94 protein-coding genes (1 of these 94 running past the window's edge) are annotated in these 115343 nt (G+C 66.7%); 69 read left to right on the top strand and 25 right to left on the bottom strand.

Annotation, left to right across the window (positions count from 1 at the left end; translation table 11 throughout):
• From HB681_RS26600 to HB681_RS26575, 6 genes are all read left to right on the top strand, one after another.
• On the top strand, positions 1-614 hold the 3' portion of the coding sequence (locus HB681_RS26600; RefSeq protein ID WP_213957883.1) for a LysR family transcriptional regulator. 346 nt of this gene lie to the left of the window's left edge; only the last 614 of its 960 coding nucleotides appear in the window; its start codon lies off the left edge, out of view; its stop codon occupies positions 612-614.
• A gap of 108 nt (positions 615-722) precedes the next feature.
• Entirely contained in the window at positions 723-2258 is a 1536-nt protein-coding gene (locus HB681_RS26595; protein ID WP_213957882.1) for an ABC transporter ATP-binding protein, read from the top strand.
• Entirely contained in the window at positions 2245-3399 is a 1155-nt protein-coding gene (locus tag HB681_RS26590; protein WP_213957881.1) for an ABC transporter permease, read from the top strand. The genes HB681_RS26595 and HB681_RS26590 overlap by 14 nt, the downstream gene beginning before the upstream one ends.
• Before the next feature lies 1 nt (position 3400).
• Positions 3401-4321, top strand: coding sequence for an ABC transporter permease (locus tag HB681_RS26585; protein ID WP_213957880.1), 921 nt, complete (start codon positions 3401-3403; stop codon positions 4319-4321).
• A gap of 59 nt (positions 4322-4380) precedes the next feature.
• Complete coding sequence (locus tag HB681_RS26580) at positions 4381-5559, top strand: BMP family ABC transporter substrate-binding protein (RefSeq protein ID WP_213957879.1); 1179 nt, start codon at positions 4381-4383, stop codon at positions 5557-5559.
• Between the two features lie 215 nt (positions 5560-5774).
• A complete protein-coding gene (locus tag HB681_RS26575) occupies positions 5775-6821 on the top strand; it encodes an adenosine deaminase (protein ID WP_213957878.1) in 1047 nt (348 codons plus the stop codon).
• Between the two features lie 69 nt (positions 6822-6890).
• On the opposite strand, the gene HB681_RS26570 is transcribed toward HB681_RS26575, so the two are convergent.
• Together HB681_RS26570 and HB681_RS26565 are read right to left on the bottom strand one after the other, a co-directional pair.
• Positions 6891-8081 (bottom strand): MFS transporter, encoded by a 1191-nt coding sequence (locus HB681_RS26570; RefSeq protein WP_256353921.1) that lies wholly within the window; start codon positions 8079-8081, stop codon positions 6891-6893.
• Between the two features lie 190 nt (positions 8082-8271).
• The gene (locus HB681_RS26565) at positions 8272-10002 is read right to left on the bottom strand and encodes a penicillin-binding protein 2 (protein ID WP_213957877.1); all 1731 of its coding nucleotides are present in this window, start codon (positions 10000-10002) and stop codon (positions 8272-8274) included.
• A 193-nt stretch (positions 10003-10195) separates the two neighbouring features.
• Here HB681_RS26565 and HB681_RS26560 point away from each other — a divergent pair, with 193 nt between their 5' ends.
• A complete protein-coding gene (locus HB681_RS26560) occupies positions 10196-11296 on the top strand; it encodes a BMP family ABC transporter substrate-binding protein (RefSeq protein ID WP_213957876.1) in 1101 nt (366 codons plus the stop codon).
• An 80-nt stretch (positions 11297-11376) separates the two neighbouring features.
• On the opposite strand, the gene HB681_RS26555 is transcribed toward HB681_RS26560, so the two are convergent.
• Together HB681_RS26555 and HB681_RS26550 are read right to left on the bottom strand one after the other, a co-directional pair.
• A complete protein-coding gene (locus HB681_RS26555; protein WP_213957875.1) occupies positions 11377-12039 on the bottom strand; it encodes an acyltransferase in 663 nt (220 codons plus the stop codon).
• The gene (locus HB681_RS26550) at positions 12036-13178 is read right to left on the bottom strand and encodes a glycosyltransferase family 1 protein (protein WP_213957874.1); all 1143 of its coding nucleotides are present in this window, start codon (positions 13176-13178) and stop codon (positions 12036-12038) included. The genes HB681_RS26555 and HB681_RS26550 overlap by 4 nt, the downstream gene beginning before the upstream one ends.
• 147 nt (positions 13179-13325) lie before the next feature.
• Between HB681_RS26550 and guaD the strand changes: the two genes are divergently transcribed.
• From guaD to HB681_RS26530, 4 genes are all read left to right on the top strand, one after another.
• Positions 13326-14666, top strand: coding sequence for a guanine deaminase (gene guaD / locus HB681_RS26545; protein WP_213957873.1), 1341 nt, complete (start codon positions 13326-13328; stop codon positions 14664-14666).
• Positions 14663-15229, top strand: coding sequence for a dCTP deaminase (dcd, locus tag HB681_RS26540; protein ID WP_213957872.1), 567 nt, complete (start codon positions 14663-14665; stop codon positions 15227-15229). The genes guaD and dcd overlap by 4 nt, the downstream gene beginning before the upstream one ends.
• Positions 15230-15334: 105 nt before the next feature.
• On the top strand, positions 15335-15580 hold the full coding sequence (locus HB681_RS26535) for a putative porin (protein WP_213957871.1): 246 nt from the start codon (positions 15335-15337) through the stop codon (positions 15578-15580).
• Between the two features lie 48 nt (positions 15581-15628).
• Positions 15629-16507, top strand: coding sequence for a neutral zinc metallopeptidase (locus tag HB681_RS26530; RefSeq protein ID WP_213957870.1), 879 nt, complete (start codon positions 15629-15631; stop codon positions 16505-16507).
• 33 nt (positions 16508-16540) lie between these two features.
• On the opposite strand, the gene HB681_RS26525 is transcribed toward HB681_RS26530, so the two are convergent.
• Positions 16541-17152, bottom strand: coding sequence for a TetR/AcrR family transcriptional regulator (locus HB681_RS26525; protein WP_213957869.1), 612 nt, complete (start codon positions 17150-17152; stop codon positions 16541-16543).
• 94 nt (positions 17153-17246) lie between these two features.
• Here HB681_RS26525 and HB681_RS26520 point away from each other — a divergent pair, with 94 nt between their 5' ends.
• Positions 17247-18461, top strand: coding sequence for an MFS transporter (locus tag HB681_RS26520; RefSeq protein ID WP_213957868.1), 1215 nt, complete (start codon positions 17247-17249; stop codon positions 18459-18461).
• A gap of 74 nt (positions 18462-18535) precedes the next feature.
• Positions 18536-20005, top strand: a complete 1470-nt coding sequence (locus HB681_RS26515; protein ID WP_213957867.1) for a DEAD/DEAH box helicase — start codon at positions 18536-18538, stop codon at positions 20003-20005.
• A 35-nt stretch (positions 20006-20040) separates the two neighbouring features.
• On the opposite strand, the gene HB681_RS26510 is transcribed toward HB681_RS26515, so the two are convergent.
• Positions 20041-20883 carry a symmetrical bis(5'-nucleosyl)-tetraphosphatase gene (locus tag HB681_RS26510; RefSeq protein ID WP_213957866.1) on the bottom strand — a complete coding sequence of 281 codons (843 nt, stop codon included), beginning with the start codon at positions 20881-20883 and terminating at the stop codon, positions 20041-20043.
• Between the two features lie 23 nt (positions 20884-20906).
• Here HB681_RS26510 and HB681_RS26505 point away from each other — a divergent pair, with 23 nt between their 5' ends.
• Together HB681_RS26505 and HB681_RS26500 are read left to right on the top strand one after the other, a co-directional pair.
• Positions 20907-22220, top strand: coding sequence for a hemolysin family protein (locus tag HB681_RS26505; protein ID WP_213957865.1), 1314 nt, complete (start codon positions 20907-20909; stop codon positions 22218-22220).
• A gap of 26 nt (positions 22221-22246) precedes the next feature.
• Positions 22247-22567: a hypothetical protein gene (locus HB681_RS26500; protein ID WP_213957864.1), complete on the top strand. Its 321-nt coding sequence runs from the start codon at positions 22247-22249 to the stop codon at positions 22565-22567.
• A gap of 178 nt (positions 22568-22745) precedes the next feature.
• Here HB681_RS26500 and HB681_RS26495 read toward each other — a convergent pair whose 3' ends face one another.
• Together HB681_RS26495 and HB681_RS26490 are read right to left on the bottom strand one after the other, a co-directional pair.
• A complete protein-coding gene (locus tag HB681_RS26495) occupies positions 22746-22898 on the bottom strand; it encodes a hypothetical protein (protein ID WP_213957863.1) in 153 nt (50 codons plus the stop codon).
• A gap of 167 nt (positions 22899-23065) precedes the next feature.
• The gene (locus HB681_RS26490; RefSeq protein WP_213957862.1) at positions 23066-24694 is read right to left on the bottom strand and encodes an AMP-binding protein; all 1629 of its coding nucleotides are present in this window, start codon (positions 24692-24694) and stop codon (positions 23066-23068) included.
• A 173-nt stretch (positions 24695-24867) separates the two neighbouring features.
• Here HB681_RS26490 and HB681_RS26485 point away from each other — a divergent pair, with 173 nt between their 5' ends.
• From HB681_RS26485 to HB681_RS26430, 12 genes are all read left to right on the top strand, one after another.
• The gene (locus HB681_RS26485; protein WP_213957861.1) at positions 24868-25500 is read left to right on the top strand and encodes an SCO family protein; all 633 of its coding nucleotides are present in this window, start codon (positions 24868-24870) and stop codon (positions 25498-25500) included.
• Positions 25501-25703: 203 nt separating this feature from the next.
• Positions 25704-27323 carry an acyl-CoA carboxylase subunit beta gene (locus HB681_RS26480; RefSeq protein ID WP_213957860.1) on the top strand — a complete coding sequence of 540 codons (1620 nt, stop codon included), beginning with the start codon at positions 25704-25706 and terminating at the stop codon, positions 27321-27323.
• Between the two features lie 7 nt (positions 27324-27330).
• Positions 27331-28491: an acyl-CoA dehydrogenase family protein gene (locus tag HB681_RS26475; RefSeq protein WP_213957859.1), complete on the top strand. Its 1161-nt coding sequence runs from the start codon at positions 27331-27333 to the stop codon at positions 28489-28491.
• A 34-nt stretch (positions 28492-28525) separates the two neighbouring features.
• Positions 28526-30541, top strand: a complete 2016-nt coding sequence (locus HB681_RS26470) for an acetyl-CoA carboxylase biotin carboxylase subunit (protein WP_213957858.1) — start codon at positions 28526-28528, stop codon at positions 30539-30541.
• A 37-nt stretch (positions 30542-30578) separates the two neighbouring features.
• Positions 30579-31373 carry an enoyl-CoA hydratase/isomerase family protein gene (locus HB681_RS26465; protein WP_213957857.1) on the top strand — a complete coding sequence of 265 codons (795 nt, stop codon included), beginning with the start codon at positions 30579-30581 and terminating at the stop codon, positions 31371-31373.
• The gene (locus HB681_RS26460; protein WP_345944751.1) at positions 31370-32947 is read left to right on the top strand and encodes a long-chain fatty acid--CoA ligase; all 1578 of its coding nucleotides are present in this window, start codon (positions 31370-31372) and stop codon (positions 32945-32947) included. The genes HB681_RS26465 and HB681_RS26460 overlap by 4 nt, the downstream gene beginning before the upstream one ends.
• Positions 32948-32958: 11 nt before the next feature.
• On the top strand, positions 32959-33585 hold the full coding sequence (locus HB681_RS26455; RefSeq protein ID WP_213957855.1) for a methyltransferase domain-containing protein: 627 nt from the start codon (positions 32959-32961) through the stop codon (positions 33583-33585).
• A 105-nt stretch (positions 33586-33690) separates the two neighbouring features.
• The gene (locus HB681_RS26450) at positions 33691-34899 is read left to right on the top strand and encodes an acyl-CoA dehydrogenase family protein (protein WP_213957854.1); all 1209 of its coding nucleotides are present in this window, start codon (positions 33691-33693) and stop codon (positions 34897-34899) included.
• A gap of 144 nt (positions 34900-35043) precedes the next feature.
• Complete coding sequence (locus HB681_RS26445) at positions 35044-36114, top strand: phosphotransferase family protein (protein ID WP_213957853.1); 1071 nt, start codon at positions 35044-35046, stop codon at positions 36112-36114.
• Positions 36111-36875 carry a glucose 1-dehydrogenase gene (locus tag HB681_RS26440; RefSeq protein ID WP_213957852.1) on the top strand — a complete coding sequence of 255 codons (765 nt, stop codon included), beginning with the start codon at positions 36111-36113 and terminating at the stop codon, positions 36873-36875. Before HB681_RS26445 ends, HB681_RS26440 begins: the two co-directional genes overlap by 4 nt.
• Before the next feature lie 10 nt (positions 36876-36885).
• The gene (locus HB681_RS26435) at positions 36886-37878 is read left to right on the top strand and encodes an NADPH:quinone oxidoreductase family protein (RefSeq protein WP_213957851.1); all 993 of its coding nucleotides are present in this window, start codon (positions 36886-36888) and stop codon (positions 37876-37878) included.
• A 142-nt stretch (positions 37879-38020) separates the two neighbouring features.
• Entirely contained in the window at positions 38021-39214 is a 1194-nt protein-coding gene (locus HB681_RS26430) for an ABC transporter substrate-binding protein (protein ID WP_213957850.1), read from the top strand.
• Positions 39215-39239: 25 nt separating this feature from the next.
• Here HB681_RS26430 and HB681_RS26425 read toward each other — a convergent pair whose 3' ends face one another.
• Entirely contained in the window at positions 39240-39962 is a 723-nt protein-coding gene (locus HB681_RS26425) for a Crp/Fnr family transcriptional regulator (protein ID WP_213957849.1), read from the bottom strand.
• Positions 39963-40080: 118 nt separating this feature from the next.
• On the opposite strand from HB681_RS26425, the gene HB681_RS26420 reads away from it, so the two are divergent.
• From HB681_RS26420 to HB681_RS26385, 8 genes are read left to right on the top strand one after another with little or no spacing between them, the layout of a single operon-like run.
• A complete protein-coding gene (locus HB681_RS26420) occupies positions 40081-41322 on the top strand; it encodes an ABC transporter substrate-binding protein (protein WP_213957848.1) in 1242 nt (413 codons plus the stop codon).
• A 1-nt stretch (position 41323) separates the two neighbouring features.
• A complete protein-coding gene (locus HB681_RS26415; RefSeq protein ID WP_213957847.1) occupies positions 41324-42217 on the top strand; it encodes a branched-chain amino acid ABC transporter permease in 894 nt (297 codons plus the stop codon).
• Position 42218: 1 nt separating this feature from the next.
• On the top strand, positions 42219-44036 hold the full coding sequence (locus HB681_RS26410) for a branched-chain amino acid ABC transporter ATP-binding protein/permease (protein ID WP_213957846.1): 1818 nt from the start codon (positions 42219-42221) through the stop codon (positions 44034-44036).
• Positions 44033-44785, top strand: a complete 753-nt coding sequence (locus HB681_RS26405) for an ABC transporter ATP-binding protein (RefSeq protein WP_213957845.1) — start codon at positions 44033-44035, stop codon at positions 44783-44785. Before HB681_RS26410 ends, HB681_RS26405 begins: the two co-directional genes overlap by 4 nt.
• Positions 44782-45807, top strand: coding sequence for a hydroxyacid dehydrogenase (locus HB681_RS26400; RefSeq protein ID WP_213957844.1), 1026 nt, complete (start codon positions 44782-44784; stop codon positions 45805-45807). Before HB681_RS26405 ends, HB681_RS26400 begins: the two co-directional genes overlap by 4 nt.
• A complete protein-coding gene (locus tag HB681_RS26395; RefSeq protein ID WP_213957843.1) occupies positions 45804-46889 on the top strand; it encodes a mandelate racemase/muconate lactonizing enzyme family protein in 1086 nt (361 codons plus the stop codon). The genes HB681_RS26400 and HB681_RS26395 overlap by 4 nt, the downstream gene beginning before the upstream one ends.
• Positions 46890-46891: 2 nt before the next feature.
• A complete protein-coding gene (locus HB681_RS26390) occupies positions 46892-48004 on the top strand; it encodes an enolase C-terminal domain-like protein (RefSeq protein WP_213957842.1) in 1113 nt (370 codons plus the stop codon).
• 6 nt (positions 48005-48010) lie between these two features.
• Positions 48011-51610, top strand: a complete 3600-nt coding sequence (locus HB681_RS26385; RefSeq protein ID WP_213957841.1) for an indolepyruvate ferredoxin oxidoreductase family protein — start codon at positions 48011-48013, stop codon at positions 51608-51610.
• Between the two features lie 19 nt (positions 51611-51629).
• On the opposite strand, the gene HB681_RS26380 is transcribed toward HB681_RS26385, so the two are convergent.
• The 3 genes from HB681_RS26380 to HB681_RS26370 are packed head-to-tail and all read right to left on the bottom strand — an operon-like array spanning position 51630 to position 54392.
• Positions 51630-52433 carry an enoyl-CoA hydratase gene (locus HB681_RS26380; RefSeq protein WP_213957840.1) on the bottom strand — a complete coding sequence of 268 codons (804 nt, stop codon included), beginning with the start codon at positions 52431-52433 and terminating at the stop codon, positions 51630-51632.
• Positions 52430-53230 carry an enoyl-CoA hydratase/isomerase family protein gene (locus HB681_RS26375; RefSeq protein WP_213957839.1) on the bottom strand — a complete coding sequence of 267 codons (801 nt, stop codon included), beginning with the start codon at positions 53228-53230 and terminating at the stop codon, positions 52430-52432. Before HB681_RS26375 ends, HB681_RS26380 begins: the two co-directional genes overlap by 4 nt.
• Before the next feature lie 13 nt (positions 53231-53243).
• A complete protein-coding gene (locus HB681_RS26370; protein ID WP_213957838.1) occupies positions 53244-54392 on the bottom strand; it encodes an acyl-CoA dehydrogenase family protein in 1149 nt (382 codons plus the stop codon).
• Positions 54393-54529: 137 nt separating this feature from the next.
• Here HB681_RS26370 and HB681_RS26365 point away from each other — a divergent pair, with 137 nt between their 5' ends.
• The 8 genes from HB681_RS26365 (at position 54530) to HB681_RS26330 (ending at position 64771) form a co-directional block, all read left to right on the top strand.
• Positions 54530-54907, top strand: a complete 378-nt coding sequence (locus HB681_RS26365; protein ID WP_213957837.1) for a hypothetical protein — start codon at positions 54530-54532, stop codon at positions 54905-54907.
• A gap of 2 nt (positions 54908-54909) precedes the next feature.
• Positions 54910-55908, top strand: a complete 999-nt coding sequence (gene add, locus HB681_RS26360) for an adenosine deaminase (protein WP_213957836.1) — start codon at positions 54910-54912, stop codon at positions 55906-55908.
• A 69-nt stretch (positions 55909-55977) separates the two neighbouring features.
• The gene (locus tag HB681_RS26355) at positions 55978-56172 is read left to right on the top strand and encodes a hypothetical protein (RefSeq protein ID WP_213957835.1); all 195 of its coding nucleotides are present in this window, start codon (positions 55978-55980) and stop codon (positions 56170-56172) included.
• A 45-nt stretch (positions 56173-56217) separates the two neighbouring features.
• On the top strand, positions 56218-56550 hold the full coding sequence (locus tag HB681_RS26350; protein WP_213957834.1) for a hypothetical protein: 333 nt from the start codon (positions 56218-56220) through the stop codon (positions 56548-56550).
• Complete coding sequence (zorA, locus tag HB681_RS26345; RefSeq protein WP_213957833.1) at positions 56547-58604, top strand: anti-phage ZorAB system protein ZorA; 2058 nt, start codon at positions 56547-56549, stop codon at positions 58602-58604. The genes HB681_RS26350 and zorA overlap by 4 nt, the downstream gene beginning before the upstream one ends.
• 84 nt (positions 58605-58688) lie before the next feature.
• Positions 58689-59318: an OmpA family protein gene (locus HB681_RS26340; protein ID WP_256735115.1), complete on the top strand. Its 630-nt coding sequence runs from the start codon at positions 58689-58691 to the stop codon at positions 59316-59318.
• Positions 59315-61012, top strand: a complete 1698-nt coding sequence (locus HB681_RS26335) for an EH signature domain-containing protein (protein WP_213957831.1) — start codon at positions 59315-59317, stop codon at positions 61010-61012. The genes HB681_RS26340 and HB681_RS26335 overlap by 4 nt, the downstream gene beginning before the upstream one ends.
• Before the next feature lie 9 nt (positions 61013-61021).
• A complete protein-coding gene (locus tag HB681_RS26330) occupies positions 61022-64771 on the top strand; it encodes an SNF2-related protein (RefSeq protein WP_213957830.1) in 3750 nt (1249 codons plus the stop codon).
• A gap of 43 nt (positions 64772-64814) precedes the next feature.
• On the opposite strand, the gene HB681_RS26325 is transcribed toward HB681_RS26330, so the two are convergent.
• Positions 64815-65609 (bottom strand): SDR family oxidoreductase, encoded by a 795-nt coding sequence (locus HB681_RS26325; RefSeq protein ID WP_213957829.1) that lies wholly within the window; start codon positions 65607-65609, stop codon positions 64815-64817.
• 126 nt (positions 65610-65735) lie between these two features.
• On the opposite strand from HB681_RS26325, the gene HB681_RS26320 reads away from it, so the two are divergent.
• From HB681_RS26320 to HB681_RS26280, 9 genes are all read left to right on the top strand, one after another.
• Positions 65736-66815, top strand: a complete 1080-nt coding sequence (locus HB681_RS26320) for a zinc-binding dehydrogenase (RefSeq protein ID WP_213957828.1) — start codon at positions 65736-65738, stop codon at positions 66813-66815.
• A gap of 24 nt (positions 66816-66839) precedes the next feature.
• Entirely contained in the window at positions 66840-68951 is a 2112-nt protein-coding gene (locus HB681_RS26315; protein WP_213957827.1) for a 3-hydroxyacyl-CoA dehydrogenase NAD-binding domain-containing protein, read from the top strand.
• A 360-nt stretch (positions 68952-69311) separates the two neighbouring features.
• Positions 69312-70880, top strand: coding sequence for a long-chain-fatty-acid--CoA ligase (locus tag HB681_RS26310; protein WP_213957826.1), 1569 nt, complete (start codon positions 69312-69314; stop codon positions 70878-70880).
• 29 nt (positions 70881-70909) lie between these two features.
• Positions 70910-72112, top strand: a complete 1203-nt coding sequence (locus HB681_RS26305; protein ID WP_345944750.1) for a substrate-binding domain-containing protein — start codon at positions 70910-70912, stop codon at positions 72110-72112.
• 82 nt (positions 72113-72194) lie between these two features.
• Positions 72195-73001, top strand: a complete 807-nt coding sequence (locus HB681_RS26300) for an ATP-binding cassette domain-containing protein (protein WP_213957825.1) — start codon at positions 72195-72197, stop codon at positions 72999-73001.
• Positions 72994-73746: an ABC transporter ATP-binding protein gene (locus HB681_RS26295; RefSeq protein ID WP_213957824.1), complete on the top strand. Its 753-nt coding sequence runs from the start codon at positions 72994-72996 to the stop codon at positions 73744-73746. The genes HB681_RS26300 and HB681_RS26295 overlap by 8 nt, the downstream gene beginning before the upstream one ends.
• A 7-nt stretch (positions 73747-73753) precedes the next feature.
• Complete coding sequence (locus HB681_RS26290) at positions 73754-74818, top strand: branched-chain amino acid ABC transporter permease (protein WP_213957823.1); 1065 nt, start codon at positions 73754-73756, stop codon at positions 74816-74818.
• A 16-nt stretch (positions 74819-74834) separates the two neighbouring features.
• The gene (locus HB681_RS26285) at positions 74835-75905 is read left to right on the top strand and encodes a branched-chain amino acid ABC transporter permease (RefSeq protein ID WP_213957822.1); all 1071 of its coding nucleotides are present in this window, start codon (positions 74835-74837) and stop codon (positions 75903-75905) included.
• A 5-nt stretch (positions 75906-75910) separates the two neighbouring features.
• Complete coding sequence (locus HB681_RS26280) at positions 75911-76678, top strand: crotonase/enoyl-CoA hydratase family protein (protein WP_213957912.1); 768 nt, start codon at positions 75911-75913, stop codon at positions 76676-76678.
• A 110-nt stretch (positions 76679-76788) separates the two neighbouring features.
• Here HB681_RS26280 and HB681_RS26275 read toward each other — a convergent pair whose 3' ends face one another.
• From HB681_RS26275 to HB681_RS26260, 4 genes are all read right to left on the bottom strand, one after another.
• Positions 76789-78465: a phospholipase D family protein gene (locus HB681_RS26275; protein ID WP_213957821.1), complete on the bottom strand. Its 1677-nt coding sequence runs from the start codon at positions 78463-78465 to the stop codon at positions 76789-76791.
• A 189-nt stretch (positions 78466-78654) separates the two neighbouring features.
• The gene (locus HB681_RS26270; protein WP_213957820.1) at positions 78655-80043 is read right to left on the bottom strand and encodes a carotenoid oxygenase family protein; all 1389 of its coding nucleotides are present in this window, start codon (positions 80041-80043) and stop codon (positions 78655-78657) included.
• Entirely contained in the window at positions 80040-81065 is a 1026-nt protein-coding gene (locus HB681_RS26265; RefSeq protein WP_213957819.1) for an alpha/beta hydrolase, read from the bottom strand. The genes HB681_RS26270 and HB681_RS26265 overlap by 4 nt, the downstream gene beginning before the upstream one ends.
• Before the next feature lie 115 nt (positions 81066-81180).
• Entirely contained in the window at positions 81181-83712 is a 2532-nt protein-coding gene (locus tag HB681_RS26260; RefSeq protein WP_213957818.1) for a tetratricopeptide repeat protein, read from the bottom strand.
• Between the two features lie 157 nt (positions 83713-83869).
• On the opposite strand from HB681_RS26260, the gene HB681_RS26255 reads away from it, so the two are divergent.
• From HB681_RS26255 to HB681_RS26235, 5 genes are all read left to right on the top strand, one after another.
• Complete coding sequence (locus HB681_RS26255; protein ID WP_213957817.1) at positions 83870-84628, top strand: response regulator transcription factor; 759 nt, start codon at positions 83870-83872, stop codon at positions 84626-84628.
• Between the two features lie 145 nt (positions 84629-84773).
• Complete coding sequence (locus HB681_RS26250) at positions 84774-84995, top strand: hypothetical protein (protein ID WP_213957816.1); 222 nt, start codon at positions 84774-84776, stop codon at positions 84993-84995.
• 56 nt (positions 84996-85051) lie between these two features.
• Positions 85052-85813 carry a response regulator transcription factor gene (locus HB681_RS26245; RefSeq protein WP_213957815.1) on the top strand — a complete coding sequence of 254 codons (762 nt, stop codon included), beginning with the start codon at positions 85052-85054 and terminating at the stop codon, positions 85811-85813.
• Between the two features lie 36 nt (positions 85814-85849).
• A complete protein-coding gene (locus tag HB681_RS26240) occupies positions 85850-86254 on the top strand; it encodes a cupin domain-containing protein (protein ID WP_345944749.1) in 405 nt (134 codons plus the stop codon).
• A 12-nt stretch (positions 86255-86266) separates the two neighbouring features.
• Positions 86267-86725, top strand: coding sequence for a carboxymuconolactone decarboxylase family protein (locus HB681_RS26235; RefSeq protein ID WP_213957814.1), 459 nt, complete (start codon positions 86267-86269; stop codon positions 86723-86725).
• Between the two features lie 50 nt (positions 86726-86775).
• Here the strand turns inward: HB681_RS26235 and HB681_RS26230 are convergent, their stop codons facing one another.
• The 4 genes from HB681_RS26230 to HB681_RS26215 form a co-directional block, all read right to left on the bottom strand.
• Positions 86776-87579 (bottom strand): alpha/beta fold hydrolase, encoded by an 804-nt coding sequence (locus HB681_RS26230; RefSeq protein ID WP_213957813.1) that lies wholly within the window; start codon positions 87577-87579, stop codon positions 86776-86778.
• A gap of 104 nt (positions 87580-87683) precedes the next feature.
• The gene (locus tag HB681_RS26225; protein ID WP_213957812.1) at positions 87684-89099 is read right to left on the bottom strand and encodes a TolC family protein; all 1416 of its coding nucleotides are present in this window, start codon (positions 89097-89099) and stop codon (positions 87684-87686) included.
• Positions 89096-90682, bottom strand: coding sequence for an MFS transporter (locus tag HB681_RS26220; RefSeq protein ID WP_213957811.1), 1587 nt, complete (start codon positions 90680-90682; stop codon positions 89096-89098). The genes HB681_RS26225 and HB681_RS26220 overlap by 4 nt, the downstream gene beginning before the upstream one ends.
• A complete protein-coding gene (locus tag HB681_RS26215) occupies positions 90679-91791 on the bottom strand; it encodes an HlyD family secretion protein (RefSeq protein WP_213957810.1) in 1113 nt (370 codons plus the stop codon). Before HB681_RS26215 ends, HB681_RS26220 begins: the two co-directional genes overlap by 4 nt.
• A 216-nt stretch (positions 91792-92007) precedes the next feature.
• Between HB681_RS26215 and HB681_RS26210 the strand changes: the two genes are divergently transcribed.
• The 3 genes from HB681_RS26210 (at position 92008) to HB681_RS26200 (ending at position 100748) form a co-directional block, all read left to right on the top strand.
• Positions 92008-93051, top strand: coding sequence for a catalase family peroxidase (locus HB681_RS26210; RefSeq protein WP_213957809.1), 1044 nt, complete (start codon positions 92008-92010; stop codon positions 93049-93051).
• 123 nt (positions 93052-93174) lie between these two features.
• Complete coding sequence (locus HB681_RS26205; RefSeq protein WP_213957808.1) at positions 93175-99990, top strand: PAS domain-containing protein; 6816 nt, start codon at positions 93175-93177, stop codon at positions 99988-99990.
• Between the two features lie 14 nt (positions 99991-100004).
• Positions 100005-100748, top strand: a complete 744-nt coding sequence (locus HB681_RS26200; protein WP_213957807.1) for a response regulator — start codon at positions 100005-100007, stop codon at positions 100746-100748.
• Between the two features lie 13 nt (positions 100749-100761).
• Here the strand turns inward: HB681_RS26200 and HB681_RS26195 are convergent, their stop codons facing one another.
• A complete protein-coding gene (locus HB681_RS26195) occupies positions 100762-101118 on the bottom strand; it encodes a hypothetical protein (protein ID WP_213957806.1) in 357 nt (118 codons plus the stop codon).
• 233 nt (positions 101119-101351) lie between these two features.
• Between HB681_RS26195 and HB681_RS26190 the strand changes: the two genes are divergently transcribed.
• Positions 101352-102137 carry an AraC family transcriptional regulator gene (locus HB681_RS26190; protein ID WP_213957805.1) on the top strand — a complete coding sequence of 262 codons (786 nt, stop codon included), beginning with the start codon at positions 101352-101354 and terminating at the stop codon, positions 102135-102137.
• 119 nt (positions 102138-102256) lie between these two features.
• Here the strand turns inward: HB681_RS26190 and HB681_RS26185 are convergent, their stop codons facing one another.
• The gene (locus HB681_RS26185; protein ID WP_213957804.1) at positions 102257-102985 is read right to left on the bottom strand and encodes a GntR family transcriptional regulator; all 729 of its coding nucleotides are present in this window, start codon (positions 102983-102985) and stop codon (positions 102257-102259) included.
• Positions 102986-103180: 195 nt separating this feature from the next.
• Here HB681_RS26185 and HB681_RS26180 point away from each other — a divergent pair, with 195 nt between their 5' ends.
• The 6 genes from HB681_RS26180 (at position 103181) to HB681_RS26155 (ending at position 110406) form a co-directional block, all read left to right on the top strand.
• Positions 103181-104797, top strand: a complete 1617-nt coding sequence (locus HB681_RS26180) for an AMP-binding protein (RefSeq protein WP_213957803.1) — start codon at positions 103181-103183, stop codon at positions 104795-104797.
• The gene (locus tag HB681_RS26175) at positions 104794-106377 is read left to right on the top strand and encodes an acyl-CoA carboxylase subunit beta (RefSeq protein WP_213957802.1); all 1584 of its coding nucleotides are present in this window, start codon (positions 104794-104796) and stop codon (positions 106375-106377) included. Before HB681_RS26180 ends, HB681_RS26175 begins: the two co-directional genes overlap by 4 nt.
• A gap of 23 nt (positions 106378-106400) precedes the next feature.
• Positions 106401-107192 (top strand): enoyl-CoA hydratase-related protein, encoded by a 792-nt coding sequence (locus HB681_RS26170; protein ID WP_213957801.1) that lies wholly within the window; start codon positions 106401-106403, stop codon positions 107190-107192.
• Between the two features lie 64 nt (positions 107193-107256).
• The gene (locus tag HB681_RS26165; RefSeq protein WP_213957800.1) at positions 107257-108291 is read left to right on the top strand and encodes a phosphotransferase; all 1035 of its coding nucleotides are present in this window, start codon (positions 107257-107259) and stop codon (positions 108289-108291) included.
• Between the two features lie 28 nt (positions 108292-108319).
• Positions 108320-109522: an acyl-CoA dehydrogenase family protein gene (locus HB681_RS26160; RefSeq protein ID WP_345944748.1), complete on the top strand. Its 1203-nt coding sequence runs from the start codon at positions 108320-108322 to the stop codon at positions 109520-109522.
• Between the two features lie 35 nt (positions 109523-109557).
• Positions 109558-110406 (top strand): AraC family transcriptional regulator, encoded by an 849-nt coding sequence (locus tag HB681_RS26155; protein ID WP_256735114.1) that lies wholly within the window; start codon positions 109558-109560, stop codon positions 110404-110406.
• Positions 110407-110410: 4 nt separating this feature from the next.
• Here the strand turns inward: HB681_RS26155 and HB681_RS26150 are convergent, their stop codons facing one another.
• A complete protein-coding gene (locus HB681_RS26150) occupies positions 110411-111739 on the bottom strand; it encodes an LLM class flavin-dependent oxidoreductase (RefSeq protein ID WP_213957799.1) in 1329 nt (442 codons plus the stop codon).
• A gap of 125 nt (positions 111740-111864) precedes the next feature.
• Positions 111865-112659 carry an IclR family transcriptional regulator gene (locus HB681_RS26145; RefSeq protein WP_213957798.1) on the bottom strand — a complete coding sequence of 265 codons (795 nt, stop codon included), beginning with the start codon at positions 112657-112659 and terminating at the stop codon, positions 111865-111867.
• A 181-nt stretch (positions 112660-112840) separates the two neighbouring features.
• Between HB681_RS26145 and HB681_RS26140 the strand changes: the two genes are divergently transcribed.
• Both HB681_RS26140 and HB681_RS26135 read left to right on the top strand, forming a co-directional pair.
• Positions 112841-114139, top strand: coding sequence for an MFS transporter (locus tag HB681_RS26140; protein WP_213957908.1), 1299 nt, complete (start codon positions 112841-112843; stop codon positions 114137-114139).
• A gap of 60 nt (positions 114140-114199) precedes the next feature.
• On the top strand, positions 114200-114646 hold the full coding sequence (locus HB681_RS26135; RefSeq protein ID WP_213957797.1) for a type II 3-dehydroquinate dehydratase: 447 nt from the start codon (positions 114200-114202) through the stop codon (positions 114644-114646).
• The last annotated feature ends 697 nt before the right edge of the window (positions 114647-115343 follow it).

The following is a 115343-nucleotide window of genomic DNA, read 5'->3' as shown; positions in this document are numbered from 1 at the left end:
TGCCGATGCTCGTAGCGCAGATCAAGAGCCAGGCGCCGCTGTGCAAGATCGAGATCCATCCGCTGTCGCCCGACTCCGACTACCACGCGCACCTGTCGCTCGGCCATGTCGACCTGGTCATCGGCAACTGGCTCAAGCCGCCGGAAGACCTGCACATGGCGAAGCTGTTCGCCGATGAGGTGGTCTCGCTGGTCAGTACCGACCATCCGGCCGCACGTCGCGGCTGGGACGCACGCACCTGGCTCGCCGCCGAGCACATCGCGCCGACGCCCACGCATCCCGGTGCACGCGGCGTCATCGACCAGATGCTCGACGAGCTCAACCTGCAGCGCAACATCACCGCGCGCTGTGCGCATTTCAGCCTCATGCCCGACATGGTGGCATCGAGCCTGCTGGTGCTGACCACCGGGCGCCAGTACTGCGAGCGCCTGGTCAAGCGGCTGCCGGTCTGCATCCTCGAGTGTCCGATCGCGCTGCCGCAGTTGATGTACTACCAGCTCTGGCACGAGCGAACGCATTCGTCCATCTCCGCGCAATGGTTGCGCGAGCGCAGCAAGAACGTGGCCGCGTCGTTGCGGTCCAGCACGGGGAGCGCCATCAAACAAAAGGCTTAAGGCCGGGCTCGCAGTAGGGGGTGATACAAAGGAGAGCGACTGGCGTCGTCCGCCCGGACGGACGTTCAGCGACTTTTCCGGCATGAAAAATGACAACGCTCCAAGGTCATGACACCCTACAGACTCCAGCTTGCGAACATCACCAAGCGCTATCCGGCCGTGGTCGCGAACAGCGACGTTTCCCTCACGGTCCAACCCGGTGAAACGCATGCCGTTCTCGGCGAGAACGGCGCCGGCAAATCGACGCTGATGAAGATCATCTACGGCTCGGTGAAGCCGGATGAAGGCACCGTCAGTTTCAACGGCCAGCCGGTCAACATCCGCAACCCGCAAGAGGCGAGGGCGCTGGGCATCAGCATGGTGTTCCAGCACTTCAGCCTGTTCGACACGCTCACCGTGGCCGAGAACGTCTGGCTCGGGCTCGACAAGAGCCTGGCGCTGGCCGAGGTCGCGCGCCGCGTCGAGGCCAAGGCCAGCGAATACGGGCTGGACATGGACCCGACGCGCCCGGTCCACACCCTGTCGGTCGGCGAGATGCAGCGCGTCGAGATCATCCGTGCGCTGCTCACCAATCCCAAGCTGCTGATCCTCGATGAGCCCACATCCGTGCTGACGCCGCAGGCGGTGCAGAAGCTGTTCGTGGTGCTCAAGCAGTTGTCCGCCGAGGGCTGCAGCATTCTCTACATCAGCCACAAGCTGCACGAGATCCGCGAATTGTGCAGCGCCTGCACGGTGCTGCGTGGCGGCAAGGTCACGGGGGTGTGCAACCCGCAGCAGGAAAGCAACGAATCGCTGTCGCGCCTCATGATCGGGGCGGAGCCGCCGCCGCTGCAGCATCGCCAGGTCAAGGTGGGGCCGGTCGCGCTGCGCGTGAAGGGGCTCACGCTGGCACGCGAAGACCAGTTCGGCGTCGATCTCGACGGCGTGAACATGGATGTGCGTGCCGGCGAGGTCGTCGGCATTGCCGGCGTCTCGGGCAACGGCCAGAAGGAGTTGCTCTACGCGCTTTCCGGCGAGGACACCCGTGCCGAGGCCGGCATGATCGAGATGTTCGGCCAGGCCGCGGCGCGCCTGCGACCTCGCGGACGCCGCAAGCTCGGCATGCATTTCGTGCCCGAGGAGCGCCTGGGCCGCGGCGCGGTGCCGACGCTGAGCCTCGCCCATAACATGCTGCTGACCCGCGACAACGCGATCAGCAAGAGCGGCTGGATTCGCACCGGCGCATTGCAGGGCCATGCGGCCGAGATCATCAAGCGCTTCAACGTGAAAGCCGGCGGGCCGGGCTCGGCGGCACGGTCGCTGTCGGGCGGCAACCTGCAGAAGTTCATCGTCGGGCGCGAGATCGATGCCAACCCGAAGATCTTCATCGTCGCGCAGCCGACCTGGGGCGTCGACGTGGGCGCGGCTGCGCTGATCCGCGCCGAGATCCTGGCGCTGCGCGATGCGGGCTGCGCGGTGCTGGTGGTAAGCGAAGAACTCGACGAGCTGTTCGAGATCAGCGACCGCCTGTATGTGATCGCCAAGGGGCAGTTGTCGCCCTCGGTGGATCGGGCCGCGGCCACGGTGCCGCAGATCGGTGAATGGATGAGCGGACTCTGGCATGGCGCCGCCGCAGCAAGGGAGCCCGCACATGTTCAAGCTTGAAGCCCGTCCGCAGCTCTCCAAATTCTGGAGCTATGGCTCGCCGATCCTGGCGTTGCTGATCACGGTGCTGATCGGCATGGCGCTGTTCGCGGCGCTCGGCAAGGACCCGGTCAAGGGCCTGCTGGTGTTCTTCTACGAGCCGATCAAGAGCGGCTACGCGCTCGGCGAGTTGATGGTCAAGGCGACGCCGCTGCTGATCATCGCGCTGGGCCTGGCCGTGTGCTTCCGCTCGAACGTGTGGAACATCGGCGCCGAAGGGCAGTTCGTGATCGGCGCGATCTGCTCGTCCTTCGTGGCGGTGACGGCGGACAAGAACACCGGCCCGTGGATCGTGCCGGCCATCATCGTGGCGGGCATCCTGGGCGGCATGGCCTGGGCGGCGATCGCGGCGCTGCTGCGCGACAAGTTCAACGCCAACGAGATCCTCGTGACGCTGATGATGGTCTACGTCGCGATCCTGGTGCTGGGCTACGTCGTCTCCGGGCCGCTGAAGGACCCGGCGGGCTTCAACTTCCCGCAGAGCAAGCCTTTCGACGTGATCACGCAGATACCGCGCCTCATGAAGGGCTCGCGCGTGAGCATCGGGCTGGCGATCGCGCTGCTGGGTGTGGGGGCGCTGTGGGTCTTCCTGTTCCGCACGCGAGCCGGCTTTGCCCAGCAGGTCGGCGGCCTTGCGCCGGCGGCTTCGCGCTACGCGGGCTTCTCGGCCCGGCGCGCGGTGTGGATCGCCTTGCTGACCTCGGGCGGCGCGGCGGGCCTTGCCGGTGCGCTCGAAGTCGCCGGCCCGATCGGCCAGCTCACGCCCTACCTGCCGGTGGGCTATGGCTTTGCGGCCATCATCGTGGCCTTCGTCGGGCGGCTGCATCCGGTCGGCATGGTGTTCTCGGCCATCCTGATGAGCATGTTCTACATCGGTGGTGAGTTGGCGCAGTCGCGCCTGGGCCTGCCGAAGTCGCTGACCGGCGTGTTCCAGGGCCTGCTGCTGTTCACCCTGCTGGCTTGCGACACGCTCATCGCGTACCGCATCCGGCGCAAGGCGGCGCCAAAGCCGGCGCCTTTCTCCGCCGGAACGGCTTCGCTGCAAGCCAGCACCCCCCTCACCGCACAACCCGTTGCACGCGCCACCGAAGGAGCGCTCTGACATGGACTCCTACGCACTCCTGCTGGGCTCGATGCTCAGCGCCGGCACCGTGCTGGCCATTGCCTCGCTCGGCCTGCTCATCAACGAGAAGGCCGGCATCGTCAACCTCGGCGCCGAGGGCCTGATGCTCTGCGCTGCCATCGCCGGTTTCGCGACCACGGTGCAGACCGGCAGCACCTGGATCGGCTTCCTGGCGGGCATGGCTGTGGGCGCCTTCCTGTCGATGCTGTTCGGCCTGCTGGTGATCTGGCTCAACACCAACCAGTACGCCACCGGGCTGGCGCTGAGCCTGTTCGGCGTGGGCTTCTCGGCCTTTGCCGGCAAGGACTACGTGCAGGCCAAGCTGCCAGAGAGCGTGCAATACCCGCTGCCCTTCCTGGGGGACATTCCACTGGTCGGGCCGGCGCTGTTCAGGCACCACCCGATCGTCTACTTCGCGGTGTTCCTGGCCTTCGCGCTGATCTGGTTCCTCTACCGGACGCGCTCCGGGCTGGTGCTGCGCTCGGTCGGCGAATCACCCGAGTCGGCGCATGCGCTGGGCTACCCGGTGCGCCGCATACGCCTGCTGGCGGTGGTCGCGGGCGGCGCGCTGTGCGGGCTGGCGGGCGCCTACCTGTCGGTGGTCTACACGGGCCTGTGGGTGGAGAACATGGTGGCCGGCAAGGGCTGGATCGCACTGGCGCTGACCACCTTTGCGACATGGCGACCGGCGCGGGTCTTGCTTGGTGCCTACCTGTTCGGCGGGGTCACCATGCTGGGCTTTCACCTGCAAAGCGTGGGTGTCGACGTTCCCAGCCAGTTCCTGAACATGATGCCGTACGTTGCCACCATCGTCGTGCTGGCACTGATCTCCCGCAACCCGGCGTTCATCCGCGTGAACATGCCGGCGTCGATCGGAACACCGTTCTACCCCGGTTCATAATCCGCCCGGATGTGTCTTTTTGTGTTTGCCAACCTGTCCCCTTTTGAGGATTTTCGACAATGACTGATCTGATGAACAAGCGCGCCCTGCTGAAGTTGGCCGCCCTGACCGCCGTGGCTTCAGCCGCACTCGTCGGTTGCGGCAAGAAGGAAGAAGCTGCGGCGCCTGCTGCCCCGCCGGCCGCTCCGGCACCTACCGCCGCCGCGCCCGCGCCGGCGCCGGCCGCGGGTCCGCTGAACATCGCCTTTGCCTATGTCGGCCCCGTGGGCGACGGCGGCTGGACCTTCGCGCACGACAACGCGCGCAAGGCGCTGGAAAAGGAATTCGGCGACAAGATCAAGACCACCTTCGTCGAAAGCGTGCCCGAGTCGGCCGACGCCGAGCGCGTGTTCCGCGACATGGCCAGCCAGGGCAACAAGCTGATCTTCGGCACGACCTTCGGCTACATGGAGCCCATGCTCAAGATCGCGCCCGACTTCCCGGACGTGAAGTTCGAGCACGCCACCGGCTACAAGACCGCGCCGAACATGCGCACCTACGACAGCCGCACCTACGAAGGCGCCTACATGGCCGGCGTGATCGCAGGCGGCATGACCAAGAGCAACCAGCTCGGCGTGGTCGGCTCGGTGCCAATTCCTGAAGTGCTGCGCAACATCAACAGCTTCACCATGGGCGCGCAATCGGTCAACCCGAAGATCACGACCAAGGTGGTGTGGGTCAACGAATGGTTCAGCCCGCCGAAGGAAACCGAAGCGGCCACCGCCCTCATCAATGGCGGCGCCGACGTGCTGTTCCAGAACACCGACTCGCCGGCCGTGCTGAAGACGGCGCAAGAGAAGGGCAAGCGCGCCTTCGGCTGGGATTCCGACATGACTGCCTACGGCCCCAAGGCCCACCTGGCATCGGCCGTCATCAACTGGACGCCGTACTACATCAAGGCCACGCAGGACGTGCTGGACAACAAGTGGACGACCGGCCAGAGCTGGTGGGGCGTGAAGGAAGGCGCGATCGACATCGTGTCGATCGCCGAAGACGTGCCGGCCGACGTCAAGGCCAAGGTCGAGGAAGTCAAGAAGGGCTTGAAGGACGGCAGCTTCCAGATCTGGAAGGGCCCGATCATCGGCAACGACGGCAAGGAGCTGGTCGCTGCCGGCGCCGTGGCCGACGACAAGTTCCTGTCGGGCGTGAACTTCTACGTCAAGGGCGTGGACGGCAAGGTGCCGGGCGACAAGAAGTAACTCGCTCGCTTTGCTGATGGAGGGCCGCTTTCGAGCGGCCCTTTTGCTTTGACAAAAGCACGCAGAAGTCGCAGAAGGATTCAAGCAAAATTTCAGGCATTCCTTTTGTGACTTCTGCGAAACCTTTGCGACTTCTGCGTTCGGCTGTCCGCTCCCGTATTCGCTCCCGTATTCGCTGCCGTTGAACTGCACTTCCCACGAACAAGACACCCACCATGACCACTGTCCGCCCCATTGCCCAAGACCGCCTGCCCGCGCTGCTGCGCGCGATGCCCAAGGCCGAGCTTCACATGCACATCGAGGGTTCGCTGGAGCCTGAGCTGATCTTCGCGCTGGCGCAGCGCAATGCGGTGAGCATCCCTTATGCGAGCGTCGAGGAACTGCGGTGCGCCTATGCCTTCACCAACCTGCAGAGCTTTCTCGACATCTACTACGCCGGCGCCAGCGTGCTGCTGAAGGAGCAGGACTTCTACGACATGGCCTGGGCCTACCTCGAGCGCGCTGCCGCCGACAACGTCATCCACTGCGAGATGTTCTTCGACCCGCAGACCCATACGGCGCGCGGCGTCGACGTCAAGACGGTGATCGACGGCCTGCACCGCGCCTGCGTCGATGCGCAGGCGAAGCTCGGGGTGAGCGCCGCGCTGATCCTGTGCTTCCTGCGCCATCTCAGCGAGGAAGAGGCGTTCGAGACGCTGGAGCAGGCGCTGCCATACCGCGACAAGTTCATCGGCATCGGCCTCGATTCCAGCGAGGTGGGCCATCCGCCGGAGAAATTCGCCAAGGTGTTCGCGCGCTGCCGGGAGTTGGGCTTCCACCTCGTCGCGCATGCCGGTGAGGAAGGCCCGCCCGCCTATGTGTGGAGCGCGCTCGACGTGCTCAAGGTCGAACGCATCGACCACGGCGTGCAGAGCAGCAAGGATCCCGCGCTCATGAGGCGGCTGGCGCAGGACAGGATCCCGCTGACGGTGTGCCCGCTGTCGAACCTCAAGCTCTGCGTGTTCCCGGACCTGTCGAAGCACAACCTTGGCACCTTGCTCGACGCAGGCCTGGTCGCGACGGTCAATTCGGACGACCCTGCGTACTTCGGCGGCTACATGAACGAGAACTTCCTCCAGACTTTCGCCGCGACCGGCCTCTCGGCGCAGCAGGCCTGGCAACTGGCGGCCAACAGCTTCAACGGCAGTTTCATCGAGGCTTCCGCCAAGAAGGCCTACGTCGACCGACTCAACGCGGCATTCGAGACTTTCGACGCCAGCTGATAGCGCTTCCTGGGCGCCAGCAGCGGCATGGCGACCAGGGCGCAGAGCCGGCCCTGGGGGCTGAGACCTTCAGCGCTTCACGCGCCAATTCCACAGCGCACCGCCCGCCATCAGCACGCAAGTGCCCAGGAACACTGCGCGCATGCCGTAGTGCCCGCCGACGAAACCGCCGAGCAGCGGCCCCACCACCTGCCCGGTGTACTGCGCCGACACCGACCAGCCCAGCATCTGCCCCGCCGCCCGCTCCGGCGCGTTGTGGCGGATCACGCTGGCGATGCAGGGCAGCAGGCCGCCCAGCGACAGCCCCATCAGGAAGCGCAGCAGCACCAGTTGCCAGGACGATGTCACGAAGGCCTGCGGCACCAGCAGCACGGCAGAGACCGCGAGGCAGCCGATGATCACGGTCCAGTGCCCGACGCGGTCCGCCAGCTTGCCGAGACGCGCCGCCGACAGGATGCTGCCCAGCGCCGCGGCCGACATCACCAGCCCGGCCATCAGGGTCACGTGCACCGGGTCGGCCACGAGTTGCGCGACGTAGACCGTGATGATCGGCTCGATCGACATGTTCGCCAGCATCAGCAGCGTGCCGGTGATGAACATCGCGACGATCGGCCCCTTGTCATCAATGGACGCCCAGCCGACCTTCACTTGCGCTCCCTTGGCCACAGGAGGCCGCTTCTCTTCGCGGATCAGCGTCACGGTGGCGAGGAAGGCCACGAAGATCACCGCACCCGCCGCGAAGAAGGTGTTGCGGATGCCGATCAGTGGCGGCAATGCGCCGCCGATCAATGGTCCGACGAGGTTGCCCGCCATGATCGCCGACGACAGCGTGCCGAGCGCCCAGCCGGTGCGCTCCTTGGGCGTCTGCGTGGCCACCAGAACCATCGAGCCGGAGGCATAGCCGCCGAGCAGGCCGGCCAGCAGGCGCAGTCCCACCAGTTGCCACACGTTGTCCGCCACGCCGATCAGGGCCATCGCCACCGACATGCCCAGGCTGGCGCGGATCAGCATCAGCTTGCGCCCATAGAGATCCGCCAGCTTCCCCCACAGCGGCGCGCACAGCGCCGCGCTGAAGAAGGTCGCGCCAAACGCGACGCCCGACCATTGCACGATGGCCGCATGGTCCGTCACACCCAGTTGCTCGACATACAGCGGCAGGAAGGGCAGCAGCAGCGTCATCGCGACGATGGTCGTGAACGAGCCGAACATGCAGACGATGAGATTGCGCCGCCAATGCGGTTGCGGGGATGCTTCAGGCATCCTCCGATTCTGCGGCGCGCCCGCGCTGCGGGCCCATGCCGATTCACGGCGCGGGCCATCGCGCCCCAAGGCGTCGCGATGAGCCGCACAGGGCTTGCAATCAAGCACAGAACAAGGCGGAGCGCTGCAGACAGCGCCGTAGCACGGCAAGGCGCTTCAACGCGGTGATGTGTTTGATTGCGAAGTCGGATCAATGCGCCTGCGAAGGCACCGCCAGGTCCGGCATCACGTTCATGATGCGCAGCGTCTGCTGCACCACCTGGCTGAACACCGGCGCCGCGACCAGCCCGCCGAAGTACTTGCCCGCCCCAGGCTCGTCGACCATCACCGCGACGATGATGCGTGGCTTGTCGATCGGCGACATGCCGGTGTACCAGGCGCGGTACTTGTTGCCGGCGTAGCCCTTGCCCTCCTGCTTGTGGGCGGTGCCGGTCTTTCCGCCGACCGAATAGCCGACCGTCTGCGCCAGCGGCGCCGTGCCGCCGGGCGCCGCGGCCAGGTGCATCATCTGCCGCACCTCGCTCGCGATCTGCGGCGTGAACACCGGGATGCCGACCGGCGGCGCATCGCTCTTGAGCAGCTTCACCGGGATCACCTCGCCACCGTGCGCGAACGCGGTGTAGGCATGCGCGATCTGGAACAGCGAGGCCGACAAGCCATAGCCATAGGACATGGTGGCCTGCTCGATCGGCCTCCATGCCTTCCACGGCCGCAGCCGCCCGGTGATGGCGCCCGGAAACTCCGTCTGCGGCTTCTGCCCGAAGCCGAGCGAAGTGAACGAATCCCACATCTCGTGCGGCGTCATGCGCTGCGAGATCCTGGTCGCGCCGACGTTGCTCGACTTCTGGATCACGCCGATGACGTTGAGCACGCCGAAGTTCTCGTCATCGTGGATGGTGGCGCCGGCCACCGTGATGCGGCCCGGGTTGGTGTCGATGATCGTCTGCGGCGTGATGCGGCCCAGCTGCAGCGCGGTGGCGACGGTGATGGGCTTCATCGTCGAGCCGGGCTCGAACACGTCGGTCATCGCGCGGTTGCGCAGGTGGTCGCCGCTGAGGTCGCTTCGGTCGTTGGGGTTGAAGCTGGGGTAGTTGGCCATCGCGAGCAACTCGCCGGTCACTGCATCGACCACCACGCAACTGCCGGCCTTCGCCTTGTTCTCGATCACCGCGTCGCGGATCTTCTCGTAGGCGACGTACTGGATCCGTTCGTCGATGCTGAGCTGCACGTCGTCGCCGTTGTCCGGCGGCACCGCCTCGCCCACGTCTTCCACCACGCGCCCGAGCCGGTCCTTGATGACGCGGCGCGAGCCGGCCTTGCCGGCCAGACTGTGGTCGAAGGCCAGCTCCACGCCTTCCTGGCCCTGCTCCTCGATGTTGGTGAAGCCGGCCACATGCGCAGCGGCCTCGCCTTCAGGGTAGAGGCGCTTGAAGTCGCTGCGCTGGTAGAGGCCCTTGATGTTGAGCTCTGCCAGCTTGCGCGCCACGGCCACGTCGACCTGGCGCTTGATCCAGACGAAGCTCTTGTCCTCGTCGGCCAGCTTCTTGTCGAAGTCCTTCTGCGGCATCCCGAGCAGTTGCGCGGCATCGCGCAACCTGGCCTGCACGGCCGGGTCGTCGCGCTCGATGTCCTCCGGGATGGCCCAGATGCTGGGCGCCGGCACGTCAGCCGCGAGGATCTGGCCGTTGCGGTCCAGGATGCGGCCGCGGCTGGCCGGCATGTCGAGCGTGCGCACGAAGCGAACCTCGCCCTGGTGAATGAAATACTGGTTGTTGAAGACCTCGACATAGGCCGCACGCGCAGCCAGCAGCGCGAAGCCGAATGCCATGCTGCCGACGATGAACTTGCTGCGCCACAGCGGCGTCTTGCTTGCGAGCAGGGGACTGGTGGCGTATCGGACGCCGGGGCCATTGCGGCTCATGAAAGGCTGCTCACGGTTGTTGATGCTGGTTGGAGAGGGTTGCGAGGCAGGGGATAGACGGGCAGCCGTTGGCGAAGTTCCGCCGCGCCAGGGCATTTCGAAGGCCCGGGGCCGCGCCGCTAAAATACCGCCCGCACCGCTGCTCCGAGGCGCCGCATTTTTTCAACCACCCGGGGCCATGTAGAGGACTACCATGTACAAAAACCTCGTGGCCGCGATCGCGGCTGCCTGCGCTTTTTCATCTCCCGCTTTTTCCCAGACCCCCGCGCCCGCCAGTGCGCCGCTCAAGGTCGGCTTCGTCTACGTTGCGCCGCTGACCGATGCCGGCTGGGTGCACCAGCACGAGCTGGGCCGCAAGGCCGTCGAGGCTGCGCTACCCGGCAAGGTCAAGACCACCTATGTCGAGAACGTCTCCGAAGGCGCCGACGCCGAGCGCGTCATCCGTGACCTGGCCCAGCAAGGCAACAAGCTCATCTTCACCCCGAGCTTCGGCTACATGGAGCCGACGCTGAAGGTGGCGCGCGACTTCCCCGACGTGAAGTTCGAATCGGTGACCGGCCTCAAGACGGCTGGCAACGTCGCGATCTCCAACGCGCGCTACTACGAGGGCCGCTACCTGGCCGGCGTCGCCGCGGGCCGCATGACGAAGACGCACCTGGCCGGCTACGTCGCGGGCTTCCCGATCCCCGAGGTGCTGCAGGGCATCAACGCCTTCACGCTTGGCATGCGCTCGGTCGACCCGAAGGCGCAGGTCAAGGTCGTGTGGCTCGACGAATGGTTCAACCCGCCGAGGGAGCGCGATGCCGCGATGTCACTGTTCAACCAGGACGTCGACGTGATCGCCTTCCACACCGGCTCCACCGCCGTCATGAGCGCCGCCCAGGAGCGCGGCAAGATGGCCGTGGCCTACCACTCCGACATGCGCAAGGTGGCGCCCGACGCCCAGATCGTCGCCGTCACGCACGAGTGGGGCGGCTACTACACGCAGCGCGCCCGCGCCGTGCTGGACGGCACCTGGAAAAGCGGCTCGATCTGGGGCGGCGTGAAGGAAGGAATGATCCGCGTCGGCGATTTCGGCAGCAAGGTGCCGAAGTCCGTACAGGACGAGGTGCTGGCCCGCCAGCGCGACATCGGCAGCGGCAAGCTCCTGCCCTTTGCCGCGACGGCCGACGTGCGCGACAACCAGGGCCGCGTGGTGATCCCGAAGGGAAGCTCGCTCACGGATGCCCAGATCCTGCAGATGAACTGGCTGGTCGAAGGCGTGCAGGGCAAGGTGAGTCGCCAGGGCGCTTGATGACTCAGCAAGCTTGGGGACCCTGAAGGTGCGGAGATCCCGTAGCGAGGGCGGTGTCCGCTGCAGGAATATTCACACCTTCAGTCGATGAAGCCGCGCGTGCGCTTGAAGTACGCCGCATCTTCCGGAATCGACTTGATGCGAACCGCGGGCTGCCCGGCATAGAGCACGCACTCCTCGGCATGCGCCTTGTTCAGCACCGATCCCGCACCCAGGATGCAGCGATCGGGCAGCACCGCCCCGCCGATCGCGGTGATGCGCGTGCCCACCAGGCAATAGGCGCCGATCGAGATCGGCTTGCAGTCCTGGCGCGCCGTCACGGCGTCGATGCCGTGCGTGATGAGCTGCGAGTGATATCCGGCCACGGTCGTGAAGGCGCCGATCGAGACGCGGTCGGTGCAATCGATGATGTGCGACTTGGTGATGGCGGCATGGGCGCCGAGCAGCAGGGCGGGGTCGCGCCCCGTTCGATGCGAGAAATGGGCGCCCGCGGGCGGGTGGCCGGTGATCCAGTTGCCCCGCTCGATGCGTGAATATTCGCCGCACGCCACGCGTCCCAGGTGAATGGCGACATTGAAATGCCCGATGTACGCATGCTCGCCCATCTCCAGTTCACCCGGGAAGATGTACGACAGCCCGATGCGCGCGCTGTCCGCGATGCGATAGCCCCACACCTTGCGCAGCAGCCAGCGCTTCAGCGGCCAGGGCAGGGCCACGACGAGGAGCGACAGCAGCTTCTTCATGCGGCTTGGCGGGCGTCGATCGCCTTGCGGTAGGTGTCGATGTAGCCCCGGGCCATGCGCTCGGACGTATAGAAGGAGGCGTTCTCGAGACCCAGCCTGCGCATCTCATCCAGGCGCGGCGCGGCCTGCTCGATCGCGCTTGCGAGTCCATCGGCGTCTTCCGGCTGCACATAGACCGCGGCCGTGCCGCCGATCTCGTTCATCGGCGCCACGTCGGAGGTGAACACCGGGCAGCCGCAGGCCTGCGCCTCGATGATGGGCCAGCCGAAGCCCTCCTGCAGCGAGGGAAACAGCAGGGCCGTGGCCTGCGAATAGAGCGCGCACAAATCTTCATGCGACACGTTCTTGGCCAGGATGATCTTGTCGGAGACTCCGCTGGAGCGGGCGAGTTCATCCAGCGGAGGGGACAGTGGCGGCCCCACGATCAGCAACTTGTCGGCCATCGGCGGCTGCCCGCTCGCGACGGCGCGCCGCTGCAACTCGATGAACGCCCTGATGATGGTGATGCGGTTCTTGCGCGGCATGTCGGCGCCAATGTGCATCACATAGCGGTCCTGCGGTCCCAGGCCGACTTTGCAGACCACGGGTGCGGCGGCCTCGGGCGCCACCGGCGCGAAGGCAGCGTTGAGGCCATTCAGGACCACGCCCACCTTGCCTTCCTGGGCCAGGCGCAGTTCCAGCAGGTGGCGGCGCGTCAGGTGGGATACGCAGGCGACTTCATCGGTGCGGTCCAGCCCTTTGGAGATCAGTCGCTGGAAGACGCGCCCGGTCCAGCCCACATTCCAGCCGGGAATCATGCCGAGACCGGCCTGGATCGCGATGACGTCGTGGCAGGTCACGATATTCGGCCTGGCGGTCACGCGGGGCACGTACATCGCGTTGGAGTGGTCCGTGACATGCACCACGTCGGCCCAGCGCACATGCCGCTTCAGTGTGAACGGGAACAGCACGAACTTGTCGACATAGCCCACCCATTTCCGCAGGCGCTCGGGCCACGGCAGCCGCTGCACCCAGGGCATGGGCGTGACCAGGCGCACGTCATGGCCCAGCCGCGTCATTTCGCGCTGGATGACGGCCTGGAACAACAGCATGCTCGTCTGCCCGTCCGCGGGCAGGTTACCTATCAGCAGCACTTTCATTGATTGCAGAGATCCAGATCCGGGGGAAGGGGTCGAGTTCTCAAGGAAAGGGCTCCCTGGAATTCACGACGATTGTGTACGGTTGCGGATACTAATTATCGGTACGCAAGCATCATTGACGTGGCGTTTCTGCTTAAGCTACCCCCCATGAAAGCGTACCGTGCCTCACTTTTGCGATTTGATTTCGATGGAAGCGCCCTGTTTGACGAAGATGGCTTGCTGGTCGTCGGCGCCGATTCCCGCGGTCGGCAGGTCGTGGTCGACGCCGGGCCATGGCACCAGGTGGCCCCTCGCCATGCCGGCCTCGGCGCAATAAGCCTGCCCGGGCGCATCCTGGCGCCGGGATTCATCGACATGCATATCCATTTCCCGCAGACCGACATCATCGGGGCGCCTGCGGATGGGTTGCTCCCATGGCTGGAGAACTACACCTTCCCTGCCGAGAGCCAGTTTGCCGACCCGGCGCATGCCGCGCAGGTGGCCGAGGTCTTCCTGGACGAGTTGATGCGCAATGGCGTGACCACCGCGCTCACCTTCGCCACCTCGCACCCGAGTTCCGTCGAAGCCATCTTTTCGGCGGCACAGCGGCGCAAGCTGCGCATGATGGCTGGCAAGGTGCTTCAGGATCGTCATTCGCCAGATGGTGTACGGGACGAAACTGAACAGAGCCTGATCGACACCGAAGCGCTGATCCGGCGCTGGCACAACGTCGACCGCCTCGGCTATGCCATCACCCCGCGCTTTGCGCCGACCTGCACCGACGAGCAATTGCGCGGCGCAGGCAAGCTGGCCGCGCGCTATCCCGACACCTGGATCCACACCCACGTGGCCGAGAACGAGGACGAGGTGAAGTGGGTCATGAAGCTGTTCCCCAAGGCGCGCTCCTACCTGGACGTCTACCTTGGCTTCGACCTGATGCGCGAGCGATCGATTTATGCGCACTGCATCCATTTCGACGACGACGATCGCCGCCTCATGCGCGAGACCGGTGCGGCTGCTGCCGTCAGCCCGACCAGCAATCTGTTCCTGGGCAGCGGGTTCTTCGATTTCGAGGGCGCCGATCGCATCGGCTACCGCTATGGGCTGGCCAGCGACGTGGGCGGCGGCACCAGCTTCAGCCCCTTCCACACCATGCTCGCCGCCTACTACGTGGGTCGCGAGGGCCGGACCAAGCCGGGCCTGAGCATCCCGCCCTCGCAACTGTGGTGGCGTCACACCGCCGGCGCGGCGCGTGCGTTGGGACTCGATGGCGTGATCGGCAACCTGCAGCCCGGCTGCGAGGCCGACTTCCTGGTGCTGGACCCCAAGGCGACGCCGCTGCTGGCGCGCAAGACCGGGCGGGCCAACAGCCTGGAGGAACTGCTGTTTTCGCTGATCGTGCTGGGCGACGACCGGGTGATCGAGCGGACGGTGATCTCGCAAGCGGCGCCCTCGGCGGGTGGCGTGCCAAAATCCACGCCCACTTCCCGCAGCCCCGACTTCACATGAGCATCAAGAGCGACAAATGGATCCGGCGCATGGCCGAGAGCAACGGCATGATCGAGCCCTTCGAGCCAGGCCAGATCCGCGAACGCGAAGGCCACAAGATCATCAGCTACGGCACCTCCAGCTATGGCTATGACATCCGCTGCGCGCCGGAATTCAAGGTTTTCACCAACATTCACAGCACGGTGGTCGACCCCAAGAACTTCGACGAGAAGAGCTTCGTCGACATGCATGGCGACTACTGCATCATCCCGCCCAACAGCTTCGCGCTGGCGCGCACCGTCGAGTACTTCCGCATCCCGCGCAACGTACTGACCATCTGCCTCGGCAAGAGCACTTATGCGCGCTGCGGCATCATCGTCAACGTGACGCCCTTCGAGCCCGAATGGGAAGGCTACGTGACGCTGGAGTTCAGCAACACCACGCCGCTGCCGGCCAAGATCTACGCGGGCGAAGGCTGTGCGCAGGTGCTGTTCTTCGAGAGCGACGAGGTCTGCGAGACCAGCTACAAGGACCGTGGCGGCAAGTACCAGGGTCAGCGCGGCGTGACGCTTCCAAAGGCCTGAGTTCCTACGCCTGCTTGCGCCGCGCGCTCCCAGCCGTCGTGCGCACGCTCGTTCAGCATGGCGCTGCCGTCGCGCACCGGGCGCGTCGCTCCAAAGGGGACCTTCATGCTGGATTCGATCAACGAGGTGCGCCAACTGTCGCCGCTGCGCAAGTTGCTGGTTGCCGTACTCGTGGCGATCGTGTTGGCGCAAGCCGTGGCCATGGCGATGATTGCCCACTCCCAGGTCCGCAAGGCCGAGTGGCGCGCGGCTGCCGAAGCGCAACGTCGCACGGAGGTCGCGCAACGCCCGTCGCGCCCGGCGGCGTTGGGGGATGGCGTCATGACCGTCGGTTACACGCCCCACCGTTGAGCCATTACTATTCACGCGCTATCCGGCGCCGCCGGTGAGGAGACAGCCATGAGATGGGAAGGCAACGAACAATCGGACAACGTCGAGGATCGACGGGATGGTGGCGGCGGAGGAGGCGGCGGATTCATCGGCGGTCGCAGTATCGGCATCGGCACGATCGCGGTGGCGTTGATCGGCGGATGGGTGCTGGGTATCAACCCGCTCACCATGCTCGGCATGCTCAGCGGCGGCGGCTCGCCGCAAGTGCAGCAGCAACCCGGGCCGGCCCACAAGCCGCCCGCCAACGATCGCGAAGCGGCCTTCGTGTCCACCGTGCTCAAGAACACCGAAGTCGTGTGGACGGCGATCTTCCAGCAGAACGGCAAGACCTACACGCCGCCCCGGCTCGTGCTCTTTCGCAACGCCACGCCCACCGCTTGCGGCACCGGCCAGTCGGCCATGGGCCCGTTCTACTGCCCCGGCGACAAGAAGGTCTACATCGACCTGGCTTTTTACGACACGCTCAAGAACCGCTTGGGCGCGCCCGGCGAGTTTGCGCAGGCCTACGTGATCGCGCACGAGGTCGGCCACCATGTGCAGGATGAACTCGGCGTGACCGGCAAGGTCGACGCGATGCGCAATCGCCTCAGCGAGACCCAGAACAACGCCCTGAGCGTGCGCGTCGAACTGCAGGCGGATTGCTTCGCGGGCGTTTGGGCCCGCAATTCGCAGGAGTCGAAGCAATGGCTCGATCCCGGCGATATCGAGGCGGCCATGAACGCCGCGCAGAAGATCGGTGACGACGCGCTGCAACGTTCCGCGGGGCGCGCGGTGGTCCCAGACAGCTTCACCCACGGCACCAGCGCCCAGCGCCAGCACTGGTTTGGCGCTGGTTATGAAAGCGGCAAGATCCAGTCCTGCGATACCTTCGCGGCGCGCAGCCTCTAGCGCTGCCGTAGTCTGGCGCGGAACGAATCCCGGTCAGGCCGCGACTTTTTTCCTGGCCTTTGCAGGAATGGCGGTGTCCAGCATGTGCGCTGCGATGGCGCGGGCCGTAGCTGCCGCGCCGCTGCCGAACTCGAGCTGGCCGGACACCGAGGCGCCGTCATAGAGCAGCATCAGCTGCCGCGCCAGCGCTTCCGGATCGGCGGCGCCGGCGTCCCGGGCCAGCCCCGTGAAGAGCTCCCGCATCCAGCCCCGCGCGTCGTCGCAGGTGGACTGGATGACGCCGCCTGCCTTTGATTCGCTGGCCGCGCGATTGAAGGCGCAACCGCGGAAATTGCCGCTTGCCATGAGGTCTTCCATGGCATCGAACACGCCGAGCAGGCGGTCCCGCGGAGTCGTGTACGTCGCGAGCCTCGCGGTGATGCGCAGCCTGCGCGCCTCCTGCCGGGACTGCAGGTAGGCGCGAATCAGTTCTTCCTTGCTGCCGAAGCAGTCGTAGAGCGAGGCCTTGGCCACGCCGGCGCGCTCGATCACGCGCTCGATGCCGACGGTGTGGATGCCGCCTTCATAGAACAGCTCGTCGGCAGCCGCCAGCAAGCGCTCGCGGGCGGAGCCGCGCTGCGGGGCAAGGGATTTTTTCGTTTCCATGGGCTTGACATTACCAGACCGGTCTGTACACTGCAACCATCAGACAGACTTGTCTGTTCGATGTCAGCCAGCTCGAACGAAGAGGCCGCCCACCATGACCAATGCCCGCACCAGCCTTTCTCACCCCGCCGCCGTGCTGCCGGCCGCTCGGCGCCTGTCGCCCAATGCGGCTTTCCTGCTGCAGGCCTCGATCACGCTGGGCTTCCTGGCCGGGTCGAGCGCGCCGACGCCCTTCTATGCGATCTACCAGCGCGCCTGGGGCTTCTCGTCGACGATGCTGACGGTCGCGTTCGGCGTCTATGCGATCGCGGTGCTGTTGGCGCTGCTGTTCGGCGGTCGGCTGTCGGACCACGTGGGCCGCCGGCCGGTGCTGATCGGCGCGGCGCTGGCCCAGGCGGCAAGCATGGTGATCTTCGCCAATGCCGATGGCTTGTCGGACCTGCTGCTGGCGCGCGTGGTGCAGGGTGTCTCGGCAGGCGTGGCCATCGCCACGGCCGGGGCCGGGCTGCTGGACATCGACAAGAGTCGCGGCGCGCTGGCCAATTCGCTTGCGCCGATGATGGGCACGGCCGTCGGCGGACTGGCCGCGGGGCTGATGATCCGCTACCTGCCCGCGCCGATGCACCTGGTCTACGCAGTGCTGGGCGTCGTGTTCGTGGCGCAGGCGGCGCTCGTGTACTTCATGGCGGAGACCGCGGCCGTGAAGGGCGGCGCGCTGGCGTCGCTGCGGCCCCGCATGTCGGTGCCGGCCGGCGTGCGCGGGCCGCTGTTGCGTGTCACGCCGGCGCTGGTGTCGGTGTGGGCCCTGGCCGGTTTCTACGCGTCCCTGGGGCCGACCCTGCTGATCGGTCTCACCGGCGGCGCCGGCTCGGTGATCCTCGGCAGCAGCGCGTTGTTCGTGCTGGCCGGCAGCGGCGCCCTGTCCGTCCTCGCGACGCGGGCGCTGGAGCCTCATGCATTGCTGCGACTCGGCGCGAGTGCCCTGCTGGTGGGCATGTCCACGGCCATGGCCGCCGTGGCGCTGCGCATGCCGGCTCTGTTCCTGCTCGGCACGGCGCTGGCCGGCGTCGGCTTCGGCACAGGATTCCAGGGCGCGCTGCGGACCATCGTTGCGCTGATCCAGCCGCAGGAGCGCGCCGGCGTGCTGGCGGTGCTGTTCGTGATCTCGTACCTGGCGATGGGCCTGCCGGCGATGATCGCGGGTTACGACGTCGCGCACCAGGGCGACATCGCGCGCACGGCGTACGAGTTCGGCTCGGGCGTGATCCTGCTGTCGGCGCTGGCATTCTTCGGCGCGGTCCGGCGCTGATCCGGCACGCCGGATTGCGGGGTTTTTCTCTGGTTTTTTGCTCAGATTTTCGGCAGTGCGACAATCGAGGGTTAATGACCAGTTCTTTTTCCAATCTTTCGCTGGCTGAACCGCTGGCGCGCGCCGTGGCCGAAATGGGCTACGAGACCATGACCCCGATCCAGGAGCAAGCCATTCCGGTGGTGCTCGCGGGTCAGGACGTGATGGGCGCGGCCCAGACCGGGACCGGCAAGACGGCAGCCTTTGCGCTGCCCCTGCTGCAGCGGATGCTCAAGCACGAAAACGCTTCCACTTCGCCGGCGCGCCATCCGGTGCGTGCCCTGGTGCTGCTGCCCACGCGCGAACTCGCCGTGCAGGTCGCGCAACAGGTCGAGCTTTACGCCAAGTACACGAACCTGCGCAGCGCGGTCGTGTTCGGCGGCATGGACATGAAGCCGCAGACGCTGGAGCTCAAGAGGGGTGTCGAAGTGCTCGTGGCCACGCCCGGCCGTTTGCTCGACCACATCGAGGCCAAGAACGCGGTGCTCAACCAGGTCGAGTACGTGGTGCTCGACGAAGCCGACCGGATGCTGGACATCGGCTTCCTGCCGGACCTGCAGCGCATCCTCAGCTACCTGCCCAAGCAGCGCACCACGTTGCTGTTCTCCGCGACCTTCTCGCCGGAAATCAAGCGGCTGGCCGGCAGCTACCTGCAGAACCCGGTCACGATCGAGGTGGCCCGGCCGAACGAGACGGCCTCCACCGTCGAGCAGCATTTCTACAGCGTGAGCGACGACGACAAGCGTCGCGCGCTCAAGCAGATCGTGCGTCAGCGCGGCATCACGCAGGCCTTCGTGTTCGTCAACAGCAAGCTCGGTTGCGCGAGGCTCGCGCGTTCGCTGGAGCGCGAGGGCCTCAAGACCACGGCGCTGCACGGCGACAAGAGCCAGGACGAGCGCCTGAAGGCCCTGGACGCTTTCAAGAAGGGCGAGGTCGACCTGCTCGTGTGCACCGACGTCGCGGCGCGCGGCCTCGACATCAAGGACGTGCCGGCGGTGTTCAACTTCGACATCCCGTTCAACGCCGAGGACTACGTCCACCGCATCGGCCGCACCGGTCGCGCCGGCGCTTCCGGCCTGGCCGTGAGCTTTGCCAGCGGCGGCAACGACGCGCGCCTGGTGGCCGACATCGAGAAGCTGATCAAGAACAAGATCGAACTCGAAGCCCTCGAGTTCGATGAAGACCGTCCGCGTGGCCGCATCAACGACGGCCGTCGCCACTGGCGCGAAGAGGGCGAGGCCGGCGATGCGCGCGACGTGCTGGACGCGCCGCGCGAACGCGGTGGCGAGTTGCGTGGGTTGCGCGGCGGTGGTCGTCCGCACCGTGCGCCCGCCGCGCCGCGCGATCCGTTCTTCGACCAGCCCTACGAGCCGGGCCAGCGCGAGGCAGCACCGGCATGGGAAGCGGCCGCGAAGAGTTCGCCCCCGGTGCGCGGCATCTCGGCCAACATCAAGAGCAAGCGCAAGGTCGCCGCCCTGTTCAAGACGCCTGAGCCGAGCAACTGAAGCTCGAGTCCGACGCGCGACGACAAAAGCCAGGTTCAGCCTGGCTTTTGACTTTGGGCGCAGTGCACCTCGATGTGCTCGCGCTCGGCCAGCGTGGCGCCGATGCGCGCTGCGCTCAGGCATCCGCCCCAGACGCAGCCGGTATCGGTCGAGAGCAGGTCAGGACGCGACAGCCAGCCCAGCGTGGACCAGTGGCCGAATGCCACCGTGGCCGTGGCTGTGCGCCGGCCAGGCACGTCGAACCAGGGCATGAATCCGGGCGGGGCCGAAGCGGCATCGTCCTTGGCCTCGAACTCCATCACGCCCTTGGCATCGCAGAAGCGCAGGCGGGTCAGCGCGTTGACGATGACGCGCAGGCGCTCGATGCCGACGAGCGTGTCGCGCCACTGTGCCGGCTTGTTGCCGTACATGTCGTGCAGGAATTCGCCGTATGCGGAGCCTTGCAGCACGGATTCGACTTCCGAGGCGCAGGCCAGCACATCGCCCACGTTCCATTGCGGCAGCACGCCGGCATGGACCATCAGCAGGTCCGATCCGCCGATGGCTTCATGCAGCGCCATGTGCTGGTGGCGAAGCCAGTCGAGCATGGCATCGCGGTCCGGCGCCTCGAGCACGCCCGCCAGCGTGTCGCGCCGGCCCGCCTTGTGCGCGCCCGATGCGACTGCCAGCAGGTGCAGGTCGTGGTTGCCGAGCAGGCATCGTGCCGACGCGCCGTAGCCGTGCGCGCGACGGAGCACGCTCGCCGACCCGGGGCCGCGATTGACCAGGTCGCCAAGCAGTACCAGCCGGTCGCGGCTCGGCGAGAAATCGATCTTGTCCAGCAGCCGTCCAAGCGCCTCGTCGCAGCCCTGCACGTCGCCTATCAAGTAAAGTGCCATGCTTCCCATTCTCCCCCGCGTTCATGGATGTTTTCCTCCTGGCCGTGCTGACGACGCTCAACGCGTTGTTCTCCATGTCCGAAATGGCCCTTTCGACCAGCCGCCGTGCGCGGCTCGCGGCAATGGCCGAAACGGGCGATGCCGGCGCCGTTGCCGCGCTGCGCCTGATGGAAGACCCGACGCAGTTCCTCTCCACGGTGCAGATCGGCATCACCTCGATCAGCATGCTCAGCGGCATCGTGGGCGAGGCCGCTTTCGCTGCGCCGCTGGCCGACTGGTTCGAGACGCTGGGCATGGGCAAGGGGGCCGCGAGCGTGGTCTCGACGGGGCTGGTGGTGACGGTCATCACCTTCTTCACCATCCTCGTGGGCGAACTGGTGCCCAAGCGCATCGGGCAGTTGTATCCGGAGCCGGTGGCGCGCTGGGTTTCGCGGCCGATGCGTGCTGTGGCCACGGGCGCCAAGCCCTTCGTGCTGCTGCTGTCGGGCGCGACCGCCATGATCCTGCGCTTCCTGCGCATCGATGCCAACGCGGCGCGAGTCGTCACCGAGGAGGAGATCTCGGCGAGCCTGGAAGAGGGCGTGGATGCGGGCGTCATCGAGCACCATGAGCACCAGATGGTGCGCAACGTGTTCCACCTGGACGACCGGCGCCTGTCGTCACTGATGGTTCCACGCGCCGACATCGAATGGCTGGAGGCCAGCGATTCGGTGGCCCAGGCCCTGCGGAAGGTCGCGGACGCCGGCGCGCTGAACATCGTGCATTCGTGGTATCCGGTCTGCCGGAATTCGCTCGACGACGTGGTCGGCGTGATCAGCGTGGCGCGCTTGTTGCATCTGGGTCCGCAGCATGAGGGCGTGATCGAATCGGCGGCGCAGCCGGCATCGTTCGTGCCGGAGACGTTGACCGGCATGGAGTTGCTGGAGCAGTTCCGGGAGCGGGCCGGCCGGCTGGTGTTCGTCGTCGACGAGTATGGCGAGGTCCAGGGCCTGATGACGCCGCGGGATCTGCTGGAGGCCATTACCGGCGAATTGCAGCCCGGGATGCAGACCGATGCATGGGCGACGCATCGGGAGGATGGCACCTGGGAGCTCGATGGATTGATGCCCGTGTCAGAATTGAGGGCTCGACTTGCCATCAAGGAATTGCCCGACGAGGAGCGCGGTCGCTACAACACGGTGGCCGGGCTGCTGATGTCGGTGTCCGGCCAGTTGCCGACAGTGGGCGAGCGCATCGATTGCGCGGGATGGACCTTCGAGGTGGCGGCGCTCGATGGCAGGCGAATCGACAAAGTGCTGGCAAGTCCCGACACGACCTACAACCCGGAAGATGGCTGAATACCGCCGACCCGAATGATTTCTCCATGAGCCAGGAACCTCTCCGCATCACCGTTGGCCCCCGATGGCAGCTTTTCACCTACCAGCGTGAGGGCTTTCAATTGATTGGCACCGTGCAGCGCGGCATGCAGATCGGTGCACTGGCGAAGATGCCCGATGGTGACTATGCGCAGGTCAACGGCGACATCGTCGAGACGCTGAACCGCAGCCGCGTCGAGTTCGCATTGCGCGCCGCCACGGGCACCAAGCCGGGCGAGCCGATCGTCAACATCCCCCGCGCGCCTTCGCCGGCGGTGGTGGTGACGGTGAAGAAGAAGCGCCGCATCGTCCTGCCGCCGAGCGAATAAAGGCGCCGTACGGCCGGCGTGACCTTGCGGCAATGGGCCGCTCGCGTATTCATCAGCCTATGAGGCGATCCGGAGCGACAGCAATTTCGCGGGTCGGTGCGATGCGCCGTGGAGCTGACGCGGGAACTGCTTCCGTACAGCTTCAGTCAGCGCGCGCCGTGTCGAATGGACCCGAACTTCAGCCCTGGCGCTTGAAGTACTGCACCTCACGTTCATGCTGCTTTGCTTGCGCCATGGAATCGAAGGTGCCAAGGTTGCGTCGCTTTCCGGTCTTGGGATCGACCTTGCGGGAGTAGAGGCGGTATTCGCCGGAGGCGAGCTTGCGGATCATGCTGGGCTCCTTCTGTGTTGACGGCCAGTCGGGGCAGCTTCGATCCTTGGGCTGCGCCGTGTGTAGTACGGCTTCACCTCGTGCTGCCAGCGCTGGCTTTCATGCGCTCGGCGATCGCGCAGTTCTCCCCGCGCTGGTACCGCAGGCCCGGCGCCTGAGGCGCCCGGTCAGCGCCCTTCGGCGCGCAGCGCGGCCTTCTGGATCTTGCCGGCCGGCGTCATCGGCAGTTCGGTGCGCAGCACGACCTGGCGTGGCATCTTGTAGTCGGCGATCTGGCCGGCGCAGTGCGCCAGCACCTCGGCCTCGGTCAGGTCGCTGTCTTCGCGGGCGATGACGTAGTAGCGGCCGACCTCGCCGAGCACCTTGTCGGGCACGCCGATGCCGGCGACCATCAGCACGGCCGGATGCTTCGCGATGTGCGCCTCGACCTCGGCGGGGTAGACGTTGAAGCCGCCCTGGATGTACATGTCCTTCATGCGGCCCTTGAGCGTGATGTAGCCGCGCGCATCGACGATGCCCATGTCGCCCGTGTGCAGCCAGCCGCCCTCGAAAGCGCCGGAGCCTGCTGCCGCGCCGATGTAGTCGCGCACCACGCCCAGTCCCCTGAAATGCAGCTCGCCGATCTCGCCCGGCGGCAGTGCATGGTCGTCCGCTCCGACCGCACGGACCTCGGCGCCTTCGAGCGGCTTGCCGATGCTTTGCATGAGGTCTTCGTCGGCGCAGCCCCACGGGGTCATGACCAGCGCGCCGGAGGCCTCGGAGAGGCCGTAGAGGTTCATGATCGTCGCACCCGGCATGCGCTGCTGCAGTTGCGAGAGAAGCGTGCTGTCGACGTTGGAGCCGCCCGTGATGATGAGTCGCACCGACGACAGGTCGACCGATTCCGACTCGGGGTGCATGAGGATCAGGGTCATCATCGTCGGCACGCCCACCAGGATCTGGGGCGGACGCTTGCGGATCATGTCGAGCACGGTCCTGGCCTTGAAGCTCGCGACCAGCTCGCAGCTTCCGCCGACGAGCAGTTGCGACAGGATGCCGCAGGTGATGCCGCCGACATGGTTGAGCGGATTGGACAGCTGCAGCAGGTCGCCGGCGCGCGCTTTCGTGTGGCGGGCCTGGCCGCCGGCCGAGGCGAGCAGGCTGGCATGGGTCAGGGCGCAGCCCTTGGGACGGCCGGTGGTGCCGGAGGTGTAGATGACCATGGCGAGGTCGTCGGGCTGCACGACGGTGGTGGCGGCTCCCAGGCCTCCAGGGTCCGGCCGCGTCCGGCCTCGCCCTTGCGGGGGATCCAGTCGAGATGGCAAAGCGACATCGACTTGAGAGCGCGCGGCGTCGGCGTCTGCGGACTGCATCTTCCGGAACGCTTCGCTGCCGATGGCGATGACCTGGCGCAGCGCCGGGAGGCGCGCGGCCATGCGATCGAACATCGCGAGGCAATCGAATCCATCGACCTTGTCGAGCGTGAACACCATCCTGGCCTCGCTGTCGGCCAGCATGTATTCGATCTCCGCGTCGCGGTAGCGGGCGCTGAGCGCGACCACGGCCACGCCGATGCGGGTGGCCGCAAAGAACAGCTGCAGCCACTCGATCTGGTTGTGCGACAGCACCGCGATGCGGTCGCCTCGCGCAAGGCCCGCATCCTGCATCGCGCTGGCCATGCGTCGGCTTGCCATGTGCATGTCGGCGAATGAAAGGGCCGTGTCGCCGTCGATCCAGGCCTCGATCTGGGGATGCAGCGAAGCAGCGCGTTCGAGGGCCTGGGGCAAGGTGGAAGCAGTGAAGGGGTCGGCGTGCATCGCCGCAGGGTAAGTGCGTTGCCATGGGCTGGCTTGCGTCTACTCGCTGGCTGCGGGAGTCAGCACGGGATGGCTTGCGGCCGAGCGGGCCGCTTGCCAAATCCGGCTAACGCGCGGCCACGTTGCGGGCTTACCGTCGCGCGTATTCCATGAACCACAAGGAGCACGGGGCGATGATGCGGTCAGACCACCCGGGCGGCCCGGGGCGAAGGCGCTTCCTGGCGGCGATGTCCGGCATGGCCGTGGCAGCCGCGGCTCCGTCGATCGCGCTCGCGCACGCCGGGCATGCCGCACCGGTGAGCGAATCGCCTGCGCAGACGCTGCTGCGGCCCGACCGACCCGTTGCCCGCCTGCGGCTGCGCATGGCCGGTGGCGGGACGTCCGAATTGCGCACGCTGGTCGACGGGCAGGTGACTGCCGTGCAATTGATGTTCACCGGCTGCGGCACCACCTGCCTCACGCAAGGCGCGCTCTTCGCGGCCCTGCAGGAAAGGCTGGCCGGCCAAAGCCGCGAGCGTCGCCTGCTCTCGATCAGCATCGACGCATTGGGCGACGACCCGAAGGTGCTGGCGGCGTGGCTGGGCCGCTTCGGCGCGCAAGGTGCGCGCTGGACCGCAGGCGTGCCTTCCGTCGAGGAGACGGACCGGCTGCTGTTTGGGTTCAGCGTCGGATCCAGCGCGATCAACGCGGCTGAGCACCTGAACCGGGTCTTCATCGTGGACGCCGGCGGCTTCCTGCGGGTCGTCACGTCGCTCGATCCGTCTGCCGACCAGGTGATGCGGGCCATGGACCTCTGTCGCGGCTAGCTGCGTCTCTGGCCGCCGAAGAGTTGCCCGGGAGCCGCTCAGGAGCCGCCCACAAGCAGGCGACGAGCAGGCCACGACCGGGCCACGACCGGGCCACGAGCAGCCACCGCGCGAAGCAGCCACTTCGCACAAGACCGCTCCCGCCCGATTGCCTAAGCTGCGCCATCCGCATCGTGCCGTGACCCGGCAAGGCATCACCACCCATGGCAATCATCGAGTCGACCGTTTCCCCCGGCAGCGAGGCCTTCGAGGCCAACCGCACGGGCATGCTGGCCTTGATCGAGCGTGTACGCACGTTCGAGCGGCGCAGCATCGCCACCTCGGCCAAGTCGCGCGAGCGCTTCGAGAAGCGCGGGCAGCTGCTGCCGCGCGAGCGCCTGTCGCTGCTGCTCGACCCGGGCACGCCATTCCTCGAGATCTCGTCCCTGGCGGGGCTGGGTCTCGACAACCCCGACCTGGAGAAAAGCGTGCCGGGCGGCGGCGTGATCGCCGGCATCGGCTGGGTGTCGGGCGTGCGGGTGATGGTCAATGCGTCGGACTCCGGCATCGATGCCGGCGCACTGCAGCCAATGGGCATCCCGAAGCAGATGCGCATCCATGAGCTGGCCCTGGAAAACAAGCTGCCGCTCGTTCAACTGGTCGAGAGCGCGGGCGCCAACCTCATGACCTACAAGGTCGAGGAGTTCATCATCGGCGGCGGCCTGTTCCGCAACTTGGCGCGCATCTCCGCGGCCGGGCTGCCGGTGCTGACGGTGACGCATGGTTCGTCGACGGCGGGCGGCGCGTACCAGACGGGCCTGTCGGACTACATCGTGATGGTGCGCGGGCGCTCGCGGGCCTTCCTTGCCGGGCCGCCGCTGCTGAAGGCGGCCACCGGCGAAGTCGCGACCGAGGAAGAACTGGGCGGCGCGGTGATGCACACGTCGATCTCGGGGCTGGGCGATTACCTGGCGGAGGACGACCGCGATGCCATCCGCATCGCCCGCGAGATCCTTGCCAACATCGACTGGAACCGCGACATGCCGGCCGCGCCGGCGCGCAGCTTCAAGCCGCCGCGTTACGACGCAGAAGAACTGCTCGGCATCATGCCGATGGACCACAAGCGCCCGGTCGACATGAAGCAGGTCATCGCGCGCATCGCCGATGATTCCGAGTTCCTGGAGTTCGGCGAGAACTACGGCAGCGCCACGGTGGTGGGCCACATCAAGATCGAGGGCATGCCGCTCGGCGTGGTCACCAACAACGGCCCGATCGACGTGGCCGGCGCAACCAAGGCGACGCACTTCATCCAGGCCTGCTGCCAGTCGAAGACGCCGCTGCTCTACCTCAACAACACGACCGGCTTCATGGTCGGCAAGGACTACGAGGAGGCCGGCATGATCAAGCACGGCTCCAAGATGATCCAGGCCGTGACCAACGCGACGGTGCCGCAGATCACGATCTATTGCGGCGCGTCCTTCGGTGCGGGCAACTACGGCATGTGCGGCCGCGGCTTTCATCCGCGCTTCTGCTTCTCCTGGCCGAATGCCAAGACGGCGGTGATGGGCGGCGAGCAGGCGGCCAAGACGATGGTCATCGTCACCGAAGCCGCGATGAAGCGAAAGGGCGAAGTCGACCAGGCCAAGCTCGACGTGATGGAGAAACGCATCGTCGACCACTTCGACAGCCAGATGAGCGTGTTCACCACCAGCGCACGCCTGCTCGACGACGGCGTGATCGACCCGCGCGACACGCGCGAGGTGCTGAGCAAGGTGCTGTCGATCTGTCGCGACGCGGAACTGCGCGAGCCGCAGAAGATGCAGTTCTCCGTGGCCCGTCCCTGATCGCCGTATGCAACTCACCCCCGAACACGAGACGCTGCGCGACACGCTCAAGCGCTTCATCGACAAGGAGATCAACCCGCACGTCGACGCGTGGGAAAAGGCCGAGGTCTTTCCCGCGCACGAGGTGTTCAAGCGCCTGGGCGACCTGGGCTTCCTGGGGCTGACCAAGCCGGTGGAGAACGGCGGCTCGGGCCTCGACTACTCCTACGGCGCCGTGATGGCCGAGACGCTCGCGCACATGAACTGCGGCGGCGTGCCGATGGCCATCGGCGTGCAGACCGACATGGCCACGCCGGCACTGGCGCACCGCGGCAGCAAGGAACTGCGCGACGAGTTCCTGGCGCCGGCCATCGCGGGCGACTACGTGGCTTGCCTCGGCGTGTCGGAAGTCGGCAGCGGCTCCGACGTGGCGTCGATCAAGACCACGGCACGCAAGGACGGCGACGACTACGTCATCAACGGCGGCAAGATGTGGACCACCAATGGCACGCAGGCCGACTTCTGCTGCGTGCTGGCCAACACCTCCGATGGCGCGGCGCACCGCAACAAGTCGCTGATCATCGTGCCGATGAAGACCAAGGGCGTGGAGGTGGCGCGCAAGCTGGTCAAGTTGGGCATGCATGCGTCCGACACGGCCCAACTGCACTTCGACGACGTGCGCGTACCGCAGCGCCATCGCATCGGCGAGGAGGGCATGGGCTTCATGTACCAGATGGAGCAGTTCCAGATCGAGCGCTTGTGGGGCGCGCTCAACAACGTGGGCATGGCGCAGCGCGCGATCGACGTCACGGTCAAGTACACGCGCGAGCGGCAAGCCTTTGGCCGCTCCATCCTCGACAACCAGTGGGTGCACTACAAGCTGGCCGAACTGCAGACCGAGGTGGCCTGCCTCAAGGCGATCTGCTGGCAGGGCGTGGAAGAGGTCGTGGCCGGGCAGGACGCGACGCGCACCGCCACCATGGCCAAGCTCAAGGCCGGCCGCGTGATTCGACAGGTAGCAGACGGCTGCCTGCAGTTCTGGGGCGGCATGGGTTTCATGGACGAGAGCCCCATCTCGCGCATCTTCCGCGACGGTCGGCTCACTTCGATCGGCGGCGGCGCCGACGAAGTGATGCTGCAGATCCTCAGCAAGTTCATGGGCACCTTCCCGCTCAAGGGCACGGCCTGACCACCTATCGACGACGCAACCGGACGCACGTTCCATGACCGCACCGCAGAATCCTCCCTCGACTTCATTCGCGACTCCGTTCCGCAAGATCCTGATCGCCAACCGCGGCGAGATCGCGCTGCGCATCATCCGCAGCGCCCGCGCCCTCGGCTACCGCACGGTGGCGGTGTATTCCACGGCCGATGCCGACGCGCGCCATGTGCGCGAGGCCGACCAAGCGGTGTGCATCGGCGAGCCGCTGCCGGCGCAGTCGTATTTGCGCATCCCCGCCATCGTCGATGCGGCAAGGCTCAGCGGCGCCGACGCGGTGCACCCCGGCTACGGCTTCCTGGCCGAGAACGAGGACTTCGCGCAGGCCTGCAAGGATGCGGGGCTGGTCTTCATCGGTCCTTCCGCCGAGGCCATCGTCTCGATGGGCAACAAGGCCGGCGCCAAGACCCTGATGATGGCTGCGGGCGTGCCCTGCATCCCCGGTTACCAGGGCGAGGACCAGAGCGAGGAACGGCTGGCGCGGGAGGCGGAGCGCGTCGGCTTTCCCGTGATGATCAAGGCGACCGCCGGCGGCGGCGGCCGCGGCATGCGGCTGGTGCCGTCGGCCAGGGAGTTCGCCGAGATGCTGCGCAGTGCGCGCTCGGAGGCGCAGAGCGCCTTCGGCAATCCCGAGGTGATCCTGGAGCGCGCCATCGTCGAGCCGCGCCACATCGAGATCCAGGTCTTCGCCGACCGCCATGGCAACGCCATCCACCTGGGCGAACGCGATTGCTCGGTGCAGCGCCGCCACCAGAAGCTGATCGAGGAAGCGCCGTCTCCGGCCGTGAATGCCGACCTGCGCGCACGCATGGGCGCCACCGCGGTCGCGGCGGTGAAGGCGATCCGCTACGAGGGCGCGGGCACGCTCGAGTTCCTGCTCGACAGCGAAGGCAACTACTACTTCATGGAGATGAACACGCGCCTGCAGGTGGAGCATCCCGTGACCGAGGCCATCACCGGGCTGGACCTGGTCGCGTTGCAACTTCGCGTGGCCTCGGGCGAGCCATTGCCCATCGCGCAGGACGACGTGAAGTTCAAGGGCCACGCCATCGAGGTGCGCCTGTGCGCCGAGGATGCCGACAAAGGCTTCATGCCGCAGAGCGGAACGATGGCGCTGTGGCACATGCCGCAGCACCTGCGCGTCGAGCACGCGATGCGCTCGGGTGCGCAGATCCCGCCCTACTACGACTCGATGATCGCGAAGATCATCAGCTACGGCGACAACCGCGAGGCCGCGCGCCGCAAGCTGATGTCGGGCCTGGAAGACGCCGTGGCCCTGGGCGTGACGACCAACCAGGCCTTCCTGCACCGCTGCCTCGGCCACGCGGTGTTTGCCGAGGGCGGCGCGACCACCGCCTTCATCGCGCAGAACCAGGACGCCTTGCTCGCGGCCGACACCGCCGTGCAGGCACGCGCTGCCGCCATCGCCGCGGTCGTGCTCCACGAAACCGCCGGCGAACGGCGTGCCCGCGCGCCGGGCCGGCGCATGACGCACAGCCTGCCGATCTCCCTGCGCTTCGAAGCGGATGGCGCGATGGTGACGGCGGGCCTGGTGCTCTCGGGGCAGCGCCACTTCGACGTGACGATCGGCGAGCAGGCCTTCGTGATCGAGTTGCGCGACCTGGGCGAGCACGCGGCGCACCTTGTCTGCGATGGCCTGCTCGAAGGCGTCTCGTTCTTCCGCGACGGCGCCGCGCTGTTCCTGCACTACCGCGGCAGGCCGGTGCGCATCGAGGACAAGACGCGCGCCGCGTCCGCGAAGCAGGGCGAGGCCGGTGGCGACGGCAAGCTGCGTGCCTCCATGAACGGACGCGTGGTCGCGGTGATGGCGGCGGTCGGCGACATCGTCGAGGCCGGCCAGCCGATGGTCACGCTGGAAGCGATGAAGATGGAACACATCCACGCCGCGCCTGTCGCCGGCAAGGTGACGGCGCTGCATGTGAAGACCGGCGACCAGGTCGCCGCAAGCCGCATCGTGGTGGAGATCGAGGCGGCGGCGAAGGAGTCCGCGCCGGCTTGAACCGGTGCGGCAAGACAACGAAGGAGACACGAGAACGATGACCGACACGACAACCGCCGCCGAGCCGGCCGTGCTTCACGAGAAGCGCGGCCACGCGATGTGGATCACCATCAACCGGCCCGACAAGCGCAACGCCATCAACAAGGACGTCGTCGCGGGCATCCGTGCCGGCTGGCGCGCCGCGCATGCCGACCGCGACGTGCGCGTGATCGTGCTGACCGCGGCGGGCGACAAAGCCTTCTGCGCGGGCGGCGACCTGCAGCCGGGCGCGGGCTTTTCCTTCGACCTCTCGCAGCCCACGCTCGACTATGCCGACCTGCTGCGCGAGGCGCAGAACAGCACGCTGCCGAGCATCGCGCGCATCAACGGCGTCTGCATGGCCGGCGGCATGGGCCTGCTGTGCATGACCGACATGGCCATCGCGGCGGACAACGTGCTGTTCGGCTTGCCCGAAGTGAAGATCGGACTGTTCCCGATGCAGGTGCTGAGCCTGCTGCAGGACATCGTGCCGCGGCGCGTGCTGCGCGAGTGGTGCCTGACCGGCGAGCCCTTCGGCGCTGCGGAGGCAAAGGAAGCCGGCCTGCTGAACCACGTCGTGCCGGCCGGGGAGCTGGATGCGAAGACGCAATGGCTGGTCGACCGCATCGCCGGCAAGTCGCCGACCGCCATCCGGCGCGGCAAGTACGCGATGCGGGCGCTGTCGTCGATGTCCTTCGACGAGGGCATCGCATTCACTGAGGGCCAGATCGCCTTGCTCGCGACCACCGAAGACGCGAAGGAAGGACTGGCCTCGTTCAATGAAAAGAGGAAGCCGGTATGGACAGGGCAGTGAGCCCGACTGCCGGCAGCGCGCATGCCGTGGGCCTGGCCGAGTGGCTCAGGCGCCGCGCCGCGCGTGCGCCGCACAAGCCCGCGCTGACCTGCGATGGCCTGACCTGGAAATACGGTGAGCTGATCGACCGCATCGAACGGCTGTCGTCCGTGCTGTCCGCCGGCGGCGTTCAAGCAGGCATGCGCGTCGGCTACCTCGGCTTCAACGATCCGATGCTGCTGGTCGCACTGTTCGCGGCGGCGCGCGTCGGCGCGATCTTCGTGCCGCTCAACTTCCGGCTCACAGGGCATGAACTGGCCTTCATCATCGAGGACGCCGGCATCCACACGCTGATGGTGGGTGAATCACACCTGGCCGTCATCGACGAAGTCCGCGGCGGCCTGCATTGCGCGCGCTACCTGCATCGTGCCGGCGGCTGCGAAGGCTGGGAGTCGACGGATGCGCTGATGGCTGCGGCCGTGGGCAAGCCCTTGCCAGATGCCGTGCCCGCGCGTGCCGACGACACGGCGCTGATCATGTACACCTCGGGCACCACCGGCCACCCGAAGGGCGCGATGCTCACGCACGGCAACTTCTGGGCGAACAACCTCAACGAGATCTTCCTGTGGGATCTGGGGTCGTCGGACGTCAAGCTCAACTTCGCGCCCATGTTCCACGTCGGCGGCCTGCTGTGCGGCACGCTGACCACGCTGATGGCCGGTGGCCACCTGGTGCTGCAGCGCGCCTTCGAGCCGCAGGCCGTGTTCGACGCCATCGCGCAGTACCGCGTGAGCGTGACCTTCGGCGTGCCGGCGATGCTGCTGTTCATGAGCCAGCATCCGTCCTTCGAGGCGGCCGACCTGTCGTCTCTGCGTTCGATCGCGGTGGGCGGCGCGCCGATGCCGGAGCCGCTGCTGCGCCTCTATGCCTCGCGCAACATCCCGGTGCATCAGGGCTACGGCATGACCGAGACGGCATCGATGATCACCTTCCTGCACCCCGACCGCACGATCGACAAGCTGGGCTCGGCCGGCACGCCGCCGATCCTGACCGAGATCAAGCTGCTCGGCCCGAACGACGAGGAGGTCACCGCGCCCGGCGCCACCGGCGAGGTCTGCGTGCGCGGCGCCAACGTGATGCCCGGCTACTGGAACCGGCCTGAGGCCACGGCCTCGGTGTTCACCGACGACGGCTGGTTCCGCAGCGGCGACGTGGGCTATCGCGACGCGGAGGGCTTCCTCTACATCTGCGACCGGCTCAAGGACATGGTCATCAGCGGTGGCGAGAACGTCTACCCGGCCGAGGTGGAGAGCGTGCTCTACGACCACCCCGACGTGGCCGAGGTGGCAGTGATCGGCGCGCCCGACGAGCGCTGGGGCGAGCGCGTGGTGTGCGTGGTCGCGCCCAAGCCGGGCAAGACCGTCACGCTGGAAGACCTGCATGCCTTCGCAGGGGACAAGCTGGCCCGCTACAAGCTGCCGAAGGAACTGCGCATCGTGGAAGCGCTGCCGCGCAACCCGACCGGCAAGGTGCTGAAGGCGAAGCTGCGCGAGCAGAATGCGCCGGCCGGCGAGAAGTCGGCAGCCGGCTCCTGAAGGACCAAAGCATGGCCGGCCCGACTCCCGCCTTCTGGCAAGAGCGCTTCGACACCTCGACGACGCCGTGGGACCGCGGCGCGCCCGGTCCGCAACTTGAACGCTGGATTGCAGAGGGCGCCATCGCAGCCGGCCAGCGCGTGCTGGTGCCCGGCTGCGGCAGTGGGTGGGATGTGGCGGCGCTGGCCGAAGCGGGCGTGGCGATCACAGGCATCGACTACGTGGAGGGCGCGGTCACGCGCACGCGCCATCGCCTCGCGGATCGCTCATTGGAGGCCGAGGTGGTGCAGGCTGATGTGCTGGCCTGGAACCCGCCGCTGCCGGTCGACGCGGTCTATGAGCAGACCTGCCTCTGCGCGTTGCATCCGGACCATTGGATGGCTTATGCGGCGCAACTCGCGGCGTGGGTGCGTCCGGACGGCAAGCTGTTCGCGCTGTTCATGCAGCGGCCTGATCCGTCGTCCGCCGATGGCGCGGTGACCGGCCCGCCGTATCACTGCGACATCCATGCGATGCGCGCGCTGTTCCCGGCCTCGCGCTGGCATTGGCCCAAGCCGCCGTACGAGCGCATCGCGCATCCGAGCATGGCCTATGAGCTGGCCGTGGCGTTGACGCGCGCAGCCGTCGAACCCGCTTGAGACGCTGAAATCTTCTATTGCGCCCACCGATCGCGGCTTCGGGCGTGGTCTCATTTCAGCGCGTGGACGCAAGCCCGCCGGCCACCGCTTGCATAGGATGATTCGATGGATTTCACCCATTCCGAGAAGTCGCTCGAGCTGCAGCAACGCGTGGCCGAGTTCATGGACGCGCATGTCTATCCGGTCGAGGACCGCTACCACGAGGAAGGCCGCGAGACGGGCCATCCCTACCGCACGCCCAAGGTGTTGCAGGACCTGAAGGCACTCGCCAGGTCGAAGGGCCTCTGGAACCTGTTCCTCTCCGGCGAGCACGGCAGCGGCCTCAGCAACCTCGAATACGCGCCGGTCAAGGAGATCATGGGCCGCGTGCTGTGGGCGCCGGAGATCTTCAATTGCTCGGCGCCCGACACCGGCAACATGGAAGTGCTGGCCAACTACGGCACCGACGCACAGAAGGCGCAATGGCTGGCGCCGCTGATGGACGGCACCATCCGCTCGGCGTTCTCGATGACCGAGCCGGCCGTGGCGTCGAGCGATGCCACCAACATCCAGTGCGAGATCCGGCGCGATGGCGATGAATACGTCATCAACGGCCGCAAGTGGTGGACCTCGGGCGCGCTCAACGAAGACTGCAAGCTGCTGATCGTCATGGGCAAGAGCGACCCGGACCATGCCGAGCGGCATCGGCAGCAGTCGATGATCCTGGTGCCCAAGGACACGCCGGGCGTGCGCATCGTGCGCGACCTGACCACCTTCGGGTACGACGACGCGCCGGTCGGCCATCCGGAGATCGTCTATGACAACGTGCGGGTGCCGGCTTCGAACATGCTGCTGGGCGAGGGGCGCGGCTTCGAGATCGCGCAGGGCCGGCTCGGGCCCGGGCGCATTCATCACTGCATGCGGCTCATCGGTTGCGCACAGCGTGCGCTGGAGCTGATGTGCAAGCGGGCCAACTCGCGCATTGCGTTCGGCAAGCCGCTGTCGGAGCAGGGCTCGCTGCGCGAGGACGTGGCGCATTCGTTCTGCGAGATCGAGCAGGCCCGGCTGCTGACGCTGCGCGCGGCCGACAAGATGGACCGCGAGGGCAACAAGGCGGCGCGCGACCTCATCGCCGCCGCAAAGATCGTGGTGCCGGCGATGGCCGCGCGCGTCATCGACCGGGCGATCCAGATCCACGGTGGTGCGGGCGTGTCGCAGGACACCTTCCTGCCGCGGGCCTATGTGTACGCCCGCTTCATCCGCATCGGCGACGGGCCGGACCAGGTGCATTTGTCGGCGGTGGGCAAGCAGCTGCTGAAGCGCTTCTCCGCTTGATGAAGCCGTGAATCTTTGTGCTGCGGCCACCGACCTCGGCGCTTGGGTGCCAACCATGCGTGAGTGCAGTTCCGCTCCGCGAACCGGGCTCGAGGCTGGCGCCCTCGCCACGAAATCTTCACGACTTCGTGCGTCCGCATTCCCATGAATACACCGGCCGACGTGGAAGCTCGCGCGGTGGTCAGCGCACCGCCGCTCGACCTGGCACGCCTGGGCGCATGGCTGGAGGTGCATGCCGAGGGCTTCCGCGGCCTGCGCAGGGCGGAGCGTTTCGTGGGCGGCAACTCCAATCCGATCTGGCGCATCGAGGCCGACAGCGGTCGCTACATCCTGCGCACGCAGCCGGCGGGCGAACTGTTGAAGTCGGCTCACGCGCTCGACCGCGAGGCGCGCGTGTTGAGGGCGCTGCACGGCGGCCCGGTGCCGGTGCCGAATTTGCGCGTGCTGTGCAACGACATTGACGTCGTTGGCGTGCAGTTCTACCTCATGGATTTTGTCGAAGGCATCGTGCATCGATCGGTCGGGCTGCCGGATGTGCCGCGCGAGCGGCGCGGCGAGGTCTACGCGGCGGCGATCGACAGCCTCGTGGCCATCCACCGCACTGACCTCGACGCGCTCGGGCTGCGCGACTTCGGCCGGCCTGGCAACTATTTCGAGCGTCAATTGCATCGCTGGTCGCAGCAGTACCGCACGGCGATGCCGGAAGGTTCGCCTGTCATGGACCGGCTGATCGCACGGCTGGATGCCACGCTGCCGCACGAAGACCATCCGGTGACGCTGTTGCATGGCGATTCGCGCATCGACAACCTGATGTTCGACCGGGGCGGCGAGCGCGTCATTGCGGTGCTCGATTGGGAGCTGGCCACGCTGGGCCATCCGCTCGCGGACCTGGGGCAGTTCCTGGCGGTGCAGGACTTGCCGGCCGACTACCTGCTGCCCGGATTGCGTGGCGTCGACCGCGCGGCCGAGGGACTGCCGACGCAAACGCAACTCGCGCAACGCTACTTCGAGGCCATGGGCATGGACCGGGCGACGGACATGCGCTTCTTCAAGGCCTTCGCGATGTTCCGCCAGGCGGCCATGTCGGCCGGCCTGAAGCGGCGCGCCGCGCTCGGGACGGCGGTGGCCGAGAGCGCGCTCCACTTCGGCAACACCATGGACGTGTTCGCGCAGACCGGCCTCGACATCCTCGAATCCCAGGAACCGCTCGCATGAATCCCAACCCATTCAGCCTGGCCGGCAAGGTCGCGCTCGTCACCGGCTCCTCGCAAGGCATCGGCGCCGCTACCGCGCGCGTGCTGGCGCAGGCCGGCGCACACGTCATCGTCAGCAGCCGCAAGGCAGACGACTGCGAGTGTGTCGCCGAATCGCTGCGCGGCGAAGGGCTCTCTGCCGCGGCGCGCGTCTGCCACATCGGCAGGCTCGACGACATCGCCGCCATGGCCGCGCACCTGCAGGCCACGCACGGCGGGCTCGACATCCTCGTCAACAACGCGGTGCTGAGCCCGTGGCGGCGCATCGAGGACATCGACCACGCCCTGTTCGCCAAGACGGTCGACGTCAACCTGCGCGGCTACTGGTTCCTCTCGGTCGAGGCGGTCAAGCTGATGAAGCCGCGCGGCGGCGGCAGCATCGTCAACATCTCTTCGCTGTCGGCCTGGCATCCGGAGAAGATGCTGGGCCTCTATGCCACGCTGAAGACGGCGCTGATCGGCATGAGCCGCGCCTTCGCGCTGGAGTACGGCGAGTTCGGCATCCGGGCGAACACGGTGCTGCCGGGCGTGATCGAGACGAAGCTGGCCGAGGCCTTCGACGCCGCCGCGACCGAGCGCATCGTCAGCAAGACGCCGGTGCACCGCGTCGGCCAGCCCGAGGAGATAGGCTACGCGGTGCTCTACCTGAGCTCTCCCGCCGGCGCCTTCGTATCGGGCGCAAGCCTGGCCGTCGACGGCGGCATGTCCATCTCCATGATTTGAAAGTCAGCACATGAAAGCCGCACGCATCCACCGCCACGGGCCACCCGAGAGCCTGGTCTTCGAAGAAGTGCCTTCGCCCGTGCCGGGAAGGGGCGAGGTGCTGGTGTCGGTTCATGCCAGCGCCGTCAACTTCCCCGACACGCTCATCATCGAGAACAAGTACCAGTTCAAGCCCCCCTTGCCCTTCTCGCCGGGCGGCGAGGTGGCCGGCACCATCAAGGCCGTGGGGGAGGGCGTGCAGGGCTTCGCCGCGGGCGACCGTGTGATCGCCGTGTGCGGCTGGGGCGGCTATGCGGAGGAGGTGCTGACCACGGTAGACAAGCTGGTGCGCCTGCCGCAGGGCATCGACATGGAAGCCGCCGCGGCGCTCGTCATCACCTACGGCACCTCGCACTATGCGCTGAAGGACCGCGCCGCGATCCAGCCCGGCGAGACGCTGCTGGTGCTGGGCGCGGCGGGCGGCACCGGCATCTCCGCCATCGAACTGGGCAAGCTGATGGGCGCGCGCGTGATCGCGGCCGCCTCCACCGACGAGAAGCTGGCGCTGTGCCGCGCGAGCGGCGCGGACGAGACCATCAACTACGCCACCGAAGACCTGCGCGAACGCATCAAGGCGCTGACCGGCGGGCGCGGCGTCGACGTGGTGTACGACCCGGTCGGCGGCCACTATGCCGAGCCGGCATTGCGCAGCATGGCCTGGCGCGGGCGCTACCTGGTCATCGGCTTCACCGCCGGGGAGATCCCCAAGCTGCCGCTGAACCTGGTGCTGCTCAAGGGCTGCAGCATCGTCGGTGTGTTCTATGGCGGCTTCGGCATGGCCGAGCCCGCGCGCTACGACGCCTTCATGCAGGAGCTGGTCGGCTGGCTGGCCGACGGCCGCATCCGCCCGACCATCACCGCGCGCTATCCGCTGGAGCGCGCGGCCGAGGCGCTGCGCGTGGTGGCCGACCGCCGCGCCACCGGCAAGATCATGCTGACGACCGCGCTGGGCCGGGGCGACTGATCTGGCAAGGCCGCGACGGGAAGGTCGGGATTTCCCGCCGGACGCGCAGCGTCTCGGCGCAAGACGCTGCGCGCCCCGGTCGCCACACTCCGATTCTTTGCAGGCCGATTCCGGCCGGCGGCTGACCCTAGGAGTGAACAAGGTGACAAAGAAGCATGCAACGACCCCTTCCGTTCGCTGGCGCATCGCCGGTGTCTGCGCCAGCGCCTGCGCAGCGCTGCCCCTGTTGGCCCACGCGACCCAGGGCGTGACCCAGACCGAAGTGCTGGTCGGGACGATCCAGGACCTGTCGGGCCCGATCGCCAACTTCGGCAAGGAAACGCTCAACGGCATGAACATGCGCATCGAGGAGGCCAACTCGGCAGGCGGCACGGCCGGGCGCAAGATCAAGCTCATCGTCGAGGACTCCAGCTACGACACCAAGAAGGCGGTCTTGGCCGCGCAGAAGCTGGTGCAGAACGACAAGATCTTCATCACGGTCGGCAACATCGGCACCTCGCTTGCGCTGACGACGATGCCGATCTTCACCAACGCCGGCGTGATCCATGCGTTCCCGCTGGCGTCGGCACGCGGCCTGTACGACCCGCCGAATGCACTGGCCTTCAGCTTCACGGTGCCCTACTACCAGCAGGGCAAGGTGATCGTGAAGGCGCTGACCCAGATGAAGGCCGATCGCAAGTGGTGCTCGCTCACGCAGGACGACGACCTGGGCTCGGAATTGATGAAGGGCGTCGAGGCGCAGGCCGCGGACATGAAGCTCAAGGTCATCGAGAAGACCACCTACAAGCGCGGCGCGACCGACTTCTCGTCGCAGGTGGCCCGCCTGAAGAGCGCGGGTTGCGACACCGTCGTGCTGGGCACCACGCTGCGCGAGACCATCGGCACCATCGGCGAGGCGAAGAAGAGCGGCTTCACGCCGGAGTTCATCGGCACCTCGGCCTCGTACTCGCACCTGGTGCCCAGGCTCGGTGGCCCGACGATGGACGGCTTCCTGTCCTCGCATGCCAGCTCGCAGCCCTATGCCGACGACGCGTCGAAGGCCTTGCGCGACTGGTTCGCGGCCTACAAGGCCAAGTACAACGAAGACCCGGGCCAGTACGCGGTGATGGGCTATGCCTCGATGGACTGGGTCATCAAGACGCTCGACAAGGTCGGCCCGGACCTGACGACGCAACGCTTCGTGCAGACCATGGAAACCTCGACCTTCCCGCGTGACAAGCTGGGCTTCGACACCATGAGCTTCACCAAGACCAAGCGCCTGGGCTCGGAGGCGGTGCGAATCTCGCGCATCGTCAATGGCAAGTGGGTGCCGGTGACGGACTACATGCAGCCTTGATCGATGCAGCGGGGTGCCACGCGCGTCATGCCGCCTCTGCGATGGCGCGCAGTCGGGCCGTGTCGAGCACCGACAGCTGACCGTACTGCATCGCGATCAGGCCGAGCTGGCGGAACTCGTGCAGGATCTTGCTCGTCGTCTGGCGCGACACGCCGGCCATGGCTGCGATGGCCTCGTGCGTGAGCTTGAGTTGTTCGCGACTTTCGTCAGGCTCTTGGTTGGAGAGCGTCAGCAGGATGTGGGCAATCTGCGAGCGCGGTGGGGCGCTGTGTTCCTCCACCAGGATGCCCAGCGTGGTGTGAAGGTTCTCGCAGATCAGCGCCACGAAGGCCTCGCGTGCCGGGGCTGACGTGCGATAGAGCGACTGGAATTCCGCATGGGGCAGCTGCAGCACGGTGGTCTCGGTCCAGGCGCGCGCGTCGCTGAAGCGTGGCGACTGGTCCAGCTCGCTGAGCAGACCGAAGAAGTCCCCGGCGCGCAGGCCCTGGTAGAAGGCGAACTTGCCGCTCCTGGCCGAATGCTCGAGCCGCACCTCGCCGCTGAGCACGGCATAGAGGCCGCTGGGTGCCGCGCCCGCCGCATAGATCAACGAGCGCGCCGCACAACGGCGCACCACGGCACGTTCCATCATTTCGCGCTTGAGCGCGGGCGGGAGCGCGGCAAACCAGCTGCTGCGTTCGAGCACGCGCATCCGCGCGCTGCCTGCGCCCATGCCCGCCGAAATCGTCGTTGCTTCCGTGGTCTTCATGGCCGGAGAAGCCTAGTGCATACCCCATAAATGTCAACTCTTGACATTCTTCCGACGGCCGCGGGAATAGCCTGCGGCAGCCGGTCCGATTCGAACCCAAAACCACAGGAGACAAGCAATGAACCCAGGCAATCACTCCCTCCCGAGCGAAGCAGGCGTCGATCGGCGCACGGTGCTGGCCTCGGCCCTCGGCGCGCTGGCGCTCGGCGGCGGGCTGTTGCCGCGCAACGCGCATGCGGAGGACGACGTGAAGATCGGCTGGGTCAAGCCGATCACCGGCCCTCTGGCCAGCAGCTTCGCACCGCTCTACCTGCCCGCGCAGATCGCGATGGACGAGATCAACGCGGCCGGCGGCATCCTGGGCCGGAAGCTGGTGAAGGTGGAGGTCGATGACCAGGGTTCGCCCGCGCAGTCGCCGATCGCGACGCGGCGGCTGATCGAGGACGGCGTGAAGTTCATCGTCGGCCCGATCGGCAGCTCGCAGGCCTTGGCTTCTCTGGAGGTGGCCACGCCGGCCAAGATCATCCAGGCCTCCTATGCGTCGGCCAACGAGATGGGCGACGGTACGCGCTTCCCCTATCACTACCAGTTCAACTTCACCTCCGGCGCGCAGGCCAAGCGGCATGCCGAACTGCTGGCCAAGCTGGGCATCAAGAAGGTGGGCCTGCTGATCGAGGACTCTGCTGCCGGCGCCTCCACGCGCGACGCGCTGCTGAAGGAGATCCCGGCGAACGGCATGCAGATCGTGTCCGAGCAGACCTTCCCGATCAAGGTGGCCGACATGACGCCCTTCCTGCGCAAGCTGCGCAGCGACGGCGCCGAAGGCATCGCCGCGCACGTGTCGAACAACGTCGACATCACGCAACTGCTGGTCGGCCTGTCGCGCATGGCCTGGAAGCCGCCGATCGCCGGCCACACCGGCCTGCTGTTCGCCGGCACGCCGGGCGCCGTGCCCGACAGCGCCCGCTACAACGATGTCTATGCCGCCACCTACCGCGCGCTGACCTACACCGACAAGGACCAGCCGCCCGAGCGCGTGCAGGCCTTCTGCGGCAAGCTGCTGAAGGGCAATGTGCCCGACTCGCTGCTCGGGCCTGCCGCGACCACGCCCTTCTACGACTTCATCTACGCGCTCAAGTACGCGGTGGAGAAATCGAAGTCGTGGGACACCGAACAGATCAAGAAGACGCTGGACGCATCGAACGGCATCGACGGGCTGTTCGGCAAGATGGTCTTTTCGTCGTCGCGCCACTCGGCCTACGACTCGGAAGTGGTGGCGATGGCGGTGGCCAACTCGATGGAAGACCCGCTCAGCAAGCAGTTCCACGGCCTGTTCCGCCGCCGCGCGCCGGGAGTCTGAGATGCTGCTCGAAGACCTGCTGGCACTGCTGACCACCGGCCTCACGATGGGCGCCATCTACGCGATGGTGGCCGTGAGCTTCAACATCGCCTACAAGCCGACCAACGTCTTCAACATGGCGCAGGGCGAGCTGGTCATGCTGGGCGCGATGTTCGCCTGGGCGCTGATGACGCAGCAGCACCTGTCGTGGATCGTCGGGCTCGTCGTGGTGATGGGGGCGGTGGCGCTGGTCGGGCTGTTCGAGGAGCGGGTGGCGGTGGCGACGCTGATCAAGCGGCCTTCCAGCCACCACGGCTGGATCATCAGCACGCTGGCCTTCTCGATCATCCTGATCAACGTCGGCGACCGCATCTGGGGCACCGACCCGCAGGTCGTGCCGCCGGTGCCGGGCGCCACGATGGACACGGTGCAGATCGGTTCGCTGACCTTCTCGACGCAGCAGGTCGCGGTGTTCGCGATCGCGGTCGCGAGCATCGCGATCGTCGAGTGGGTGTACGGCCACACGCTGGCCGGCAAGGCGGTGCTGGCCGTGGCCGAGGACCGCGACGCCGCGCGGCTGAACGGCATCAGCCCGTCGCGTCTCACGATGACGTCGTTTGCCATCGCGGCCGCCTATGCCGCGCTGACCGGCGTGGTGGCTGCGCCGCTGCTGCTGGCCAGCACCTCGATCGGCATGGCGCTGCTGGTGAAGGGCTTCATGGCACTGGCGATCGGCGGCGTCGGCAGCAACTGGGGTGCCCTGGCGGCGGGGCTGATGCTGGGCTGCGTCGAGAGCATCAGCTCGGTGCAGCTCACGCCCGGCTACCGGCAGTTGCTGCTGCTGGGCGTGGTGCTGGTGGTCTTGCTGGTCAAGCCCTTCGGCCTGTTCGGTCGTGGCGCGTTGCGGGAGGTCTGAGGTGAAGCCGCTCATCGCGACATCGCTCGTCTCGCCGCAGCGCGCAGGCCCGGGGCTCGCCATGCCTTCGCTGTCGCTGGTGGCCTGCGCCCTGATGGTGCTCGTGGCCGCCGGCACCGCGCTGGTCAACTCCTACTACCTGCTGCTGATGACCTTCGCGGCGATCTACATGGTCGCGGCGATGGGCCTCAACCTGCTGACAGGCTATGCGGGCATCGTCTCGATTGCGCACGGTGCGCTGGTGTGCGTGGGCACCTATGCCACGGCCATCGCCAGCGTGCGCTACGGCTGGGGGTTCTGGCCATCGGCCGTGCTGTCGGCCAGCGTCGGGCTGGGCTTCAGCGTGGTGCTCGGCCTGCCGGCGCTGCGGCTGTCGTCCTGGTACTTCGTGCTCATCACCATCGCCTTCACGCTGGCGGTGACCGCGATGCTGAACGACCTGCGCGGCTTCACCGGCGGCTACGGCGGCATCGTCGGCATTCCCAAGCCGTCGCTGGCGGGCGTCAGGTTCGATGGCTTCGGGCTGTTCGCGCTTGTGGGCGGCGTCGCGGCGCTGCTGTGGTGGGTGATGCACAACCTGATCGACTCTCGCATCGGCTGGGCGCTGCAATCGATCCGCGAGGGCGACGTGCGGGCCCGGGCCAACGGCGTCTCGACGGCGCGGCTGCGGCTGTTCGCCTTCGCCTTCTCGGGGGCGGTGGCGGGGCTGGCCGGCGCCTTCTACGCCAGTGCCAAGGGCGTGGTGACGCCGGAGGACTTCAGCTTCGACTTCTCGATCTTCTTCCTGTTCGTCGTGGTGCTGGGCGGGCCGGCGCGGCTGTCGGGGCCGTTGCTGGGCGTGGCCGCGTTCTACGTCCTGCCGGAGTTGCTGGACAGCCTGAAGGAGTACCGCATGATCGCCTACGGCGTCGGGCTGCTGGCGTTCTCGGTGTTCCTGCCGGAAGGCCTGGCGGGCGCGATCGCCAGGTTCGACGATCGGCGCCAGGCACGCCGTGCCACTTCGCCTGCGGCCACGCTGCCGCGAGATGCGGGCACGGCCGCGGTGGAGCCGGTGCAGGGCATGGCCCTGCGGATCCGCGGCCTGGCCAAGGACTTCGGCGGTGTGCGTGCGCTCGACGGCGTCTCGCTGGACGTGCAGCCGGGCAGCATCCACGCGATCGTCGGGCCGAATGGCTCGGGCAAGACGACCTTGCTCAACATGATCTCGGGCTTCTATCCGGCCAGCGCAGGATCGATCCTGCTCGATGGGGCCGAGGTGGTCGGGCGCGGGCCGACATCGATCGCGCGCCTCGGCGTGCAGCGCACTTTCCAGACGCCGAAGCTGCTCGGCGAGCTGAGCCTGCTGGAGAACGTGCGCTTCGGCGCCTATGCACGCGAGCGTTCGAGCGGGCTGGAGATCGCGTTCAGGCTGCCGCGTGCACGGCACGAGGCCTCGGCGCTGGATGCGGAGGCATTGCGCCTGTTGGCGCTGGTCGGGCTGGCGGGCCGTGCCCATGAACATGCCGCGCTGCTGCCGCATGGCCAGCAGCGGCTGGTGGAGATTGCCCGTGCGTTGATCGGACGGCCCAAGCTGCTGTTGCTCGACGAGCCGGCGGCCGGCCTGTCGATGGGCGAGCTCGACGAACTCGGCGACCTGATGCGCACGATCCGCCGCATGGGAACCACGCTGATCATGGTCGAGCACCACATCGAACTGGTCGCGAGCATCGCCAACACGGTGACCGTGCTCGACCAGGGGCGCATCCTCGCGGAGGGCACGCCCGAGCAGGTGTTCAGCAGTGCGGCCGTGGTCCATGCCTATACCGGAGGTGCGCGATGAGCCGGCCCGAAGCATTGCTGCGCGCGGAGCGCCTGTCGGTCGGCTACGGCATCGTGCCGGTGGTGCAGGAGGCGACCCTCCAGGTCGGCCGCGGCGAAGCGGTGGCGCTGCTCGGCGCGAACGGCGCCGGCAAGTCGACGCTGCTCAAGGGCTTGTCGGGCCTGCTCAAGCCGAGCGCCGGCGTGGCCACGTTCGACGGCATCGACATCGTCGGCAGCAGTGCCGAGGCGCTGGTGCCCAGGGGGCTGGCGCATGTCGCCGAAGGCCGCCGCATCTTCCGCCGCGAGACGGTGATGGACAACCTGCTGCTCGGCATGTACCGCATCAAGCTGGGCAAGGGCGAGGCGCAGGCGCGCATCGACGAGGTGCTGCAACTGTTCCCGGTGCTGCGCGAGAAGTCGCGGTTGACCGCCGGTGGCCTGAGCGGCGGCCAGCAGCAGATGCTGGCGATTGCGCAGGCGCTGGTGCGGCGGCCGGCGCTCGTGATGCTGGATGAGCCTTCGCTCGGCCTCGCGCCGAACCTGGTCGACGAGGTGCTGCAGACACTGGCCACGATCCGCTCGCGCGGCGTGGCGGTGCTGCTGGTGGAGCAGGTGGTGGAGAAGGCGCTGGGCTTTGTCGACTATGCCTACCTGCTGCAGAGCGGACGCATGACGGCGCAGGGCACGCCCGCCGAACTGGCCACCAGCGACGTGGTGCGCAGGGCCTACCTGGGCGACGCGGCCGTTGCTGCGGAGGCCGCGGCGTGACCGATCGTGCGCTGGTGCTGGGGCTGCCCTTGCTGCACGAGGCGGGGCGCGAGGCGCTGCGTGCGCACTACCGGCTCGTCGAGCATGACGACCCTGCCGAAGTGGCGCAACGCATCGCCGGGGCAGACGCCCTGTATGCCTATCCGCCGTTGAAGGTGACGGCGCCGATGATTGCCAATGCGCCGCGGCTGAAGGTCATCGCGGCGGCGGGCAGCGGGGTCGACCACATCGACCTGGCCGCAGCCCGCGCCGATGGCATCGTGGTGACGCATGCGGTCGGCGCCGGTGCGCTGTCCGTGGCAGAGCACGCGATCGGCCACATGCTGTGCCTGGCCAAGCGGCTGGTGCACCTGGACCGCGCGGTGCGCGATGGCGGGCGCTTCGGTCCGCGCCTGGACAACCCCTACGAGGAGATCTCCGGCCGCACGCTGGCGATCGTCGGCTTCGGTGCGATCGGCCGCGAATTGGCGCGCATTGCGTCGCTGGGTTTCGGCATGGATGTCATCGCCGTGACGCGCGATGGCCAACCGGCAACAGACGGCAACGTGCTGCGCACGGTGCCGCTGGGCGATGCGCTGGCGGCGGCCGACATCGTCTCGGTGCACGTGCCGCTGGCGCCGTCCACGCGCGGGCTCATCGGCCGGGCCGAACTCGCCTGCATGAAGCCGACGGCTTGGCTTGTCGATACCTCGCGCGGCGGCGTCGTCGATGCGGCCGCGTTGCACGAGGCGCTGGTGCAGGGTCGCCTGGCTGGCGCCGCGCTCGACGTGTTCGACCCCGAGCCGCCGCCCGTCGACCACCCCCTGCTAGCGCTCCCCAACGTCATCGTGTCGCCGCACTGCGCCGGCATCACGCGCGGCGCCTACCGGCGCTTGTCGCTGGCTGCGGCAACCGACATCGACCACGCGCTGCGCGGCCTGCGCCCGCCCGGCCTGGTCGCACCCGAATCCTGGGCCGGCTCACGCGCCGCCGCCTTGCAACCCCGGCCCGCCTGGGCCATCCAAACCGGAGAACTCCAATGAAGATCACGAGCGTGAAGGCGCATGTGCTGAAGCCCAACGAGCGCAAGTTCCGCTGGAAAGAGGAATGGGCGCCGATGACCATCCACCATGTGCTGCTGCGCATCGGCACCGACGAGGGCCACGAGGGCGTGTGCATCACCTGGCTGCTGGACCCCGGCGCGATCGAGACAGCGCTGCCCGGCCTGCGCGAACTGCTCATCGGCCGCGATCCGCACGAGGTCGAGGCCATCTCGTACAAGCTCACTGATTCGCTGCGCTCGCCCAGCGCGGTGGCCAGCACGGTCGACATCTGCCTTTGGGACCTCATGGGAAAGTATCACAAGGAGCCGATCTACCGCCTGCTCGGCGCTGCCCGCCCGCGCATCAAGGCCTATGCCAGCACCATCATGTACGACACGATTCCCGAGTACATCCAGATCGCCCAGGAGTCCTACGACCAGGGCTTCCGGGCCTTCAAGCTGCATGCCTTCGGCGTGCCCGACAAGGACATCGAGGTTTGCCGCGCCGTGCACAAGGTCTTCAACGGAAAGATGGACCTGATGCTCGACCCGGTCAATGCCTACGACCGGCTCGGCGCCTTCAAGGTGGGCAAGGTGCTGGAGGAACTCGACTTCTACTGGTACGAGGCGCCCATTGCCGACTCCGACCTCAATGGCCTGGCCGACCTGACGCGCAGCTTCAAGATCCCGATCACGGCCGTGGAAAGCGTGGCCGAGGGCCTGCGCGGCTATCCGAAGTATTTGTCGGGACACGTCGTCGACAGCATCCGCTCGGTCGGCGACTGGATCGGCGGGATCAGCGCGATGCGCAAGGCAGCCGGCCTGTGCGAGGCCTTCAACACCAAGTACGAACCGCACAGCTACGGAACCACGCTCGTGCAGGCGGCCCACCTGCACGTGATGCTGGCGATCCACAACTGCGACCTGTTCGAGATCCCGGTGCCGCAAGGCATCCTGGACGTCGGCATGACGGACGTGATCCGCTGCACCAGCGACGGCTATGTCGAGGCGCCGACCAAGCCGGGGCTCGGCTACGACATCGACTGGGATGCCATCAAGACCTTGACCGTCAAGGAAATCTGAGCATGAAGATCACCGAAGTCAAGCTGACCTCGTTCCGCCCGCCGATGCCCGAGGGCTTCCAGACGCCCACGCTGTATGGCGGACAGTCCATCGGCGCCTACGTCACCGACTTCCTTGCGGTGCAGATCAACACGGACGAAGGCGTCTCCGGCGAGGTGGTCAGCGCCTATGGGGGCCTGAGCCTCGCGCATTCGATCGCCGACCGCCTGCGGCCCTTGCTGATCGGCAAGGACCCGGCCTACCGCGAGGCGATCTGGCAGGACATGTGGCGCCGGGACCGGCTGCTCTACACCACCCAGTTCGCGATCGGCACGGTGGACGTGGCGCTGTGGGACCTCTATGCCAAGAGCGTGAATGCACCGCTGTACCAGTTGCTCGGCGGCGTCCGCGACAAGGTGCCGGTGTATGCCAGCTCGATGGAGCATGCGAACGTCGATCTCTTCGTCGAGGAGGCGCTGAAGTACAAGGAGATGGGCTACCAGGGCTACAAGCTTCACGTCTGGGGCGATGCGCGCCGCGACATCGACCTGTGCATCGCGGTGCGCGAGGCCGTGGGCAAGGAGTGGCCGCTGATGATCGACGTGGCCGGCAACTACAACCACGCGCAGGCCCTGATGGTGGGCAAGGTGCTGGAGGAACTGAAGTACCACTGGTACGAGGAGCCGCTGCGCGACTTCGACCTGCATGGCTACCGCATGCTGTCGGACAAGCTCGACATCCAGATCGCCGGCGTCGAGGTGGTGGGCGGATCGATGTACACGACGCCGGAGTACATCACCACGCGCGCGGTCGACATCGTGCGCGCGGACGTGTCCTTCAAGGGTGGCATCGGTCCGGTGAAGAAGATCGCGGGACTCTGCGAAGCCTTCGGCATGAACCTGGAGATCCACACCAATGCCAACACCATCATCGACGCGGCCAACCTGCATGTGATCGCCTCGATCGCCAACACCGAGTACTTCGAGCAGCTGGTGCCCGAACCGCTGTTCACGCTGGCCGGCGTGGAGAAGATCCACATCGACAAGGAAGGCTTTGCCCATGTGCCGCCGGGGCCGGGCATCGGCGCGCGCATTGACTGGGACCTTGTCGAGCGCTACAAGGTGGCGGAGATCTAGGCCACCATGGACCACGAAGCACGCGCCGTCGACGCCGCTGTCGACCCATTCAGCCTTGAGCGGCGCTTCACGCTGGAGGAAGGGCCTGTCTACCTGAACGGGACGCAGGCGCTGCTGCGCGTGATGCTCGACCAGCGGCGGCTCGACCTGCGCAACGGGCTCAATACGGCCGGCTTCGTCTGCGGCTACCCGGGCTCGCCGGTGGGCAATGTCGATCGCGAGATGGACCGCAACAAGGCGCTGCTCGAAGAGCACCACATCGTGCATCGCACGGGCCTGAACGAGGAGCTGGCCGCCACGGCTGCCTTCGGCACGCAGGTGCTGCACGACATTCCCGGTGCGCGCTATGACGGCGTGTTCTCGATGTGGTTCGGCAAGGCTCCGGGGGTGGACCGCACCGGCGATGCCTTCCATCACCACAACTTCCGCGGCGTGGGCCGCAACGGCGGCGTGCTGGCCGTGGCCGGCGATGACCCGCATGCGCGTTCGACGATCTTCCCGAGCGATTCCAACACCGCGTTCTACAAGTTCTACATGCCGGTGCTGGCGCCCGGCAACATCCAGGAGGTGATCGACTTCGGCCTGCATGGCTATGCGCTGTCGCGCGCCTGCGGGCTATGGGTGGGCTTCAAGTTCGTCAATGACGTGGCCGACAGTGCCGCGGTGGCATGGGTCGGGCCGCGCCGCGTGGTGCCGGTGATGCCGGACCTGCAGTTCGGCGGCAAGCCGCTCAAGCCCGTGATCCGCACCAACGTGGCCGGGCCGCCGATGCTCGAGGCCGAGCGGATGATCTTCGACGAGCAACTGGAAGTGGCGCGTCGCTATGCGGCGGCCAATCACCTGAACCGCATCGTGGTGCGACCGCCCGACGCGCGCATCGGCCTGCTGACCAGTGGCAAGACCTACTACGACCTGCGCGAGGCGCTGCGTGCGATCGGGCTGGACGACAAGGCCCTGCTGGCGCGCGGTATCGCCATCCTGAAGATCGGCATGCTGTTTCCGCTGGAGCCGGGCATCGTGCGCGAGTTCGCGCGGGGGCTGGAGGAGATCATCGTCATCGAGGACAAGCGGCCGTTCCTGGAACTCTTCGTCAAGGACATCCTGTATGGCGAGGCGCAGCGTCCGCGCATCGTCGGCAAGCAGGACGAGCGTGGCGTGCAACTGTTACCGGCGTTTGGCGAGTTGTCGCCGGATGCGATCGCGCAGGCGCTGGTGAAGCGGCTCGGTCCGCTGGCCGACACGCCACAGGTGCGGCAACGCGCGCTGATGCTCGATGCCACGAAGCGCGCGCCGATCATGCTCGGCACGGCGCGCACGCCCTTCTTCTGTTCGGGTTGCCCGCACAACAGCAGCCTCAAGCTGCCCGATGGCGCCATCGTCGGCGCGGGCATCGGCTGCCACATCATGGCCCTGTGGATGGGACCGGGCCATGGCGAGGTCAAGGGCTACACGCAGATGGGCGGGGAGGGCGCGCAATGGGTCGGCCTCGCGCCCTTCACCGACACCAAGCACTTCTTCCAGAACCTGGGCGACGGCACCTTCGCGCATTCGGGCAGCCTGGCGATCCGCTTCGCAGTCGCTACGAACACGCACATCACCTACAAGCTGCTCTACAACTCGACCGTCGCGATGACGGGCGGGCAGGACGTGCTGGGCGGGATGAGCGTGCCCGACATGGTGAAGTCGCTGGAGGCCGAGGGTGTGAAGCGCATCCTCATCACCTCGGACGAGCCGCAGAAGTATGCGCAAGGCAAGGTGCATGGCGCCGAGGTATGGCATCGCGATCGCCTGCTCGAGGCCCAGCAACTGCTGGCAGGGACGGACGGCGTGACGGTGCTGATCCATGACCAGCAGTGCGCGACGGAGAAGCGCCGGCTGCGCAAGCGCGGCAAGATGGACTACCGGCCGCGCTCGGCCTTCATCAACCAGCGGGTCTGCGAAGGCTGCGGCGACTGCGGCAAGAAGTCGAACTGCCTCAGCGTGCAGCCGGTGGAGACCGAGTTCGGCCGCAAGACCGCCATCCACCAGTCCTCCTGCAACCAGGACCTGTCCTGCCTGAAGGGTGACTGCCCGTCCTTCGTGACGGTGGAGCCGGTCGAGGGTGTGCAGAAGAAACGCGTGGCGCGCCATGCGCCTTTCCCTTCGGACGTCGTGCTGGCGGAGCCGGTGCGGGTCGTGCCGCAAGACCTGTTCTCGATCTGCCTGACCGGCATCGGCGGCACCGGCGTGGTCACCGTCAATCAGGTGCTCGGCACGGCAGCCTTCCGCAGCGGCATGAAGGTGCAGACCTATGACCACACGGGCTCCAGCCAGAAGGCCGGCCCGGTGGTGTCGCACCTGAAGGTGATGCCGCAGGATGTCGAGGGCTCGCCGACCGTGGGCACCGCGAGCGCGGACCTCTACCTGGTGTTCGACCCGCTCGTCGGCGTGAGCGCACAGAACCTCGCGCTGGCCTCGCCGGAGCGCACCGTGGCCATCGTCTCGACCACGCAGGTGCCGACCGGCGAGATGGTGGCCAACAAGGACAAGCACTATCCGGCCCCGGACAGCTTGCGCGAGGCGATCGACGCGGCCAGCCGCAGCGCGCACAACGTGTTCATCGACGCGCAGCACACGGCCGAGCGCCTGTTCGGTGACCACATGGCCAGCAACATGCTGCTGGTCGGCGTGGCCTACCAGGCGGGCGCCTTGCCGATTCCAGGCGATGCCATCGAGGATGCGATCCGGCTCAACGGCACCGCGGTCGAGATGAACCTCGAGGCCTTCCGCTGGGGACGGCTGGTGGTGGCCGACCGCGCGCGCGTGGATGCGGCGCTGGCGCAGGACGAACGCGGGCTGCTTGCGTCACCCGCGCCCCTGTCGCAGCAGGCGCGTGAACTGGTCGACCGCGTCGACGCAACGGGCGAATTGCAACGCGTGCTTGAAGTGCGCGTGCCGGAACTGATCGCGTTCCAGGACATCGCTTGCGCCGCGCGCTATGTCGGGCGCGTGAAGGCGTTGCGTGAGGCAGAGCGCAGGCTCGGCGGAGAAGGCGATGCGCTGAGCGATGCGCTGAGCGACGCGCTAACTATCGCCGTCGCGAAGAACCTCTACAAGCTGATGGCCTACAAGGACGAGTACGAGGTTGCGCGCCTGCTGCTCGACGGCACGGAGCAGGCGCGGCTGCAGCGCACGTTCGGTGCGAACGCCCGCATCACGTGGCACATGCATCCCACGTTCCTGCGCAAGCTCGGGGTGAAGAACAAGATCCAGTTGGGACCCTGGTTCGCACCGGTCCTGAAGCTGCTGCGCTGGGGCAAGCGGCTGCGCGGCACCGCCTTCGACGTGTTCGGCGCGACGCCGGGCCGACGCATGGAGCGCATGCTGGTCACGCACTACGAATCGCTGGTTGACACGATGGCAGCCAGTCTCACGGAGGCCAATCATGCGCAGATGGTCGCACTGGCCGGCCTGCCGGACATGGTGCGCGGCTATGAGGACGTGAAGGCCGGCAATGTCGCGCTGTATGTCGCGGAGGTGCGGCGGCGGGCGGCGGTCATGGGCATCGATGCGCACCTTGGGGACTTTCCGGTGGCTGGCGATTCGCGCATGGCGCTGGCCACCTGATGCGGCGCGCGGGCGGGGGTCAGCTCGCTGGTTTGCCTTGCGCGCGGCCGCGTTCCGCGATCTGCCGGCGTCGCGCTTCGATATCGGCGCCGCGCAAGTCGGCGGCCCATGCACGCGAGCGCTCGCGCTCCAGTTCCAGTCCTTCGGCAAGGCCGGTCCGCAGGCCATCATCGATGAGGCGCTTGTAGGCGATCAGCATCTCCGGCAGCACCGACAGCATGTCGCTCGCCAGTTTCAGCGCGGCGGGCAGCAGGGCGTCGGGTTCGACGACGCGGTTCACCAGCCCCCACGCCTCGGCCTGCTGGGCGCCGAGGAAGTTGCCGGTCAGGGACAGTTCCTTTGCGCGGCCGGGGCCGATCAGGCGCGGCAATCGTTGCGACAGCCCCCAGCCCGGGATCACGCCCACGCGCGCATGCGTGTCGGCGAAGCTCGCGCGCGTCGAGGCGATCATCAAGTCGCAAGCGAGTGCAAGTTCGAAGCCGCCGGTGATGGCTGGGCCGTTGATCGCGCCGATCACCGGGGCTTGCAGGCGCAACATGGCGAGCATCGGGTCTTCGTCGGCGGCAGGCGCCACGGCCGCGCCGGGTTCGGCCGCGGCGCCGAGCTCCTTCAGGTCGAGTCCCGCGCAGAACGCATTGCCGGCGCCGGTCAGCACGATGACTCTTGCGTCGGCATCGGACCGCAGGGCTTCAAAAGTCGCCACCAGTTCGCGTCGCAGCGCGACCGACAGGGCGTTCATCGCGCGCGGGCGATTGAGGGTGACCACCGCGCAGCCCGCAAAGGGCCTGTCGACCGTCACGAGCGCGGAAGCGTCGTTCGTCATCGGGGAGCACCGTATCGGGGCGCGCGCTTCTCCAGGAAGGCGGCCACACCCTCGGCGAAGTCCTCGCCCTGCGTACACAGCACCTGGTTGCGGTCTTCCAGCGCAATGACCGCTTCGAGCGAATTCGCATCGATGGCGATGCCGAGCGCGTCCTTCGTCAGTTGCAGGCCGAGCGGCGTGGCGCGCAGCATCTCGTCGGCGAGCGCGGCGGCTTCGGCTTCGAGTTCGTCGGGCGTTCCGATATGGCTGACCAGCCCCAATGCCAGTGCGCGCTGCGCGTGGAGGAAGCGCCCGGTGAGCATCAACTCGGCCGCCACCGATGCACCGACCATGCGAGGCAGGAAGTAGCTCACGCCGACGTCGCAGCCGCTGAGACCGAGGCGGATGAACGATGCGTTCATGCGCGCATCGGTGGTGGCCAGGCGGATGTCGGAGGCCAGCGCCAGCGCAAAACCGCCACCGCTGGCCGAGCCGTTGACGATGCTGATCACCGGTTGCGGGCAACGCCGCATCGCGATCATGATGTCGCGCACCTTCCTCTGGAACTCCAGCATCTCGCCGACGCTTTTGCGCGCACCGCCGGACTGGAAGTCCTTCAGGTCGAGCCCGGCGCAGAAGGCGCGGCCCGCGCCGCGCAGGATCACCACGCGGACGGGCGAACTGGCCCGGAGCCCGCCGAAGAAGGCAGTGAGTTCCGCGATCATCTTCGGGTTGAGCGCGTTCAGCCGCTCCGGCCGGTTCAGCGTGACCCAGGCGACGGCGCCTTCGATGTTGACTTCGAGGTGTTCGTATTGCATTGCTTTTGTTGCCTCACAGTGCGCGGGAAATGACTTCCTTCATGACCTCGTTGGTGCCGCCATAGATGCGCTGGATGCGGCAGTCTACGTACATGCGGCCGATGAGGTACTCGGTCATGAACCCATAGCCGCCATGCAGTTGCAGGCACTCATCGATGACCTTGCCTTGCTGCTCCGAGGTCCAGAGCTTCACCATCGATGCGGTGGCGGTGTCGAGCGTGCCGGCCACCAGGTCCGACACGCAACGGTCGACGAAGGTGCGCGCGACCTTGATGGTCGTGGCGATCTCCGCCAGCTTGAACCTGGTGTTCTGGAAATCCGCGATCGGCTTGCCGAACGCGGTGCGTTGCCGCACGTAGTCGAGCGTCGCCTCGTAGGCGCCTTCCATGGCCGCGACCGCGATCACGCCGATGATGGTGCGCTCGTACGGCAGGTCGGACATCAGCTGGAAGAAGCCCTGGCCCTCCTGCCCGCCGAGGATGTTGTCGGCCGGTACGGTGACGTCGTCGAAGAACTGCTCCGAGGTGTCCTGCGCCTTGAGGCCGATCTTGTCCAGCACGCGGCCGACGCGATAGCCCTCGACCTCCTTCGGCTCGACGATCAGGATCGAGGTGCCGCGGGCGCGCTGCGAAGGATCGGTCTTGGCCACCACCAGCACCAGCCCGGCGAGGTAGCCGTTGGTGATGAAAGTCTTGGAGCCGTTGATCACGTAGCTGTCACCGCGGCGTTCGGCGCGTGTGCGCACGCCTTGCAGGTCGGAGCCGGCGCCTGGCTCCGTCATCGCGATCGCGCCGACGATCTCGCCGCGCGCCATGCGTGGCAGATACCGCTGCTTCTGTGCCTCGGTGCCGTGGTTGAGCAGGTAGTGCGCGACGATGCTGTGCACGGAAGGGCTCATGCCGGTCAGGCCGCGGCGCGACATGGCGTCGTAGAACACGGCCTCATGGCGAAAGTCACCGCCGCCTCCGCCATAGGCCTCGGGAATGTCGGAGCACAGCAGGCCGAGCTCGCCCGCGCGGCGCCACAGATCATGGCCGACATGGCCGCGCTTTCGGGATTCCTCGTCCTGCGGAAGCATCTCCGTGTCGACGAAGCGCGCGACGGTGTCGCGGTACATGGAGAGCTCTTCGTCGAGCCAGGTTGGATGGAAGTCGATGGGCATGGTGTGCAGTGCTGCGCAGGGGTGGCAGTCATGGTGGCACGCCACCGGCATGCATGGATCGTCGGATCAGACGAATCCCCGCAGTGCTTCGTAACAGTGATTCAATCCGGGTCTCCAATCCCGAACAGGAGCGATGCATGGATGCGAAAAGAAAGCGTGTGCTGGTCATCGGCCTGGAGCCCAGCCTGGTCGACTTCAGCGCGATGCCGGACATGAATGCCGACAAGGTGCGCACCGGCCTTGCGACCGACCAGGCCACGTTGAACGGCCTCGGCTACGACGCGCACCTGTGCCTGACGGACCTGGGCGAGACGGCGGGGCAGGTGGTGACCGAGGTGCTCTCCGGCGAGCCCTTCGACTGCATCGCGATCGGCGCGGGCATACGCACGCTGCCGGCGTACTTCCTGTTGTTCGAGCGGCTGATCAACATCGTGCATGCGCACGCGCCGGCGGCGAAGATCTGCTTCAACACGAAGCCGAGCGATACGGCGGAGGCGGTGCGCCGCTGGGTGTAACGATGCCTCCCGATCTCGATCGCCTGCGTGCCCTTCCCAAGGCCGAGGTCCATGCCCACCTCGAAGGCTGCTTCGAACCCGCCGTGCTCGAAGCATGGGCCACGCAGGCCGGCATTGCGATGCCGCGCCCGCGCGAGCGGCTGTTCCAGTTCGAAGGCCTCGCCGGCTTCCTGCACTTCCTCGACTGGGCCTGCGGCCTGGCCTCGACGCGCGAGCGGCTGGCCGAACTGAGCTACGGCTATGCGAAACGGCTTGCCGACAACGGCGCCGGCTATGCGGACGTGATCTTCAACCCGACGCACTGGAAGGCATGGCATGGCCGCTTGCCCGCGATGATCGATGCGATGGACGCCGGCTTCACTGCTGCGGAGCAGGACGGCCTGCCGCCGGTGGGCCTGTGCGTCAGCCTGTTGCGCACGCAGACGGCGGACGAGGCGACGGAACTGGTCGATGCGCTCGTTGCTTTGCGGCATCCGCGCGTGGTGGCGCTCTCCATCGACGGCAACGAAGCCGCGGCCGGCCGCACCGGACCGCGCTTTGCCGAAGCCTTTCGCCGTGCCGGCGCGGCTGGATTGCGGCGCGCCGTGCATGCCGGCGAGTCGAGCGGACCCGAAGGTGTGCGCGATGCGATCGAGCTCCTCGGCGCGGACCGCATCGACCATGGCGTGCGGGCCATCGACGACCCGGCGTTGGTGGAACTGCTGGCCGAGCGCCGCATTCCGCTGGGTGTCTGCCCCACGTCGAACCTCGTGCTCGGGGTCTATCCGTCGATCGAAGCGCATCCGGTTGATCGGCTGCGGCGGGCTGGGGTCGTGGTGTCTCTCAACACGGACGATCCGGTGCTGCTCGGCGCGAGCCTGGTGGGGGAGTACGCGTTGTGCAGCAAGACCTTCGGGTGGTCGGACGAGGTCCTGCGTACCGTGGCGCGAGACTCGGTCTCGGCGAGCTTTGCGAACGAGGACGTGAAGACGCGGTTGCTCGCGGATCTGGCGCGCTGGTAGCCGGAGCCTCTTTCCGCGCCTGTCTGTCCGCGGACCGGACGACACGTCATTGCCCTCACGTGCCTGCGCTTGGAACGCGCCCGATTCGGCAGCCAGATCAGCCAGATCAGCCAGATCAGCCAGATCAGCCAGATCAGCCAGATCAGCCGAGTCAAGGCGTTCGGCGAGGCCCGCGCGGCGCGGCGAACTGCCCGCAAAACCGTGACAAAGTGCCTTTGTAACCTGCACAAGGTGCATGACAATTCATGCATGGATGACATTTAGACACATTTGTGTCTTGTCGTTGCGGTCCGATCTCCCCTTCCAGAAATGCCCCCCGAAGTCAACAACCCGCCAGCACCACGGCGCGTGGAAAGCCCCACGCCAAAGCAGGTCCGGGCGTTGCGCGAGGCAGTGCATTTCACGCTGGAGGAGTTCGGTGAGGTTGTCTATGCGACGGCGCGTGCCGTGAGTTCGTGGGAGTCCGGAGCCCGGACATGTCCGCCTGCTTCATGGGAGCTGATGCTGCTGTACTTCGAGCGCGTCACACCTCGACGCTTTGTTGAAGACCATGCAGCGCGACTCGCACTGCTGGACGCACCAGCGTCCCGGCAGCTCGCAAAAGATTCCAACAGAACACCGGCGGAAGACATCTCCACATGAACTACCAATCAATCCTGGCGGCCACTCCGACCCCAGTCCTGGCCACTGGCGGCGTGCTTGCCGTACTGGTCCTCGTCTTTTTCATTGTCTTCCTCGCGCCAGGCGTCCTGCACTGGGTTCGCTTGTCGTCGATACAGCAGCGCATCAAGAAATTCGAGACAAAGAACTTCGCGTCCGAGTTCAAGAAGGTGTTCGCCAAGGACAAGCGCCTCTCGCACCTCTGGAAGGAATACCAGGACTCCCTCCACATCCAGCGCGAAGAGCGCGATGGTCAGCTGACGATCGTCGCCATTCGTGCAACGGTGCCGTCCGAGCTCTACTTCAACAGCCAATTTGTCGTAGACAGCAGGCTGCGTACGGAGTTCTTCAAGCACCTCCCGGGCCTGTTTACCGGCATCGGCATCATCGGGACGTTCAGCGGGCTCATCGAGGGCCTGCGCGCCTTCCAGGTGAGCGAGAACGCGGCTACGGTTCGCGCCAGCCTTGAGTCGCTGATGCACTCGGTGGGCGAGGCCTTCCTGGTATCGGCAGCGGCCATCGCCGCTGCCATGGTCGTCACCTTCATCGAGAAACTACTGCTGGCGTCCCTGTATCGCCGCACGGAAGAGATTGCGCATGAAATCGACGCCCGCTTCGATGCCGGCGCAGGCGAGGAATACCTGTCGCGCCTGGTGCGGGCTTCGGAGGACTCGGCAAGTCAATCGAAAATCCTGAAGGACGCGCTGGTCAAGGAGTTGGGCGAACTCCTTCGTGAACTCACAACAGCACAAATCACTTCCGCAAAGGAGTCGCAGCTTCACCTCGCCGAGCGCTTCGCTCAGACCTCCAAGGAGCAGGTCGAAGCGACCCGGCAGGACAACCAGGCCCTGGGCGTGACTATCGCCGAGAGCATCCAGCAGAGTTTGCAGGGTCCGCTGCAGGATATTGCCAACACGGTGAAGTCTGCCAGCGGTGACCAGAGCGCGACGGCCGCGCGAATGCTGCAAGACGTCATGGCCAGTTTCAGCCAGCGCTTGAACGACTTGTTCGGCGGGCAGATTTCTGGGCTCAGCGATCTCAACCAACAAACGGCGAAGAGCATCCAAGAAGCCGTAAGCACGTTACAGACGCTTGTTTCCAACATCGAAGAGTCGAGCCGACGCTCAACCGACACGATGGCTGAGCGTATGGCGCAAGCCATCGAAAAGATGGAAGCCCGCCAAGAAGCAATGAACGCTCAATCAACTGCATTTGTCGAACAAATCCGCCAGCTTGTGGCATCGTCGCAATCCGAGACGAACACAAAGCTCCAGGCCACGTTGGAGACTATCGGCACTCAGGTTGCCGGCATGCTGGACACACTTAGCGAGTCGCAGGCGACGGTCTTCGAGGGCAATCGCGCACGCGAGGAGTCGATGACCGACCGGGCTAAAAGCGCTGTCAGCAGCATGTCGGAGTCTGTCGAGGCGGCCATCAAAGAGATGAGTACCGCTTCTGCGCAGATGGCCCAGAGCGTCGCAGTGCTCACCCAAACTACCAATTCCTCCGTCGACAAAATGAACGCGGGCGCAGAGCAGCTTGGTACAGCATCGCGCAACTTCGCCGCTGCCGGCGAGCGCGTTACCAGCGTGATGGGTCAGGCCGCCACAGTGACGACAAAGCTGTCCGAGACGTCCGGCGCGCTGACATCGGGTGCTTCTGCGCTCCAAGAGCTTCTCCGCGACTACAAGACGCACCGAGACGCTGTCGGTCAGTTGGTCTCAGAGTTGCGTGCCACGGTGGAGCTTGCTCGCAAGGAGGCTTCCCTCACCGGGAACGTGCTTGCCCGCATCGAGAGTTCCGCGAACCTGTTGGGCACAGCGCAGAAGCAGGCCGACGAATACCTGGCCGGTGTAAGCCGCGTGCTTGGCGAGGCGCACACGACGTTCGCCACCGAGGTGAAGCGAACCCTCGAGAAGGCAAACACCGAGTTCCATAACAAGCTGAGCAGCGCCGTCGGTCTGCTGTCGTCAGGTGTGCAAGAGCTTGAGGTAACGCTAGCGGCGATGGGCAACATGAAGCCCTTGCGGGTGTAGCCAATGATTGGCACCAGGATAGTCCTCAAACGCGGAGGCCGGGACGAGGCAGAGAAGCCCTTCTGGATTTCATTCGCCGACCTCATGACAGCGCTCATGGTGCTTTTCCTGGTGGTCATGGGTGTCGCCCTGCTAGCGGTCACGAAGAATGTGACTGAACGCGAGAAGGCAGAAGAGCAGCACCGCAAGGACATCGAGTTGATCCTCGAACGCTTCACCGCGGCTGCCAAGCGGTACGACGGTATCAAGGTCGACAAGGAGCGGCGCGTCATCGACTTCGGAGACCGAGCGCGGTTCGCCTTCGGAAAGTCCAACCTCGCCGCTGACCAGGAAAGCGTGCTGCGCCAGTTCGTCCCCGAAATTCTCACCCTGGCGAACGACGACTTGGGCAAGAAGGTGCTCAAGCGCGTGGTTGTCGAGGGTTACACCGACAAGACCGGCTCCTACCTGAGTAACCTCAACCTCAGCCTCCAGCGCAGCCAACGAGTGCTGTGCACGATGTTCGCCATGGGTGGGGCAAACGTGCTTTCGCCCCAGCAGAAGGAAGACGTCCGCAGCTTGTTCCTGGTCGGCGGGTACTCGTTCAACGCAGCCAAGGACACCGACGAAGAAAGCCGGCGCGTTGAGATGCGCATGGAGTTCCTTGGCATGGGCGAGCACCGGGCCTCGGCCATGGCTCAGTCTGGCAACTTTGGCGAGTGTGCTCTGCGATGAACCCGCTCGACCACCTCGCATCGCTGTTACGGCCTGGCACCGAGGAAGGCGCGCGAGCAATGACCGTGTCGTCGACTATCGACACCGAGCTGAAGCGAATGCAGGAACGCACCAAAGGCAACGGGAGGAGGGGGCTCTCCGAGGACCTGCAACTGGAAGCAGTTCGGCGCTTCTGGCAGAGCCAGGAGGTTGCATCTTTCCGCGACGCATACCTGCTGTCCTGGGGCCTGTGCTTGCCGCACCGGCCGAGTGGGCCCTGCGTACTTGAAGACAGGTCGCGCTTCCAGGCAGTCCTTGACGGCGTAGATGGCTGGTCAGTGCGCCCCGGTGCCTTTCGGCGCTGCTATCAAGGCTTGGTCAAGAGTTACTTCACCTACGATGCCTTGGGCGAGTCCGCTCCACCTGCGGCACGCAACAACTGGAAGATGTTGCGAGACTATCTGCGCGACAAGAATGGCCTCATCCGTGACAAGCAGGCCAATCCCGACTGGGTTGCGACAGCCATTGGGAACCAGCAGTTGTTCGGAGAGCGGCCTTGCGACCCTTACGTCGATGCCCTTCTGAGAGGCGATGTCGGCGCCATCGACCACCTATGTGAAGAGCTTGGCATTGCCAAGGCCTCCTGGTTTCTGCGCGAACTGGTTCTCGCGCAGATACGAGGCGCCACGCTGCTCGGCAACGCGCAGTTCCAGGCACTCGTGCCGCGGCTGCTTGAACTACTTGCAAGCAACGACGTGCTAAGGGACCGCGGGCTCATCATGCTGCTCGACCGCTACGTCAAGGTGCCCGGCGCGCAACTTCATCAGGGGCTTCGGGACTCGTCTGTGCTTTGGTGGGGCAATCCGTGGCTCCCGTCGAACGAAACCCGCTGGGGCGGCGTCGTCCCGGACGCTCGGACGATGGTTGCGGACTGGCTCAAGTTGGAGTTCATCGAGACCTTCTTTACCAAGCTGGCTGACGACGGGATGGGCGACCGCCGACGCATGGAGTTCTGGAAGCGATACGTCAAAGCCATCGACCATATCGAGTTCGCTCTCGGGTCTACGGCCCGCAACGCGCGTGATCCCGATTTCATCGCCTTGAGGAAGAAGATGACGGGCCTCATCTGCAAGCTCGAAGCGTCTGGCACCAACAACGCATTCATCATGACGATGGGCAACTTGATCGCCGTCGAATTTAGCGGCTTGGGCAACGCTCTATACGGGTACGACGCGCGCAAGAGCTTGCCCTTCGACACGTCCGAAGATCTTCGCCTAGCCGGCGATGCTGACAACTCGCTGAAACAGAAGTCGCAATCCATCCTCTGGCTCAGCCACCAGGACGGCATCCACAATTGGGACAAGTGGGAGCACATGTTCGAGGAGACGCTGCGTAAGGAGTTCGGCGTCAAACCCAGCGCGACAATTCCTCGGGTCACTCGAGTTCCGGCCCCAAGACCTGCAAGTCCACCGACCGTTGAAGCGACGGCAGCACGGGAACGTGCCAATGCTTTCGCCGCTGCCGCGGATCTGTCGCAGCCATACACGCGGTCGGCCCTGAACAAGTTCGCAAGCCGGCAAGGCCTGCAAGTTGACGACAAGACTTCCCAGGGCGGAAGTCTCTGGGTGCGCACGGATGCGTCCTTCGAGCACATCACAAAGATGCTTACCCGATGGGGCTTCCAACACAAGCCTGGCAAGGGCTGGTGGAAGTAAGGGAGACAAATGTTTCGGTTATTCAAGAAGAGCGGCGGCACGACTGCGGACTGGCAGCGTCGCTGGTCGCCGGCGGGAGTGGTCTTGTCGCGCGGAGCCGAGCAGGGCGGCGTGCCGCTCCTGGACCCCATGGTCGGCGGCTTTCTGACGCAGTTGTCCGACGATGGCTTAGCCATCGAGACGCCAGACGGATATGTGCTGGGTTGGGACGCGCTCTTCTTGGCGATGGCGCAGCCGGCGTATGCCTCTCTTCCAGAGGTGCTCTTGCTTCCGCGCGCGACAGAAGCCAAACCATCGCTTCGGAGCAGCAACTCGCTCACCGACGAAGACTTCTCGGTCGCGATCTCGGGCTGGCACGGTGAAGACGGGGTGGCGTTCGACTGGGAGCTTATGGGGCCGCTCATGGCGCGCGATGACCGTGCGGAGCTGATGCACCCCGAGCAGTGGAGCCTCTTCAAGGAGGTGGTCAGCTTCGCTCGGCGCCCGGCCGAAGAGCACAACGACCTGGCGCACCGCCAAGCGTGGGGTCGGATACGAAAGCTCGCCCTGCAGGCAGGCGCCCGTCTGGATGATTTCCTCTACCGCTCCGTCGTGCTGACTCCGGAGAAGCTCGAGATTGGCTTGCGACGATCGGCCGATGTCGGAGACGACCGTGTGGTCGAAATTGAACCGGGTTTTGAGGGCGCTCCCGCCGATTGGCTGGAGGCGTTCGACCGCAGTCGCGAGGTGAAGGACCGCTACGACATCGTCACCAAGGAAGGCATCGTCCAGGTCTTGGTCACGCCAAAGGTCCGAACGGTCTTGCAAGAAATCAAACGCCTGGATGGCCGGCGTGTCGCCGGCACGCGAGCGCAGGCGTTTCTGCTGAATCCGTATGCCACCCTTGGCGACGATGCCATCGACGTCATTGTCGAGTCGCAGTTCGAGAAGGCTCGTGAAGACGCCGGGCTCACCTACGAGAGATTTGCGCCTACGTACGAACGCGATGCCTCGGGCTACCCACTGCGTGTCGGTCTGCTCATCGAAACTGCCAGTTCCACGGGCCCCTCTACATCGGATACGCAATGGCTTGACGATGCAGCGCTCGGCTCCTTCGTTCGTGCTCTGCACAAGGCTCTTTCCCTCAACTACCAGCTTGTCGCTTGGCAGGGCTATGACCTGGAGATGCAGGGCGACGCGCAACGCCACCATGACGAGCTTAAGGCGGCGCTTGAGCGCAGGCTGGCACCCCCGATCCTTGTCTCCTATGCACAGGTACATGACTTGAGTGGCTACAGCTCCCGCGTTGAAAGCATCGGCGTCGAGAAGCCGTACCACTCGCCCTACATCGCCAAGAAGAACGAAGGCGAAGGGTGGTTCCCCGAGAACGTCTTGCCGGTGGTGGTCTACCAGCCTGCAGGTGCAGCGGAACCCATCGCCGTACCCACCAGCAAGGCGGCTATTGAACTGCTTGAGAAGTCGGTAAAGGCTGCCCAAGCCGGCGGAGAGACCACTGTGAAGGTTTCAGGGCTGCCCCAGGCGGTAACACTCGACGAGGCCGCGGTCATCGTCGAAACATTCAACAGGGTGTTCCAGGACCTCGAGACGGGCAGCTTCGATCCCTCCAAGCAATACAAGGCGACGAAGAACGCGCCGGACGGGTCGAAAAAGCAGCTTGTTTTGCGGGCGAACATCCAATCGCTGGAGTACGAAGAGCTTCGACGCGAGGCACTTGAGTCCGTGCCATCTGAGCCGAGGATGCCCAGGAGCATCCGGCCCGACTTCTCGCTGATGCCGCACCAACGTGCGGGTCTGGCCTGGATGCAGCACCTCTATAGCCTGCAGACCGACTATCAGGTCCGCGGCGCCGTGCTCGGCGACGACATGGGGCTCGGGAAGACGTTCCAACTCCTAGCTCTGATGGCATACCTCATCGAGCGCGATCCGAACATCGAGCCGATGCTCGTTGTCGCGCCGGTTTCGTTGCTCGAGAACTGGGCGGACGAGGCTAGCAAGTTTTTCCAAGACGGAGCGCTCCCGCTGCTTACCGCGTATGGTGAGAAGCTATCGAGCCTCCGCGTGCCTCGTGCCCAGGTGGACCAGCGTTTGCAGGCCGAAGACCGCCTAGTCAAGTTCCTCCGTCCCAACTGGGTCGGCAACGCGAAGGTCGTGCTCACCACATACGAAACGTTGCGGGACCTCGAGTTCTCGTTTGCTGCGCAGAAATGGTCGCTGATGGTCTGCGACGAAGCGCAACGCATCAAGAACCCCGCGGCCATGGTTACGCGCGCCGCGAAGAAGCAGAACGTCGCATTCAAGATTGCCTGTACGGGTACGCCGGTCGAGAATACGCTCGCCGACATGTGGTGCTTGTTCGACTTTGTGCAGCCGGGCTTGCTGGGAGCGCTCAACGATTTCGGGCAGCGGTATCGAAAACCCATTGAGGCGAAGACTGACGAAGAGAAAGCGCGAGTGGAGGAACTGCGTGCGCGCATCGCACCCCAAATCCTGCGGCGCATGAAGGCTGACGTCGCCACGGACCTGCCGAAAAAAATCGTCGTGGACGGGTGCCGCAAGTTGCCCCTATCGAACGCGCAGCGCAACCTGTACGCCAAAGCCATCGACAGTTTCAAGAAGCGTGGCGACCCCAGCCATGCGACTCCATTCAAGAACCACCTCGGGCTATTGCACTATCTGCGGCTGGTATGCACAGACCCACGACCGCACGGGTTGAACGTCTTCAAGCCGGAGCCGACCAAGCAGTACCGGGACAAGGCGCCGAAGCTCGATTGGCTGTTGACGCAGCTTAAGGTCATTCAGAAGCGGGGCGAGAAGGTCATCGTCTTCTGCGAGTTCCGAGAAATCCAGCGGTTGCTGAGGCACTACATCGAAGCCGAACTCGGCTTCAGGCCCGACATCATCAACGGGGACTCGAGCGCATCGGCCAGCCACACGTCAAGCCGCCAGAAGCGGATCAAGGCTTTCCAGGCACTGAACGGCTTTGGCGTCCTCATCCTCTCACCGGTGGCCGTGGGCTTCGGCGTGAACATTCAGGCCGCCAACCACGTTGTCCACTACACGCGAACCTGGAACCCCGCAAAAGAGGACCAAGCGACCGACCGGGCGTACCGTATCGGGCAAAAGAAGGATGTGTATGTCTACTACCCAGTGGTGTACGCCGACGACTTCATGACGTTCGACGTCAAGCTTGACCTGCTCCTCGCCTACAAACGAGGACTCGCTGAAGACATGCTCAACGGGTCGGGGGATGTGAGTCCGGGTGACTTCAACTTGGCTGATGTCGTTCCCGCTGCAGATGCCAAGGACATTGACGAGCGCGTGAGCCTCGAAATGGCGCTGCGGATGGGATGGCAGCACTTCGAATGCCTCGCAGGCGTCCTGTGGACCAAGCGCGGCTACGACTGCTATCGAACGCCAGGGAGCAACGATAACGGTGTCGACGTGGTCGCGTTGGCAGCCGGCAAAGGCCAGCTCGTACAGGCAAAGACCAGCGGGACCGATGGGGCCGCACTCAACTGGGACGCCGTCAAGGAGGTCGTGGGCGGTGAGGCGTTCTACAAACGTCGGCACCCGTCTGTTGAGTTCGACAAGGTCTGCATTACCAACCAGTTTTTCAATCGCCAAGCACAGGAAAACGCAGCGCTTAATTCGGTGGAGCTGCTCGACCAAACGCACCTCGCCGGGCTCCTCGAGCGGCACACCGTAACGATGCTCGAGGTGGAGAAGATGCTGTATGCGGAGTGGCAAGACCCGGCCTAAGCCTATGGCCTGTTGGGCAGCGCCTATTTGGCACTGGCTTCCATTAAGCCTGCGCGTACAAGCGCCGCATCCCGCGAAGCCAGCGCTCCGGGTCGGCCGCCTTGCGCTCGACCTGCGCCTGCACGAAGTCATGCGTGAGGATCAAAAAGCGCTCCTCGGCCAGCCCCTGCACCACGATGCCGGCGACCGCGTCGGCGTCGATCACGCCCTGTGACATCAGCGCGCGGCGCGCTTGGCTTTCGGCCTGCAACAAGGGCGTGTCCACCGCGCCGGGACAGAGGCAGCTCACGCGGATACCGCGGTCGCCGTAGGTGATCGACAGCCACTCGGCGAAGGCCACCGCCGCATGCTTGCTGACCGCATAAGGCGCGTCGAACTGCGACAGCAGGCCGGCGGCCGACGCGGTCTGCAACAGGTAGCCGCCGCCGCGCGCCAGCATGCGCGGCAGCAAGGCGCGGGCGGCGTGCACGTGGGCCATGAGGTTGATGTCGAGCACATGGCGCCAGTCGGCATCGGGCAACTCGGGGCCGCCGGGGATGGTGGTGCCGGCGTTGCTGCAGAAGAGGTCGATCGGGCCGTGCGTGGCTTCGACGTCCGCGACCAGCGCGCGAATGGCGGACTCGTCGGCCACGTCGAGCGTGGCCGCGACGGCGCAGCGCGGCCCGTCGCGCCGCGCGCCTGGAACCGCGATCCGGTCGGCCATCTCGCGAGCCCGCGCGCCGTCCCGATCGGCCACGACCACCACGCGCGCGCCTTCCGCGACGAAGCGCTGCGCCATCGCGGCGCCGATACCGCTCGCGCCGCCCGTGACGACGACAACCTTGTCCTGCAGGTTCATGGAAGCCGATCCTAGGCAGGAGCTGCCGCCGGATCTTGCGCGCACACGCTGAAACGTCGGCCCGACGCGCGAGCGCAGCGCCTGCACGCAAGCCAGCCGGCCCCCGCGCCACTAGCCTCGGCATCCATGAAAGCTGCTGTGTTCCGCGGGGTCGACCGCCTGCTGTCGATCGAGGATGTGCCGCTGCCGCAGGCCGGCGCGGGCGAACTGGTGCTGCGCGTGTTCTGCTGCGGCGTGTGCGGCTCCGACCTGCATTCGACGCACCCCGGCCTCTTCACCGTGAAGGACGGCACCGTGCTCGGCCACGAGTTCTCCGGCGAGATCGTCGAGAGCGGCGCCGGCGGCTGGAAGGTGGGCCAGCGCGTGACCGCCTTGCCCAACAACGCCTGCACCGCTTGCACCTCTGAAGGCCATCGGGAGTGCAGGGAGGGCCTGGGCATGATCTGCCCGCACAACCGACTCACCGGCTTCAGCCCCAATCGCCCCGGCGCGCTGGCCGAATACGTCAAGGTGCCCGTGGGCCAGGCACTGCGCCTGCCCGATGCCGTGGGCGACCGCGAGGGCGCGATGATCGAGCCGCTGGCCGTCGGCCTGCACGCGGTGGAGGCGGGCAGGGTCGGGCTCGGCGACCGCGTGCTGGTGATCGGCGCCGGGCCGATCGGGCTGGCCGTCACGGCCTTTTCAAGACAGGCCGGCGCCACGCACGTCGTGGTGAGCGAGTACGCCCAAGCCCGCCGTGAGACGGCCGCACGCTTCGGCGCGACCGCGGTCATCGACCCCAAGTCCGAACCGATTGCCGAAGCCTTTGCCCGCAGCACAGGCGCGCCACCCGACGTGATCTTCGAATGCGTCGGCGCACCGGGCCTGATCCAGCAATGCGTGGACCTGTCGAAGCCGCGTGGCCGCGTCGTCGTGGTCGGCGTCTGCCCGACCGAGGACCGGGTGCTGCCGCAGCGCGCCATGGCGAAGGAACTGAGCCTGCAGTTCGTGATGGGCTACGGCAAGCCCGACTGGCGCCGCGTGCTGGACCTGCTCGACGCGGGCAGGGTCGACCCGGCGCCGATGGTCACCGACACCGTCACCCTGGACCAGTTGCCCGAGGCCTTCGAGGCGCTGCGACGGCCCACCACGCAGATCAAGCTGCTGGTGATGCCCACGGCGCGGGTCAGACCCCATCCGGACAGCGTGTGGACGCAAGAGAGATGAACAGCCCTTTGCTAGCCTGCCCCAATGACTGAACTCGTCTCCCTCGCCCGCCATGGCGACGTCGCCGTGCTGCGCATCGCGAACCCTCCCGTCAACGCGCTTTCGCTGCAGGTAGTGACCGGCCTGGCCGCTGCCGTCGATGCCTTCGAGGCCGACCGCAGCTACGCCGCCTTGCTGCTGCATTGCGAGGGCCGCACCTTCGTGGCGGGCGGGGACATCACCTCTTTCGACAGTCCCGGCTTCACCGCCGCGCTCTACAACGGCACGCTGATGCGGCTGGAATCGCAAGACCGCCCGGTCATTGCGGCGCTGCACGGCACCGTGCTCGGCGGCGGCCTCGAACTGGCGCTGGCGTGTCACTACCGCGTCGCCTTGCCAGGCACACTGATCGGCCTGCCGGAGGTCAAGCTGGGGTTGCTGCCCGGCTCGCTCGGCACGCAACGCCTGCCGCGCGTGGCCGGCGTCGAGCTGGCGCTGGACATGATCTCCAGCGGGCGCTCCATCAAGGCGGCCGCTGCGCTCAAGGCCGGCATCGTCGATGAGCTCAAGGAGGGCGATCCCCTCGACGCGGGACTGGCCTTCACGCAGGCGCTGGTGGCGCGTGGCGCCGGGCCGCGACGCATCAGCGAGATGAACGTGTCGCAGGTCGGCCTGCCGCCGCACTACTTCGAGCGTGCCCTCGACGAGGCGAAGCGGAAGAAGTCTTTCTACCCCTCGGCCCGCAACATCGTGATGGCGGTGCAGGCCTCGACACTGCCCTTCGCCGAGGGCGAGGCGGTGGAGGCGCGCCTGTTCGAGGAGCTGCGCACGTCGCCCGAGTCGAAGGCGCAACGCCACCTGTTCTTCGCCGAGCGCCAGGCGGGCAAGATCCCCGGGCTCTCGAAGGACGTGGCGCTGCGACCGGTCGCGTCGGTCGGCATCGTCGGCGCGGGCACCATGGGCGGTGGGATCGCGATGAACTTCGCCAATGCGGGCATCCCGGCGGTGCTGGTCGAGACCTCGCAGGCGGCGCTCGATCGCGGGCTGGGCCTCGTGCGGGCCAACTACGAAGCCAGCGCGGCCAAGGGGCGGTTGACTGCCGAACAGGTCGAGCAACGCATGGCCCTCTTGCGCGGCACGCTCGACTACGACGCGCTGACGCCGTGCGACCTGATCATCGAGGCCGTCTTCGAGAACATGGACCTCAAGAAGCAGGTCTGCACGAAGCTCGGCGGCGTCTGCAAGCCTGGCGCGATCATCGCGACCAACACCTCCACGCTCGATGTCGATGTGCTGGCCGAGGCCACCGGCCGCCCGGCCGACGTGGTCGGCATGCATTTCTTCAGCCCGGCCAACGTGATGCGCCTGCTCGAAGTCGTGCGCGGCGCGAAGACCGCGCCCGAGGTGCTGGCCACCGTGATGCAACTGGCCCGCAAGATTGGCAAGGTGGCGGTGGTGTCGGGCGTCTGCTACGGCTTTATCGGCAACCGCATGGCCGAGGTCTACATGCGCGAGACCGAGTTCCTGATGATGGAAGGCGCCGCGCCGGCCGAGATCGACGGCGCCGTGGAAGCGCTGGGCATGGCGATGGGGCCGTGCCGCATGCTCGACATGGCCGGCATCGACGTGGGCGCCAAGACGGTGATCGAGTACGGCAAGGCCGGCGGCCTGCCACCCGACGACAGCTACCGCGCCATGGTGCGCACGATGTTCGAACTGGGCCGCTTCGGCCAGAAGACCGGTGCGGGCTACTACCGCTACGACGGCCGCAAGCCGGTCGGCGACCCGGAGACCACGCGGCTGGCGAAAGAGCTGGCGACGGCACACGGCATCGCCCAACGTAACGACATCAGCCAGCAGGAGATCGTTGAGCGACTGCTCTATCCGCTCATCAACGAGGGCGCGAAGATCCTGGAGGAGGGCATCGCCTACCGGCCCGGCGACATCGACATCGTGTGGACGGCCGGCTACGGATTCCCGGACCACAAGGGCGGCCCGATGTTCATGGCAGACCAGATCGGGCTGGGCGTGATCGCCGAACGCCTGGAGCACTACGCGCAGGTGCGCGGCAACGAGTTCGGCTACTGGACCTTGTCGCCCCTGCTCGCCGACCTGGCGCAGCGAGGACAGCGCATTTCCGACTGGCACGCCGCCTGAGCATGAAACAGCATCGATGCTTCCGCCGCTCGCTGCAGCCCTCTGCTTTGGGTTTGGGGCGGGATCACGCCGACGGCGTACTCCCCTCCGCGAATGTCCCCCGCCGTCAGTCTTCGACTGCCGGCTCCTCCTTTATTTCGCTGCGGGGAGCACGCCATCGACGTGATCCAGACGCGCAGTTGTTGATCGGCTGGCACGACGCACCGTGTCCTGTGCCGAGGGTGCTGGGTGTCCCCCGCAGCGAAATAAAGGAGGAGCCGAAGGCGGGGGACATTCGCGGAGGGGGATACCCAGTGCCCTCGGCACGCGCCCCGAACGGACTTCGCGCAACGCATGCAACCCGTGCACTGGAAACCTGACATGGAAGACAAGACCCTCGTCCAAAGCCTGCAACGCCAGGCCACGATCCGCCCCGACGCGCCGGCCTACCGCAACGGCGACCGCTGGCTCACGTTCCGCGACGTCGATATCCACACCAACCGCATCGCCAACGCACTGGCCGCGATGGGCGTCGGCCGCGGCACCCGCGTCGCGGTGCTCACCAAGCAACACATCGAGTGCATCCTCGTCACGCTGGCCGCGTGCAAGCTCGGCGCCGTCTGCATGCCGGTGAACTGGCGCCTAGCTCCGCACGAGGTCGAGTACATCGTCAACAACGGCGAGGCGCCGTTCCTCATGGCCGATGCGGCCTTCATGCCGACCGTGCAGCAAGCCGCCAAGCTGCCGCTGGTCCGCCGACTGGTCTGCACCGAATCGCAGCAAGGCGACGTCCCCTCGCTCGCGCAGTGGTATGCCGATGCCAGTCCCAACCTGACGCCTGTCGAACTCGACACGCACGACGCCGCGCTGCAGCTCTATTCGTCCGGCACCACCGGCCTGCCCAAGGGCATCGTGCTCTCGCATGCGGGGCTTCTGTCGACCAGCCGCGTGGTCGAGCGCGAATGGAAGTTCGAGCAGTCGAGCATCCTCGGCAACCCGCTGCCGGTGTTCCACGTCGCGGGCATGACGATGCTGCTGATGCCGTTGCAGAACGGCGGCCTGACGACCGTGTTCGCCGACTTCGACCCGGTGCAGTACCTCGCGGCCTTCTCCACGCACGGCATCACCCACACCTTCGTCGTGCCGGCGATGCTGCTGTTCATGCTGCAGGTGCCCGGCGCCAAGGCCGACGGCTATGCCGGCGTCAAGCTCATTGCCTATGGCGGCTCGCCCATCAGCGAGACCACGCTCCAGCAGGCCTTCGACCTGTTCGGCTGCGACTTCCTGCAGGTCTACGGGCTCACAGAAGTCTCGGGCCCGGCCACCTTCCTGTTCCCCGAGGACCATCGCTCGGGCGATGCCGAACTGCTGCGCTCGGCGGGCCGGCCCATCGGCGGCGGACGGTTGCGCATCGTCGACCCGATCACGATGCAGGAACTGCCCGATGGCCAGACCGGCGAGATCTGGATCGAGTCCGACCGCAACCTGAAGGAATACTGGCGCAACCCCGAAGCCACCACTGCCGCCTACCCCGAAGGCCGCAATGCCAACGGCGGCTGGCTGCGCTCGGGCGACGGCGGCTACGTCAAGAACGGCTACCTCTACATCAACGACCGCATCAAGGACATGATCGTCTCGGGCGGCGAGAACATCTATCCGGCCGAGGTCGAGAACGTGCTGATGCGCCACCCGGACGTGATGGACGGCGCCGTCATCGGCGTGCCGGACGAGACCTGGGGAGAGGCGGTCAAGGCGTGCGTTGTCCTGCGGCCCGGCGCCACGGCCGATGCGCGCGACATCATCGATTTCATGCGCGCCAACCTCGCGCACTACAAGTGCCCGAAGAGCGTCGATGTCGTTGACGAATTGCCGCGCAACCCGAGCGGGAAGATCCTCAAGCGCATCCTGCGCGCCCCTTATTGGCACAACCAGCAACGCGCTGTGGCGTGACCCCAACCTGATTCAAAGGAGACCACGAGATGATGCTGACGAAGAGATTGATGGCCGGCGCCGCGTTGGCGCTGGCCGCATGCCTCGCGCTGCCCGCCGCCGCGCAGGACAGCAAGCCGATCAAGATCGCGCTGATCGCGAGCAAGACCGGCCCGTCCGAGGCCTATGCGCGCGACACCGAGCGCGGCTTCCGGCTGGGCATGGAATACCTCACCGGCGGCACGATGACGCTGATCGGCCGCAAGGTCGACATCGTGGTCAAGGACGACCAGATGAAGCCCGAGCTGTCGAAGGCCATGCTCACCGAGGCGCTGTCCGACGACAAGGCCGACATCGCGATCGGCACCTCGTGGTCGGGCGGTGCGCTGGCGATGGCGCCGGTGGCGGAGGAGTACGGCAAGCTGCTGATGGTCGAGCCGGCCATTGCCGACTCGCTGACCGGCGCGGCCTGGAACAAGTTCATGTTCCGCGCCAGCCGCAACTCGTTCCAGGATGCGCTGGCCAGCGCGGCCAGCCTGAAGGACGGCGACAACATCGCCTTCCTCGCGCCCGACTACGTCTATGGCCGCGACGGCGTGAAGGCCTTCAAGGACGCGATGGCGCAGACCAAGAGCAAGGCCAAGGTCGTGCAGGAGGAGTTCATCCCGCTGGCCACCACCGACTTCACCGCGCCCATGCAGCGCATCTTCGACGGCATGAAGAACGTCACCGGCAAGAAGTACCTGGTCGTGATCTGGGGTGCGCCCAATCCGATCCGCAAGATCTCCGAGCTGACCCCGGGCCGCTACGGCATCGAGTTCCTCTCCATCGGCGGCGCCAACCTCGAGAACACCAAGCCATGGAAGGGGCTCGACGTGACCGGCGGCACCTTCTACTACTACGGCTTCCCGAAGAATACGATGAACGACTGGCTCGTCGCCGAGCACCAGAAGCGCTACAACGTACCGCCGGACCTGTTCACCGCGGGCGGCTTCGTCAGCGCCGCCGCCATCGTGGCCGGGATCAAGAAAGCCAACTCGGTCGACACGCCCAAGCTCATCGCCGCGATGGAAGGCATGGACTTCGACACGCCCAAGGGCAAGATGACCTTCCGCAAGGAAGACCACCAGGCCATGCAGGCGCAGTACCAGTTCAGGATGAAGAAGAACCCGGCGAGCGAGTGGGACCTGCTGGAACTGGTGCGTGAGATCCCGGCTTCGGAAATGCCGGTGCCGATCACGGTCAAGAAATGACCGCAGCGCCGGGCGGCCGCAGGCATGCTCGCGTCCCCTCGGGGCGCGGTGAGGACACGGTAGTGCCGAGCGTGGAGGCCTCGTGACTTCTGCACTCGCCAGCACCGGCCTGGGCATCAGCTTCGGCGGGCACGCCGCCGTCGATGGCGTGACGGCCGCGTTCGGCGCGGGCACGCTCACGGCCATCGTCGGCCCCAACGGCGCCGGCAAGACGACCTACTTCAACCTGCTGTCGGGCCAGCTGCGCGCAAGTTCGGGCACGGTGCAGCTCAAGGGGGAGGACATCACGCGGCTGAGCGCGGCGCAGCGAACCAGCCGCGGCATCGGCCGCGCATTCCAGCTCACCAACCTGTTCCCGCGCCTGACCGTCGCAGAGAACGTGCGCCTGGCCGTGCAGAGCCGCCACAGCGCGGGCTTCAACATGCTGGCCATGTGGCGCGGTCGCCGCGACCTGATCGAGCAGGCCGACCGCTACCTGGAGGAAGTCGGCCTGGCCCATCGCCGTGCCGACACGGCATCGAAGCTGCCGCACGGCGACAAGCGCAAGCTGGAGGTCGCGATCCTCATGGCGCTGGAGCCGGAGATCCTGATGTTCGACGAGCCGACCGCCGGCATGAGCGTGGACGAGGTGCCGGTGATCCTCGAACTCATCCGCAAGCTCAAGGCGCGCGGCGACAAGACCATCCTGCTCGTGGAACACAAGATGGACGTGATCCACTCTCTGGCCGACCGCATTGTGGTGCTGCACAACGGCAAGCTCGTAGCCGACGGCGCGCCGGCCGAGGTGATGGCCTCGGCCATCGTGCAGGAGGCCTACCTGGGCGTGAGGCGCCCGGCCCCGAACAATAGCGACAAGAGCGACAAGAGCGCGGAGTCCGCCCATGCCTGACGCACCCAACACCCGGCCCAACACCGCGCCCCTGCTCACGCTCGAAGGCGTGCACACGCACATCGGCGAGTACCACATCCTGCAGGGCGTCGACCTCGTCGTGCCGCGCGCCGGGCTCACCGTGCTGCTCGGGCGCAACGGCGCCGGCAAGAGCACCACGCTGCGCACGATCATGGGCCTATGGCACGCGAGCGCCGGTGCCTTGCGCTTCGACGGCCACGACATCACGCAGGAACTGACGCCCGACATCTCGCGGCGCGGCATCGCCTTCGTGCCGGAAGACATGGGCATCTTCTCTGGCCTGACGGTGCAGGAGAACCTGCGCCTCGCGGCCATCGGCGGACGCTTCGACGAAAAGAGGCTCGACTGGATCTTCGGCCTGTTCCCGGCGCTCAAGCGCTTCTGGCTGCGGCCGGGCGGCACGCTGTCGGGCGGGCAGAAGCAGATGGTCGCCATCGCGCGCGCCATCATCGAGCCGCGCAAGCTGTTGCTGATCGACGAGCCGACCAAGGGCCTCGCGCCCGCCATCGTCGACAACCTGTCGCAGGCATTCCTCGAACTGAAGGCGCATGACACCACCATCCTGCTGGTCGAGCAGAACTTTCATTTCGTCCGCGCGCTCGGGGACCACGTCGCGGTGATGGACGACGGGCGCATCGTGCATGCCGGCAGCATGCAGGCGCTGTCGGACGACGAATCGATGCAGGCGCGCCTGCTCGGCCTGCATGCCGGCGCGGTGCACTAGGAAGAACATGGCCGCTCTCGAATCCATCGCGACACCGTCGGCATTGCCCGTCGCGTCCACACCCCCCGAATCCGCCGCGCTCGAAGCGCTGCCGGGCCGCAAGCGCGATCTCGTGCCGGGCATCCTCATCCTCGCCTTCATCGCGCTCGCCTTGCCGGTGGTCGGCAGCGTGCCGACCTGGATCACGCTCACCATTGCCGCGCTCGCGATGGGCATGATGCTGTTCATCATGGCCAGCGGGCTCACGTTGGTGTTCGGCCTGATGGACGTGATGAATCTCGGCCATGCCGCCTTCGTCGCGGTCGGCGCCTACACCGCCACGCTGATGGTCGCGCCGCTCAAGGGCCTGCTGGAGTCGGGGCAGGTCGGCCTGAGCCTGGTCGCCATCGCCGCGATCATCGTGGTGGCCATGCTCGTCACGGCGGCGCTCGGCTGGGTCTACGAGCGGCTCTTCATCAAGCCGGTGTATGGCGACCACCTCAAGCAGATCCTCATCACCATCGGCGCGATGATCATCATCGAGCAACTGGTGCTGGTGCTGTTCGGCGCCAACCAGATGCTGCTGCCGCTGCCCGAGACCTTTCGCGGGTCGTTCGTGGTGGGGGACGTGGCCATCGAGCGCTACCGGTTGGTTGCGGTGGTGATCGGGTTGCTGGTCTACGCCGGCCTGGTGCTGCTGCTGACGCGCACGCGCGTGGGGCTGCTGATCCGTGCCGGCGTGGAGAACCGCTCGATGGTCGAGGCGCTCGGCTACCGCGTGCGCGGCATCTTCGTCGCGGTGTTCGTCGGCGGCTCGGCGCTGGCTGGGCTGGGCGGCGTGATGTGGGGCTTCTACCGCGAGCAGTTCACCGTGGCCATTGGCGCCGAGGTGCTGGTGCAGATGCTCATCATCGTGATCATCGGCGGGCTCGGCTCGGTCACCGGTTGCTTCGCGGGCGCGATGCTAATCGCGCTCAGCACCAACTACGTGAGCTTCGTGCTGCCGGACCTGGCGCTGGTGTCGAACATCCTCGTGATGATGGCCGTGCTGCTGTGGCGGCCGCAGGGGCTGTACCCCGTGAACAAACATTGACGCGGACCACGACGCCATGCTGAACCGAATACTCTCCGGCGACTTCCCGCGCAGTCGCGTGCTCACGGCACTGCTGGTGCTGATCCTGCTCTACCTCGCGACCGCGCCGTTCCTGTTCTCCGGCGCGCGCTCGCTCAACGTGGCGGCCACCATCTGCGTGTTCGTCGTGCTGGTGGCTTCGTTCGACCTGCTGCTGGGCTACTGCGGCGTGGTGTCCTTCGCGCATGCGATGTTCTACGGCATCGGCGCGTACGGCGTGGCGATCGCCATGCACAAGCTCGGGCCGACCTGGAGCGCCATGGCGATTGGCAGCAGCGCGGCGCTGGGCCTGTCGGTGCTGCTGTCGTTCCTCATCGCGCTGGTCTCGCTGCGCGTGAAGGCGATCTTCTACACGATGATGACGCTGGCCGTGGCCTCCGCATTCGGTGCGCTGGTGATGCGGCTCGGCAACTTCACCGGCGGCGACGACGGCCGCACCTTCAAGCTGCCGGAACTGCTGACGCCGGCCTTCCGCCTGTTCGAGAACGACGTGTTCGGCACCACGATCAACGGCAAGGTGCTGACCTACTACCTGATCCTGCTGTCGTCGGTGCTGCTGTTCCTGCTGATGCTGCGCGTGGTCAACTCGCGCTTCGGCCGCGTGCTCGAAGCGATCCGCGAGAACGAGTTCCGCGCCGAGGCCATCGGCTACCGCACGCTGTTCTACCGCGTCGCCATCAACTGCCTGTCGGCCGCGCTCGCGACCTGCGCGGGCATCCTCATGGCGCTGTGGCTGCGCTATGTGGGCCCGCAGACGACGGTGGGCTTCAACGTGATGCTGAACATCCTGCTGATGGCCGTGATTGGCGGGCTGGGCACGGTGTACGGCTCGGTGGTCGGCGTGGCGCTGTATGTCGTGGCCGAGAACTACCTGCAGAGCCTGATGGGCGGAGTCAGCGGCTCGCTGGAGTCGGTGCCGCTGCTGGCCAAGCTGTTCCATCCCGACCGCTGGCTGCTGTGGTTCGGCGCGGTGTTCGTGCTGTCGGTCTATTTCTTTCCGAGCGGCATCGTCGGCAAGCTGCGCTCGACCACGCGGGAGGTGCTTTGAGCGACTTGCAGGAACCCGTTCTCGTCCGCATCGAAGGCCACGTGATGGTGGTCACGATCAACCGTCCGCAGGTGCGCAACGCGATCAGCCTGGCCGTGGCGCAAGCCCTTGCCGCGGCGATGGCCGAACTCGATGCCAACCCGGCATTGCACGTGGGCATCATCACCGGCGCCGGCGGCAACTTCTGCGCGGGCATGGACCTCAAGGCCTTTGCGTTCGAAGGCGTCGAGCCCGTGATCGAGGGCAGGGGATTCGCCGGCCTTTGTGAAGCGCCGCCGAGGAAGCCCTTGATCGCGGCTGTCGAAGGGCATGCCGTCGCGGGGGGCTTCGAGATCGCGCTGGCCTGCGATCTGATCGTGGCCAGCCGCTCGGCGAGCTTCGGCTTGCCGGAGGTCAAGCGTGGACTGGTCGCGTCCGCGGGCGGCTTGATGCGCCTGCCGCATCGGATTCACATCGGCCTGGCGATGGAGATGGCGCTCACCGGCGATCCGATCACTGCGGCGCAGGCGCAAGGCTGGGGGCTGGTGAATCGGCTCGTCGAGCCGGGCGATGCGCTGCGGGATGCTTTGACACTGGCTGCGCGCATCGATGCCAATGCGCCGCTGTCGGTGGCGGCGAGCAAGCGGATCATCCAGGGCTCGAGGACCTGGAGCGACGACGAGATGTTCGAGCGGCAGCGCAGCGTGGCGCAGGTCGTGAACAAGTCGGCCGATGCGCGGGAAGGTGCGGCGGCGTTTGCGGAGAAGCGTGCGGCGGTCTGGCAAGGGCGTTGAAACCAGATTCGTGATCGCTGGGGCAGTTCGGGCCGCTGCGGGAGCCGTCGAGTGCTGCTTGATTCCGAGCGCCCGCACCTATGCGCCCGTCGTGCAACGAGCACGGCCGATCACAGTTCCTTCTCGGGAATGAACGGCCCGATCAGGCTCAACCAGAAACGCTGCCAGGTGGTTGTCTCGGGCGGTTGGTCGTGGACGATCTGCGTGCCGTCGTCCCCTTCCTCCAGCCATTCGACGTTCCGTCCATCGGCGCTCAAGCGCAGTTCGTAGGAGCTGCTGGCGTCGCCGAAACTGTCCAGCTGCCGTGCCATCTCCGGGCTGTCGATGATCAGTCCAAGCTCGGTGTTCAGCTTCGCCGAGCGCTGGTCGAGGTTCATCGAACCCAGGAAAACCTGCTGGTGGTCGACGATGGCGTTCTTCATGTGCAAGGCGCCCGTGCGGTGACCGAAGATGCCGAGCTTGTGGCGCTTGACGCTGAGCGAAGGGCTCAGTTCCCACACCCTCACGCCTGCCTTCAGCAGCGCCTTGATGTGCGCCTCGTAACCCACGTAGACCCACGCTTCATCGGTCGACGCGAGCGAATTGGTGATGAGTTCGACACCGATGCCTTCCTGCGTGGCCCTGGCGAGGCTCGCCACCCCGCTGTCGGTCGGCACGAAGTAGGGCGACACCATCTTGATGTTGCTGTGCGCGGTCCTGAACCAGTTGATGACCGCTTCGGTCACCGTGCCCCTGATCGAGTCCTGCGCATCGTTGAGTCCTTCGGTCTTCGTGACCGGATCGAACACGACACGGGCATTCGCCCAGATCAACGGGCTCAGGCGCCCGGCCGCAAGCTCGAATGGCAGGTTCAACATGGGAACAAGATCCAGCGGCAACGCGCTCGGCTCGCCGCCTGTGGGATCGAGCGGTCTGCCGTTGGCCGGAATCTCGCTTGCCCGCGGTGGTGTGGCGTTCGCGGTGCTGCGCTCGAACGCCTGCTGCAGTTGGGCTGGCGTGGCGTCGCTGTGCGCGATGCCCTGCACCGGAAACACGACCTCGCTGTTCCAGTACGCGTCGAATGCATGGGACAGGTCTCGCACCAGCGGACCGGCGACGAAGGTGTCCATGTCGATGAAGTTGCTGCCCGCGGCGTTCATCACATACTCGTCGGCCATGTTGCGCCCGCCCGCCACGGCGGCGACGTTGTCTGCAATGAAGAGCTTGTTGTGCATGCGCCGGTTCACGCGGCTGAAGTCGAAGCCGGAGCGGACAAAGCGCGTTGCGTCGTGGCCGCGGCCGGCGGGAAAGGGGTTGAACAGGCGCACCTCGACATTCGGATAGCTGGCGAGGCCCAGCAGCAGTTCGTCTTCCCCCACCGTGTACAGGTCGTCGATCAGCACGCGGACGCGCACACCCCTGGCGGCCGCGTCGCGCAGCGCGCGCATCAGCGCGCGGCCCGTGTTGTCTCCCTGCAGCAGGTAGTACTGGACGTCGAGGCTTCGGGTCGCCACCTTGGTGAGTTCGATGCGTGTCGCGAACGAGTTGGGCCCGTAGGGCAGCAAGCGGAAGCCGGATCGGCCATCGCCTGGCAGCGCCTTCTGCGTGACTGCCGCGAGTGGCGTCTGTCCGTAGTCGTCGATGGCGGAAGTCGCAGCGGGGCGCGGGATCGATGGCAGGCCCGCACACGCCGTGAGCAGCAGGGCAATGCCAAGCAGCAATGCCGTGCGCGCCCCGCGCACCAGCCGCCGGGTGCGGGCGGGGTGCGTGAGTTGCGTGAGTTGCGGGGAGTCGGCGTTCGATGTCATGAGGGCCATCAAGCTGTGCATACCCAGCTTCCATCCTCATCTTATCGATGCGAGATATGCGGCACGCGAGCAGCAGGGACGCCTTCATGTGTCCACGCTTCGGGCACCGCGACCCACGTCAGGATGCCCGCCACGACAGCGGCCGCTCGAACGACGGCCGAAATGAGGCAGACCCGCCCGCCTGAACACTCACTCGACGACGGTCACCTTGTCGGGCGCCCAGCCCCCGTGGAAGCCGAAGGGCACGCGAACGGGCAAGCGGATCGTCGCGACCGGCTCGCCGGCGAAGTCCTGGGCATCCAGGATGACCACGTCGCTGAGGTCGCGCTTCGGGTCGTAGACATAGGACAGCACCCAGCCTTCGTCCTCGGCGGCGGCGCCCGGCTTGCGAACGAAGACCGGCTCGGAGGTCATCATGCCCGCGCCGTAGTCATGCACCTCGGTCGTCCCGCGCGTCATGTCGTGCTTCATCGCAGGGCCGAAGGCCACGTCGTCGCCCCAGAAGGCGGTGTAGGCGTAGCGATAGGGCAGCCCGGCATGGCGCCCGTTGATCCGCGGGAACTCGATGCCGCGGTCGTCGATCACGGTCTCGCTCACACGGCCGGAGGGGCGGTGGAAGGTCCAGCGAACCAGGACGGGTGCGCCTTCGTTGGGCCCGTTCTGGTCGGTGAGGAACATCCGCTCGTGTCGTGCCAGGTCGACGATGGTGAGATCGCCTTCGTCGTAGGCATTGACGAAGTGGAAGGCGAAGCAACGCGGCACCTCGAACCACTGGATGGCAGACACATCGCCGTCGCGTGGCAGGAGTCCGATGCGCGAGGCCCGGCGCTCGTCCCAGAGCCACGGGAAGTCGGTGTGGGACAACTCGGGTTGAAAGGTCACCGGGAAGTCGGGCACGACGATGAAGCCCTGCGTGAACGCCATGTCGTGGATCAGCGGGATGTGCGGCAGGTCGATGCGCGCCTTCGTTGTGGCACGCCCGTCGCCATCGACCGAGATGTAGCGGATCGGCTGGAAGGGTTCGTAGGCCAGGGCGTGGTGCACGCCCGCGACCGGATCGAACTTCGGGTGGCCGGTGAAGCCTGCTTCGAGCGTGCCGTCGAAGTCGGTGCGCCGCACGCTCGTCAGTTCGTAGTCGAGCTCGACCGGGATGCTGCCCGCCTCGACGACCGCGCACAGCTTGCCGCCGACGTTCATGAGGCTGGTGTTGACGTTGCCGTCGCGCGTGCCTTCGCCAGGCCCCGGGATCGGCTTGCGGCTCAGGACCCTGGCGGCATCCCGGTCCAGGACGAAGCGACTTCGGAACCAATCCGCCTCGCCGCCGTGCAGGCGCAAGCCGTGCGCCATGCCCGAGCCCGCGAACCAGTGATGGCGCACGAGCTGCACACGGTCCAGCTCGTCGATCGGATTGGGGCCGATGCGCAGGAAGCGTCCGTTCAGTTCCTCGGGGACTCGGCCGATCACCTCCAGGTCGAAGGCCGTGACCTCGCTCTTGAGGGGCGCGAAGTTGCCGGCGACGTAGGGCGCGCCGGTGCTGTTCGCCGAAGGGATCTTCTCTGCCGACATGGACTGGTTCATGATGAACTCCTTGGTGTGTGGGTGGAGCTCGCGAAGGCCAGCAGGTCCGCGTTGAGCTTGGTCCGGTCGGTGTCGCCCAGGGCATGCGAGCCACCCGGATAGATCTTCAGCACCGAGCCCCGGACCAGCTTGGCCGACAGCAGTGCGGACGCGGCGATCGGCACGATCTGGTCGTCGTCGCCGTGGATGATCAAGGTCGGCACGTCGATCTTCTTCAGGTCCTCGGTGAAGTCGGTCTCCGAGAAGGCCTTGATGCAGTCGTAGGCGTTCTTGTGGCCCGTCATCATTCCCTGCGCCCACCAGGCCTGGATCATTCCCTGCGACACCTTCACGGCCGGACGGTTGAAGCCGAAGAAGGGGCCGCTGGCGATCTCGAGGAAGAACTGCGACCGGTCGGCCAGGTAGGACTTGCGGAAGTTGTCGAAGACCTCCATCGGCAGGCCGCCGGGATAGGCCGCGGTCTTCACCATGATCGGCGGCACCGCGCCCATCAGCACCACACTCGCGACGCGGCCGTTGCCGTGCCGCCCGACGTAGCGCGTCACCTCGCCGCCGCCGGTGGAGTGGCCGATCATGGTCACGTTCTTCGCATCCAGCGCAGTGAAGAGCTCGTTCAGGTCGTCGGCATAGGTGTCCATGTTGTTGCCGTTCCAGGGCTGGCTGGAGCGGCCATGGCCGCGCCGGTCGTGCGCGATGCAGCGGAAGCCGTTCGATGCCAGGTGGAACATCTGCGACTCCCAGGCGTCCGAATTCAGCGGCCAGCCGTGGCTGAAGCTGACGACGGGGCCCGATCCCCAGTCCTTGAAGTAGAGCTGGGTGCCGTCCCTGGTGGTGAAGGTGCTCATGGTTCGCCTTTCGCTGTGGAGGTTGGGGTTGGGCTGTGCGCCCGGCCGGGGCGCGGCAGATGGATCGGCGGCGGCAGCCACCAGCGGGAAGCCGAGCGTCGCTGCGGCCGCCGCCCCGCCGACGAGCAGTTGGCGGCGGGTGGTCGGCAGGTCCGGCGTGAAGTCAGGGTCGTTCATGGTCGATCTCCATGGAGGGTCGGATAGCGTGCCGGGCGGCGCGTCACACCGCATCGGAAAGAGGTCCAGTCCGGTCCTCGTACCTTTTGGCGAGTCCGGCTTGCCGGGGACGCGATCAGAGCGTCAGCGCATGCCGCAGCGCTTCGTCCACGGTCCACGACCGCCCTGTGTTCCACGCGAGGTCGAACGCAGCATCGTCCGCGAGGGCGTTGCGCGCGCTGGCCATCATGCGGCCGCGCCGCGCACGCTCCGGCGTGGACATCGGCGCCCCGATCTCCTCGCGCAGCCGCTGCACGCAACCCCACAGGCGCGCCGCGCAGTCCGCGCCCGCGAACGCTGGCGCGAGGCCGGCAAAGGCATCCAGCCACGTCGCATGGGACAGGGCGTCGCCGGTCGGTACGAGATCCAGCGCTTCGATGAGCCGGGCTCGGGCCGCAGCGATGTCGCCGCGATCGTGAGCGACGGTCGACAGCCCGACAAGTGTCTTGGCCATGCCGGGCCGGTCCCCGAGTTCGCGGTGCCCCTTCAGCGCTTCCAGCAGCAGGGACTCGGCTGCATCGAGCGCACCCTGCGCATGGCGTACCTCGCCCAGCACCGACAGCGCCACCGCCGCCCGCCAGGCCCCGATGTCGCGGCTGACGGCAACGCATTCCTCGAGCAGTGCCTGCGCCGCGGCATAGTCGCCCGCGTTATAGGCAACCGCGCCCAGGCAGTGCAGGCCCATGGAGATGCTGCGCCGATCGCCGATCTCGCGTGCGATGGCCAGGGCGTCTTCGTAGAGCCCGCGCGCGGCCGCAGGCTCGCCCCGCGCATCGGCGATGCTCCCGAGGCTGATGAGCGAGCGGACGTTTCCCCGGCGATTGCCCAGCCGGCTCCAGATGGCGAGTGCTGCCCGATGGCGCCGCTCCGCCACTGCGTAGTCGCCCTGAAGGTAGGCCAGCGATCCGGCCGCATGGAACGCGCTGGCGTGCGCTTCCCCTCGCTCGGTGTCGGGTGCGATGGCCAGGAGCCGGGCGATCCAGCCGCGCCCTTCGCCGTAGTGGCCGCGCATTCTCCAGAACCAGTGCAACTGCCCTGCGAGCGCGAGCCCTTTCGTGGATCGCGCGGGCGAGGTTTCGCACCATGCGAGCGCGGCGCGTACGTTGTCGTGCTCTTGGTCGAGTTGCAGCAGCTTGGCCTGGAGTTCGGAATCGGTTTGCAGCGGGTCGAGCAGCCTGCCCGCCATCGCCAGGAAGTACTCGACGTGGCGATCGCGCAGCGGCTCGTCCTCGCCGCTCTCGCGCAGCCGGTCCCGCGCGTAGTGGCGCACGGTCTCGAGCAGGCCGAAGCGCGATTCGTCGCCCTGCATGTCGATCGTGACGAGGTTCTTGTCGACGAGGGAGGCAAGGCGCTCCAGCACTTCGGCGCGATCGATGTCACCGCCGCTGCAGACGGCTTCGGCCGCCTGCAGCGTCCAGCCGCCGGCAAACACCGACGCTCGCCGAAGCGCCACCTTCTCGGCCGCGCCCAGCAGTTCGTGGCTCCAGTCGATCAGGGAGCGCAGCGTGCGGTGGCGCGGCAGCGCCGTGCGAGACCCGCCGGTGAGCATGCCGAAGCGGTCGTCCAGGCGATGGCTCAACGCCTGCAGCGACATCACGCGCACCTGCGGTGCAACCAGTTCGATGGCCAGCGCGATGCCGTCCAGGCGCCGGCAGATCGACGCCAGGGCCGCGGCGTTCTTCGCCGCCACCTCGAAGTCCGGTCGCTGCAGCCGCGCGCGATCGATGAACAGGCGTGCGGCCTCGCAAGACAGGACGTCCTCGCTTGTCGCGTCAGATTGCGCCTGCGGGACGGACAGGGATGGCACGCGGTAGGTGAGTTCGCCCTCGATGCCCAGGCGCTCCCGACTCGTGACGAGGAGGGTGAGCCCGGCGCAGCGCCGCAGCAGGGTGTCGGCGAGCCGCGCACATGCCTCGAGCAGATGCTCCGCGTTGTCCAGCAACAGCAGCAACTGCCGCGACGCCAACCACTCGGCCACCGTCTCCATGAGGTCCTTGCCGGATTGCTCAGTGATGCCGAGGGCCTTGGCCATCGCCTGGGCCACCAGCGACGGGTCGCCCAGCGGGGCCAGCTCGACGAACCAGACGCCATCCGGATACCGCTCCAGCATCGAGGCGGCAACTTGCAACGCCAGCCGCGTCTTGCCGCAGCCGCCCGCACCGCCGAGCGTGAGCAGCCGCGTTGTGGCCAGCCACTGCCTGACCTCCGCGATCTCCCGCTCTCGGCCGATGAAGCTCGTCAGGGGCTGGGGCAGGTTGTGCCTTGGCTGCGAGGCGCGCGCGGGCGCGGCGGTGTCGCGGAGGACGTCGAAGTTGAAGCGGTAGCCGCGCCCGGAGACCGTGGTGATCGCTTCGGGCCCCAGCACCTTGCGCAGTGCCGAGACATGCGCCTGCAGCGTGTTGTCCTCGACGACCACCTTGCCCCAGACCTGGGCCAGCAGTTCGTCCTTGCTGACCAGGTGCCCGGCGCGCTCGACCAGTGCGGCCAGCAGATCGAGGGCATGCGGGCCGAGATGGACTGCCTGGCCGCTCGCGAGCAGGCGGCGCTCGTCCGGCTGGAGCTCGAAGCGCTCAAACCGGTAGCGGACCCATTGAGCTGGAGCGGTCATTAAAGCGATGCCAGGCGCTTGTGCGAAAGCGAGTCTACGCCGCCACCCCAAGACATCAGGAAATCTTCAGGCCGGCGCCAATGACATCGGCCGTGGAAAAAGCGAAGCTCTCGTCTGGCGCGTTCGAACGCTGCCTGCTGCCCCTGTGGAGATAACGATGAACCACGTTGCGCCTCGCCCCTCGACCATCCTTGTCATGCACCCTGACCCGCTGCTCCGCGCAGGACTCGTGGCATCCCTGCGCCAGTTCTCGGCCTTCGAGACCTTCGTCGATGAAGGCGATGCCGTGGCTGCAGGCCGACCCCGCATCGACGTTGTCGTCACCGACTATGACAACGCCATGCGCCTTGCCGTCTCCTTCGGGGAGCTGTCGGGGGCAAGGATCCTCGTGCTCACGACCAATGATTGCGAGGTGGACATCCGACGCGCGATCGAGGCGGGCATCCATGGCTACATCGTCCTGGGCGGCCCGCTGGACGAGCTGATCGAGGGCGCGACTTCGGTGGCCGCCGGCCGCCGCTACGTCTCCCGCTCCGTCGCGCAGCGCGTGGTCGACAGCCTGACGCATGCGTCCCTGACGTCGCGCGAGATCGAGGTCCTTCGCCTCGTCGCGAGCGGCGATTCCAACAAGGCGATCGCCAGGGATCTCGAGATCAAGGCGGGAACGGTCAAGTCACATATGACGGCGATCATGAGCAAGCTCGGTGCGAGTTCGCGCACCCATGCCGCCACCATCGCAGCCACGCGCGGCCTCGTGCGGCAGCGGGACTGGACGAGTAAACCGCGGGGCCAGCGGCGTGTAGGCGCGCTCGCGGCCTGCATGAGCTTGCCCCCCGACCTTCTCGAAGCCCTGGCAGGACCGCTCTCCTGGTGCGCGGTTGCCCTGGACGGTTGCACGGCGCTCTGCGCACGCTGACGACGCGCTTGCAGAGTCGCCGCCAATCCGAACTCAACCCAGCGATAGCGCCGACATCCTCGGCAGCGTCCGCTCCCCCGATTTCTGCAGATGTTCGCGGAGAGGCGCGGGGCGGTCTGGCAAGGGCGTTGAAGCTGGGGCCTTGATGCTTCATTGCGCGCGATCCGGCCATGAGGAAAATTTCCAGATTGGCGACGACATGCGAGCTGCGCTCCAGCGGTACCGGGCGGCTTTCGACGCCAACGACTTCGCGGCCAGGCACGCGATCTGCGCCGTCACCGAGGCGATGTCGATTGGCCATTTGTCAGACCTGACCCGTCGCCAGCGCACGGTCATGCCGGTTTCCTACAAGCTGCGCTCGGACTGAGCAGGCGCGAAATCCTGCCAGCGCCTAAGGTGGGACCCATACCTCAGGAGCGCCCAATGACCGATTTCCTGGCCAAGTCCTCGGTGGTGAGCTCGAACGCACTGTTCCCGGATGCGAGCAACGAGTCGCTGACCGACAGATATTCATCCGACTTCTTCGATCCGCCCGCCGCGCCCCGATCGACTGTCGCAGCGCCCGCCACGCGGATCGTCATCGGCATGCCCTCGCCGACACTGGTGTGCGGACTGAGGTCGCTGCTGCTGCTGTCGGGCATCGCCACCTTGACAGGATCATCGACTTCCATCGAAGGCTTCCTGGCCTGCTGCTCCCGGGATGGTGCGGCCGTCGCGCTTGTCGATCCCGCGCTGGGCAACATGCCGATGCGCGACTTCATGAAATCGATCCGACTGGCGGCGCCGAAACTGCGTGTCATCCTGATGACTGATCTGCATCAGCCCCACGTGGTTCGAGAAGCGATCAGAGCGGGCGCCGGCGCGATCATCGAGAGAACGGCCGATGCCCGCGAGATCCATGCGGCGGTATCGGCAGTCGCGCAAGGCAGCCGATACATCGCGCCAACGATCGCGGTCCAACTGGCGGAAGCGCTCACGCTGATGGACCTGACGAACCGCGAGACCGAGGTGCTTGCCCTGCTGTCGCAGGGCGAGTGCAACAAGAACATCGCGCGAGGCTTGGGTGTGACGGTCGGCACTGCAAAGAGCCATGTGCGGGCGATCATGAACAAGCTTGGCGCGCGCTCGCGGACCGAGGCCGTGCACAAGGCGTATCGCCTCGGCATGGTCTGCCTGGACCATTGACCAGGCCTCGCCTTTTCGACATCTCAGGAGAAGCTCGTGAAGCTATTGATTCACTTCGCTGCACTCGCCTGCGCCTTCGGCTGCATGGCGGCATCCGCTGCGCCGCCCTCGGAAAACGTGACGCCGCTGCTTGGCCAGCCGATCGCCAATCTCCCCGGCAAGACGTTCACTTCCGCGGTCGTCGAATTCCCTCCCGGCGCGAAGGCCGGACCGCATCGGCATGGCGAAGCGTTCGTGTACGCCTATGTGCTCTCGGGCAACGTACGCAGCCAGCTCGAAGACGCGCCGGCGAAGGTCTATCGCGCCGGAGAGAACTGGTACGAGGCGCCTGGCGCTCATCACGTGCTGACGGAGAACGCCAGCCGCACGAAACCGGCGCGCCTTCTGGTGGTGTTCGTCGGCCCGACCGGCGCGCCGCTCAAGGTTCCAGACCCTCGCTGAAAGGAGATTCCCATGACCCAACGCCTCGATCACCTCGCCTTGACGCCTGAAGGAATGCGCGGGCTCAACGGCCTCTACCACCACGTCGTCACCAAGTCTGGCCTGCCGCAGATGTTGATCGACCTGGTCTATCTGCGCGCGTCGCAGATCAATGGCTGCGCCTATTGCATCGCCATGCATTCACGGGATTTGTTGAAGGCCGAGATGCCGGTTCAGAAGCTGATGCTGCTGTCGACGTGGCGCGAAGCGGCCGGGCTGTTCGATGCGAGGGAGCAGGCCGCGTTGCGCTGGGCCGAGGCCGTGACGCTGATCTCGGAACAGGGCGCGCCCGATGCCGACTACGAAGCGGCGATGGCCCAGTTCTCGCCGAAGGAACTGGTCGAGCTGACCCTCGCGATCGGCGTCATCAACGCCTACAACCGCATGGCGATCAGCTTTCGTCGCACGCCGGAGGGCGTGCCCGCGTCATGACAGCGCATCTCGCCGTTCGCATCGAATGATCGGCGGCGGCAGGGCATGCCTCACATCCCGTGTGCCTTCAGCCACGCGATGCAGGCCGCCGCGACATCGTGCCAGCCAAGGTCGATGGTCAGCGAATGGCCCCGGCCTTCGAACTGCCTGAGTTCGGTGACAGCCGTCGAGTCACGGTATTGGCGGAAGGTGGCCTGGGTCGTGACGTCGGGCACCGTGTGATCCGCCGTGCCGGAGATCAGGAGCAGCGGACCGCGCGAGTCGTTGCGCGTATCGACCTTGGCTGGCGAATGAAGCGTGAAATTCGCCAGCGCCACTTCGAACAGCCCGCGCGCCGGAGACGGGATGCTCCACCTTTCGTGGAGGGCATCGGACTCCTGCTCGCTCAGGGCGTTGCCGAATCCGTAGCGAAACTCGCTCGTTGTCAGCGACACCGCGCGGTGCTTGTTGAATGGATTGCCAAGCGCCGGCAGGGCAGACCGCAACTGCGCGAGCGGCAGGGGCAGCACACCCTTGATCTGCGCCGGGTCGATCGCGATCGCGGCTCGCCCGACGCCCTGGCCGAGCAGCTTTTCCGCGATCAGGCCGCCGAACGAATGGCCGACCAGGATCGGCGGCGCGGGCAGCGCGTCGACGATCTGGCCGAAGTGCGCGACGAGGTCGTCGATGCCGCGGTCGGCGACAGCTTCGGGCGACTCGCGCGAGGCGGCCACCGTCGCGGGTTCGCCGGGCCAACCCGGCGCCGTCGACGCATAGCCGGCCTCGTCGAACAGCCGAAGCCACGGCTCCCAACTGCTCGCGTGCAGCCAGAGGCCATGAATGAAGACGACGGGCGTGCGGGTGTCGGTGCTCATGTCGATTTCCTTGGGGTCTGGTATGGGCAGGGGAGGGCTCCACTGTCGCGGTGCGACGGACATTTCACAACGATTTCCCTTCTGAACGCCAGTGAGCCGCCGCGTCAGCGCCAGCCGCCGCCAAGCGCCTTGAACAGGCTGACCTGGCTGTCGATGATCCGGGTGTCGGCGGCAGCCAGCACGGCGCGCGCTACGAGCAGGGTCTGCTCGACGGTGAGCAGGTCGAGCTGGCTCAGGGCCCCTTCCCGGCGTCTGATTCCCGACAGGCGATAGGCGTCCGCTGCGTGCGTCTCGGCATCGGCGAGCGACGCACGGCGCTGCGTCTCGGCGTTGCATGCGGTGATGGCCTGCTCGACTTCCTTCAGCGCCCGCAGCACGGTGCCGTCGAAGTTCGCCAGCGCGGCCGCAGCCGCCGCATCGCTTTGGGCAATGCGCGCGCGGGCGACGGCCTGGTCCGGAAAGCTCCACGAAATCAACGGCCCGATGGCGAAGCTGACGGCATTCGAGCTTCTCAGCACCTCGTTGTTCGCAAAGCCGAGGCTCGCACCAAGGCTCACGCGCGGGTAGAGCGCCGCCGTCGCGACGCCGATGCGCGTGGTGGCCGCAGCCAGGCGACGCTCGGCCTGGCGAACATCGGGCCGACGCGCCAGCAGTGCGGCGCCGTCCCCTGTCGACAGTGGCATCGGCAGGCGCGCTGTCGTGCTTCCCTGCGCGACTTCGAACGGCGCCTCGGCGGGCACCCGTCCGAGCAGCGCCGCAAGTTCGAACAACGCGGCCTGACGCCGCCCCTCGAAGGCGGGCAATTGCGAACGGGCCTGGTCGGCCAGCACGCGCACGCGGGCGACATCGAAATCGGATGCTGCGCCCTCGGCGGCCTGGCGCGCGACGATCGCCAGCGCCTGTTCCGCGATCGCGACCGATCGCTGTGCGACGTCGAGCTCACGGCCGGCGCTGCGCACCGTCTGATAGGCGCGCGTGGTCTCCGCCGCGACCGCCACGCGTGCCACGTCACGCATCGCCGCGGTCGCCTCCACATCGAAGCTGGACGCAGCGATCGAACCCGCGACACGGCCGTAGAGATCGATTTCGTAGCCGACATCGATCCCGCCGAGCAGGGTCGTCAGGTTCTCGGCATGGCCCTTGAAGGCGGCGGCGATCGAATTCGCGATCAGGTTGCGGCCATAGACGGCGCCCGAAGTCAGCGTGGTGGTCGGATAGCGTCCGGCGCGGGCCTCCTGCCACACGGCCTGCGCGAGCGCCAGGTTGGCCGCAGCGACGGCCAGGTCGGTGTTCCGGTCCAGGGCTTCGGTCACGAGGCGGGCAAGGGCGTCGTCGTCGTAGAGGCGCCACCAGGCATCGGGTGCCTCGCTGGCCGCCTCGGCATCGGGCAATGCGCTCACGAAGGCGCCAGCGGACCTGGCGGGCAACGGCGGCTGCCTGAATTCCGGTCCCAGCGTGCAGCCCGAGATCGCGGCCATCGAGGCCATCGCGACGATCGCGATCGGTCGACGGGCCTTCACGTTCCGCCCCCGCGCCAGCGCAGGACATGCGGCGAGGCCGGCCCCTTGGGTGGCGCATCGAGTGCGAGCAGCAGCCAGAACGCGAGCGCCGTGCTGGCCGCGATGAGCCCGAATCCCTCGATGCAGGCCTGGAGGTTGGCCTGCGTGCGCACCGCCTGCGCGAGCAGTGCCGCCGATCTTGCCAATGCCGCACCCGCGCCTTGAGGTGCAACACCAAGGCCCGCGCCGATGCCCTGCAAGCGCGCCAGCGTGCCGACCACGCCGGCCTGGACATGATTGCCGAAGACATGCGATGCCAGTTGCTCGCTGGTCCGCACGAAGGTCACGGCAAACGCGAAGCCGACCTCGGCGCCGAACAGGCGGGCGATCTGGATCATCACGCTGAAGGTCGGAATGTCGGGCGGCTTCAGGTTCAGCACGCCGATGAAGATCGCGGCGCTGATGGCGCAGGTCTGTCCGAGGGCCTGGAGCAACTGGGTCGGCAGGAAGTCGGCGCTCGACCAAGAGGCCGTCAGGCCGTTGGACGTGATGGCGCAGGCGCTGCCGATCATCGCGATGCCGGTGAAGGCGACCCAGCGCGGATCGACATGGCGCAGCAGCAGCACGGCCAGCGGGACCGCGACCAACTGCGGCAGCGCGAGCCAGAGCAGTACGGCGCCGACCTCGGGCGGACGGAAGCCGCGCACGGCGGTCAGGAACTGCGGCACCAGGAAGCCGGTGCCCAGCGATGCGAAGCGGACCTCGATCACCAGCAGCAGCAGGATCGGGAGGTAGCCTCGCGTGAGCAGCCTCACGTCGATCCAGGGCTGTGGCGTGATCGACTCGTGCACGAAGAAGGCGACCACCAGCGAGCTGCCGCCCACCAGCAGCGCGACGACCAGGCCCGACGCCAGCCAGTCGAGACGATTGCCCTGGTCCAGCGCGGCATAGAGCAGCCCGAAGCCGAGCGAGGCGGAGGCCATGCCGAACCAGTCCGCGTCCCGCGCGGCCTTGCGATCCACCGGTTCGCGCGGCATGCCGAAGTGCACGCAGAAAGCCATCGCGACCGCAAGCGGCAGGTTCTGCCAGAAGATCCACTGCCACGAGAGGCGGTCGACGTAGAAGCCCTCGACCGATGCCGCGATGTTCAGCGAGGCCTCGATGTTGAGCGCATAGAGCGCGATGCCGAGTGCCCAGTAGCGCGGCGGCAGGTTGCGCAACACGAACATGATGGTCAGCGGCATGAAGCAGCCCGAGCCGAGGCCACCGATGAACTGGAGCGCGAGCAGGGGAGCGATACCGCGGCTGAAGGGCGCGAGTGCCGAGGCGGTCGCGAACACCACGCAACCGGCCAGCAGCACCCGCCGCGGGCCGAACACGGTCGCAGCCCAGACCGCCAGCGGCGCGACCATCATCTGCGCGGCCGTCTGCGCCGTCGTGAGCCATGCCGCATCGTCGAAGCCCAGGCCCATTGCACCGCGGATGTCGGCGAGGCCGAAGGTCGACAGCCGGCCGTTGAGCGTCGAGACGAAGGCGCCGAGCAGCACCGCGCCCAGGCCCAGCAGGGGCGGCGCCTGCGGACGCGACGCGGCTGCCGGTGTCATTCGTCGGTCCTGACGGAAGCCACGACCGACAGCCCGGGACGCAGCAACTCGGCGAGCGAACCCTGGTCGTCGAGCGCGATCTTCACGCCCACGCGCTGGACGACCTTGGTGAAGTTGCCGCTCGCGTTGTCGGGCGGCAGCAGCGCGAACTGGGAGCCGGTGCCCGGTGCGAAGCCGATCACATGCCCCGCCAGGCGCGAGCCGGGGAACGCATCGACGGCGATCTCGCAGGGCTGGCCGATGCGCATGCGGCGGATCTGCGTTTCCTTGAAATTCGCGAGCACCCACAGGCGGGGCAACGCGGCCAGCACCGCCACCTGCTGCCCGGTCGAGACGTACTGGCCGACGCGCACCTGGCGCTGCCCCACCACGCCATCGTCAGGCGCGACGATGCGCGTGTAGCCGAGATTGAGGGCAGCGATTTCCCGGTTGGCACGGGCGGCCGACAGGGCCGCGTCCGCCTGCTTGCGCTGCGCCGCCAGCACGTCGAGCTGGCGCTCGGCGGCCGTCGACTGGGCGCGTGACTGTTCGAGCTGCGCGGTGCTCTGCCGCTCGCTGGTATCGGCGGTCTCGCGCGACTGCTCGGTGCCGGCGCCATCGCTGGCGAGCCGGCGCTGGCGCGAAGCCTCGCGCTGGTTGCGCGCAAGCACGGCCTGCGCGTTCGCGATCACCGCCTGGGCGGCTCGCACGTTGGCATGCTGGAGATCGACCAGTGCACTGTTGTTGGCGAGTGCCGCCAACGCCGCGGCCACGTTGGCATCCTGCTGCGCGAGCTGGGCGCGGTAGTCGTCGGGCGCCAGGGCCACCAGCAACTGGCCGCGCCGCACGGCCGCGAAGTCGCCGGCCGGCGCTTCCAGCACGTAGCCCGAGACCTTGGCGCCGAGGGGCGTGATATCGGTCTGGAGAAAGGCATCGTCGGTCGTCTGGTGCAGCCTGCCGCCGGTCCATGCGTCCCAGCGTTGCGCGATCATGAACACCAGCAGCACCAGCGCGACGAGCAAGGCCATGCGGGCGAGGGTGCGCCACGTGCGCGCGACCGGTGCGGGCGGCGTGATCGACGCGACCGGCGGTGGGGCCGGTGCGGGCGGAAGCGAAGGGGCGTCGGGCATGGAGATGACTGTGACGCTGGCCGCAAGGTCCTGCGTCCCGCGCGAGGTCCATGAAAGGCTGCGTCGAAAGACGGAGATTCGCTGGCGCGGCGTCGGTGTCGCCAATGCCTTTGCACGGATTCGTCCAATGGCCCTCGCTTTGTGAAAGACGCTCCGGATGGCGCCGATGAAGATGGGCAGGCACCACCACTGAACTCACCACCAGGAGCTCCGACCATGCGCAACCAGGACGACTACTTCGACAAGCTGAACCTTCGTGCGGCACAACTCGGCGTTGCCACCGCAATGACCATCGCCGGCGTGGTGGGAGCGGTCACGCCCGTCCACGCGGACGCTGCGCCGGAGGCGGTTGTCCCGAACCAATCGCCGAAGGACCTCGTCGACGCGCTGCACAGCGCGTTCGGCGAACACCACGCCCGCGCCGTGCATGCCAAGGGCGTCATCCTGAAGGGGACCTTCGTTGCGGATCCCCACGCCAAGTCGCTGTCGAAGGCGCCGATCTTTGCGGGCGGCGGCCCCTTGCCGCTGACCGTCCGCTTCTCCGATTTCACAGGCATCCCGGACATTCCCGACACCATTCCCGAAGCCAATCCGCGTGGCTTCGCCGTCAAGATCAAGGCCCGGGACGCGGAGGAATTCGACGTCGTGACCCACAGCTTCAACGGTTTTCCCTCACCGACGAGCGACGAGTTCGCGGCCCTGCTGCGCAGCATCGGCGCCAGCGGTCCGGAAGCGGCGCATCCGACGCCGGTGGAGCGATTCCTGGCCGATCATCCTGTCGCCAAGACCTTCCTGACCACGCAGAAGCCGCCGCCGGTTTCCTACGCGACGGCCGCCTACTTCGGCGTGAACGCCCTCAAGTACACCAACGCCGAGGGGAAGGCGGTCTATGTCCGCTATCGCTTCGTGCCAAGGGCCGGTGAGCACTACCTGTCGGCAGACGAGTTGAAGGCGAAGGGACCGGGCTATCTTCGCGAAGAGATTTCCCAACGCGTCGCGAAAGGTCCGATCGTCTTCGACTGGTTTGCCCAGATCTCGGGTGCCGGCGACAAGATCGACGACCCCTCCATCGCCTGGCCCGATGACCGGAAACTCACCAGGCTCGGCACGCTCACCATCGACGCGCTGGCGGACGATGAGGCCACCGACAAGAAGACGCTCTTTCTCCCGGGCTCGGTGCACGCGGGGATCGAAGCGGCGGATCCGATGCTGACGCTCCGGACCCAGGCCTACCCCATATCGTTTGGCGGCCGGCAGTAGCGGTCGGGAGGGCCACTCGCCGACACGCTGCTTCGGCATCCGTTTGTGTCAGCTGACATCGGCTTTCCGAAGATTCCATCGCTGACCATACACACCATCGGCGAATGCGCGTCCAATTCGTGCATGGACGAACCCGCCATCGATTACGCGGCCGACATTGCAAGCGGTCCCGCTTCGATGTCCGTGATGAAACTGCACGACGATGGCGAAACGCTGCTGATGCGTCACACCTTCGATGCCGGCCGGACCGAACTGTCGCGGCGTCCCCGCGCCCATCTCAGCCTGGCGGGGCGCCAGCGCCTGCAGCATGAGTTTGCATTGCGCAACCGGCTGCAAACGTCCTGGGCGGCGGTTCCGCTGGAACTGGATGCCACCGCGGAGCGTCCGGCCTTGAGGACGACGGACCCTGGAGGCGTGCTTCTCGAGCACGTCATCGGGCAGCCCTGGGACATCGACCAGTTCCTGCGCGTGGCGGTTGGAATCGCGGAAGCGATTCGCAGAACACATGATGCCGGGCTCGTTCACAAGGACGTTCGGCCCAGCAATGTCTTCGTGGACCTGTCGAGCGGTCGTGCCTGGCTCAGCGGATTCGCGAACGCCTCGGCCGCGCAGGCGACGGCGCCAGTGATTCCGGGGCAAGGCCTCGCCACCTCGGCCCTGTCCCACGCGTCCCCCGAAATCGGCGGGCGAATCAACCGCCGTGTCGATTCCCGCAGCGACTTGTATTCGTTCGGCGTCCTGCTCTATCAGTTGCTGACGGGTCGACTGCCTTTCGTCACCGCTGACGCTCGCGAACTGATCCATGCGCACCTTGCCAAGCCGCCTGCGCCGCCATCGGAAATCGTGGCGGGCGTGCCGCCTGTCCTGGAGCGCATCGTCCTGAAGCTCTTGTCCAAGGCCGCCGAAGACCGGTATCAGACCGCAGTGGGGTTGGAAGCAGATCTGCGCTTGTCGTTGTACGCCTGGCGCGCGCACCGGCACATTGAACCCTTTGCGCTGGCGTCATCGGAAACCGCGGGTCGATTGCGGGTGCCGGACCGCCTCTACGGACGCGAGCGTGAAGTCGAGTCGCTGCACAACGCGCTCGCGCAAGTGGCCTCGCAAGACCGGATCAGGATCGTGCTGTTGTCCGGCTTTTCGGGCATTGGCAAGTCGGCCGTCGTCGCCGAGTTTCAGCGTTCGCTGCCCGGCGGCAGCGGCTTCTTCGCTTCCGGAAAGGCCGATCAATACCAGTCCGGCGTCCCTCATGCCACGCTGGCCCAGGCACTGCAATCCCTTGTGCGCCCGTTGCTCACCTTGCCCGAGACCGAGCGCGAGGGCTGGCGACAACGCCTGCAGGAGGCGGTGCTTGGCAACGGCCGAATCATCGCGAACATGGCGCCTGAGCTGGTCGAACTTCTCGGCCCTCAACAAGCGCTGCAGGAGTTGTCGACGCGTGACCATCAAGTCCAGTTTCAAACCACGCTCAGCCGGTTTCTCAAGGTCTTCGGTTCGGAGCCCTCGCCGTTGGTGCTCTTTCTGGACGACCTGCAATGGACGGACCGCGCGACGCTGGATTCGATCGAACACGTCCTCCTCGCCGAATCGAATCTGAAGCTGCTGCTCGTATGTGCCTACAGGAGCAACGAGGCCGAGTCGAACCATCCACTGCGTGACTGGCTGGGAAGATTGCGAAGCCGGATCGCGGACGTCGAGGAAATCTTCCTCGAGCCGTTGCTGGCCGGAGAGATCTCCAGGCTGGTCGGCGACACCCTTGCGTGTGCGCCGCAGGCTTGTGCGGAAGTCGCTCAGCTGGTGTATCGGGCCAGCGCCGGAAACCCCTTCTTTGCCACGCAGTTCATCAGCGGACTGTCGGATGAAGGCCTGTTCCAGCAAAGAGGCGATTCCGGCGAGTGGACCTGGGACATGACACGGCTTCGCGGCCACTCCCATCAGGCGGATTTGCCGGCGCTGATGATCGAGAGAATCCGCAAGCTGCCGCCGACGACGCGAAAGACGCTCAAGGCCTTCGCGTGCCTGGGCGTCCGCAGTTCAACGGCGACGCTGGCGCACGTTGTCGGACTTGTGGAGGACGATCTGCATTCGGCGCTGTGGCCCGCGGTCATGGGCGGGCTGTGCCTGAGATCGCAGGGCGACTATCGATTCCTCCACGACCGTTTTCAAGAGGCCGCCTACGCGATGATCCCGGACGATCAACGTGCGGCGGCACACCTCGAGATCGCCCGCCGACTCCGCGGGATGTCGTCACCGGCCTTCGACGCCGTCCGCGATCCGGGCGGCTTCGATCTCGTGGGACAGTTCAACCTCGCCGCCACCGCATTGGGATCGCAGGAAGAACGCGACGCCGTTGCCGGGTTGAACCTGAAGGCAGCGCAGCACGCACTGACGGCAACGGCCCATGCCGCGGCCCGGGGCTTTGCACAGGCAGGAATCGATCTCCTTGGACCGGATGGCCATGCGCGACAGCGACGCATCAGCTTCGAACTCGAATTGACTCGCGCGGAAAGCGACTTCCTCGCGGGACTCATCGAGCCCTCCGAACGCGCGTTGCACCGCCTCATGGAATTGGCATGCACGCCCTTGGAAAGCGCGGCCGTCGGTCGGCGCCTGATCGAGCTCTATGTCGTGGGCTCCCGCCATGCAGAGGCCGTCGAGCAGGCCGTGACCTGCTTGCGGCTCTTCGGCATCGACATCGAGGCGCACCCCCCGGACGCGGAAGTGGACCGCGCATTCGCCGAGGCGATGGCGTTGCTCGCGGAACGTCCCATCGAATCGCTGGTCGACCTGCCGGTTTCCGTGGATCCCGCCGTTGCAGCAGCCATGAACGTGTTGGGCGAGATATTCTCCGTCGCTTATTTCACCGATCTGTCGCTGGTGGTCGTGCATCTCTGTCGAATGGTGCGGCTCACGCTCCAGCATGGGTTGACGCCTGCATCCGCGCACGGATTCGCCTGGTTCGGCGTCATGATGGGCCAGCACTTCGGCCGCTACCTCGAGGGGCATCGATTCGCGACGCTGGCTCGAAGCATCGTCGACAAGCACGCATTCGCCGCGAGCGAGGCGAAGACGATCCTCGCCTTGCAGATCGCAAGCGTCTGGGCGAAGCCGCTGTCGATCGCGGTCGAGACGGGGCGCGCCGCCCACGCGGCTGGCATCAACCGGGGTGACGTTGCCGTCGCTTGCTGGGCCTGCAACCACACCGTCAACGACCTGCTGGTCCGAGGCGATCACCTCGACGACGTGGCGAGCGAGATCGACAGATCCCTCGACTTCGTCCGTCGCGCACGGTTCCGAGACATTGCCGACGAACTGGTGCATCAGCAGCGCTTTGTCGCGGCACTGCGCGGGCTTACCCCGGCGCTGGCGGAGTTCGACGGAGAGGGCTTTCAGGAAGCCGTGTTCGAGGCGCAGGTCGTCGAAGGGCGCCTGCCGACGATGTTGTTCTGGTACTGGGTCTTGAAAGGCCAGCTCCGGTTCATCGCCGGACGGTTTGACGAATCCCGCGACGCTCTTGAACGGGCGACGCCCTGGAAAGCCTCGGCCATCCAGAGCCAGTTGGTGAACTACCACCTCTACACGGCGCTTGCCGCTGCGGCCGGCGCGGGCGCCTTGTCCGAGGAGGACGCCGCGGACAGGCGCGCGACCGTCGTGATGCACCTTGAACGCCTGCGCGCCTGGCGCGCCTGCAACCCCGCGACCTTTGCGGACAAGAGCGAACTGGTGGAGGGCGAACTGGCGCGCTGCGAGGGCCGGTACCTGGATGCAGAGATTCACTTCGAGGAAGCTGTCCGCCTGGCGCGCGTCAATGGCTGTACCTGTGTTGAAGCACTGGCCAATGAAGTGGCGGCTGGATTTCATGCCGATCGGGGTCTGGTCACGATCGCGCACGCCTATCTGCGCCAGGCGCGCTACGCCTATCTCAGATGGGGCGCCATCGGCAAGGTGAAGCGACTCGAGCTCGGACATCCGTGGCTTTCCGCAGACGCGCTGCCTGAGGCGGACAGCGCGCCACACACGCTCGTCGAGCTGCTCGACTTCGAGACCGTCCAGGCCGTCTCGGAGGCGCTCTCCAGCGAGATCGAATCCGAGCACTTGATAGAAACCTTGCTGAAGGTCGCGCTCGAACACGCCGGAGCCCAGCGCGGATTGCTGTTCCTGCGCGGCATGGACGGGATGGAATTCGAGGCGCAGGCGGAGATCTTCGGCGACGGCGTCAAGGTCATGCGCCGCGGTGCGATGAGCCTGGAAGTGTCCCGGCCCACTTCCGTGCTGGAGCTCGTCGAGAAGAGCCTGGACACCGTGCTCCTCGATGATGCAGCGCATTCGGGCCAGCACTCCGGCGATCCCTATTTCCAACGACGTGGAACGCGTTCCGTCTTGTGCCTGCCATTGCTCAAGCAGGCGCGCCTCGCCGGAGTTCTCTACCTCGAAAACGACCTGATGACTGGCGCGTTCACACGCAAGCGCACCGCCGTGCTCAGGCTCGTCGCGGCGCAAGCGGCTGTCGCACTGGAGAATTCGCGGCTCTACCTCGATCTGAAACGAGAGAACCGCGATCGCCGGTTGGCCGAGGAGGGCGCCGAGCGCGCGGCCCGCGCCCAGCGCGAGAGCGAAGGGCGGTTCCGCGCCATGGCAGATGCCACGCCTGACGTGATCTGGATCACCGAAATGGATCCGGAACGCGTGCTGTATGCGAGTCCGAGCTTCGAACGAATCTGGGGCGTCGATCTGGCGGCACTCTACCGGGACCCGCAAGTGTGGCTGGACGGCATCCACGTCGATGACCGGGCGCGCGTGAAGATGGCATTTGGCAACTGGATCGAATCGGACGGCAGCACGGCGTGGGAGGTCGAGTTCCGGGTCGTTCAGCCCTGCGGCGCGATACGTTGGATCCACGAACGCGGCGTGTTCCTTCCTGACGAGGGTCAAGGATCGCGCCGGGTGAGCGGTATCGCGACGGACGTCACTGCGCAGCGCACGGCCGTGCTCGCATTGCAGCGGTCGGAAGACCGTCATGCGCTGGCCATGGAGGCTGCGCGCGACGGTCACTGGGATTGGATTGCCGAGACGGACGAGTTCTACGCGTCGCCGCGAATGCTCGAAATCTACGGCTTCCCCCCGGACACCCGTTTCAACGGAAGACAGGACTTTCTCGACCGCTTCCCGTTCCATCCGGAAGATCGCGCCAGGTGGCAGGCTGCCGTCGCCGAGCATTTCGCCAGCACAAGGTCTCGCCTCGAGATCGAGCTGAGATTGATACGCCATGGCGAGGTGCGATGGATTCACACCAACGGCTTGCTGTCTCGCGATGATCAAGGTCGACCCAGGCGCTACACAGGTTCCGTGGGCGACATCACGGAACGCAAGGCAGGCGAGGCTGCGTTGCGTGAATCGGAGCAGCGGTTCGCGCTTGCCACCGAAGGCTCGAATGACGGCCTCTGGGATTGGGACCTGGACACCCATCAGATGTTCCTGTCCCATCGGGCGCAACAGCTGTACGGGCTCGAGCCCGGCGCCTTGATACGGCCGCGACGCGACTGGGTCGCGACTGTCAGGCTGCATCCCGAGGACGTCGGCCACCAAGGCCAATTGATCGATGCGTATCTGAATGGATCGGTGCCGAGCTACGACGGCGAATGGCGGGTCCTGCACCCGGACGGCCTGTACAGGTGGGTGCGAATTCGCGGCGTCTGCTTGCGGGACCCCGAGGGTCGCGCAACGCGGATGGCGGGTTCGGTCAGCGACGTGGATGCGCGCCGGCGCACAGAAGCCGCCATGCAGCAGATGCAACGCCTCGAAGCTGTAGGCACGCTTGCGGGCGGCGTGGCGCACGACTTCAACAACATCCTGGCGGTGATCCTCGGCTTTGGCGAAGCCTCGATGAAGCACACGCGGCCCGGCAGCCGAATGCGCCGGGATCTGGAGCGCATCCTGTCTGCCGGCGAACGGGGGCGCGCATTGGTCGAACGCATCCTCGCGTTCAGCCGCAGCAGCGTCGGCGCGCGCATTGTCGTGAACATGGAAAGCGTCGTCGCGGAGTCGCTGGCGATGATCGAAGCGACGCGCCCTCCCAACGTGGGTCTGCACGCCCGGCTGGAATCGGGCCACGCGACGATGATCGGCGACCCCACGCAGGTGCACCAGGTGCTGATGAACCTGGCCACGAACGGCATGCAGGCGATGCCTTCTGGCGGATCGTTGCAGGTCGGGCTGACTTGCGAAAGCCTCGCGCAGGAGCGGATGGCGACGACAGGCCCGTTGCCCCCGGGCGAATACGTGGTGCTGTGCGTTCGTGACAGCGGCGCAGGCATTGACCCCGCCATACGAGACAAGATCTTCGACCCGTTCTTCACGACGAAGGACGTTGGCACGGGAACGGGTCTGGGCCTTTCCCTCGTGCATGGCATCGTGACCGAGCTGGGCGGCGCGATCGATGTATCGAGTGAATTGGAGGTTGGCAGCGCTTTCACGGTCTACGTCCCTCGCAGCGGTGAAACTGCTCCGGGTCAAAAGGAGGAAAAGGCGCTTCCGCTGGCGCGAGGAAAGAACGAACGGATCCTTGTCGTCGACGACGAAGAGTCCCTGGTGCAATTGAGCAGCAACATGCTGGCCGAGCTTGGCTATCGGCCCGCTGCGTTCACCTCCGCGGAGAAAGCGCTGGAGGTCTTCCGCCTCGATCCTGATTCGTTCGACGCTGTCATCACCGACTTGCGCATGCCGCACATGTCGGGCCTCATGTTGATCAGCGCGCTGCGCGGATTGCCTTCGGAGGTCCCGGTACTGCTGGTCAGCGGATTTCTTGCGGGGACGGCTGCCGATCAGGCGCGCGACGCGGGCGCCGACATCCTCTTGACCAAGCCGCTGTCACGGCGCGACCTTGCCCTTGCACTGTCAGAGGCCCTGGCGGACAAGCCGCATCGCGGGCAGGCAGCGCCATGACAGGAGAACGCGCGATGCAGGCTGTCGCCGTCTCGGCGCTCGCTCACGTGATGGCCGTGGATGACGATCCCTATGTGCTTGACCTGATCAGCAGCTACCTTGGCGATCACGATTTTCGCGTGAGTACGGCCGCCAACGAGCGCGAAATGTGCGAGGTAATGGCCCGGGATGCAGTCGACATCGTCGTGCTGGATCTACGGCTGGCGCGTGAAGACGGGCTGGAAATCGCGCGCCGCCTGCGCGAGCGGTCGAAGGTTCCCATCATCATCCTGACCGGTCGTCTCGAAGAGGCCGACCGCGTCATGGGCCTCGAATTGGGTGCTGACGATTACGTGACCAAGCCCTTCTCCCCGCGCGAGTTGCTCGCGCGGGTTCGGGCATTGCTGCGTCGCACCCGGATGCATGAGCGCGTGACCGATTCGCTTGCGAGCGTGCGAGCCTATCAATTCGACGGCTGGGAACTGAACATCCGCCTGCGGCGCCTGACCTCCCCGCTGAACAAGCCGGTGCCATTGAGCAACAGCGAGTTCAATCTTCTCGTGGCATTCCTGGCTGCCCCGCAGAAGGTGCTGGATCGCGAACAGCTTCTGGAGTTGTCACGGCTTCACAACGCCGAGGTCTTCGACAGGGCGATCGATGTGCAGGTTGGTCGACTGCGTCGAAAGATCGAGTCCGACCCCAAGGCGCCGACATTCATCGTCACCGAGCGAGGCAGGGGCTACGCGTTCAACGCGAACGTCGATGTCGTTCGAGGCTGACAACCGCGACGAGTCACTTCGCCAGCGACTGCCGAACTGCGGCAAGCAATTGGCGCTGAGTAAAGGGCTTCGGCAGCACGCCTTTGACGCCCAGTTCATCTGCAAGATCCACGGAGCCGCCCTGACCTGTGCGGAACCTTGCCGAGAGCAACAGGACAGGCACGCTGCGCCCGGGCTGAAACAGCTGGAGCAACAGCGGTTCCGCGGCGCGCGGGCTCGCGACGTCGGCGATGATGAGATCGACAGCGGCCATGCGCGCTGGCGTTGAAAAGGCTTCCACGAAGTACCCCGCATCGACCAGCCATTGCCGGACGAGCTCTCGCACCAGATCGTCTCCCTCGATCACCGCAATTCGGCCTGTCGCTTTCATGTCATCCATAGCCCTTTGACTGCCTCGCTGCATTGGACCCGACATGCGGGCGGTGCGCACTCATATTCGTCATGGTCCATATGTCAACCGACATGTTGGATGGCATCGCCTCGCGAATGTGGCGGCTCGAATGTGTCAATTGACAGACGCGGTGCGGAGGTCGGACATCGTGCGCGGGCAACGCCCTGTCAATCTACCGGCTCCTCATCCACATCTGATTTCGAGGGCTCCTCATGAACACATACTCTTCTGCCTCGGTCGGGCAGGTGCCCGTTGCCATGAACATCCTGGTGTCGCATTCCAACGCGCTCGTGGCCGCTGGCCTGGTGGCCACGATGCAGAGGATTCATGGATGCGATGTCCAGTTCAGCGCGGCCGGCGATGATCCGCATTTCGAAACCTCGCTTGAGAACGTCGACCTGCTGATTTCTGACTCGGATTCGCTGGTGCGCTCGGCCCGCACGCTCTCGATGCCCAAGATCGTGCTGCTGACGGCGACAGCCGAGTGCAAGTCGAGCGCGGCTCCTTTGCCGCCAGGCATCAGCGCATGCTTGCCGATGAACTGCGGCCAGGACGACTTGCTGAAAACGGTGTGCGGACTGATTGGTTCGGATCGCCCTGGGCTGCAAGACTCTCCGGCCGTGCGAGACCATGCGAGGATCGAGCCAACCACTGCGGCGCGCCCGCAAGGCGGCATCGCTCCGTCTGCATTACGGCGGGTGCGCGAGCACATCGAGAACCATCTTGGCGAGCACATCGAGGTAGGTCACCTCGCGACGCTCACCAGGTTGTCGGCCTGCCATTTCTCGCGCGCCTTCAAGCAAAGCGTGGGCATGCCGCCGCATCGATACGTGACTTCCCGCAGAGTCCTTGCGGCGGCGAAGCTGATCGAATCGACGGACAGACCCATGTCCGAGATCGCGCTGGAGCTCGGTTTTTCAGACCAGAGTCACTTCACCAGGGTATTTACTGCGCATATCGGCGAGTCTCCGCGCCGGTTCCGGCATCAGCATCGATGAGGTGCGTGGGGTCGATCGCAATCGGGCGGGTATCCCTGGCGGACTGCAAGCGACCGGCACACGGTCGGGAGGTGCCGCAACCACTTCCCGGCTCGCTCGGCTCGATCAGACCCGCGAACTCACCCCAGCGAAAACGCCGACATCCTCGGCAGCGTCCGCTCCCCCGACTTCTGCAGATGCTTCCGCGTCCGCGCCTCGGCCTTCACCGGGTCTCCTTCAAGGATCGCCTCGGTGATCCCGCGGTACTCCGCCACCATCGAGCGCAGGTCCGCGGTGGTGAGGAAGTTGTAGAACTGCGCGCGGAACAGGTGCGCGCGCGCCTGCGGCAGCACGCGACTGAGTTCGCTGCTGTCGGCGATCTCGAACATCACGCGGTAGTAGTTGGCCCGCCCGTCGAGCACGCGGTCGAGCGCCTCTGGCGTGCTGGCCGAGATCAGCGTCTGTGCCGCCGCCTCGAAGCGTTTCGCGTTGTTGCCGATGTGGATGTTGGTCGCGGCCAATCGCGCTGCCAGGCCGGTCAGTACCTCCAGCACGCCGAGCAGGCTGGCCGCATCCTCGCGGCTCAGCGAGCGGATCACGGCGCCGCGATGCGGCGTCAGGTCGACCACGCCGCTCGACGCCAGGATGCGCAGCGCCTCGCGCACGGTGCTGCGGCTCACGCCGAGGTCGCGGGTGAGGTCGGCCTCTACCAGCCGTTGCCCCACCGTGAAGCGGCGCGTGAGGATGCCCTTGCTGATCGCGTCGGCCACACGGTCGGGCGTGCTGCGCGGCTTGGCAGGCGCCTCGGCCACCGCCTTTTTCCTGGCGGCGGCAGTCTTGGTGGAGGGGGCTTTGGTGATGACGGTCATTCGGGTTCGCGCGTGCAGCTTGGGCGGTCTGGATTCTAGGAGAGGGCTTGCGTCGCAGCGCTTAGAACTGCGACGCGGCCACCTCGGGGAAACCATCGGTCGTATGGCTTGATTGTCTGGCAATCGTGGCTGACAATCAACGTAAATGCATCGGGGCGAACCCTCTCGATGCCGCCGCCAGAAGTCACATCACCCATGAGCCCTCCCAACCACTCGCAGCCCGCATTGCCGCCGCTCGCGGCGCGCACGCTCGGCGCGGTGCTTGAGGGCCACCTGCGCACCGCGCCGGACAAGCCCGCCGTGCGCGACGTCGAGCGGGGCATGAGCTACGCCGCGCTGTACGAGGAATCGCTCGCCTTCGCCGCTGGCTTCGTGCGGCTCGGCGTCGGCCCGCAGCAGTTCGTGTTGCTGATGCTCGACAACCACCTCGACTACGTCATCGCCTGGTGGGCGCTGTCGCTGACGGCGCGCGTCGAGGTGCCGGTGAACACCGCCTACAAGGGCTCGATCCTGGTCCACGTCATCAACAACTGTGGCGCGAAGGTGATCGTCATCGAGGCGCACTACCTGCCGCTGCTGCTCGACGTGGCAGACCGTTTGCAGCACCTGGAGCACGTGGTGGTGCGCGGCGCCATGGGCAGCCTGCCGGCGGTCGGACGCCTGCGCTTCGTGCCGTGGGATGCGCTGCGCGGCCCGCGCGAGGCGCCGGCGCAGCTCGCGCCGTGGGACCTCATCGGCATCATGTACACCTCGGGCACCACCGGCCCGTCGAAGGGCGTGCGCGTCACGCACGCGCACGCCTATGGCTACTCGGCGCCGCAGGTGCTGGGGCTGGCCGATGCCAGCGATGTCTCGCTCTGCACGCTGCCGCTGTTCCACATCGGCGGGCAGTGGGCCGCCATCTACAACAACCTCATCGCGGGTGGCAGCAACGTCGTGCTGCCGCGCTTCTCGGCGACCACCTTCTGGGACGACGTGCGCCAGTACGGTTGCACCTACACGATGCTGCTCGGCGCGATGGCCAACTTCCTCTACCGCCAGCCGCCGCGCGCGGACGATGCCACCCATCCGTTGCGGCGCGTGATGATGGTTCCTGTGATGGCGCAGATCGAGGAGTTCCGCACACGCTTCGGCATCGAGGCGGTCTGCACCGCCTACGGGCTCACCGAGGGCTCGACCGTGCTGCGTGCGCCGGTCGGGCAGGCCGAGCCGGGCAAGGTCGGCTGGCCGCGCCCGGACTTCGAGGTGCGCCTCGTCGACGCGCACGATCAGCAGGTGGCCGACGGCGAACTCGGCGAACTGGTCATCCGCACGCGCGAGCCCTGGATGGTGATGGACGGCTACCACGACATGCCCGAGGCCACGGTCGGTGTGTGGCGCAACCAGTGGCTGCACACCGGCGATGCGTTCCGGCGCGAGCCCGATGGCCAGTTCGTCTTCCTCGACCGCATCAAGGACGCGATGCGCCGGCGCGGCGAGAACGTGTCGAGCTTCGAGGTCGAGAAGGAGATCAACGAGCATCCCGCGGTGCTCGAATGCGCCGTCGTTGCCGTGGCCAGCGATGCCAGCGAGGACGACATCAAGGCCTGCGTGGTGCTGCGCGAAGGCACGGCCGTGGCGCCGGCCGCGCTGCTGGCCTTCCTCGACGAGCGGCTGCCGTACTTCATGGTGCCGCGCTACGTCGAGTACATCGCCGAGCTGCCCAAGACGCCGACCGCCAAGGTGCGCAAGCAGGTCTTGCGCGAAGCGGGTGTGACCGCCGGCACCTACGACCGCACGAGCGACCCGGCCGCCCCCGCAAGGAAGAAATGAGCGACGACACCAACCTCGGCGCGACGCGCCTCGCCTACGCGCAATTCACGGCCAAGCGGGACGGCCTGGTCGATGCGGTGCGGCCCGCGGCCATCGCGCGCCAGCATGCACTCGGGAAGCTGTCGGCGCGCGAGCGCATCGCACTGCTGGTCGATCACGGCAGCTTCCATGAAGTCGGCGGCCTGGTCGAGCCGAAGCGCGACACCTTCGACACAGAGTCGCTGCAGGCGCCTTCCGATGGCGTGCTCACCGGCTACGCCAGCATCGACGGACGGCCGGTGTGCCTGTGCGCCTTCGACTTCACGGTGCTCGGTGGTTCGAACGGTCGCATCGGCGAGACCAAGGTCGAGCGCATGGCGACGCACGCGCTGGAGCACGGTTGCCCGATGGTGTTGCTGCTCGATGGCGGCGGTCACCGCATCCAGGAAGGGCTCGACAGTCGCCACTTCGCGCAGGGCTCGCGCTACTTCCAGATCGCTGTCGCGCTGTCGGGCTGGGTGCCGACGGTGGCGGTGGTCATGGGGCCGGGCTTTGCCGGCCCGTCCAACTTCGCGGCGCTGTGCGACTTTGTTGTGATGGTGCGCGGCACGTCCACCATGGGCATCGCCGGCCCTGCGCTCGTCGCGGCCGCCACGGGCGAAACCACGGACAAGGACGCGCTCGGCGGCGCCGCCGTGCAGGCCGACCTCAACGGCCTGGCCGACATCGCCGCCGGTGACGATGCCGAGGCCATCGAATACGTGCGCGACTACCTGGCGTTCCTGCCATCCAATGCGCGGCTGCCCGTGCCGACGAAGGCCCCGCGCGAGCCCGATGCCGAATTCGAGCGCGGCCTGCTCGACGTGATGCCCGACAACCCGCGCAAGCCCTACGACATCTGCGACGTGATCCGCGGCGTGGTCGACGAAGGCTCGCTGTTCCAGATCAAGCCGGGCTTCGCGCCCAACCTCGTCACCGGCTTCGCGCGCATCCAGGGTCGCGCCGTCGGCATCGTGGCCAACCAGCCGATGCACCTGGCCGGCACGCTCGACGCGAAGGCTTGCGAGAAGGGCGCGCACTTTGTCTCGGTCTGCGATGGCTTCGGGCTGCCGCTGGCCTACCTCGTCGACCTGCCGGGATTCCTGGTCGGCAGTCAGGCCGAGGACACCGCACTCGCGCGGCGCAGCGCGCGCCTGCTGTTCGAACTGGGGCAGGCCACGGTGCCGCGCGTGTCGATCGTGCTGCGCAAGGGCTACGGGCTCGGCTACATCGCGATGTGCGGCGGCCGCAGCTTCGATGCCGACCTCTGCGTGGCCTGGCCGACCGCCGAGATCTGCGCGATGTCGATCGAGGGCGCGGTCGACGTCGCCTACCAGAAGCAGGTGAGGGCGGCGGCCGATCCGGCGGCGAAGCGGGCCGAACTCATCGGCCGCTTCCGCGAGCAGCTGGGCGCGCTGCACGCGGCCGAGCATTTCGGCATCGACGACGTGATCGACCCGCGCGACACGCGCTCCGTGATCGTGGCCACGCTGGAGCGCTGCGCGCCGCGCAAGAAGCACCGCGCATGGCCGGACAAGCCACACGGCATCTCGCCGATCTGATTCCTTCACGAAGCCCTTCCGCCATGACCTTGCCCATCCTTCTCGAACACCGCGACGGCGTCGCCTTCATCACCTTGAACCGGCCCGAGCGCGCCAACGTGCTCGACTTCGAAATGGGCGACGCACTCATCGCGACCATCGATGCGGTGGCGGGCGACGCCGGCGTGCGTGCCGTGTTGCTGCAGGCGCGAGGGCGGCAGTTCTGCGCGGGTGGCGACATCGGCGGCTTCGTGCATGCGCGCGATCGCCTGGCCGACATGCTCGACGAGCACATCCCGCCCCTCCACCGCGCAATCCACAAATTGGCCACGCTGCCGGTGCCGGTGGTAAGCGCGTTGAACGGCCCCATTGGCGGTGGCGGCATCGGCCTTGCGCTGTGCGCCGACATCGTGCTCGCAGCCGAGTCGATGAAGCTGCGCGGCGGCTATTCGGCGATCGGTCTCACGCCCGACGTGGGCGGTTCGTGGTTCCTCGCGCGCCGCGTCGGGGCTGCGCGCGCGAAGGAGATCTTCTTCACCAACGAGCCGCTGTCGGCACGCGAGTGCCTGCAGCTCGGCGTGGTGTCGCAGGTGCATCCGGACGCCGAATTGGAGGCAAAGGCGCATGCGCTGGCGGCGTCGCTGGCGCGTGGCGCGACCGGCTCGCTGGGGCGCATCAAGGACCTCGTCGATGGCGCCGGGCAGCGTTCGCTGGAGGCGCAACTCGCGCTGGAACATCGCTACATGGTCGAGTCCGGTGGCACCGCGGACGCAGCGGAGGGCGTGGCCGCATTCATCGAGAAGCGGGCTCCGGTGTTCGGCCCGAAGCCTGCTTGATTCCTCCTGATATGTCGGACAAACACTGATTGATTGTCAGACAAGATCTTCGTACAATTCGTCGATGCTGAATGTGAAGGCTCTCGCGGAATGGATGCTCGTGCACATCGAGGGATTCCGCGCACCGCTCACGCTGGAGCGTTTCAAGGGCGGGCAGTCGAACCCGACCTACCTCGTCACCGATGCTGCCGGCACGCGCTACGTACTGCGCAAGAAGCCTGACGGAGAGTTGCTGCCATCGGCCCATGCGGTGGACCGCGAATACCGCGTGATCGCGGCGCTGCACGGGACCGGCGTTCCCGTTGCACGCACGCGGGGCTACTGCGACGACGCATCGGTCATCGGCACGCCGTTCTACGTCATGGATTTCGTCGACGGCCGCATCTTCTGGGACCCGGCCTTGCCCGGACTTGCCAATGCTGAACGCAGCGCGATCTACGCCGGCATGAACCGGGCCGTGGCCGCGCTCCACACCGTCGACTACCAGGCCCTGGGTCTTGGCGACTACGGCCGCAGCGGCAACTTCTTCGAGCGTCAGATCGGCCGCTGGACGCGCCAGTACCAGGCCGCCGCGGCAGAAGACCCGATCCCGGCGATGGAGCGTCTCATCGACTGGCTGCCGGCCCATGTGCCGCCCGACGACGAGACCACGCTCTTCCACGGCGACCTGCGCATCGACAACATGATCTTCCACCCGACGGAGCCGCGCGTGCTCGCGCTGCTGGATTGGGAGTTGTCGACGCTGGGCCATCCGCTGGCCGACTTCGCCTACCACGCGTTGCCCTGGCGGCTCACCGCCGTGCAGTTCCGCGGCATGGCGGGCGCCGACCATGCGGCGCTGGGCGTTCCCGACGAGGCGTCGTACCTGCAAGCCTATTGCGCAGGTGTCGGCCGTCCGGCCATCGACCCGGCGCACTGGGAGTTCTACCTGGCCAACAGCATGTTCAGGCTGGCCGCCATCCTCCACGGCATCTCGCAACGCGCGCGCGACGGCACGGCATCCAGCGCGGAGGCCGCCGAGACCGGGGCCCGCGCGCGGCCGATCGCCGAGGCTGCATGGCGACAGGTCGAGGCCCACTTCCCGGCCGGCGAGCGCTGAGGCGCGGGTCACCCACAGAAAGGTTCACGTGTACGAGTTCTCCCCCAAGGTCCAGGACCTGCAGAAGCGCCTCGGCGCCTTCATGGACGAGCACATCTATCCCAACGAGGCCCGCTACTACAAGGAGGCCGAGGAACTGGGGCCATGGAAGGTCGCACCCATCCTCGACGAACTGAAGCCCAAGGCCCGCGCCGCCGGCCTGTGGAACCTGTTCCTGCCGGAGTCGGAGCACGGCGCCGGCCTCACCAACTTCGAGTACGCGCCGCTGTGCGAGATCATGGGCCGCTCGCACCTCGCGCCCGAGGTCTTCAACTGCTCGGCACCCGACACCGGCAACATGGAAGTGCTGGCACGCTACGGCACGCCGGAGCACCAGGAGCGCTGGCTCAAGCCGCTGCTGGCCGGCGAAATCCGCTCCTGCTTCGCGATGACAGAGCCCGCCGTGGCATCGAGCGATGCCACCAACATCGAGTCGAGCATCGTGCGCGACGGCGACGAGTACGTCATCAACGGCCACAAGTGGTACACGACGAATGCCACCGACCCGCGCTGCAGGATCGCGATCTTCATGGGCAAGTCCGACCCGGACAACGCCGACCGCCACCAGCAGCAGTCGATGATCCTCGTGCCGATGGACACGCCCGGCGTCACCGTGGTGCGCCCCATCGCGGTGTTCGGCTTCTACGGCGTGCCCGACCGCGCATCCGAGGTCACGTTCAAGGACGTGCGCGTGCCGGCGTCGAACATGCTGCTGGGCGAGGGCAGGGGCTTCGAGATCGCGCAAGGGCGCCTCGGACCGGGACGCATCCACCATTGCATGCGACTGGTCGGCCTGGCCGAGAAGATGCTCGAACTGATGTGCAAGCGCACCCAGTCTCGCACGGCCTTCGGCAAGCCGATCTCGCAGCAGGGCGTCACGCTGGAGCGCATCGCGCAGTCGCGCATCCTCATCGAGCAGGCGCGCCTGCTCACGCTGAACGCGGCCTACCGCATGGACACGGTCGGCAACAAGGTGGCCAAGGCCGACATCGCGATGATCAAGGTGGCCGCGCCGCAGATGGCCTGCCAGGTCATCGACTGGACCATCCAGGCCTTCGGCGGTGGCGGCACCAACAACGACGTCGGCATCGCATCGGCCTACGCCACGGCGCGCCTGCTGCGCCTGGCCGACGGGCCCGACGAAGTGCACCGCAACCAGATCGGCAAGCTGGAACTGGCCAAGTACCGCTGAGAGAGCACGCAACGACAACCCAAGGAGACAAGAACATGCATCAGGACGAGCAGATCAGGATCGAACCCTCCACCCGGCGCCCCGAGCGCGTGATGTGGCTCAACGCGGACCGCGTGCTCTACGTCGGCCTGCTGGGCGAGCCGACGGTTCGCACCCTGGGTGCGTTCTCGATCTACGTGTCCTTGACGCAGCCGCACCGGATCAGCGTGGAAGGCGGCGCGTGGGAGGCTGCGGAGCTATCGGTGGTGCCGCCCGGTGTGCCGCATCGCATCGTGGCGGGCGAGCGGATGATCTTCAGCATCCTCGTCGAGGCGGAGACGGTCGACGTGCCGGCCTTGCCGGAATGGATTCGCGATGGCGGCGGTGCCGTGGACGATGCCGACACGCTCGCCGCCCTGCGCGATGCGCTCGACCGCTTCAAGGCCGCGCCGCGCCGGCAGTTCGATCGCACCGAGGACTTCGACCGGCACTTCTTCGGGCTCGCGCTGCCCACGCGGCGGATCGAACGCCGCATCCGCGCCGTGCTCGACCGCATCAAGCACGACCCCAACAGCCACACGTCGGCCGAGGACTGCGCCGTGGCCTGCCACCTCTCGGTGTCGCGCTTCCTGCACCTGTTCCGCGCCGAGGTCGGCGCGCCGTTCCGCAGCTTCCGCACCTGGCAGCGCGCGCGCAGCGTGCTGTACTTCGTGACCCAGAGCGCGAACCTCGCCAACATCGCACTGGACGTCGGCTACCCGGACTCCACGCACTTCAGCCACTCGGTGCGGCAGGTGTACGGGCTCACGCCCAAGTCGATGTTCGCGGGCTGTCGGAAGCTGGCGCTGTATGGCTATGGGACGGCTGCGGCGCAGGGCATGGGGGCTGGGCGGGCGCCGGCCTGAGTGCTCACCCCGGAAAGAACCGGTTCGCCGGCCGCGGCAAGCCCAGGTTCTCGCGCAAGGTCTTGCCTTCGTACTCGCGGCGGAAGATGCCGCGGCGTTGCAGTTCGGGGACGACCTTGTCGGCGAAGGCATCGAGCCCGCCCGGCAGCCACGGGAACATGATGTTGAAGCCATCCGAGCCTTCGGACTCCAGCCACGTCTGCATGTCGTCGGCGATGGTCTGCGCGGTGCCGACAAAGGCGAGCCCGCCGTAGCCGCCGAGTCGCTGGGCCAGCTGGCGAACGGTGAAGCCTTCGCGTTCGGCCAGCGCGATCACGCGCTGCTGGCCGCTCTTGCTGGCATTGGTCTCGGGCACGGGCGGCAGCGGCTTGTCGGGATCGAACTTCGAGGCATCGACGCCGAGCGAGATCGACAGCGACGCGATCGCGCTTTCATAGTGCACGAGGCTGTCAAGCTTCGCGCGGATGGCGCGCGCTTCCTCCACCGTATCGCCCACCACCACGAAGGCGGCCGGCAGGATCTTCACGTGATCGCGTTCCCGGCCGAGCGCGGGAAGGCGGCCCTTCACGTCGGCGTAGAAGCTGCGGCCCTCGGCCAGCGTGCCGTGCGCGGCGAAGATCACTTCGGCCGTCTCGGCGGCCAGTTGCCTGCCGGGCTCCGAGGCGCCGGCCTGCACGATCACCGGCCATCCCTGCACCGGTCGCGCGATGTGCAGCGGTCCGCGCACCGACAGGTACTTGCCCTTGTGGTTCAGCGTGTGCAGCTTCGCCGGGTCGAAGTAAAGGCCGCTCGCGGCATCGCGGATGAAGGCGTCATCGGCCCAGCTGTCCCACAGGCCGGTCACCACGTCGTAGAACTCACGCGCCCGGGCATAGCGCTCGTCGTGTTCCATGTGGTCTTCCAGCCCGAAGTTGAGCGCCGCATCGGGGTTGGAGGTGGTCACCACGTTCCAGCCTGCGCGGCCGTTGCTCAGGTGGTCGAGCGAGGCGAAGCGGCGCGCAATGTGGAAGGGCTCGTCGAAGGTGGTCGATGCGGTGGCGACCAGGCCGATGTGCCCGGTCGCCTGGCTCAGCGCCGACAGCAGCGTGAACGGCTCGAAGGAAGTCACGGTGTGGCTGCGCTTCAGTGCCTCGATCGGCATGTTCAGCACCGCCAGGTGGTCGGCCATGAAGAAGGCATCGAACTTCGCGCGCTCCAGCGTCTGCGCGAAACGCTTCAGGTGCGCGAAGTTGAAGTTGGCATCGGGGAAGGCGCCGGGATAGCGCCATGCGCCGGTATGGATGCTGACAGGGCGCATGAACGCGCCGAGCTTGAGTTGGCGGGTGGAGGGCATAGGGGGCGGAGATGGGAACCCTGCCCTTTTATGCGATCCCGTGCGGCGTGGCAAAGACGAAATCGTCCCGAGCTTATGGGCGTGGCGAATGTGCGCAGCATGCGTCCCGGCCCATCGCCGGTGCTTCAAGCCTTGCCTAGCGGCGGCCGGGAGAAAAGCCCGGAGGCACTGCTCAACGAGGCCAGTTCGCGAGTGGCCTCCAGCAGCATCGGCCCGAGCTGTTGTATCCGGGCGAAGTCGAGCCGCGTCTTCGGTCCGGCAATGCTGATCACGCCCATCGCCGGCCGCTCGCCGCGCCGCACCGGCGCCGCGACGGCGGTCATGCCCGGGGCAAAGACCTCGTCGATCATCGCGTAGCCACGCACGCGAGCGGCGTGCAGGAAGCCGAGCAGGGCTTTCACGGTCGTCGGGGCCTTGGGGCCATAGTCCTGCTGCGAGCCGAAGCCCTGCTTCGAAACGAGCGCGACGGCCTGTTCATCCGACAGTGTCATCAGCCACGCATGGCCTGACGACGTGCACGAGAGCCGCGCGTCGCGGCCCATGTCGGGGTCGTAGCGGAATCCCTTGCGGTTGCCTTCGACCTTGGCCACCCAGGTGAGCCGGTCGCCGTCGACGACCGACAGGCGCGCCAGTTCGCCGGAGACTTCCGCGACCCGCTCGATGACCGGGTGCGCGATGTCGACGATGCCCGAACTGCTCAGGAAGCCGAGGCCCAGCGACGCCAGCCGCGTGGTCATGACGTATTCACCGCGCTCGCTGATCTGGCGCACATAACCGCGCAGCTTGAGTTCGGCGAGCACTCGGTGGCAAGCGCTCTTGGGAATGTCGAGTGCGTCCGCGATGAGTTCCAGCGGCATGCCTCCGGGGTGCGCCAGGAGGTATTCGAGGACTTCCAGCCCGCGTGTGAGTGCCGTGCTCATGGTGTCGATTCCAGCTTCAGATCCCGCAATATAAAACCGAATTCCAATTCGGAACGCCCGGGCGGCGGAGCCCAAACAATCGGCTCCAGCCCACCAACTCCCGGAGACACGCATGACAACAAACTCCATGGCATCTGACGCACCGGCCCATGCGCCCGCGGCAGCGGCCTCGACCGACTCGATGGCCACGCGCGCCGTGACGGCTGCAACCATCGGCACCGCATTGGAATGGTTCGACTTCACGCTCTACGGCACCGTTGCCGCGACCGTGCTGCCCAAGCTGTTCTTTCCTTCGATGGACCCGACCTCGGCGCTGCTGGCGTCGCTGGCAACCTTCGGCGTCGGCCTGGCCGCACGACCGCTCGGCGCCATCATCTGCGGCCACCTGGGCGACAAGCTCGGCCGGCGCAACCTGATGCTGGGCACCGTCAGCATCATGGGCCTGGCGTCGGTCCTGATGGGCTTGCTGCCAACCTACGACCAGATCGGCGTGTGGGCGCCCATCCTGCTCGTGATCCTGCGCATCGTGCAGGGCTTCGCATTGGGCGGCGAGTCGACCGGTGCGCAACTCATGGCACTCGAGCACGCCCACCCGGGCAAGCGCGGCAAGTACTCCGGCCTGCTGGGCTTGTGCTCGCCCTTGAGCCAGATACTGGCGAACGCGGTGCTGCTACTCTTGTCTTCGAGCCTGAGTCCCGAGTCGTTCGACAGGTTCGGCTGGCGCATTCCATTCCTGCTGAGCTTCGTGCTGGTCGTGGTCGGCGTCTACATCCGCCTCAAGGTGGAGGAAACCCCGGCCTTCGTCGAACTGAAGAAGAACAAGGTGGCGCAAGTGGGCAACCCGCTGCGCGACGCCGCGCAACTGCACTGGAGGACCATCCTTCGCCTGATGTTCTTCTTCTGCGGCCCGGCGGCGATCTTCTACCTGATCGTCGTGTTCTCGCTGAGCTACATCACCAAGAACCTCGAAGTTCCGAAGCAGACGGCTTTCCTGCTCTTGATGGGCGCCAACGTCTGCGCCATCGTTGGCGCGCTCGCCGGTGGCCTGCTGAGCGACCGCATCGGCCGCAAGAAGGCGCTCGCCATCGGCTCGACGGCGACGCTGCTGATCCTGTTCGTGTACTTCGGCATCCTGGGCACCAGGAGCTTCTGGCCGATGCTGGGCATCATGGGCCTGTTCCTGGGCTTCACGCAGTTCCAGAGCGGCATCCAGCCGGTGTGGTTTGCCGAAGCATTCCCGACCAACGTGCGCTATTCCGGCTCCGCCCTGGCCTATACCGGCGCCAACCTGCTGACAGGCGGCCCCATGCCACTCGTGGCCGTCTACCTGGTGAGCGCGTTCAACGGCTCGCCGTGGGGCGTCGTGGCGCTGTGCGTCGCGCTGAACGCGGTCTCGCTCATCATGATCCTGACCGGCCCTGAAACCCGCGGTATCGACATGAACCGCGTGGACCCGGCCGCCAGGGTCTCACACCACTGAAACCGCAACGAGGCCCGACTGCCGAAGGTGGCTTGTCGGGCCCGCAAGGAAGACATCGCCATGACACAAACCGTCTTCGTCCTCAACGGATCGAACCTCAACATGCTCGGCAAGCGCGAGCCGCACCTCTATGGCACCACGACGCTGGCCGAAGTCAAGACGCGCTGCGAAAGCCTCGCCGCCGAACTCGGCCTGCGCGTGGACTTCCGACAGACCAATCACGAAGGCGTGATGGTCGACTGGCTGCAAGAGGCTTTCGAGAAGGACGCCGCAGTCATCATCAACCCGGCCGGCTTCTCATTCGGGTCCATTCCCGTGCTGGATGCCGTCAAGCTGATCCAGAAGCCCCTGGTCGAAGTGCACATCACGAACATCCACAAGCGCAGCGTGCAATACCAGCATTCGTTGATCTCGCTGGCGGCCACAGGAGTGATCTGCGGATTGGGGGTCAGCGGATATTTGTTGGCGATGCGCTCCGTTGCCGAGGCGTTGACCGTGGACGCTTGAGTCTGCGGCTTGCACAGGGCCCATCAAGGGGCCCCGGCGGTCGCTTTCGGCATTGCCGCCAGGCCTCCCGGCCGTGGCGTGCGGATCCGGGCCTGCATCTCTTGCGGCGCCGAGCGGCGCCTGTTGCCAGCGAAGTGAGGGTTAACAAATATATCGGTGACCGACCGGGAGTAGTCGGTAGACTTGTTCACATTCGTTGACTATTGCACTCGTTGGTGCCTGATGTCATGTATGAGCTTTTCATGCGTCCCGCTCCCGCCCCCGCCCCCGTCGGCGAGCGTTTTTCGTCACCGCGTCCGAGTCGCCTCGGCTACGCCCTTGTCGCGGGCGCGACGCTCGCGTTGACTGCCTGCGGCGGAGGAGGGGGCGGCGGGTTTTTCCCGGCGCTCTCGCCATCGGCGGCGTCCCCGGCGGCAACACCTGTAGAACCGCCAGCACCGGCAACGGCTGCAGAACCGGCAGCAGCGCCAGTGTCCGTAGAACCGCCAGCATCCGTACCGCCGGCGCCGCCGGCACCTGCCGTGTCGCCTGTATCGCCAGCACCTGCCGTGTCGCCTGTACCGCCGACGCCCGTACCACCAGCACCCCCCACCCCCCCCCCCCCGCCACCCCCCCCCCCCCCCCCCCCCCCCCCCCCCCCCCCCCCCCCCCCCCCCCCCCCCCCCCCCCCCCCCCCCCCCCCCCCCCCCCCCCCCCC

Source organism: Variovorax sp. dw_954 (genome assembly GCF_018449755.1).
Taxonomy (GTDB): Bacteria; Pseudomonadota; Gammaproteobacteria; order Burkholderiales; family Burkholderiaceae_C; genus Variovorax.
This window is presented reverse-complemented; position numbering and strand designations above follow the sequence as displayed.

Coding starts and splice junctions, on each gene's coding strand:
- HB681_RS26595 (WP_213957882.1), top strand. CDS start 723: ATGACACCCTACAGACTCCAGCTTGCGAACATCACCAAGCGCTATCCG.
- HB681_RS26590 (WP_213957881.1), top strand. CDS start 2,245: ATGTTCAAGCTTGAAGCCCGTCCGCAGCTCTCCAAATTCTGGAGCTAT.
- HB681_RS26585 (WP_213957880.1), top strand. CDS start 3,401: ATGGACTCCTACGCACTCCTGCTGGGCTCGATGCTCAGCGCCGGCACC.
- HB681_RS26580 (WP_213957879.1), top strand. CDS start 4,381: ATGACTGATCTGATGAACAAGCGCGCCCTGCTGAAGTTGGCCGCCCTG.
- HB681_RS26575 (WP_213957878.1), top strand. CDS start 5,775: ATGACCACTGTCCGCCCCATTGCCCAAGACCGCCTGCCCGCGCTGCTG.
- HB681_RS26570 (WP_256353921.1), bottom strand. CDS start 8,081: ATGCCTGAAGCATCCCCGCAACCGCATTGGCGGCGCAATCTCATCGTC.
- HB681_RS26565 (WP_213957877.1), bottom strand. CDS start 10,002: ATGAGCCGCAATGGCCCCGGCGTCCGATACGCCACCAGTCCCCTGCTC.
- HB681_RS26560 (WP_213957876.1), top strand. CDS start 10,196: ATGTACAAAAACCTCGTGGCCGCGATCGCGGCTGCCTGCGCTTTTTCA.
- HB681_RS26555 (WP_213957875.1), bottom strand. CDS start 12,039: ATGAAGAAGCTGCTGTCGCTCCTCGTCGTGGCCCTGCCCTGGCCGCTG.
- HB681_RS26550 (WP_213957874.1), bottom strand. CDS start 13,178: ATGAAAGTGCTGCTGATAGGTAACCTGCCCGCGGACGGGCAGACGAGC.
- guaD (WP_213957873.1), top strand. CDS start 13,326: ATGAAAGCGTACCGTGCCTCACTTTTGCGATTTGATTTCGATGGAAGC.
- dcd (WP_213957872.1), top strand. CDS start 14,663: ATGAGCATCAAGAGCGACAAATGGATCCGGCGCATGGCCGAGAGCAAC.
- HB681_RS26535 (WP_213957871.1), top strand. CDS start 15,335: ATGCTGGATTCGATCAACGAGGTGCGCCAACTGTCGCCGCTGCGCAAG.
- HB681_RS26530 (WP_213957870.1), top strand. CDS start 15,629: ATGAGATGGGAAGGCAACGAACAATCGGACAACGTCGAGGATCGACGG.
- HB681_RS26525 (WP_213957869.1), bottom strand. CDS start 17,152: ATGGAAACGAAAAAATCCCTTGCCCCGCAGCGCGGCTCCGCCCGCGAG.
- HB681_RS26520 (WP_213957868.1), top strand. CDS start 17,247: ATGACCAATGCCCGCACCAGCCTTTCTCACCCCGCCGCCGTGCTGCCG.
- HB681_RS26515 (WP_213957867.1), top strand. CDS start 18,536: ATGACCAGTTCTTTTTCCAATCTTTCGCTGGCTGAACCGCTGGCGCGC.
- HB681_RS26510 (WP_213957866.1), bottom strand. CDS start 20,883: ATGGCACTTTACTTGATAGGCGACGTGCAGGGCTGCGACGAGGCGCTT.
- HB681_RS26505 (WP_213957865.1), top strand. CDS start 20,907: ATGGATGTTTTCCTCCTGGCCGTGCTGACGACGCTCAACGCGTTGTTC.
- HB681_RS26500 (WP_213957864.1), top strand. CDS start 22,247: ATGAGCCAGGAACCTCTCCGCATCACCGTTGGCCCCCGATGGCAGCTT.
- HB681_RS26495 (WP_213957863.1), bottom strand. CDS start 22,898: ATGATCCGCAAGCTCGCCTCCGGCGAATACCGCCTCTACTCCCGCAAG.
- HB681_RS26490 (WP_213957862.1), bottom strand. CDS start 24,694: ATGCACGCCGACCCCTTCACTGCTTCCACCTTGCCCCAGGCCCTCGAA.
- HB681_RS26485 (WP_213957861.1), top strand. CDS start 24,868: ATGATGCGGTCAGACCACCCGGGCGGCCCGGGGCGAAGGCGCTTCCTG.
- HB681_RS26480 (WP_213957860.1), top strand. CDS start 25,704: ATGGCAATCATCGAGTCGACCGTTTCCCCCGGCAGCGAGGCCTTCGAG.
- HB681_RS26475 (WP_213957859.1), top strand. CDS start 27,331: ATGCAACTCACCCCCGAACACGAGACGCTGCGCGACACGCTCAAGCGC.
- HB681_RS26470 (WP_213957858.1), top strand. CDS start 28,526: ATGACCGCACCGCAGAATCCTCCCTCGACTTCATTCGCGACTCCGTTC.
- HB681_RS26465 (WP_213957857.1), top strand. CDS start 30,579: ATGACCGACACGACAACCGCCGCCGAGCCGGCCGTGCTTCACGAGAAG.
- HB681_RS26455 (WP_213957855.1), top strand. CDS start 32,959: ATGGCCGGCCCGACTCCCGCCTTCTGGCAAGAGCGCTTCGACACCTCG.
- HB681_RS26450 (WP_213957854.1), top strand. CDS start 33,691: ATGGATTTCACCCATTCCGAGAAGTCGCTCGAGCTGCAGCAACGCGTG.
- HB681_RS26445 (WP_213957853.1), top strand. CDS start 35,044: ATGAATACACCGGCCGACGTGGAAGCTCGCGCGGTGGTCAGCGCACCG.
- HB681_RS26440 (WP_213957852.1), top strand. CDS start 36,111: ATGAATCCCAACCCATTCAGCCTGGCCGGCAAGGTCGCGCTCGTCACC.
- HB681_RS26435 (WP_213957851.1), top strand. CDS start 36,886: ATGAAAGCCGCACGCATCCACCGCCACGGGCCACCCGAGAGCCTGGTC.
- HB681_RS26425 (WP_213957849.1), bottom strand. CDS start 39,962: ATGAAGACCACGGAAGCAACGACGATTTCGGCGGGCATGGGCGCAGGC.
- HB681_RS26420 (WP_213957848.1), top strand. CDS start 40,081: ATGAACCCAGGCAATCACTCCCTCCCGAGCGAAGCAGGCGTCGATCGG.
- HB681_RS26415 (WP_213957847.1), top strand. CDS start 41,324: ATGCTGCTCGAAGACCTGCTGGCACTGCTGACCACCGGCCTCACGATG.
- HB681_RS26405 (WP_213957845.1), top strand. CDS start 44,033: ATGAGCCGGCCCGAAGCATTGCTGCGCGCGGAGCGCCTGTCGGTCGGC.
- HB681_RS26395 (WP_213957843.1), top strand. CDS start 45,804: ATGAAGATCACGAGCGTGAAGGCGCATGTGCTGAAGCCCAACGAGCGC.
- HB681_RS26390 (WP_213957842.1), top strand. CDS start 46,892: ATGAAGATCACCGAAGTCAAGCTGACCTCGTTCCGCCCGCCGATGCCC.
- HB681_RS26385 (WP_213957841.1), top strand. CDS start 48,011: ATGGACCACGAAGCACGCGCCGTCGACGCCGCTGTCGACCCATTCAGC.
- HB681_RS26380 (WP_213957840.1), bottom strand. CDS start 52,433: ATGACGAACGACGCTTCCGCGCTCGTGACGGTCGACAGGCCCTTTGCG.
- HB681_RS26375 (WP_213957839.1), bottom strand. CDS start 53,230: ATGCAATACGAACACCTCGAAGTCAACATCGAAGGCGCCGTCGCCTGG.
- HB681_RS26370 (WP_213957838.1), bottom strand. CDS start 54,392: ATGCCCATCGACTTCCATCCAACCTGGCTCGACGAAGAGCTCTCCATG.
- HB681_RS26365 (WP_213957837.1), top strand. CDS start 54,530: ATGGATGCGAAAAGAAAGCGTGTGCTGGTCATCGGCCTGGAGCCCAGC.
- add (WP_213957836.1), top strand. CDS start 54,910: ATGCCTCCCGATCTCGATCGCCTGCGTGCCCTTCCCAAGGCCGAGGTC.
- HB681_RS26350 (WP_213957834.1), top strand. CDS start 56,218: ATGCCCCCCGAAGTCAACAACCCGCCAGCACCACGGCGCGTGGAAAGC.
- zorA (WP_213957833.1), top strand. CDS start 56,547: ATGAACTACCAATCAATCCTGGCGGCCACTCCGACCCCAGTCCTGGCC.
- HB681_RS26340 (WP_256735115.1), top strand. CDS start 58,689: ATGACAGCGCTCATGGTGCTTTTCCTGGTGGTCATGGGTGTCGCCCTG.
- HB681_RS26335 (WP_213957831.1), top strand. CDS start 59,315: ATGAACCCGCTCGACCACCTCGCATCGCTGTTACGGCCTGGCACCGAG.
- HB681_RS26330 (WP_213957830.1), top strand. CDS start 61,022: ATGTTTCGGTTATTCAAGAAGAGCGGCGGCACGACTGCGGACTGGCAG.
- HB681_RS26325 (WP_213957829.1), bottom strand. CDS start 65,609: ATGAACCTGCAGGACAAGGTTGTCGTCGTCACGGGCGGCGCGAGCGGT.
- HB681_RS26320 (WP_213957828.1), top strand. CDS start 65,736: ATGAAAGCTGCTGTGTTCCGCGGGGTCGACCGCCTGCTGTCGATCGAG.
- HB681_RS26315 (WP_213957827.1), top strand. CDS start 66,840: ATGACTGAACTCGTCTCCCTCGCCCGCCATGGCGACGTCGCCGTGCTG.
- HB681_RS26310 (WP_213957826.1), top strand. CDS start 69,312: ATGGAAGACAAGACCCTCGTCCAAAGCCTGCAACGCCAGGCCACGATC.
- HB681_RS26305 (WP_345944750.1), top strand. CDS start 70,910: ATGATGCTGACGAAGAGATTGATGGCCGGCGCCGCGTTGGCGCTGGCC.
- HB681_RS26295 (WP_213957824.1), top strand. CDS start 72,994: ATGCCTGACGCACCCAACACCCGGCCCAACACCGCGCCCCTGCTCACG.
- HB681_RS26290 (WP_213957823.1), top strand. CDS start 73,754: ATGGCCGCTCTCGAATCCATCGCGACACCGTCGGCATTGCCCGTCGCG.
- HB681_RS26285 (WP_213957822.1), top strand. CDS start 74,835: ATGCTGAACCGAATACTCTCCGGCGACTTCCCGCGCAGTCGCGTGCTC.
- HB681_RS26275 (WP_213957821.1), bottom strand. CDS start 78,465: ATGACATCGAACGCCGACTCCCCGCAACTCACGCAACTCACGCACCCC.
- HB681_RS26270 (WP_213957820.1), bottom strand. CDS start 80,043: ATGAACCAGTCCATGTCGGCAGAGAAGATCCCTTCGGCGAACAGCACC.
- HB681_RS26265 (WP_213957819.1), bottom strand. CDS start 81,065: ATGAACGACCCTGACTTCACGCCGGACCTGCCGACCACCCGCCGCCAA.
- HB681_RS26260 (WP_213957818.1), bottom strand. CDS start 83,712: ATGACCGCTCCAGCTCAATGGGTCCGCTACCGGTTTGAGCGCTTCGAG.
- HB681_RS26255 (WP_213957817.1), top strand. CDS start 83,870: ATGAACCACGTTGCGCCTCGCCCCTCGACCATCCTTGTCATGCACCCT.
- HB681_RS26250 (WP_213957816.1), top strand. CDS start 84,774: ATGCTTCATTGCGCGCGATCCGGCCATGAGGAAAATTTCCAGATTGGC.
- HB681_RS26245 (WP_213957815.1), top strand. CDS start 85,052: ATGACCGATTTCCTGGCCAAGTCCTCGGTGGTGAGCTCGAACGCACTG.
- HB681_RS26235 (WP_213957814.1), top strand. CDS start 86,267: ATGACCCAACGCCTCGATCACCTCGCCTTGACGCCTGAAGGAATGCGC.
- HB681_RS26230 (WP_213957813.1), bottom strand. CDS start 87,579: ATGAGCACCGACACCCGCACGCCCGTCGTCTTCATTCATGGCCTCTGG.
- HB681_RS26220 (WP_213957811.1), bottom strand. CDS start 90,682: ATGACACCGGCAGCCGCGTCGCGTCCGCAGGCGCCGCCCCTGCTGGGC.
- HB681_RS26215 (WP_213957810.1), bottom strand. CDS start 91,791: ATGCCCGACGCCCCTTCGCTTCCGCCCGCACCGGCCCCACCGCCGGTC.
- HB681_RS26210 (WP_213957809.1), top strand. CDS start 92,008: ATGCGCAACCAGGACGACTACTTCGACAAGCTGAACCTTCGTGCGGCA.
- HB681_RS26205 (WP_213957808.1), top strand. CDS start 93,175: ATGGACGAACCCGCCATCGATTACGCGGCCGACATTGCAAGCGGTCCC.
- HB681_RS26200 (WP_213957807.1), top strand. CDS start 100,005: ATGCAGGCTGTCGCCGTCTCGGCGCTCGCTCACGTGATGGCCGTGGAT.
- HB681_RS26195 (WP_213957806.1), bottom strand. CDS start 101,118: ATGAAAGCGACAGGCCGAATTGCGGTGATCGAGGGAGACGATCTGGTG.
- HB681_RS26190 (WP_213957805.1), top strand. CDS start 101,352: ATGAACACATACTCTTCTGCCTCGGTCGGGCAGGTGCCCGTTGCCATG.
- HB681_RS26185 (WP_213957804.1), bottom strand. CDS start 102,985: ATGACCGTCATCACCAAAGCCCCCTCCACCAAGACTGCCGCCGCCAGG.
- HB681_RS26180 (WP_213957803.1), top strand. CDS start 103,181: ATGAGCCCTCCCAACCACTCGCAGCCCGCATTGCCGCCGCTCGCGGCG.
- HB681_RS26175 (WP_213957802.1), top strand. CDS start 104,794: ATGAGCGACGACACCAACCTCGGCGCGACGCGCCTCGCCTACGCGCAA.
- HB681_RS26170 (WP_213957801.1), top strand. CDS start 106,401: ATGACCTTGCCCATCCTTCTCGAACACCGCGACGGCGTCGCCTTCATC.
- HB681_RS26165 (WP_213957800.1), top strand. CDS start 107,257: ATGCTGAATGTGAAGGCTCTCGCGGAATGGATGCTCGTGCACATCGAG.
- HB681_RS26155 (WP_256735114.1), top strand. CDS start 109,558: ATGCATCAGGACGAGCAGATCAGGATCGAACCCTCCACCCGGCGCCCC.
- HB681_RS26150 (WP_213957799.1), bottom strand. CDS start 111,739: ATGCCCTCCACCCGCCAACTCAAGCTCGGCGCGTTCATGCGCCCTGTC.
- HB681_RS26145 (WP_213957798.1), bottom strand. CDS start 112,659: ATGAGCACGGCACTCACACGCGGGCTGGAAGTCCTCGAATACCTCCTG.
- HB681_RS26140 (WP_213957908.1), top strand. CDS start 112,841: ATGGCCACGCGCGCCGTGACGGCTGCAACCATCGGCACCGCATTGGAA.
- HB681_RS26135 (WP_213957797.1), top strand. CDS start 114,200: ATGACACAAACCGTCTTCGTCCTCAACGGATCGAACCTCAACATGCTC.